Below are 101,756 nucleotides of genomic sequence, written 5' to 3' on the forward strand. Positions count from 1 at the left end.
GCCGCGCGCACGCTGCACCGTCGCGGCCGCCACCAGCATGGACGTGGACACAGAACTCATCGGTCGCCGTCCGCGAACAAGGCTTCGTAGTGGCGGTACCAGTCGCTGTCCCAACGCCGGTCCGGGTCGAGTTCGCGCTTGCGGCGCAGGAACTCGGGGAACTGCGGATAGGCCGCCTCGACCTGCGCGCGCGTGGCATGGCGGTGATAGGTGAGGTAATAGCAACCGCCGTAGCGCAGCGCGTCGTCGATCAGGGCGCGGAACGCCGTGGCCGCCGCCTGCCGCCCGTCCGCGTCGTGACGCACGTGCAGGTTGAACACGATGCAGGCCCAGTCCTCGCGCGCCCAGGCCAGCACGCTGGTCGGATCGCGCGTCACCAGCCGCACGGTGCCGTAGATCGGCTGCGCGCGATGGCGGCGCAGACTGTCGGCGGCGGCGCCCATGAACTCCGCCAGCCGCGATCGCGGTACGTACAGTTCGGTGATCATTTCCGAACCGCAATGACCCAGCGCCGCGTCGATCGGGCGGTGATAGCCGTCCAGGTACACGCCCGACTGTTGGGCATCGGACAGATAGTGCTGGCCGTGGCTGGCCAAGTAGAAGTCCGCGTACTCGCGGAAGGCGCGGCTGGGATCGGTATGCGCCAGGTGCAGCAGATGGGCGAAATCCTGGGCGCGCAGATGGCGGTGCGCCGACTCGCTGGCCGCCTCGTCTTCGGGAACGGGGCGGTAGCAGGACACGATGCCCAGATCGAGGAAGTCGTCGCTGCGCGGGTCGATCGCGAACTGGAAGTCGCCGTAACTGCAACCCTGCGCGATCGCGGTCTCCAGCCGCGCCGTCAGCGCGCCCACGCGCAGCAGCTCGACTTCGCGGCGCAATCGCGTACGCGGCACCAGCCGCAGGGTGAGTTGCGCGACCAGACCGAACAGACCGTAGCCGCCGGCGGCCAGCGCGAACCAGTTCGCATTGCGAAGGCGGTCGGCGACCATCGGCTCGCCGCGATGGTCGATCAGCACGATCGACTCCACGTCTTCGACGAAGGGGGCGAACGCGAGGCCGCGGCCGTGGATGTTGGATGCGAACGCGCCGCCGATGCTGAAGTCGTCGGCGCCGGTCTGCTTCTGGCGGATGGTCCACGCCTTCGGATTGGCCGGATGGCGCGCCAGCCAGTCCAGTACCGCCGGCCAGCGCACGCCGGCCTGCACCGTCAGCAGACCGCGCTCGGGATCGAAATCGACGATCCGATCCAAGCCGCCCGTGTCCAACAGCCAGCCGTCGGACAGGAACTGCTGGCCGCCCATCGCATGGCGCGCGCCGACCGCGATGGTCGAGCGGCCGTGACGCGCGCAGTCGCGCACCGCCTGGCAGGCCTCATCCAGCGTTCGTGGGCGGAGCAGGCCGGCGACGGAGGTGGCGTTGAGGCCGGAATGGACGTCGTTGAGCTGGATCGGCGCGGCGACGGCGGGCGCACTCGTGGTTCGCATGGATCGGACCGATGGGAAGGCAGATCGGACCTTGCCGGTGGGTATCGACAGGCGCAACCGCAACGATTCCAGTATCGGATTATGATCCTGACCGTCCCGACCGCCGCCACCTCCCGCCCATGGCCGAACGAGAACGTGTCCTCGCTGCGCTGAAATCCGTGCTCAAGGAGCGCGGCTGGCGTTATGCCGACCTCGCCCGCGAATTGGGCGTGTCCGAACCCACGGTCAAGCGCCTGCTGTCCAGCGGCCGCATCGACCTGGAGCGGCTGGAGCGGATTTGCGCCCTGCTCGATCTGGACTTCTTCGAGCTGGCGCGCCTGGCGCGCGGCGCGCGCGATGCGCCTCGCCATCTCAGCGAGCGCCAGGAAGCCGAACTGGCGCAATCGCCGCGCCTGATGACGGTGTTCCACCTGCTGTGCCAAGGCTGGCGCGCCGATGCGATACGCGAGGGCTACGACCTGGGCGTGCCGGAACTGACGCGCCTGCTGGCGCGCCTGGACCGGCTCGGGCTGGTCGAACTGCTGCCCGGCGACAAGGTGCGGCTGCGCGTGCCGCGCGATTTCTCCTGGCGCGACGACGGCCCGGTGCGCGCCCGCTACCTGGGCGCGGCCAGCCGCGAGTTCCTGCTCGACGAGTTCCGCGCGCCGGACACCCTACTGGCGCTGGAAATCCGCGAGCTGGGCGCGGCGTCCCTGGCGGTGCTGCGCCGCAAGCTCGAACGCCTGCAGATCGAGTTCAAGGAGGCGGCCGAGCTGGACATCAGCCTGCCGCCGTCGAAACGCCGCAGCGTGGGCATCCTGGTGGCGATGCGGCCCTGGGTGTATTCGCTGATCGACAGCCTGCGCAACGAGTACGCCGCCGACGTCGGCCCGGCCGCGCGCGGGCGCAAGGGCGGGCGCAAGCCCCGCGTAGGCTGACCGGCGTCGCATCGCCTCGGATTCGACGCATGGCGTTCACAAACCACGCATGTACGCCGTCCTAGGCTAGAGGCAGTTCCCACACGAGACGCCATGATGGCCACCCGTTACTACCTCAGCCTTCCCGATGCCGAACGCGCGCGCGGCAGCGATCCCTCGCTGTCGTTCTCCGCGGTCAGCGCCGAGGGCTTCGCCGAGCAGTTGCAGGACGCGCTGCGAAGCAACCACCTGTTCGAACGTTGGCGCGCCAAGCAGCCCGAGCCCGACGAGGTCGACGCCAGCCTCGGCGCCACCGACCCCGCCGCCACCGTCGACGGCCAGCAGGACGATCTGCACATCGATCTGGTGCTGACCTCGACCATTCCCGGCACCGTGCTCAAGCACCGCATGCGGCTGTTGGCCGGCACCGGCTGGGAACTGCGCGACGTCACCGCCGCGTAGCACCAGCTCCCTGTCGAGCTCCCCTGTCGATCATGAAACTGCGCGGCCTCGAAGCCGCACAGCCGCCGCTCCCACTGCTTCCTGTGGGAGCGGCGTAAGCCGCGATCGCGCCAACGGAGCGGCGACGCGCACCCGCAACCGCCTCGGATCCGAGGCGCGATCGAAGCCGATGCTGCGCGCTCAGCCGCGCAACGCCGCCGCGTGGTGCGCGATGTGCTCGCCGATGAAACTGGCGATGAAGTAATAGCTATGGTCATAGCCCGGCCGCATCCGCAGTTGCAGCGGATGACCCGCCGCGGCGCAGGCGTCGCGCAGCAGTTCCGGCTTGAGCTGGATGGCCAGAAACTCGTCGGCCTCGCCCTGATCGATCAGCAGCGGCAGCCGCTCGCGCGCCTGGGCGACCAGCGCGCTCGCGTCCCACTCGCGCCAGGCATCGCGGTCGTCCCCCAGGTAGGCGGCGAAGGCTTTCTCACCCCAGGGCACCTGCGACGGCGCCACGATAGGCGAGAACGCCGATACGCTGCGGTAGCGGCCCGGGTTCTTCAGGGCGATGGTGAGCGCGCCGTGCCCGCCCATCGAATGCCCGCTGATGGCGCGCGCGCCGCTGCTCGGGAAGTGCGCATCGACCAGCGCCGGCAGCTCATCGACCACGTAGTCGTACATGCGGTAGTGCGCCGCCCAAGGCTCGCGGGTCGCATTGAGGTAGAAGCCGGCGCCCTGGCCGAGGTCGTAGCCCTCGGCGTCGGCCACGCTGGCGCCGCGCGGGCTGGTGTCGGGCGCGACCAGGATCAGGCCGTGCTCGGCGGCGTAACGCTGCGCGCCGGCCTTGGTGATGAAGTTCTGCTCGCTGCAGCTCAGGCCGGACAGCCAGTACAGCACCGGGCAGGCTTCGCCGCTGGCCTGCGGCGGCAGGTAGACGGCGTAGCGCATCGAGCAATCGAGCACGCTGGACTCGTGTTGCCAGACTTCCTGGCGGCCGCCGAAACAGGCGTGGGATTCGATGCGCTGCATGTCAGTAGTGGATCACGGTGCGGATCGACTTGCCCTCATGCATCAGGTCGAAGGCCTCGTTGATGCGTTCCAGCGGCAGGGTGTGGGTGATGAAGGAATCGAGGTCGATCTCGCCCTTCATCGCCTGCTCGACCATGCCCGGCAACTGGGTACGGCCCTTGACGCCGCCGAAGGCCGAACCGCGCCAGACCCGGCCGGTGACCAGCTGGAACGGACGCGTGCTGATCTCCTGGCCGGCACCGGCGACGCCGATGATCACCGACTCGCCCCAGCCCTTGTGGCAGCACTCCAGCGCCGAGCGCATGACGTGGACGTTGCCGATGCATTCGAAGCTGAAATCGACGCCGCCGTCGGTCATCTCGACCAGCACGTCCTGGATCGGACGCTCGTGGTCCTTCGGATTCACGCAGTCGGTCGCGCCCATCTGCCGGGCGAGTTCGAACTTGCCCGGATTGGTGTCGATGCCGATGATGCGGCCGGCCTTGGCCTGCACCGCGCCCTGGATCACCGCCAGGCCGATGCCGCCCAGGCCGAACACCGCGACCGTGTCGCCGGTCTGGACCTTGGCGGTGTTGTGGACCGCGCCGATGCCGGTGGTCACGCCGCAACCGAGCAGGCAGACCTTCTCCAGCGCGGCCTCCGGATTGACCACCGCCAGCGAAATTTCCGGCACCACCGTGTACTCGCTGAAGGTGCTGCAGCCCATGTAGTGATGGATGGGCTGACCGTTGTAGCTGAAGCGCGAGCTGCCGTCCGGCATCACGCCGCGGCCCTGGGTCGCGCGCACGGCCTGGCAGAGATTGGTCTTGCCCGACAGGCAGAATTTGCATTGCCGGCATTCGGCCGTGTACAGCGGGATCACGTGATCGCCGGGCTTGAGGCTGGTGACGCCCTCGCCGACTTCGACCACGACGCCGCCGCCTTCATGGCCGAGCACGGCCGGGAACAGACCTTCGGGATCGTCGCCGCTGAGCGTGAAAGCATCGGTATGGCAGACGCCGGTGGCGACGATGCGCACCAGCACCTCGCCCTTGCGCGGCGGCTCGACGTCGATCTCGACGACCTGCAAGGGCTGTCCGGCGGCGAAGGCGACGGCGGCGCGGCTTTTGATGACCCGGCTCATGGGGATGGTTCTCCTGCGTTGGCGTTCCGCGAGGCGGAAGGAAAGACGGGCTGCGACCGGAGGTTCGGGCGCAGCGGGTAACGGTGTCGCGAATTCATTTCAGATACGAGCGCACCAGCGCGGCGACCTCGTCGATGCTGGCGCTGCGGGTCTCCTGCGAGGACACGGCCTGGCCGAGTTCCTCGCGGATGTGGCTCTCCAGCACTTCCGACATCAGGCCGTTGATGGCGCCGCGGATCGCCGCGATCTGCTGCAGCACGGCCGCGCATTCGCTGCCCTGCTCCAGCGCGCGCTCCAGCGCCTCGGTCTGGCCCTTGATGCGGCGGACACGGGTCAGGACTCGCTTTTTCTCTGCGGGGGAATGCGGCATGGGGTGGCCTCGGACTACGGGCGCTTGATACTGGGGGATAGTATCAGATCGGGCGCGCGGCGAAGCCTGCCCGGCTGGCTTCCATCGTCGATTCGTAGGGTCGCGGCTACGCGCGGATGCGCGTGGCGACAGGATGCGCGAGGAACCCGACGGCGAATCAGCCGGTGTTCTGCACGCCCGCGGCGATGCCGTTGACCGTCGCCACCAGCGCCTGCTGCAAGGCATCGTCGGGCCGTCCGGCCGCGCGCCAGCGTGCGAGCAGGTCGACCTGGAGCAGGCTGATCGGGTCGACATAAGGATTGCGCAGGCGGATCGATTGGCGCAGGCGGTGGTCGCCGGTCAGCAGTTCGCGACTGCCCTTGATCGCCAGCACCGCCGTGCGGGTGCGCTCGAATTCGGCGGCGATGCCGGGATGGAAGCGCGCGTGCAGGTCGCCTTCGGGCAGGGCCGCGGCGAGCAGCGAATAGCGTTCGAAGATCGCCGGATCGGATTTGGCCAGGACCATTTCCAGATCGTCGATCAGGGTGGTGAAGAACGGCCAGTCGTGCGCCATCTCGGCCAGGGTCTCGCGGCCGTGGCGCGCGAGCGCTCGCTCCAGCGCGGTGCCGACGCCGTACCAGGCGGTCAGGCCGGCACGGTTCTGCGACCAGGCGAACACCCAGGGAATCGCGCGCAGCGAACCGATATCGCCGGCGCCGGCGCGCTTGGCCGGACGGGAGCCTATCCGCAGGCGTTCGATTACATCGATCGGGGTCGCGGCGCGGAAGTAGGCGGGGAACAGCGCGTCCTCGTGCACCAGCGCGCGATAGTGCGCGCGTGCGGCGTCGGCCAGTTCGGACGCGATCGCGCGCCAGCCCGCTTCGCGCGGCTCGGGCGGGCGCGGGCGCAGGGTCGCGCGCAGCACCGCACCGGTGGTCTGCTCCAGGTTGCGTAGGGCGATCGCGCGGATGCCGTACTTGCGATGGATCACCTCGCCCTGTTCGGTCAGGCGCAGGAAACCGTCGACCGAACCGCGCGGCGCGGCGATCACCGCGCGTTCGGTCTTGCCGCCGCCGCGGCTGATCGAACCGCCGCGGCCATGGAAGAACGCGATGCGCACGCCGCTGTCCTGGGCCAGCGCGGTCAGTGCGACCTGGGTCTGCTGCAGTGCCCAGCGCGAGGCCAGCATGCCGCCGTCCTTGGCGCTGTCGGAATAGCCCAGCATCACCACTTGGCGGCCGCCGCGCGCGTCGAGGTGGGCGCGGTAGACCGGGTCGGCGAACAGCGCGCGCAAGCTGTCGGCGGCGGCGTCGAGGTCGTCGACGGTTTCGAACAGCGGCGCGACGTCCAGCGGCACCCGGCCGGTTGCGTCTACGCAGCCGGCGGTGCGCGCCAGAGCGAGCACGGCCAGGGCATCGGCGGCGCTGCGGCTCATGCTGACGATGTAGGGGCCGAAGGCATGTTCGCCGTAGCGCGGGCGCAGCCTTGCGACCGCGCGGAACACGTCCAGACTAGCGCGCGCGGCGCCGTTGCCGTCGCTGCGCGGCGGCGCGCTGCCGTCGAGCAAGGCATGCAGGCGTTGCGCGCGCTCGGCCGGCGCGCGCCGTTCCCAGTCCGGGTCGCCGAGCACGGCGGACAAAGCGGCGTCGTGGGTGGCCGAGTCCTGGCGCAGGTCCAGGCTGGCGAGGTGGAAACCGAAGCACTCGGCGCGACGGCGCAGGCGACGCACCGCGAAACCGCCGGCGTGTCCGCCCTGGTTGGCGTTGAGGCTGTCCTCGATGGCGACGATGTCGGCCAGAAACGCGGCCACGTCGGGATAGCCGTGCACGCTCTCGTCGGCGGTCGCCTGCAGGCGCGCGGACATCAGGCTGAGCAGGTTGCGATACGGCATGTCGGCGTGGCGCGGCTTGAGCGCGGCGGCGGCCTTGGGCAACAGGTAGCTGTAGTCCTCGACCCGCGCCAGCACCGCTTCGTCGATGCGCACGCGCGTCACCGACTGGCTCAGCAGTTCGCCCAGCGCGTCCAGGTCGCGGCGGTAGGCGCGCAGCACCAGCGCGCGCTGACCGGCCAGGGTCGCGGCGATGGTGTCGGCGCCGACGTTGGGATTGCCGTCCATGTCGCCGCCGACCCAGGTGCCGAAACCGAGCACGTCCGGCAGCGATGGCGTGTCGCCGTAGGCCTCGCGCAGGGCTTCCTCGAACATCTCGTAGAACACCGGCAGCACGCGGTAGAGCACGTCGGACAGATAGAAGCCGACGTGCTCGAACTCGTCGGCGACGCTGGGCTTGGCGGCCGGCGCTTCGGCGGTCTGCCAACTCGCGGTCAGGGCCAGGCGGATGCGTTCGCGGTCGGCGCGGCGCTCCGGCGGGGTGCGGCTGCGGTCGATGTCGGCGACCAGGCAGCCCACGATCTGGCGTTCCTTCTCCAGCAGGGCGCGGCGCACGGCCTCGGTGGGATGAGCGGTGAACACCGGTTCGATGCGCAGCCGCGGCAGCAGCTGCGCAAGTTCGTCGGCGCCGACGCCTTCGCGGGCCAGCGCCGACAGCACGTCCCGCAGGCCGCCGGGTTGCGCGGCCGCGCCGCTGCGCTCGTAGTCGCGGCGGCGGCGGATGCGGTGCACGCGTTCGGCCAGGTTGACCGCCTGGAAATAGGTCGCGAAGGCGCGCACCAGGTCGGAGGCCTGCTCCAGGTCGATGTCGGCCAGGGCATCGGCGAGTGCGGCCAGCGGGCGGTCGGATTCGCGGCGCCGGATCGCGGCGCGGCGCAGACGCTCGACCGCATCGAGGAAACCGGCGCCGCGTTGTTCGGCCAGGATCTCGCCGACCAGCGCGCCCAGGTTTTTTACGTCCTCGCGCAGCAGGGCGTCGGTGGGCGCGAAATCGACCGCGCGCAAGGGTTCGTCGCTGGTGTCGGTCATGACATTCATATGGCTAGGCTATAACAGCAACTTGTGCGTTGCAGCAATCTGCCGTTCATGAATTTGGTTACATCGGTAACGACCTGGACTCTGCGTTTCGCCCCTCCCACCACGGTCTAGCCAGAAGGAGGCGGAACCCCGACACTGTGCGCCGGTCGGGACAGGGGAGACCGTATGCCGTTTCTGGGTTTGGGCGCCCATGTGCTGGTGGCGCTGTTCTTCGCCGTACACGCCGTGCGCAGCGGGCAGGAGCGCTACTGGCTCGGCATCCTTTTCATGTTCCCGCTGCTCGGCAGCGTGATCTACGGCCTGACGATCTGGCTGCCCGAGATGCGCCACAGCCGCCATGGCCGCGCCCTGGTCGGCGGGGTCAAGCGCGCGCTCGACCCCAGCCGCGAACTGCGCGAAGCCCAGCAGGCCTTCGAGGACGCGGCCACCACCGATCGCCGTCTGCGCCTGGCCGATGCGCTGCTCGCCAGCGACCGCGCTTCGGAAGCGGCCACCCACTACGAATCGGCGCTACAGGGCATCCACGCCGACGATCCCGATATCCAGGTGCGGCTGGCGCAGGCGCTGCTGGAATGCGGTCACGCCCGGCGCGCGCGCGAACTGCTCGACGAGCTGATCCGGCGTCGGCCCGACTACCGCTCCAACGAGGGCCACCTCACCTACGCCCGCGCAGTCGCGGCCGAGGGCGACCGCGCCAAGGCGCGCGAGGAGTTCGACACCCTGGTCGGCTACAGCAGCGGCTTCGACGCGCATGCGCACTACGCGCAGACCCTGGTGGGCTGGGGCGATACCGAGCGAGCGCGCCAGCTGTGCGAGGGCGCGCTGGCGAAAGCCAAGCGCCTGCCGCCCTACGCACGGCGCATGAACAAGCCGGCACTGGACCAGCTCAGGCTGTTGTCCAAGCAGTTGGCGAATGCGAACGCGGTGACGGGCTGAAGCACCGCGGCGCTGCCGGAATCCGACGCGATCGAGGTGTGCGCTGCGCGTCAGGCGGCGATGGTGCGGTTATCACCGCACCCTACATAGGATGCGGTAAGCCGCAAGCGCACCGCATCGAGCGCTGCGCGTCAGGCGGCGATGCTGCGGTTATCACCGCACCCTATGTAGGATGCGGTAAGCCGCAGGCGCACCGCATCGAGCGCTGCGCGTCAGGCGGCGATGCTGCGGTTATCACCGCACCCTACGCAGGATGCGGTAAGCCGCAGGCGCACCGCATCGAGCACCGCGGCCTGAGCCGCCTCAATACGCGAAGTCGGTGAATACCGGATCCACGCTGCCACCCCAGGCGCCGTGGAACAGCTCGAGCTTGCGCTCGGCCGGGGTCTGGCCGCGTGCGACGAACTCCAGCAGCGGTTCCAGGTAGATCGATTCGTCGGCGCCGTTGCTGTTGAATTTGCCGCGCCGGGCCAGGCCGTGCGCGGAAATCTCCAGCGCGCGCCGGGCCAGGTCCAGGACCTTGCCGTCGCGGAACGGCAGCTGCAGCGCCTGCTTCGGCACACCATCGCGTAGGGCGTGGCGCTCTTCCGGGGTGAAGTCCAGGACCAGGTCCCAGGCCGCATCCAGCGCGCTGGAGTCGTACAGCAGGCCGACCCAGAACGCCGACAGCGCGCAGATGCGGTTCCACGGGCCGGAATCGGCGCCGCGCATCTCCAGGTATTTCTTCAGCCGCACTTCCGGGAACGCGGTGGTGGTGTGGTCGGCCCAATCCTTCAGGGTCGGCCGCTGGTCCGGATAGGCCGGCAGCTTGGCGTCCATGTAGTCGCGGAACGACTGGCCGGCGGCGTCGATGTAGGTGCCGTCGCGATAGACGAAGTACATCGGCACGTCGAGCAGGTAGTCGACGTAGCGCTCGTAGCCGAAGCCGTCCTCGAACACGAAGTCGAGCAGGCCGGTGCGGTCGCGGTCGGTGTCGGTCCAGATGTGCGAACGGTAGGACAGGAAGCCGTTGGGCTTGCCTTCGGTGAACGGCGAGTCGGCGAACAGCGCGGTCGCGATCGGCTGCAGGGCCAGCGAGACGCGGAACTTCTTCACCATGTCGGCTTCGTCGCGCACGTCCAGGTTGACCTGCACGGTGCTGGTGCGGGTCATCATGTCCAGGCCCAGGGTGCCGACCTTGGGCATGTACTCGCGCATGATCTTGTAACGGCCCTTGGGCATCCACGGCATTTCGTCGCGGCGCCACTTGGGCTGGAAGCCCATGCCGAGGAAGCCCAGCCCCATCGGCTCGGCGACCGCGCGCACTTCGCGCAGGTGCTGCGCGGCCTCGCAGCAGGTGTCGTGCAGGGTCGCCAGCGGCGCGCCCGACAGTTCCAGCTGGCCGGCCGGCTCCAGCGACACCGAAGCCTGGTCGCGGGTCAGGGCGATCACGCGGCCGTGTTCTTCCACCGGCTCCCAGCCGAACTGGGTCAGGCCCTTGAGCAGGGCTTCGATGCCGCGTTCGCCGTCGAAGGTCGGCGGGCGCAGGTCGTCGGTGCGGAAGCCGAACTTCTCGTGCTCGGTGCCGATCTTCCAGTCGTCGTCGGCGCGCGCGCCGGACACCAGGTATTCGATCAGCGCGGTGCGACCGCCGCTGGCCATCGGCGGAATCGGGACATCCTTGACCTGGCTGGGACCGGACACACGCACCTCGTTCGTCGACACTGCGCTGCAAGGCGGGATGCCTTGCTCGCGCGCCGCCGTCGCGACGCGCGGAGGGCCGGCGGCGTCCTGCGACGCCCGACCCCTGCTGCTTCCGGGGATATGCGGCCACTGACCTACAATCACCAGACCCCGGCAGTGTAGCCCTCGCCTTGCACCGAACAACGTCCGCCCTGCAACGCTATGGTTCGGCCCTGCTACTGGCGCTGATGCCCTGCGCCGTGCCTGCACAGACGCTGGAGCGCGGCAACGGCCCCGAGCCGAGCACGCTGGACGCGCACCGCTGCCAGGAAGTCGCCTGCGGCAATGTGCTGCGCGACCTGTACGAAGGCCTGGTCACCGAGGACGCGCACGGCCGGCTGGTGCCGGGCATGGCGCAGCGCTGGTCGGTGTCGGCCGACGGCCGCACCTGGACCTTCGTATTGCGCGAGGGCCTGCGCTGGAGCAACGGCGAGGCCTTGGACGCTGCGCAGATCGTCGCCAGTTTCCGGCGCGCGTTCGCGCCGGCGACCGCCGCGCCGTTCGGCGAACTGTTCGACGCGCTGGAGAACGCGCAGGCGGTGCAGGCCGGGCGGCAGCCGCCGTCGGCACTGGGCGTGTCGGCGCCGGATCCGCGCACGGTGGTGTTCCGCCTGCAGCGCAGCGCGTCGCTGCCGGCGCTGCTAACGCTGCCGATCGCGTTTCCGGTGTACCTGCCGGCGGTGCAACGCTACCAGGCCCAGCACACCCGGCCGGGGCGGCTGGTATCGAACGGCGCCTATACGCTCGCGGCGTGGACGCCGCAGGCCAATCTGCTGGTGCAGCGCAATCCGCGCTTCCACGACGCCGCGCGGGTGGCGATCGCGCAGGTGCGTTACCACGTCACCGAGGACGCGGCCGCGGAACTGCAGCGCTTCGCCGCCGGCGACCTGGACATCACCGAAGTGGTGCCGCCGCAGCCGCTGACGGCCTTGCGCGCGCGCTTCGGCGAGCGCCTGCGCCTGTGGCCCTACCTGGGTGCGTTCTGGCTGGGCATGAACCTGAGCCGCCCGCCGCTGCGCGACGAACCGCAGTTGCGTCGGGCCCTGGCGATGGCGATCGACCGCGACAAGCTCACCCGCCACGTCACCGGCCTGGGCGAAACCCCGGCCTACGGCATCGTGCCGCCCGGCATCGCCGGCTACACCCCGGTCCAGGCGGCTTGGGCCTCGCTGAGCCAGGCCCAGCGCGAGGCGCAGGCGCGCGCGCTGTACCGCGCCGCCGGCTACACGCGCGAGCGGCCGCTGGTGATCGAGCTGCGCTACAACACCTCGACCCCGCACCGCCGCCTGGCGCTCGCGGTGGCGGCGATGTGGCGGCAGACCCTGGGCGTGCAGGTGCGGCTGCGCAACGAGGAATGGAAGGTGTTCGTGCAGAACCGCCGCCAGCGCGCGATCACCCAGGTGTTCCGCGGCGGCTGGATCGGCGACGTGCCCGACGCGCGCAACTTCCTGGCCGCGTTCGGCAGCGACGGCCCTTTGAACTGGAGCGGCTACGACGACGCCGGATTCCGCCAGCGCCTGGCCAAGGCCGATGCTGCGCAGACCGAAGCCGCGCGCAACGCCTGGCTGCACGCCGCCGAAACCCGGCTGTTGAACTCGGACGCGGTGATTCCGCTGTACTACTACACCTCCAAGCACCTGGTCGGCGAACGCGTGCGCGGTTACGAATCCAACGCGCTCGACCGCCACGCCAGCCGCTGGCTGTCCTTCGCAGGACCGGCGCGATGAAGCGCGTGCTGGGACGGTTGGCGGAAGCCTTGCTGACGCTGTGGCTGCTGGCCACGCTGTGCTTTGTGCTGCTGCGCGCCGCGCCGGGCGGCCCGTTCGATACGGAAAAGGCCGCGCCGCCGGAAGTGCAGGCCGCGCTCGCCGCGCAGTACCGCCTGGATCGGCCGCTGCCCGCGCAATACCTGGCCTGGCTGGGCGACGTGGTCCGCGGCGACCTCGGGCCTTCGTTCCAGTACCCCGACTACCGCGTGACCCAGCTGATCGCCAGCGCCTTGCCGGTGTCGATGCTCAACGGCGGCCTCGCCCTGCTGCTGGCGCTGTTGCTGGGCATACCGCTGGGCGCATGGGCGGCCTTGCGCGCCGGGCGCTGGACCGACCGCGTGTTGATGTTCGCGGCGGGACTGGGCCTGGCGATACCGAAATTCGTCGCCGCGCCGCTGCTGGTGCTGCTGTTCGCGGTGACCCTGCACTGGCTGCCGGCCGGCGGCTGGGGCGGCTGGAGCCACGTGGTGCTGCCGGTGATCGCGCTGGCGCTGCCCAACATCGCCTACTGCGCGCGCCTGACCCGTGCCTCGCTGCTGGAAACCCTGTCGGCCGACTACCTCAAGGCGGCGCGCGCACGCGGCCTGTCGGAAGCGCGGCTGTTGCTGGCGCACGCGATGAAGCCGGCGCTGCTGCCGGTCGCGGCCTGGCTGTCGCCGGCCTTGATCAACGTGGTCACCGGCTCGGCCGTGGTCGAGCAGGTGTTCGGCATCCCCGGCATGGGCCGCTACTTCGTCCAGGGCGCGCTCAATCGCGACTACACCCTGGTGCTGGGCGTGGTGCTGGTGGTCGGCGCACTGATCGTCGCGATCAACACCCTGGTGGATGCCTTGCGCGCGGCCATGGATCCGCGCCTGCGCGATGCGGAGCCGTAAGCGACGACCTAGCTTGCACCGGCGTAGGCCAAGCGCGAGCACGATGGGCGTACCCGCGTCACCGCGATGACCGGAATGGATCGCGTGCGGCAATGCGGCATGCGCCGCGGCCACGCGCTCACTACACTGCGGATTCTCTGTCGACCGGCCCCGTGCATGCGCACCCGCAGATCCAAGGCCACATCGCTGGACATAGCGCACCGCGCCGGCGTGTCGCAGGCCACGGTCTCGCGCGTGCTCAGCGGCAGCCCGCTGGTCAACGCCGAAACCCGCAAGCGGGTCGAAGCCTTGGTCCGCGAGATGAACTACAAGGTCGACCGCCACGCCTCCAGCCTGCGCACGCAACGCTCGGGCACGCTGGCGCTGCTGCTGTTCGAGGACCCGACTCCGGACGAGTCGCACATCAACCCCTTCTTCCTGTCCATGCTGGGCTCGATCACGCGCGCCTGCGCACGCGAGGGCCAGGACCTGCTGATCTCGTTCCAGCAACTCTCCGACGACTGGCACGCCGACTACGAGGACAGCATGAAGGCCGACGGCCTGATCCTGCTCGGCTACGGCGACTACCTGGCCTACGAGGGCAAGCTGGAGAAGCTGGTCGCGCAAGGCACGCGCTTCGTGCGCTGGGGCGCGGTGCTGCCGGATCAGCCGGGTGTGTCGATCGGCTGCGACAACTTCAGCGGCGGACGCCTGGCCGGCGAGCACCTGGTCGGCCTGGGCCATCGCCGCATCGCCTTCCTCGGCGGCGCCTCCAGCCATTGCCCGGAGTTCTTCGACCGCTTCCGCGGCTGCGACGCCGCGCTGCGCGAAGTCGGTGGCGCCATGGAGGCGATCCTGCAGGTCGACGCGGAAAGCTTCGAGGAAGACGGCTACGCCGCCGCGCGCGAACTGATGGCGCGCGGCGGCCGCTTCGACGCGGTGTTCGCGGCCAGCGATCTGATCGCGATCGGCGCGCTGCGCGCCTTCGCCGAGGCCGGCCTGCGCGTGCCCGAGGATCTGGCCGTGGTCGGCTTCGACGACATCCCGATGGCGCGCTTCGCCAGCCCGCCGTTGACCACGGTGTTCCAGGACACCAAGCGCGCCGGCGAGCTGCTGGTGGAAACCCTGCTGCGCCAGATCCTCGGCGAGACCACCGAGAGCATCACCCTGCCCGCCTCGCTGGTGGTGCGGCGTTCCAGCGGAAGCTGAGCGCGAACTGCGGATCGCAGCTCAACGCACGAGCTTGCGCCGCATCAAGGCGTCCAGTGCGCGGCGCAGGTCCTTGCGCGTGGGCGGCGCGTCGAGCACGAACACCTTGACGTCGTGGGCCGGCACCGTGGCCGATAGGGTGCCGTCGCGGGCGACAGCGACGCTGCCGCCGCCCAAGGCATCGCGCCATGCACCGGCTTCCAGGTAGCGTCGGACCTCGAAGTCCGCCGGCGCCGCGCCCTTGTTGAGCAGCACCAACGCGATCTGCGCGGCTCCATCGTGCTGGTAGACCCGATAGAACGCGGCGCGATCGCCCCGGAACTCCATATCCAGCTGCAGACCGCGCTGCAACGCCGGCGTGGCCGCGCGCAGCCGCGCGATGCGCTGGAGCCGTTCGTAGATCGGCTGACCCGGCGCTGCGTCGATGCGCGCCTGGCCGTAGTAGTTGCGGTTACCGGCGTGCTCGGCGCGGCCGCGCATGAAGCCGGTTTCCGACCCGTAGTAGATCACCGGGATGCCGCGCGCGGTGAACAGCCAGTTGTGCGCGTCGATGAAACCCTCGTCGCTCGCATCCAGGCGCGGCATGTCGTGGTTGTCGTAGAAGGTCATCAGTTCGTACGGGTTCGCGTACGGGCCGCGGCGCAGGTACAGCCGCTCCTCGAGCTGCTCGTAACCCGCGCTCTGGCGGCCGAAGACCTCGGCCATCCGCTGCTTGAGCGGAAAGTCGAGCACGCTCACAGCGCCGTTCTCGGGCCAGGTGAATGGCGCGATGTTGCGCGCCCGATAATCGAAGGCCTCGCCGAACATGAAGAAGCCCGGCCGCTTGGCGCGGATGCGATCGGCGAAGGCTTTCCAGAACGCATGCGGCATGTGGCGGATGGTGTCGATGCGGAACGCGTCGGCGCCCTGGTCGATCCATTGCGTATAGGCGCCGACGAAGTAGTCGAGCACCTCGGGGTTGGTGTCGTCGATGTTCGACAGCTGCACCAGGTCGGCCTGGGTATGAAAGTAACGGTGCAGGGGTTGATGCGCGGGATCGAGCTGGGCCGGCGCCAGGTTTTGGTGGTCGGCGACCAGCACACCGTCGCGATAGAGTTCGCCGAACTTGGGCTGGTCGATCGGCATCGTGAACGAGGGCGAGCCGTGGTTGGCGACGATGTCGAGCACCGTCTTGAGGCCATGGCGCCGCAGGCCCTGGGTGAGGCCGGCGAAATCCAGGTCGCGGCTGGGCAGGTGCTCGTCGAGGCGATAGAAGTCCACGCCCCAGTAGCCGTGGTAGCCGGTCTTGCCGCGGTCCTGGAAGGCGCCGCCCCAGGTCACCGCCTCGCCGCCGGTGAAGGCTTGGTCCGGGTTGTCGACGATGGGCGTGAGCCAGACCGCGCCGAAGCCGAGTTCGCGGATGTAGCCGGCGTTGGCGAGCAGGCCTTTGAAATCGCCGCCGAGGTAGCCGATGTTGTCGCTCTCGCCGGCCGGCGCGCCGGGCACGGGCCGGTCGAAACTGCGCGTGGCCGGATCCGGGCCGCCCTGTTCGCGCTGGTCGTTGGACGGATCGCCGTTGACGTAGCGGTCGGTGAGCACGAAATAGACGGCGTCGCTGGCGAAGGGTTCCAGCGTTCCGTAGTAGTCGCCTTGCGTATCGGCGGCGGCGGCGGTGCTCGCGAGTAGCGTCAGCAGCGCGGCGCCCAAGGCGCGCGACGGGAGTCGGGTTTTCATGAACCAGGCTTTCATGGCGCGCGCACCGCCGGCTCGCGCACCCGCAACACGCACAGGCCCGACACGATCAGGCTCACGCCGCCGATCGCCAAGGCCTGCATGGGCTGGCCGCCGAACCAGGTCTTGAGCAGGAATCCCAGCAGGCTGGCCGCGACCAGCTGCGGAATCACGATGAAGAAATTGAAGATGCCCATGAACACGCCCATCTTCTCCGCCGGCACGCTGTCTGACAGCAAGGCATAGGGCAGCGACAGGATCGAGGCCCAGGCGAAGCCGACGCCGACCATCGACAGCAGCAGCCACTGCGGATCGCGAATCAGCAGGAACGACAGCAGGCCCAGGCCGCCGAGACCGACATTGACCAGATGGCTCAGGCGCAGGCCCAGGCGGCGCACCATCCACGGGATCGCGATCGCCGCGAGCGCGGCGAAGCCGTTGTAGGCCGCGAACAGCACGCCGACCCAGTTGGCGCCTTCGTTGTAGGCCGCCGAGGACGGATCGCTGCTGCCGTAATGGACCTGGGTGACCGCGGCCGTGGTGTAGATCCACATCGCGAACAAGGCGAACCAGGAGAAGAACTGCACCACCGCGAGCTTGCGCATTTCCGCCGGCATGCCGTGCAGGTCGCCGATGATGTGGGCGAAGGCGCGGTCGCGCCGCACCAGGCCGACCGCCACCAGCGCCAGGCCGTAGCCGGCGAGCAGGCCGGCGAGTATGTAGAGCTGCGGATCGAAGCCGAACCGCCGCACCGCGCCGGCGCCCGCGATGCCCACGACCAGCCAGGCCAGGCCGTGGCGGCGCGCGCGCGCGACGTCGAGCGCGCGCTGCGGCGGGCGCGGCGCGGTGTCGTGCGCGCGCAGCGTCTCCGGCGGGTACTCGCGCGTGCGCAGCACGGTCCAGCCCACCGACAACAGCAGCACCGCGCCGCCGAAGTAGAACGCATAGCGCACGGTGTCGGGCACGGCGCCGGGCGCGGCGGTGTTGCCGACGCCGAAATGGGCGAGCGCGTAAGGCAGCGCGCTGGCGATCACCGAACCCACGCCGATGAAGAAGCTCTGCATCGCATAGCCGCCGGCGCGCTGCGAGGTCGGCAACTGGTCGCCGACGAAGGCGCGGAACGGCTCCATCGAGATGTTGATGGATGCGTCCAGCACCCACAGCAGGCCGGCCGCGATCCACAGCGTCGGCGAGTTGGGCATCGCGAACAGCGCCAGCGTGGCCAGCACCGCGCCGATCAGGAAGTAGGGACGGCGCCGGCCGAGCCGGGTCCAGGTGCGGTCGGACAGGTAGCCGACGATGGGTTGCACGATCAGGCCGGTCAGCGGCGCGGCGATCCACAGCACCGGGATCGCCTCCATGCTGGCGCCCAGGGTCTGGAAGATGCGGCTGACGTTGGCGTTCTGCAGGGCGAAGCCGAACTGGATGCCGAGAAAGCCGAAGCACATGTTCCAGATCTGCCAGAACGACAGCGTCGGTTTGGTCGTCATCGGATCGGGGCCGTCATGGATCGGGGCCGTCATGGCTCGTGCGCCGCCACCGTAACCGCCCTGCCCGTGCGACGGGAAGGGCGGCCGGGCTTGCGGCGGCGTCGGTCAGAACTTCGAGGCGAAGCGCAGCCCGAACATCCGTGGCGTGTTGAGGTAGCGGATGTTGACCGAGTTGTTGATGAAGCCCTTGCCCGAATACGCCTCGTCGGTGAGGTTGGAGACGAAGGCGTCGACGCGGAAGCGCTCGTCCTGGCCGAAGTTGAGGCCGGCCGACAGGTTGAGCGTGGTATAGCCGTCGACCTTGTCGTTCATGGCCAGGCCGTTGGCGGCGGGCCCGGCGCCGGCCGGGTTGGAGCCGTTGTTGAAGGACATCTGCGACAGCGGGATCTCGATCACGTTGCCGTTGGCGTCGAGCCCGAAGCCGCGGCTGTTGTATGCGGTCAGGTAGTAGTCGGACCGGTAGGCCAGGCTGATCGTCCAGTCGAAGGAGCTGACCGCGCCCCAATCCACGCCCATGTTCTGCGACAGATTGAGGTTGAGGTTGTACTTCGAGGTGTTGGGCAGGCGGTTGCCGTCCAGCGGCACGATCAGGTTGGAACGCGTGTCGAGCACGTCCGAGTCTTTGAACTCGGTGTCCAGGTAGGTGAAGTTGTAGCCCAGGCTGAGGCCGTGCTCGAAGCCGAAGCGGCCCTCGAACTCCAGGCCCAGCACGCTGGCGTTGGCGGCGTTGTCGTTGAGCACCTGGCGCGTGACCGCGTTCGGATTGTCCGGCGTCGGTGCCGGCACGTCGATCATGTTCTGCAGCACCTTGTCCTGGTAGTCGTAATAGAACAGGGCGGCATTGAAGCGCACCGGCATCTCGCCCCAGTGGACGTCGCTCTTGTAGCCGACTTCGTAGGAGGTGAGCTGCTCGGGCTTGAACTGGATCGACAGCACGCGGCCGTCGGCCAGGGTCATGGGCCGGTTGAGGCCGCCCGAGCGCGTACCGGTGGACACGGTGGCGTAGAGCATCTGGTTGTCGGCGAGGTCGTACTCGGCGCCGACGCGCCAGTCGAGGTAATCGTCTTCGTAGACGCTGACGTTGGTCGCGCTGGGGCCGTAGTCCGAGCGCATGATCACATCGATCTGGTCGCGGTAGCGGTTCAGGAACTCGTCCCAGTTGTCCTGGTAGCCCAGGCTCTGGAAGCCGTCGAGGAAGTAGTCCAGACCGTTGTTGCAGCCGGCGGTGGCGGCCGGGGTCCAGTCGTTGTTGGTGCACACCGTCGGCGCCGGCATGCGCGCGCCCGGATCGCGCAGGCGGAAGCCCGGCGAGAGCAGGGTCAGGCCGGTGGTCCACGGATTGGTGCCGGTATTGGGCGCGGTGCCGAAGAACTGCTGGAACAGCGCGTCGGGCACCACGAACTGGTACTTCACGTGGCGCTCGCGCGCGGTCTTCTTGTCCTTGGTGTAGCGCAGGCCGGCGAGCAGGCGCAGGTCGTCGTTGACCGAGAAGGTGAAGTCGCCGTACACGGCATTGGAACGCACCTTGGAGCCGTCGCCGCGGTTCTCGCCGCCCAGGCCGTCCTGCCAGCCGCAGGTGGTGCCCGGCGCGAACCATTCGCAGTCGCCCCAGTAGCCGTTGCCGACGTCCCAGGACACGTAGTCGTACTTCTCCTGGTAGTTGAACACGCCCGCCGACCAGATCAGGCGGCCGGTGTCGCCGAAGAAGCGCAGCTCGTTGATGGCCGTGCTGGATTTGTCGGCCTGCATGAAGGTGTCGTTCCACCGCAGGCGTTCGGGGTTGTGGTAGGCCTCGACCTCGCTGCCCGGGTACACCGGGCCCAGCTGCCACTCGCGCGAAGCGTTGCGGTTGTAGAAGTCGTATTTGCGGTAGGCCGTGCTGAACTCGACCGCGAAGGCATCGTCGAAGCGGTAGGTGAAAGTACCGGAGATGCCTTCGATATCGTTCGTGGTCTCGCCCTGGGTGCGGAAGTACTGGCGGAACGGATCGTCGAGGTCGTCGATGTCGATCCCGCGCGCCTGCGCGCGCTCGGTGAACATGCCCGGATCGCCTGTGCCCTCCTCCTTGACCTTGTCCATCATGACGAAGGCTGTGAAGTTCTCGTTGGGCTCCCACAGCAGGCTCAGGCGCGCGGCCGAGTTGTCGATGGCGCCGGGGCCTTCCAGATCGAAGGGATAGCCGTTGCTGATGTAGGAGTCGCGCGACTCGTTGAACAGGGCCAGACGAGCGGCGAAGGTCTCGCCGAACGGGACGTTGAGCACGCCTTCGTAGGTGCGGAAGTCGTAATTGCCGGCGCCGATCTTGAGGTTGCCGTTGAAGGCGTCGAACTCGGGACGCTTGGAGATCACGTTGATCGAACCGGCGGCGGCGTTGCGGCCGCGCACCGTGCCCTGTGGGCCCTTGTGCACTTCCACGCGCTCGACGTCGAAGAACATCGGCCCGATCGAGCGCGGGCGCGGCAGGTAGATGCCGTTGTAATAGGTCGCCACCGCGGGATCGGAGGAGAAGTCCGAATCCGATGCGCCGATGCCGCGCAGGTACATCTCGTACTTGCCTTCCTGCTTGGTGATCTGCAGCGCCGGCACCACGTTCTGCAGGTTGCGAATGTCGGCGTTGATGGCGAGCTTGTCGAGCTCGTCGCCGGTGAAGGCCTGGATCGAACCGGAGTATTTCTGGATCGACTGTTCGCGGCGGTTGCCGGTGACGGTGACCGCTTCGATTTCGTGCGCCTGGTTGGCCGGCGCCGGGTCGGCGGTGGGCGCCGTGGCGTCCTGTCCAGCCGCCCATGCGGTCCAGGGACTGCACAAACCCAGCGAGGCCAGCGCGACGGTCAACAGATTGGGCTTCAACGAAGCCGACTTCAATTTCAACATGCCCCCTCCCAGAAGCTTGTTTCGTGTGCGGCTGCGCCGATGGCGCCGCGCCGCTTCGTTCGCCGGTCGCGTCGCTCCGGCGGTGCGGCCAATCTTAGGCAGGCCGATCGCCTTGCAGCGCACCTTGCATACGTATTCATGGCCTTGCATGCGCATCGATGTCGCATTCATGCGCGGCGCTGCAATGCAGCATCGCAGTGAATACGTATGCAGGCGCGCGCAGGCGCGGCGCCTGCCGGTAAGCTCGCCAGCACTCCGCGGCGACGCAGGCGCGCCGCCCGCATCCATTCGAGGTGGCTTTGAACGAATCGGTCCACACCGGCGTCGCGCTCGGCGATACGCAAGGCAGCGCGACGATGCGCGCGGCCCAGTGGTGGCGCGGCGCGGTGATCTACCAGATCTACCCGCGCAGCTTCCGCGACGACAACGGCGACGGCGTCGGCGACCTGCGCGGCATCATCGACAAGCTCGACTACGTCGCCGGACTGGGCGTGGACGCGATCTGGATCTCGCCGTTCTTCAAGTCGCCGATGGCCGACTTCGGCTACGACATCGCCGACTACCGCGAGGTCGATCCGCTGTTCGGCAGCCTGGACGACTTCGACGCGCTGCTGGCCAAGGCGCACGGCCTGGGCCTGAAGGTGATGATCGACCAGGTGCTCAGCCATACCTCGGCCGAGCACGCCTGGTTCAAGGAAAGCCGCGCCAGCCGCGACAATCCCAAGGCCGACTGGTACGTGTGGGCCGACGCGCGCGAGGACGGCACGCCGCCGAACAACTGGCTGTCGCTGTTCGGCGGGGTGGCCTGGAAGTGGGAACCGCGGCGCGGCCAGTACTACCTGCACAACTTCCTCGCCGCGCAGCCCGACCTCAATTTCCACAACCCGCAGGTGCGCGCGGCGGTGCTGGACAGCGTGCGCTTCTGGCTGGACCGCGGCGTCGACGGCCTGCGCCTGGACGCGATCAACTTCTGCTTCCACGACGCGCTGCTGCGCGACAACCCGCCCAAGCCCAAGGAACGGCGCGTCGGCCGCGGCTTCAGCCCCGACAATCCCTACGCCTTCCAGTACCACCATCACAACAACACCCAGCCGGAGAACCTGGCCTTTCTGGCCGAGCTGCGCGCGCTGCTGGACCGCTATCCGGGCGCGGCGGCGCTGGGCGAGATCTCGTCCGAAGATTCGCTGGCGACCATGGGCGAGTACACCCGCGACGGACGCCTGCACATGGGCTACAGCTTCGAGCTGCTGACCCAGGACCATAGCGCGGCCTACATCCGCGCCACGGTGCGGACGCTGGAAGCGCAGATGCGCGAAGGCTGGCCGTGCTGGGCGATCTCCAATCACGACGTGCAGCGCGTGGTCAGCCGCTGGGGCGAAGGCGGCGAGCCGGCGCACTACGCCACCCAGCTCAGCGCGCTGGCCTGTTCGCTGCGCGGCTCGGTCTGCGTGTACCAGGGCGAGGAGCTGGGTCTGCCGGAAGCCGAAGTGCCGTTCGAAGCGCTGCGCGACCCCTACGGCATCGCGTTCTGGCCCAGTTTCAAGGGCCGCGACGGCTGCCGCACGCCCATGCCCTGGGACGACAGCGCCGGCGCCGGTTTCAGCGACGGCACGCCGTGGCTGCCGATTCCCGACAGCCACCGCGCTCGCTCGGTGAGCCTGCAGGAGGCCGACCCGCAGTCGCCGCTGCACGGTTTCCGCCGCTTCCTGGCCTGGCGCCGGCGCCAGCCGACGCTGCGCTTGGGCGAGATCGCGTTCCGCGAGGTCGCCGAACCCTTGCTGGCATTCACGCGCCGGCTCGGCGACGAGGAATTGCTGCTGGTGTTCAACCTGTCGGCGCAGCCGCAGGAGATGGCGCTGGACGCGCACGAAGGCTGGCAGCCGCTGCAGGGCCACGGTCTGGTCGAGGGCGAATGGGATGGCCAGCGCCTGCGCCTTCCGGCGCACGGCGCCTACGTCGCGCGGCGCGCTGGCTAGGCAGGCCCCACCCGGCGCGATCGCGCCGGGCGACTACAGCTCCAGCCAACCGCCGACCACCGCGCGCGCTTCGTCGACGCCCTGCTTGGACTCGCCGGAGAAGGTCTGCACGCTGACCGAATTGCCGTAGGCGGCGAACAGGTCCTTGCGCACCGCCAGCAAGGCCTGCGACTGCTGGCCGCGGCCGAACTTGTCGGCCTTGGTCAGCAAGGCGTGCGCCGGCAGGCCGCGCGAAACCGCGTAGCCGAGCATCTGGCGGTCGTAGTCCTTGAGCGGATGGCGGATGTCCATGACCACGACCAGGCCGCGCAGCGCCTGCCGAGTCTGGAAATACTGGTCGATGAAGGCCTGCCAGTGCGCCTGCAGGTCCTGCGGGACCTTGGCGTAGCCGTAGCCGGGCAGGTCGACCAGGTAGCGGTCGGTGCTGGGCGGAATGTCGAAGAAGACCAGCTGCTGGGTGCGGCCGGGCGTCTTGGACACCCGCGCCAGCGCGTTCTGCTGGCACATGGCGTTGAGGGCGCTGGACTTGCCGGCATTGGAGCGGCCGGCGAAGGCGACTTCGAAGCCGCCGTCGGGCGGGAGTTGCTTGGGCGTGTGCGCCGCCAACAGGTAGCGGGCACGGGCGAGAGGATTGGCCATGGGCGCTAGGATCGCACGGCGACGGTGCGAAACGCCCGCCGCGGAGCGCGTCGCAGGCCCGAAAACGCAGGCCGCGCGGCCCGCGGACAGCGATTCGCGTTGACCGGCCCTGCCCCCGCGACGATAATTCCGAGGTTCCGGCGACCGCATCGCGGCCCGCCATCCCAGTGTTTCGGAGCCCAGCTACATGAGCCAAGCCCGCGTCCTAGGCATCGTCGGTCTGACCGTTATGGCGGCCGTCGCCGTCGCCTACGCCCAGCCCACGATCACGCCGATCCCCGACAAGGAGCCGGTCCAGGCCGCGCCGCTGGTCGAGAAGCCGGCCAGCTGGGGCGACGTCAAGGCGGGCGCCACCAAGGCCGGCACCTGCGCGGCCTGCCATGGCCTGGACGGCAATCCGACCGATCCGCAGTACCCGCGCCTGGCCGGCCAGAGCGAACGCTACATCGCCCACCAGATCGCCCTGTTCAAGAGCGGCGAGCGCAACACCGGCATGGCCGCGGCGATGAAGCCCTACGCCGATGCGCTGACCGCGCAGGACGCCCGCGACCTGGGCGCTTACTTCGCGACCCAGAAGTCCGGCGCCGGCGTGGCCGACGACACCGTGATCGCGTCGGGTCCGAACAAGGACAAGAAGTTCTTCGAGGTCGGCCAGCAGTTGTTCATGGCCGGCGACAAGGCGCGCGGCATTCCGGCGTGCATGGCCTGCCACGGTCCCGGCGGCGCCGGCAACCCCGGCCCGGCCTACCCGCACGTGGCCGGCCAGCAGGCCGCCTATGCCCAGCGCCGCCTCGAGGAATACCGCGCCGGCACCACCACCCAGCGCGATCCGCACCTGTTCAACGTGATGGCGGCCGTGGCCAAGAACCTCACCGACGAGGAAATCGGCTCGCTGTCCAGCTACCTGCAGGGCCTGCACGAGCGCGCCGACGACTTCGCCGCCGCCGATGCGCCGGCTCCGGCCGTCGCTGCGCCCGCCGCGGCTCCGGCACCGGCTCCGGCCGCGCCCGCTCCGGCGGCGCCTGCCAAGGACGCCGCTCCGGCCAAGCCGGCCACCGGCGCCTGAGACCCGCGGCGCGCGGCCCGTTCCGCGCAATCGCCACGAAACGCCGGCCCCGTGGCCGGCGTTTTCGTTTGCGCGGGCGCGGCGATCCTGCGCCCGCGATTTCCTTTCGCGATTTCTTTTATCGTGGGCGCCGAAACGGCCCGCCCCGGGCCGGCCACGACCCGAGCCGACCATGCCGCCCATCCGTCTCGCTCCGCTGCTGATCGCATTGCTGGCGCTGAGCGCCTGTAAGCCGTCCGCGCCCGCCGACAGCGCCACGCCCGCCGATCCCGCCGCCAGCGCCCTCGTCGCCGCCGAACCCGCCGTCGAAGGCGAGCCCGCGGTCGCCGCAGGCGCCGAACCCGCCGCGGCGACGCCTGCTGCGGCGACACCGGCCGCGGCTCCAGCAGCGGCAGCGCCACCGGCCGCCGCCTCCCAGGGCCTGGTCGCCGGCAAGGACTACGCGGCCATCGACGGCGGCCAGCCGTTCGCGCCGGTGCCCGGCAAGATCGAGGTCGTCGAGGTGTTCGGCTACGTCTGCCCGGCCTGCGCCCAGTTCCAGCCCCTGGTCAACGCCTGGAAGGCCAAGCAGGCCGCGGACGTGCATTTCACCTACGTGCCGGCGCCGTTCGGCCCGGAGTGGGAGCCCTACGCCCGCGCCTATTACGTGTCCGACTCGATGGGCCTGGTCGCGCGCAGCCACGACGCCCTGATCCGCGCCATTCACCTCGAACAGAGCATGCCCGGCGAAGGCGACAAGCCCGACGATGCGGCGATCGGCCGCTTCTACGGCCGCTACGGTGCCGACCCGCAGCAGTTCGTGGCCGCCATGAACAGCTTCGCCACCGTGACCCGGGTCAATCGCGGCAAGCAGTTCATGATGCGCAGCGGCGTCGAGCAGACCCCAACCCTGGTCGTTAACGGAAAATACCGGGTGATCGGCAGCAGTTTCGAGGACATGCTGCGCATTGCCGACGTTTTGATCGCACAGGAACGAGCCGCGCGCATGCCGGCCGCCGCCGCTGCGCGCTAAGCCCGGCCACGGAACTTCCGCGCGCGACGCCGGTCACATCCGATACTCCTGGTTCGAGACGCCGGCCGTTATGCTTAACGCCGGCGTCTTTTTTTGTCCGGACGCCCCCCAATGCGGTCCTCACCGCCCCCGATCCGATCGCCGCGAGACCCTGCGATGACCCCACGCCCGTTCCGCCTGCTCCCGACCCTCGCCGCCCTGGCCCTGAGCGCGCTGCTGCCGCTGGCCGCGTCGGCCGCCGGCAAGACCGCCGCCCCGGCACTGGAAGCGGACCGCGACTACTTCGTGATCGACGACGGCCGCCCCTACGCGCCGGTGCGCGGCAGGATCGAGGTGGTCGAAGTGTTCGGCTACACCTGCCCGCACTGTGCCCACGCCCAGCCGTTGATCGCCGCCTGGAAGGCCAAGCAGCCCAAGGACGTGAACTTCGTCGCGGTGGCGGCGCCGTTCGGCGGCTATTGGCAGCCCTACGCCAAGGCCTACTACACCGCCCAGGCCATGGGCCTGACCGGCAAGACCCACGAGGCGGTGTTCAATGCCCTGCACGAAGAGCGCAGCCTGCCGATCAACAACGCCTCGCCGCAGGAAATCGCCAACTTCTACGCACGCTACGGCGCCGATGCCGAGAAGTTCGCCGCGACCATGGAGAGCAAGGGCATCGAGGACCAGCTCGAGCGCGCACGCGACTTCATCACCCGCAGCGGGGTCGACGCCACGCCGATGTTCGTGGTCAACGGCAAGTACCGGGTCGCCGGCCGCAGCTTCGAAGAGAGCCTGCGCATCGTCGACCAGTTGGTCGCGCGCGAGCGCGCGGCCGGCAAGGCGCGTTGAGCCGGCGCGGCCGCCCCGGTCGCGCCTACACTCCGTGTTCAGCGCGTCGGCCGTTATCCTGACGGCCGACGCATTCCCCGGCGTCGCGACGGCACTGCCGTCTGCGCGCCGCCAATCCGATCCGACCGTTTTGTGGAGATTCGATCCATGACCCTGCGCCTGGCCCAGCCGCACCGTTACCCCGTCCTGTTCGCCGCCCTGTTCGCGCTGGCCGCCTGCACCCAGCAGCAGGAAGCCGCCGCTCCCTCCGCCGAAACCGCCGCCGCGCCGAGCAGCGAAGCCGCGCCCGCCAACGCGGCGCCGACGCCGACCCAGGAAGCCGCGCCCGAGACCGTGATCACGCCCGCCGCCGTCGCCACCGCGCCGACCGGCCCGGCCCCGGTCGCCGGCACCGACTACGTCGAGATCCCGGGCGGCACGCCGTACGCGCCGGGCACCGGCAAGATCGAAGTGGTCGAAGTGTTCGGCTACACCTGCCCGCACTGCGCCGAGTTCGAGCCGCTGGTCAACTCCTGGCGCGCCAAGCAGACCGCCGACGTCAACTTCGTCCCGGTCGCCGCGCCGTTCGGCGGCTACTGGGTGCCCTACGCCAAGGCGTTCTACACCGCCGAGTCGATGGGCCTGGTCGGCCGCACCCACGACGCGATGTTCCGCGCCGTGCACCTGGAGCGCAGCCTGCCGGTCAACGGCGTCAAGCCGGTCGACTTCGCCGAGTTCTACGCCAAGTTCGGCGCCAACAAGCAGCAGTTCGAAAGCACCTACGCCAGCTTCGCGATCGACGCCAAGCTCAAGCGCGCCGAGGCCTTCCTGACCCGCAGCGGCGTCGAGTCCACGCCCAACATCGTGGTCGACGGCAAGTACCGCGTGATCGGCAAGAACTTCGAGGACATGCTGCGCATCACCGACCACCTGGTCGCGCAGGAACGCGCCGCGCGCACCGGCGGCGCCGCTCCGGCCGCCGAGGGCAGCGCTCCGGCCACCGGCCCGGCCGCAGCCGCCGCGCAGTAATCGTCGTATGGACCCGGCCGGCATGGATACGCGCAGACGACTGCGTCTGCTCAGCGCCAACATCCAGGCCGGGTCCAGCACGCGCCGCTACAGCGACTACGCGACCCGCAGCTGGTCGCACGTGCTGCCCGCCGGCAACAAGCGCGGCAGCCTCGACACCATCGCCCAGCTGGCCGGCGAGCACGACATCGTCGGCCTCAACGAAAGCGACCCGGGCAGCCTGCGTTCGGGCTTCACCAACCAGACCCACTACCTGGCCCAGCGCGCCGGCTTCGACTACTGGAGCCACCAGCCCAACCGCCGCGTCGGCAGCGTCGCCTCCAGCGCCAACGGCCTGCTGAGCAAGCTCGAACCGCGCGAAGTCATCGACCATCCGCTGCCCGGCCGGGTCAAGGGCCGCGGCGTGCTGATGGCGCACTTCGGCGACGACGACGACGCCCTGACCGTCGCCGTCGCGCATCTGTCGCTGGGCGCGGCCTCGCGCGCCTCGCAGCTGGCCTTCATCGCCGAACTGCTGCACGACCACCCGCACGCGGTGCTGATGGGCGACTTCAACTGCTCGGTCGATCAGCCGGAAATGCGCACCCTGTTCCAGCGCACCCGCCTGCAGCCGCCGCAGTCCGCGCTGCCGACCTTCCCGAGCTGGCGCCCGCAAAGGGCGATCGACCACATCCTGATCGGCGACGGCCTGAGCTGTACGTCCGCACGCGCCGTGCCGGCCGCGCTGTCCGATCACCTGGCGCTGTCGCTGGAACTCGAAGTTCCGGATCACGCGCTGCTCTAAGCGGGCGGGACCTCTTCAATTCGAGCCTCTGCACAGCATCCGCCTGCGCAGACATGCGGCTGTTCCGCCGCACACGATTCCGTACGCATTCGCATTTCGCCTGCGTTCGTCGAATCGTGTCGGCGCTTGCTTACTGGGCGATTATTTCGACTTTCTAGCCCACGCCTACCAAGGCGCGTGCAATTGATCCACATCATTTAGTCATTTACCGCATAAACACTGAGCACATATAGCGCAACCAGATGCGTTGCCAAAAAAATGTCGTTGACTTACTTGAAATCGCAGCGTTACGTTGAGTCCATCGACCCAGTGCGTATGACGCCGCTGTAGCCCGAACAGATTGCACTAGGGATGCATCATTTTCTTGATGTCGATGGCAACGGCCAGCCAGACCGATCGATACTTTCGCAGCCGCACGCACGCGAACTTGCCGACAAGCACCGGCCCATGTTCGACAAGTACAGGGGCGACGTCGAGAATATTCGCGGCGGGATTTCTGTCGGCGCTTCAAGCCTGCGCGGTGCTAAGGGCGTGGCTGACGAGATCGGCAGGCTGCTTCCCGATAGACCCGCCGAGAGCCCGTTCAAGAACGCGCACGGCGCATTGCCTGCGTCGGAGCAACGCGCCATCGATCCGCGTCATCCCAACCATCCGAACCACTCGATGCATAGCAGCCTCCACGCCGGTATCGAACGTGTGTTCGCTCAACAGGGACTTCCGCTCAACGAGACCGCCGAGCGCACCACAGCGGCGCTACTCTTGAACTCGCGGCAAGCAGGGCTGGAGCAGGTCAACCATGTCGTCGCCGGCCGCAGCACGCCGGCCGGCACGGATCTTTTCGCCGTGCAAGGCGAACTGGCAGACCCTGCACACAAGCGCGCGCAGGTTAATACCGAGGTCGCAGCTCAGATCCCGGTCGAAAAGTCATTCCAGCAGCTAGCTGCGGTCAATCAGCAGCTGACGCTGACGCAGGATCAGCAAAGCAAAGAACAGACCCGAGCCCAATCGGTTCGTACCGTCTAAGCCGCATTTCCTTCAGCCCGGCCTCAGCCGCACCGCCCCGCAAGGGGTGGTCAGGAGCGCTTTGTGTCCCAACTTCATCACGCGCTGCTCTGAGCGAGCGTCGCCTCAACGCCTGACGTGATAGCCGTCCTGGGCGACGAAGGCGGCGACTTCCTCGGCGTCCGACCAGCCGAAGTCGCCGGGCACGGCGTGCTTGAGACAGGCCGCGCCCCAACCGAACTGCAGGCTGTGCGCGTCGTCCATGCCCGAGATCAGCCCGTGCAGCACGCCGGCCGCGAACGCGTCGCCGCTGCCGATGCGGTCGACGATCGCGCTCAGTTCGCATACCGGCGTCTGCGCGGCGGCGCCGTCGCGATGCAGCGACAGCGCCGACAACGACTGACGGTCGACGCTGTGCTGCACGCGCACCGTGCTGGCCACGCGCTGCAGCTGCGGGAACGCGGCGAACGCGGCCCGCGCGGCGTCGGCGAAGCGCTGCTCGGCGCTCGCCGCATCGGTTTCGAAGCCGAGCACGACCGCGAAGTCGCGATGATCGGCGAAGATCAGTTCGGCCTGCGCCATCAGCTCGCGCAGGATCGCCGCGGCGTCGCCGCTCCAGGCCTGCCAGAGCTTGCTGCGGAAATTGCCGTCGAAGCTCACCCGCACGCCGGCGCGGCGCGCGGCCTGGGCGGCGGCGATCGCGGCCTGGGCCGTGACCGGACCCAGCGCCGGGGTCACGCCCGACAGATGCAGCCAGGCCGCGCCCTCCAGCAGGGCCGGCCAGTCGTAGGCATCGGCGCCGGCGCGCGCGAAGGCCGAGTCGGCGCGGTCGTAGAGCACGCTGCTGGGCCGATGGCCGGCGCCCGTCTCCAGGAAGTACAGGCCCATGCGACCCGGCGCGGGCCGCACGGCGCGGGTATCGACCCCATGCCGGCGCAGTTCGGCCACCGCCGCAGCGCCCAGGGCGTTATCGGCGACCCGGCCGATCACGGCCGCCTCGTGACCGTAGCGGGCCAGGGCCACGGCGACGTTGGCTTCGGCGCCGCCGACGTGGACCTGCAACGCCGGCGATTGCAGCAGGCGCTCATGGCCGGGGGCGCCCAAGCGCAGCAGCAGCTCCCCGAAACACACTATGCGTTGACTCATTCCACCCTCTCCGCGCCGGCCCCGCCGGTCCCCTGAATACCCGATTGCGCACCGCAGCATGATGTTGGCCCGAGCTTTTGCTAGGGTTTTGACCAGCGGTGTCATTCGACCGCCCGAGACACCATAGCAAGCGCTGCAGGCTAGTCAACAAGCGCTATACAGCCGTCGGACCACTTTGGGAGGGGATCCAGATGCAATCGCAACGCGCGGCAAAAAAGACACCGGTTACCGTTCTTGCAGGCGCCATCGCCCTGGCCCTGCAAATGGCGCCGGCGGTGGGGTTCGCGCAGCAGACCGCGGCGCCGGCCACAGCGGCGGCCGCCGAGCAGAACAGCGCGGACGCGGCGCCGGCCGCGTCCGAACCGGCCAAGGACCTGGAAACCGTCACCGTGACCGGCTTCCGCGGCAGCCTGGAACGCGCGCTGGACATCAAGCGCGGCGAGACCGGGGTGGTCGACGCCATCGTCGCCGAGGACATCGCCGACTTCCCCGACCTCAACCTGGCCGAATCGCTGCAGCGCATTCCCGGCGTGTCGATCGCCCGCGACGCCGGCGAAGGCCGGCAGATCTCGGTGCGCGGCCTGGGCCCGGACTTCACCCGCGTGCGCATCAACGGCATGGAGGCGCTGACCACCACCGGCGGCACCGACAGTTCCGGCGGCGCCAACCGCGGCCGCGGTTTCGACTTCAACGTGTTCGCCTCGGAACTGTTCAACAGCCTGAAGGTGCGCAAGACCGCGTCGGCCGAAGTCGAGGAAGGTTCGCTCGGCGCCACCGTCGACCTGCAGACCGCGCGCCCGTTCGACTACGACGGTTTCACCTTCGTCGCCGGCGGCCAGCTCGGCTACAACGATCTGTCCGGCGACACCGACCCGCGCGCTTCGGCCTTGATCAGCAACACCTGGGGCGACGGCCGCTTCGGCGCTCTGCTCTCGGTCGCCTACACCGACCGGCGCCTGGTCGAGGAAGGCCACAGCACGGTGCGCTGGGACAACGGCCCGAGCAGCGGCGGCTTCAGCGCGGCTTCGCCGTTCAGCGCCGCGCGCGGCGCCGGCGTGTTCCACCCGCGCATTCCGCGCTACGGCGTGCTCGAACACGACCAGCAGCGCCTGGGCGTGACCGGCGCGCTGCAATGGAAGGTCAGCGACCGCACCGACATCGGCCTGGATCTGCTGTACGCCAAGTTCGACGCCACCCGCACCGAGAACTTCATCGAGGCGGTGTCATTCAGCCGCACCGGCACCGGCAAGCCGCAGACGGTGGTGCTGGACGGCCAGGTCGACGGCAACGGCAACCTGGTCTACGGCCGCTTCAACAACGTCGATGTGCGCTCGGAAGCGCGCTACGACGAACTCAGCACCAAGTTCACCCAGTTCAGTTTCTACGGCGACCACGAGCTCACCGACGACTTCAAGCTGCACGCCCAGGTCGGCCGCGCCAAGTCCGAGTTCGAGAACCCGATCCAGACCACGATCACGCTCGACCGCCAGAACGTGCAAGGCTACAGCTACGACTATCGCGGCAACGATCGCCTGCCGGTGATCGACAATGGCTTCGACGTCACCGATCCCAGCCAGTGGACCTTCGTCAACGGCATCTCCGAGATCCGCCTGCGCCCGCAGTTCGCCACCAACACCTACGACACCGCCCAACTCGATTTCGCCTGGGACCTGGCGCCGGCCTTCAAGCTCAAGGGCGGCGCGCAGTTCAAGGAATACACCTTCGAGAGCCGCGAGTTCCGGCGCGCGTCCGAGCTGGCGGTGCCCGGGCTGCCGGCCGGCACCAGCCTTGCCGACCTGACCTCGCTGATCGGCCTGGAGAACACCCGCACCGGCGCCGGCAACGATTCGGTCTGGCTGATTCCCGACATCGACGCCTTCAACCGCGTGTTCAATATCTACGGCAACACCGGCACCTTCACCGTCAGCGACAAGATCGCCGGCGTGCTTGGCAACAACCGCAGCGTCACCGAACGCGACCAGGGCTTCTACCTGCAGGGCGACTTCAACACCCAGCTCGGTTCGATCCCGATCAGCGGCAACATCGGCGTGCGCCAGGTCGACACCAAGCAAACCTCGACCGGCTACGCCATCGTCGGCGGCGTGCCGGTGCGAACCACGGTGCAGCGCACTTACGACGACACCCTGCCCTCGTTGAACCTGGTCGCAGACCTGACGCCGGATTTCCTGGTCCGCTTCGGCGCCGCCAAGGTGATGTCGCGTCCCGGCCTGGGCAACCTCACGCCCGGCGTCACCGTCAACGTCAGCGGCGGCGCGCGCACGGTCAACGGCGGCAATCCGCTGCTGGAACCGTTCCGCGCCAAGACCTACGACCTGAGCCTGGAGTGGTACTTCGCCGACGAGGCCCTGCTCGGCCTGGGCCTGTTCTACAAGGACATCAGCACCTTCGTGCAGACCTCGCGCGAAACCCGCCCGTACAACACCTCCGGCCTGCCCGACAGCCTGCTCGCCGGTACCGGCGCTTCGCCCACCGACGACTTCCAGTTCAACATTCCGGTCAACACGCCCGGCGGCAGCCTGCAGGGTTTCGAACTGAGCTACCAGCAGCCCTTCACCTTCCTGCCGGAAGGCTTCTGGCAGGACTTCGGCGTGCAGCTCAACTACACCTACGTCGAATCGAAGATCCAGTACGTGACTTCGACCGGCGCGTCCTCGCTGCGGACCGACCTGACCGGCCTGTCCAAGAACGCCTACAACGCCACGCTCTACTACGAAGGCGAGCGCTTCGGCGCGCGCGTCTCGGCGGCCTACCGCGACGACTACCTGACCACGGTGCCGGGCCGCAACAACAACGACGTCGAAGGCACCAAGGCCACCACCACCATCGACATGTCGGCTTCGTGGAAGCTCAACGACCGCATCGAGCTGACCCTGGAAGGGCTGAACCTCACCGACGAGTACAACGACCAGTGGGTGGATTCGCTGGGCGACCGTGCCTCGGTCTACCACCACACCGGCCGCCAGTACTTCCTCGGCATCCGCTACAAGCTGTGATCGCGCATTGACGATCGTGCCGGCCGCGCGCGGATGCGACGCGGCCGGCTTCGGCGGTTTCGCATCCGCGCCGGCCGAACCTCCGGCGCTGCAGGCAGTACGGGTCACTGCAACAGTCCCGACGAATCCAGACAGCGCAGGCATCGCCCGGCGATCCGATCGCAACGCCGCCGCCCACGCGCGCCTTCCGTGTTCGTCGTCCATCGACTGCACCACGACAAGGAGCTCCCCGCAATGAACGCCGCGAAAATCGTCCTGTGCGCCGGCATCGCGCTGGCAATGCTGTCCACGGCCGCGCAGGCCGGCCATGCCCGCGACATCGACCGCGAGACCTTGCCCGCCAACGACGGCTGGGCCTCGCTGGCCACCGCCGCGCTGCCGCAGGGCACCACCGGCGGTTCGGCCGCCGCCGAGGACCGCGTGCACGAGGTGCACGACCGCAACGAACTGGTCGCCGCGCTCGCGTTTCCGGACCCGACGCCGAAGATCGTCCGCATCGTCGGCACCATCGACGCCAATGTCGACGCCGGCGGGCAGCCGCTAAGCTGCGCCGACTACGCGCGCCCCGATCCGCAGACCGCGACCCCGTACACGCTCGAGGCCTTCCTGGCCGCCTACGATCCGGCGACCTGGGGACGCGTCAATCCCAGCGGCCCGCTCGAGCGCGCGCGCCTGGCCTCGGTCGCCGCGCAGCAGGCGCGCGTGCGGATCCGGATTCCGGCCAACACCACGCTGGTCGGCGTCGGCCGCGACGCGCGCGTGCGCGGCGCCTGGTTCGACATACGTCCCGGCAGCACCAGCGGCAACCAGCCGATGAACGTGATCGTGCGCAATCTGCGTTTCGAAGACACCTACGACTGCTTCCCGCAGTGGTCGCCGACCGACGGCGCCACCGGCAACTGGAACTCGCAGTACGACGCGATCTCGGTGCGCAACGCCACCCATGTCTGGATCGACCACAACGAGTTCAAGGACGCGGCGACCGACGACGCGACCCTGCCGAACTACTTCGGCCGGATCTACCAGATCCACGACGGCCTGGTCGACGTGACCAACGAATCGGATCTGGTGACGGTTTCCTGGAACCGCTTCAGCGAGCACGACAAGGCGATGCTGGTGGGCTCTTCGGACAGCGCGGTCGCCGATCGCGGCAAGCTGCGGCTGACCCTGCACCACAATCATTTCCACAACCTCGGCCAGCGCGTGCCGCGCGTGCGTTACGGACAGGTGCACGTCTACAACAATCTCTACAGCGCCGATCGCGCCGGAGCCGACCGCTACGCCTACAGTTGGGGCGCCGGCATCGAGTCGCAGATATTCGCGCAGAACAACCATTTCCTGACCGATCGCGCCTTGACGCCGGAACTGTTCATCCAGCGCCTCAACGGCACGCGCCTGCAGGCCGCCGGCACCTTGCACAACGGCCGCGCGGTCGACCCGGTCGCCGCGTTCAATGCCGCCAACGGCGACAGCCTGAGCGGCACGGTGGAATGGACGCCGACGCTGTACCGCCGGATCGATCCGACCTGGCTGGTGCCGACCCCGGTGCTGATCGGCGCGGGTCCGTCGCGGTGATCGACGGCGCCACGCGCAGCCGGCGCCGCTTCCTGCAGGCGGCGCTGGCGTCCGCCGCCCTCGCCGCCAGCGCGCGCGCCGCGGACTCCCAGGCCGGCGCCGGCTTCGACGCGGTGGTCGCAAGCGGCGCCGGCCGTGGCGACGCGCCGGCGTTCGGATCGGTGCAGGCCGCGATCGATGCGGCGCCGCGCGATGGCCGGCGCCCGTACCGGATCCTGATCGGGCGCGGCGTATGGCGCGAGAAGCTGCTGATCGACAAGCCCAACATCCATCTGATCGGCGAGGACCGCGCCGGCAGCGTGCTCAGCTACGACGCCGCGGCCGGCATGGCGCGGCCCGACGGCGAAGCCTGGGGCACCTGGGGCTGCGCCAGCGTGATCGTGCGCGCGCCGGACTTCCGCGCCGAACGCCTGCGCATCGAGAACGCATTCGACTACGTCGGCAACCTCAGCGCGCCGCGCTTCGAGCCGATCGGCCCCAACGGCGCGCAGGCGGTGGCGCTGATGCTGGACCGCGGCGCCGAGCGCAGCGTGCTGCACGAAGTCGATCTGCACGGGCACCAGGACACCTTGTTCGCCGACGCCGGCCGCAGCCTGTTCCGGCGTTGCCGCATCGCCGGCAGCGTCGATTTCGTGTTCGGCGGCGGCGATGCGCTGTTCGAGGATTGCGAACTGCATTCGCGCTACCGGCCGGGCAAGGAGCGCCAGGGCTACGTGGCGGTGCCGTGCACGCCCAGCGCGCAAACCTACGGGCTCAGCTTCCTGCGCTGCCGCCTCACTCGCGACGCCGAGGTGCCCGATGCCAGCGTCGCGCTCGGACGCGCCTGGCGGCCCGGGCGCACGTTCGCCGACGGCAAGTACGGCGATCCCGACGCGGTCGGCGCGGCGGTGTATCTGTCGTGCTGGATGGACGCGCACATCGATCCGCGCGGCTGGGACGCGATGGGCTACACGGCGCGCGATGGCAGCCGCGCCATGCTGGCGCCGGAAGCGGCGCGCCTGTACGAACACGACAGCCGCGGCCCCGGCGCGGCGCGCACGCCCGGCCGGCGCCGGCTCGACCGCGCCGCGGTCGCGCGCCATCGCCGCGATCTGGTGCTGGGCGGCTGGCAACCCGAACTTTGACCGCGAGGATACGTATGCGCCGCTGGCCTTACCTGCTGTTGCTGTGCCTGAGCCTGGCCACGGCGGCGAGCTTCGCCGGCGCGCGCGCGCCAGCCGCCGCGATCCACCTCGCCGGCGATTCGACCATGGCCGAGAAACTTGCCGAGAAGCGCCCGGAAACCGGTTGGGGCGAGCACCTGACCGCGCGCTTCCGGCCCGGCACGGTGCGCGTGGTCAATCATGCGAAGAACGGCCGCAGTACCCGCAGCTTCATCGAAGAAGGCCGCTGGCAGGCGCTGCTGGATGGCCTGCACGCCGGCGACTGGGTGCTGATCCAGTTCGGCCACAACGACCAATCGGTCGAGAAGCCCGACCGTTACACGCCGCTGGCCGACTACGAACGCAACCTCGCAGGTTTCGTCGCCGATGTGCGCGCACGCGGCGCCACGCCGATCCTGCTGACGCCGGTATCGCGGCGCCGCTACGACGAGCAGGGCCGGGTCCAGGACAGCCACGGCGAGTATCCGGGCCGGGTGCGAGCGCTGGCGGCGCGCGAGCGCGTGGCCCTGATCGATCTGGAGCGCCGCAGCCAGGCGCTGCTGCAGGAAGCCGGCGTCGATGGCTCGCGGCGGCTGTTCCTGCAACTGGCGCCGGGCGAGCATCCGAACTATCCGAACGGGGTGACCGACAACACCCATTTCTCGCCGGCCGGCGCGCGCCGGATCGCGATCGAATTCGCGTCCGCCCTGCGCGGCTCGGACCTGGCGCTGGCGAAACTGCTGCGCGACGACGACGCGGCGCGCTGAGCGTCGCGCCGGCATCGCACGCAACTCACTTCAGCGGCGCACGCCGCGGCAGCGGCTTCAGCGGTTCCATGGTCGCCAGGTCCCAATCCTCCGGCACGAACGCCTGCTGGGTCGGCGCCTGCTTGGGATAGCCGCCGACTTCGCTTTCGCTGTCGATGATCTTGCCGCGGCCCTCGATGGTGTCGGCGAGGATGCGGCGGTCGATATCGTCGCGGTCCCAGGGCCGCGCGCCGGCTTGCGCGACCACCGCGTCCTGGACCTGCGCGGACGGCAGCAGCGTCACCCCGAACGGCAACGGCGGCGCCTGGGCGCTTTCGATCACCCGAACCGGCGCGGTGGTGTAGCGGCCCTGCTGCGGCAGCGGCCGGCCGAGGCGGTCGACGACGAGGTTGTCTTCGGCGTAGAGCTCGACGTCCCCCGAACCGCCGACCATGAAGAACGCCAGTTCCTGCGTCGACGGCCCGGCGCGCATCACGTTGCCGCGCGCGACCATCTGGCCGGTCGAGTACGGATGGCCCAGCCATTCCTCCGCGATCAGGTTGTAGTGCACGGCGCGCTGGCCGGGGTCGTAGATCAGGTTGTTGATGACCTGGCCGCGCGCGCCGCCCTTGAACAGCGGGTTGCGTTCGTAATTGTGCGCGTAGAGGTTGCCGACGATCAGCACCTCGTTGACGTGGTCGTGGATCAGCGAGCCCTTGGAGTGCTCGCCCTTGGCGTGGGTGGCGTTGGCCAGGCCCTCGGCGATCAGGTTGTGGCTGAAGGTGATCCGGCGCGAGGCGTTCTCCATCCAGTCCTTTTCGCTCTCGCCGAAGAAGCGCGTGCTCGAGGCCGACAGGTTCTCGTCGGTGGCCCAGGTCAGCGAGCAGTGATCGACGATCACATCGCGGGCGCCGCGCACGGTGGTGATGGCGTCGAAATCCAGGCCGGCCCTCTTGCCCGCGCCGGCTTCGCCGGGACGCACGCGGATATGCCGCACGACCACGTCGTGGGTCGCGACGATCAGGCCGCCGCGGATGAAGGTGACGCCCGGCTGCGGCGCGGTCTGGCCGGCGACGGTGAGGTAGGGCTCGGTGATGCGGACCTCCTGGCGATCCAGGTCGATCACGCCGCCGACTTCGAATACGACGATGCGCGGGCCCTTGGCCGCGACCGCCTCGGCGAACGAGCCCGGCCCCGACGCGGCCAGCGTGGTCACGCGCAGGATGCGGCCGCCGCGCCCGCCGGGCGTGTGCGCGGCCCAGCCCTGGGCGCCCGGGAACGCCGGCACCGGCGCCTCGGCGGCGATTGCCGGTGCCAGCGCGGCCAGGCCCAGCAGCGCGCCGGCCAGCCAGCGCAGCCTGCGTCCGCGACCACCGGCGCCCGCCCCACCACGTTTTTGCCCCTGCAACTGGATCATCGATCTGTCCCCTCCGGCGCCCGAGTGTAGGCCCGGATTGTCAATGACACCGGTTTCCTATACAACACTTCCGACGAGGAAACGCTGCAGGGGATCCGATCCGGCATGGATACATCGACCATCGAAGATGGCGGCGAAGACAGCGCGATCGCGCGGCGCCTGGTCGCGGCGCGCCGCGCCGCGCAGGCGCTGCCGGACTATCCGGGCACGCTGCCGCGCACCCTGGACGAGGGCTATGCCGTGCAGGACCGGGCGATCGCGCTGTGGGGACAACCGATCGCGGGCTGGAAGGTCGGCCGCATCCCGGACGCCTGGGAGCGCCGGCTGGGCGAGGAGCGTCTGGTCGGGCCGATCTTCGCCGACGCGGTGCAACTGGCAACCGGTGGACATCCTGGCCGGTTCGCGGCCATCGGCGGCGGTTTCGCCGCGGTCGAGGCCGAGTTCGTGTTTCGGCTCGGCGCCGACGCCCCGCCCGAGCGCACCGAGTACAGCCACGAAGACGCCGCCGCCCTGGTCGACGTCCTGGCGATCGGGATCGAGCTGGCCGGCAGCCCCTTGCCGGACATCAACCTGCTCGGCCCGCCGATCGTGGTCTCGGACTTCGGCAACAACGCCGGCCTGATCGTCGGCCCCGAGATTCCGGGCTGGCGCGACCTCGCCGACGCCGAGCTGCGCTGCGAAACCTTCATCGACGGGCGCTCGGTCGGCCACGGCGGCGCCGGATCGATCGCCGGCGGCCTGCTCGCGGCGCTGGCCTTCGCCCTGTCGCGCTGCGCGCAGCGCGGCTATCCGCTCAAGGCCGGCATGTGGGTGACCACCGGCGCGGCCACCGGCATCCACGACATCCTGGCCGGACAAAGCGCGATGATCTCGTTCGGCCGCTGGGGCCGCCTGCACTGCGAAACGGTGCGCGCCGCCAGCGTGGATCCGCAACCGGAGAACGCCGCATGACCAGTCGCCGCGATGCGATCCGGGGCCTGGGCGCCGCCTGCGCGCTCGCCGCGGCGCCGGCCGCTCTGCGCGCCGACGACGGCAGCCGCCTGCTCACCGCCACCGACGTGCACGTCAAGGACTACCCGACCGTGGCCGCGGTGCAGTGGATCGGCCGCGAGATCGAACGCGCCAGCGGCGGCCGCCTGCGCCTGCGCCTGTACCACTCCGGCCAGCTCGGCCGCGAGTCCGAAGCCATCGACATGGCGCGCTTCGGCGCCATCGACATCACCCGCGTCTACAGCGGCGCGCTCAACAACGCGTTCCCGCTGACCCAGGCGCTGTCGCTGCCGTATGTGTTCGACTCGGTCGCGCATCTGCGCCGCGCCCTGGACGGCGAAGTCGGCGCGGCGGTGCTGCGCGATTTCGACCGCCGCGAACTGGTCGGCCTGGCGATCTACGACTGCGGCGCGCGCTGCTTCTACAACGTACGCCGGCCGATCCACGGCCCGGCCGACATGCACGGCCTCAAGTTCAGGGTGCCGGCCTCGGACATCTTCATGCGCATGATCCGGCTGCTGGGCGGCAACCCGACCCCGCTGGCCTACGGCGAAGTGTTTTCGGCGCTGCAGACGCACCTGATCGACGGCGCCGAGAACAACCTGCGCAGCTACCACTCCAGCCGCCAGTTCGAAGCCGCGCGGTTCTGGTCGCAGACCGAACATTCCTACGCGCCGGACGTGCTGCTGATGTCGCGGCGCAGCTTCGAGGCGCTGCGTCCGGACGACCGCGAACTGCTGCGCGATACCGCGCGGCGCTCGGTCGCGGTGATGCGCAGGCTGTGGGACGAGTCCGAAGCGCTGGCGCGCGCGGCCGTGATCGAAGGCGGCGTGCGCATCAACGACTGCGACCTGCCGGCGTTCCGCGCCGCGGTGCAGCCGCTGCTGGACGAGTACCACCGCGACCCGGCGATCGAAACCCTGTACCGCCGCATCCGTTCCCTGGCCTGAGGCAGATCCCTTGGCAGACGCTCCCATCGCCCTCGCTCCGGACAGCGCCCTCGAACACGACGAGGCCGCGCCGAACGGCCCGTTCGACCGCCTCGCCGGCTTCGCGGTCGCGGTCGCCGGCACCGCCCTGGTCGGCATGGTCGCCGTGCAGGCGCTGCAGGTGTTCGCCCGCTACGTGCTCAACGATTCGCCCGGCTGGACCGAGCCGGTGGCCTTGCTGCTGCTCAACACCGCGATGAGCTTCGGCGCCGCCGCGGGCGTGCACCGCGGCTCGCATTTCGGCTTCTTCATCCTGGTCCACCGCTCGCCGCCGCGCCTGCGGCGCTGGCTGCTGGCGTTCTCCCACCTGGTGATCGCCAGCATCGGTGCGGTGTTGGCGGTGTGGGGCGGCGAGCTGCTGCTGGACGGGCTGGACGTGCCGATGGCCGGCGCACCGCTGCCGCAGAGCGCGGTCTATGCGCCGATGGCGCTGGGCGGCGCGCTGATGGCGGTATTCGCGCTGCAACGCCTGGTCGCGGCCCTGACCGCGCCGCTCACCGATCGTCCCCGGAGCGAATGATGGAAGTCGCGATCCTGTTCGGCGTGTTCGCCGTGATGCTCATCGTCGGCGTGCCGGTCGCCTACGCGCTGTCTTCGGCGGCGCTGGCGACCCTGATCTACATCGGCCTGCCGCCGATCGTGGTGGTGCAGCAGACCGCGGCCGGTGCCGGCTCGGCCTCGCTGATCGCGATTCCGTTGTTCATCTTCGCCGGCGAGATCATGCTGCGCGGCGGCATCTCCGAACGCCTGATCGGCCTGGCCTCGGCCCTGGTCGGGCACCTGCGCGGCGGCCTCGGCCAGGTCAGCGTGCTGTCCTCGCTGTTCTTCGGCGGCGTGTCGGGCTCGGCCATCGCCGACGTCTCGGCGATCGGCGGCGCGATGATCCCGCAGATGGTCAAGCGCGGTTTCGATCGCGACTTCGCGGTCAATGTGACCATGACCGCGTCGATGGTCGCGCTGCTGGTGCCGCCCTCGCATAACCTGATCCTGTATTCGGCCTCGGCCGGCGGCAGCATCTCGATCGCCGATCTGTTCGCCGCCGGCATCATCCCAGCGCTGTTGATGACGGTGACCCTGATGGCGACCTGCTGGGTGATCGCGCGCCGCCGCGGTTACGCGGTCGAGGCCTTCCCCGGCTTGGGCATCGTGGTTCGCCGTTTCGTCGCCGCGCTGCCGGGCCTGATGCTGGTCGCGCTGATCTTCGTCGGCATCCGCGCCGGCATCTTCACCGCGGTCGAAAGCGCGGCCATCGCCGTGGTCTACGCGCTGCTGGTGACCGCGCTGGTCTACCGCAACCTGCGCTGGCGCGATTTCCTCGAAACCGTCGCCGGCGCCGCGCGCACCACCGGCATGATCCTGTTCGTGATCGCCTCGGCGGCCTCGTTCGGCTGGCTACTGGCCTACCTGCAGGTGCCGACGGCCGCGGTCGACGCGCTGACCTCGCTGACCACCGACAAGAACCTGCTGCTGTTGCTGATGATCCTGATCCTGCTGGTGCTGGGCACCTTCATGGACCTGGCGCCGATGATCATCATCTGCACGCCGATCTTCCTGCCGCTGGCCAAGGCGATCGGGGTCGACCCGATCCACTTCGGCGTGATCCTGGTCCTCAAGGGCGGCATCAGCCTGATCTCGCCGCCGCTGGGTTCGGTGCTGTTCGTGGGCACCGCGATCGGCAAGATCAGCATGGGCGAGACCCTGCGCACGATCTGGCCGTTCTGGCTGGCCGCGCTGGCGGTGCTGCTGGTGGTCACTTTCGTCCCGCAACTGTCGCTGTGGCTGCCGGCGCTGCTGAAGTAAGCTGACGATGTCCACCGGGGACATGCCCGGCTAGAATCGAACCAGCACCGGTCCCTGACCGGACCGTTCCCCGCCTTCGAGCCGCCATGAATCCAGCCCCTCCGCGCGGCTCGCGCCGCGGTCCGCGCAGCGCCCGTCCCGCCGATGCGGCCGGGGGCGACGGCGCGCCCGCCAAGATGCCCGCGCTGGGCAAGGCCACCATCAACGACATCGCGCGCCTGGCCGAGGTGTCGAAGAAGACGGTGTCGCGGGTCATCAACAATTCGCCGCTGGTGCGGCCGGACACGCGCGAGAAGATCCAGTCGCTGATGAAGCAGCTGGGCTACGCGCCGGATCCGCAGGCGCGTGGGCTGGCGTTCCGGCGCTCGTTCCTGATCGGCCTGGTCTACGACAACCCGACCGCGCAGTACATCGTCAACATGCAGTACGGCGCGCTGGACGCCTTGCGCGACTCGGGCTACGAACTGGTCGTGCATCCCTGCGACAGCCATCGCGAGGACTACATCGACGGCATCCGCCGCTTCGCCCTGCAGCAGAAGCTGCACGGGGTGATCCTGATCCCGCGCGTGTCCGAGGACGACCAGCTGGCCGCCGCGCTGCGCGAGATCGACGTGCGCTACGTGCGCATCGCCTCGATCCCGCTGGACGAGCCGGCCAACATGCTGCACACCCAGGACCGCCTGGCCGGCGTGGAAGCGGCCAACTACCTGCAGTCGCTGGGTCACCGCAGCCTGGGCCTGATCACCGGCCCGCGCCGCTACCGCTCCTCGATCGAACGCGGCGGCGGTTTCCGCCACGGCCTGGCCCAGCGCGGCATCGAACTGGGCGAAGACTACGTGTTCGAGGGCGGCTATACCTTCGAGTCCGGCGTCGCCGGCGCCGAATACCTGCTGGCCAAATCGCCGCGTCCGACCGCGATCTTCGCCTGCAACGACGAGATGGCCGCCGGCGTATACAAGGCCGCGATGCGCCGCGGCCTGTCGATCCCGGCCGACCTGTCGGTGGTCGGCTACGACGACAGCCCGCTGGCGACCCAGCTGTGGCCGGCGCTGAGCACGATCCACTCGCCGATCCGCGACCTCGGCCGCCAGGCCGCGCAGATGCTGCTGGTACCGGAACCCGAAGACGGCGACGCGCCCAGCGAGCCGGTGTCGGTGACCCCACATCTGGTGGTGCGCGATTCGAGCCAGCCGCCGCCGGGTTGAGGGCGGGACCGCCCGGGTGGCCGGGCGCAAGCGGTTCGATCTCCCGATCTCCCGATTGGCCGATCCAGGCGCGACAGGGGCCGCGCGCTACGGCGAATTCCCTGCGACGAGACCGGCCGGCGCATCGCGGCATGGCGGGCTTTCTGTTGGCAGCTTTCTGTAGGAGCGGCGTAAGCCGCGACGGGCCGTCGGCCATGACGTGCTGGCGGCGCGAGTGCGCAGCTTCGATCGCGGCTTACGCCGCTCCTACAGTGATGACGCGCCGATGCTCCGCAATCCCGCAGACTTTGGGTAGGCGGGCGCGAAGCGGTTCGCGCCCTCTCTGGGCGATCCGATCGCGACTTGGCTCGCTCCCACAGTGATCTGGCTCGCTCCCACATACGGTAGGGCCACACCCGCCCCGAACGGCCTCGGTCCGGTTCTGCCGAACTTTTGACACCGGTTACCAAAACCCCGTTATGATCCCCGGATCAGCCGCCGCGGGCGGCATCGCAGGCATGCGCATTCCGGAGGCCCGATGTTCCGCAAGACCTACCACGCCACCCACCCCGACATGATGGTCGGCGCCAGCAACGAGCAATTGCGCGACCGCTACCTGATCGCCGACCTGTTCGCGGCCGGCGAAATCCGCCTCGACTACTCGCACAACGAGCGCTTCGTGATCGGCGGCGCCGCCCCGGTCGCTGCACCGGTGTCGCTGCCGGCGCAGACCGAGCCCGCCTCCGCCGCCGGCCAGCCGTTCCTGGCCCGGCGCGAACTGGGCGTGGTCAACGTCGGCGCGGGCGCCGGCACGGTCACCGTCGACGGCCAGGCCTACGCGCTCAAGCCCAAGGACGGCCTGTACGTGCCGATGGGCAGCGCCCAGGTCGAGTTCGCGTCCGACGACGCCGCGACCCCGGCGAAGTTCTACCTGGCCTCGACCCCGGCGCACGCGCGCTACGAGACCGTGCACATCTCGATCGACAAGGCGGTGCCGCTGGAACGCGGCGCGCTGGAGACCTCGAACGAACGCACCATCTATCAGTACATCGTCCCGGCGACCTGCAAGTCCTGCCAGCTGCTGCTGGGCCTGACCGTGCTCAAGACCGGCAGCGTCTGGAACACCATGCCGCCGCACCTGCACGACCGCCGCTCCGAGGTCTACTTCTATTTCGACCTCGGCGACCAGAGCGTGATGCACTTCATGGGCGAACCGGCGGACATGCGTCACCTGGTGATCCGCAACGACGAAGCCGTGGTGTCGCCGCCGTGGTCGATCCACATGGGTTCGGGCACGCGCAACTACTGCTTCATCTGGGCCATGGGCGGCGAGAACCTGGACTACACCGACATGCACCAGCTCGACCTGTGCCAGCTCAAGTGAGGCCGCAGACATGAGCCGTTCGCCTTTCAGTCTCGAAGGCCGGGTCGCCCTGGTCACCGGCGGCAATCGCGGCCTCGGCCAGGGCCTGGCGCTGGCGCTGGCCGAAGCCGGCGCCGACATCGCCACGGTCAGCACGCGCGCGGCCGACGACACCGGCGAGCGCGTGCGCGCGCTGGGCCGGCGCTTCCACGCGATCGAAGCCGACCTCTCGACGCTGCAGCCGATCGCGCGCATCGTCGAGGAGACCGTGGCCGAACTGGGCGCGGTCGACATCCTGATCAACAACGCCGGCCTGATCCGCCGCGCCGACGCTGTCGACTTCAGCGAAGACGACTGGGACGCGGTGATCGACGTCAACCTCAAGAGCGCGTTCTTCCTGTCGCAGGCGGTAGGCCGGCGCATGATCGCGGCCGGCCGCGGCAAGATCGTCAACATCGCCTCGATGCTGTCGTTCCAGGGCGGCATCCGCGTGCCGTCCTATACCGCCAGCAAATCCGGCCTGGCCGGCATCACCCGCCTGCTCGCCAACGAATGGGCCGGCAAGGGCGTCAACGTCAACGCGATCGCGCCGGGCTACATGGCCACCGACAACACCGCCCAGCTGCGCGCCGACGAGAACCGCAACCGCGACATCCTGGCGCGCATTCCGGCCGGGCGCTGGGGCGAGCCCTCGGACCTGGGCGGCGCGGCGGTGTTCCTGGCCAGCGCAGCCTCCGATTACGTGCACGGCGCGATCCTGCCCGTCGACGGCGGCTGGCTCGCGCGCTGAGCGTTGCATGCGCGAGGATCGAACCATGCCTAACCACCACGTTCGCCGCACCGCGATCCTCATCGCGCCGGCCCTGCGCAGCGACGCCGCGCAGGACGGCGAACTCGCACGCTGAGCGTTGCCCACGCCGGGAGCGAACCATGTCCGATCGTCTGCGCCGCATAGCGATCCTCACTACGCTGGTCCTGTGCAGCAGCGCCGCGCGAGCCGGCGAACCGGTCTGCTCCAAACGCAGCGACTCCTATGTAGAGCAGGCGCGCGGGCTGGCCGTCGCCCAGCCAGGCCCGCACGAAGGCGCCGGCACCACCACCGCCTACCCGTTCTTCGAACAGGCCGCCGGTTTCGACCTCGTCTTCCGGCAGCGCGCGCTGCACCGCGGCGCCAGCATCGGCGAACACCGCAACGACAAGGACGAGATCTACTACGTGCTCAGCGGCCGCGGCGAGCTGATGCTCGACGACGCGCGCCGCGAAGTCGGCCCCGGCGACGCCGTCCTGACCCGCAAGGGCAGCACCCACGGCCTGAAGCAGCTCGGCGACGAGGACCTGGTGATCGTCGTGGTCTACCGCCGCGCCCAGCCCGTCGATTGCTGATCGGATCGACGCGATCCGCGATGCGGCGAAGCGCTGCCCGCCTGTCCTGGCCCAGCAAGCCTTCTGTGGGAGCGGCGTAAGCCGCGATGAAGCCACGCACCTGTGGAAGCGGCGTGAGCCGCGATGAAGCCACGCACCTGTGGGAGCGGCGTGAGCCGCGATGAAGCTACGCGCTCGCAGCGCAACCATCGTCATAGCCGGGCGCCGATCGCGGCTCACGCCGCTCCCACAGCGATCGCACGCAGCCCCTCCTCAACATCGCTCGCTTTGGGAATCGCACACAGCCCCTCCTCAACATTCGCCCGCTTTGGGGTAGGAGCGGCGTAAGCCGCGACCCGGAGTGCGGCGCGCGACATGGTTCGTCGCAGCGGCAGGTTCGCGGTCCGGCTTACGCCGCTCCTACCCCAAGGCGAACGCGGCGGGCCTGCATACGCACTCACGGCGCAACCATCGTCACGATCGGGCGCCAAATCGCGGCTTACGCCGCTCCCACAGCGATCGTGCGCAGCTCTCCTCGAAATCGCAGGCTTTGGGGATCGCACACAACCCCTCCTCAACATCGCCCGCTTTGGGGTAGGAGCGGCGTAAGCCGCGACCCGGAGNGCGCAGCTCTCCTCGAAATCGCAGGCTTTGGGGATCGCACACAACCCCTCCTCAACATCGCCCGCTTTGGGGTAGGAGCGGCGTAAGCCGCGACCCGGAGTGCGGCGCGCAACATGGTTTCGTCGCAGTGGCAGGTTCGCGGTCGCGGCTTACGCCGCTCCTACCCCAAGGCGAACGCGGCTGGCCTGCATACGCACTCGCGGCGCAACCATCGTCACGATCGGGCGCCAAATCGCGGCTTACGCCGCTCCCGCAGCGATCGTGCGCAGCTCTCCTCGAAATCGCAGGCTTTGGGAATCGCACACAGCCCCTCCTCAACATCGCCCGCTTTGGGTAGGAGCGGCGTAAGCCGCGACCCGGAGTGCGGCGCGCGACATGCTTTCGTCGCAGCGGCAGGTTCGCGGTCGCGGCTTACGCCGCTCCTACCCCWAGGCGAACGCGGCTGGCCTGCATACGCACTCGCGGCGCAACCATCGTCACGATCGGGCGCCAAATCGCGGCTTACGCCGATCCCACAGCGATCGGGCGCAGCTCTCCTCGAAATCGCAGGCTTTGGGGATCGCACACAACCCCTCCTCAACATCGCCCGCTTTGGGGTAGGAGCGGCGTAAGCCGCGACCCGGGCGGTCGCGGCTTACGCCGCTCCTACCCCAAGGCGAACGTGGCTGGCCTGCAAACGAAACGGCCGGCGATTCGCATCGCCGGCCGTCGCGTTCAGATCATGCTGCGGTGAATCAGAAGCGGTAATCGGCGCTGACGTACCAGAACGTACCCGGCAGGTCGTAGGTGCCCGCGTCGTAACCATTGAGCGAGCAGGTCACGCACACCGGCGGGTCCTTGCCGAACACGTTGTTGGCGCCGGCCGACAGCTTCAGGCCTTCCACCGTGAACGCGTTCTTCCAGCCGAACTGGACGTCGTGGTAGGTGACCGAACCCAGCGTGTTGACGTTCTGCGGGTTCAAGCAGCCCGGCTTGGGACCGGCGAACACCGAGTTGCCGCAGTCTTCGTCGACCGAGGCGATGTAGCGCACGTTCCAGCTCGCGTCGAAATCGTTGCGGCTCCAACCCAGCTGCAGGTTGGTCTGCCACTCCGGAATCGCGCTGTCGGCGACTTCGACGCCGACCTTGCGCTGGGAGACGTTGCCGTCGATGTCCACCGCCTTGTAGTCGTTGACGAAGGTCGACTGCAGACCCGCGGTCAGGCGGCCCCAGCTCCAATCCGGGCTGGCCCAGTTGACCTTGATGTCGACGCCGTCGGTCTTGACGCTGCCCAGGTTGCTGAGGAAGTTGTTGGGCGGGTTGAGGTTGCCGCTGGCCGCACGCGTGAACGGCGAGCACACCGACGGCGTGGTGCCGCCGCTGGCCAGACAGGCGTTGAGCAGGGCCTGCAGGTCGCGGGCCTGGATCGCGCCGTCGATCTTGTGGTGGTAGTAGTTCAGCTCGAAATCGAGCTTGCTCGACCACGACAGGCCTTCGGCCCAGCCCGGGCTGTAGACCAGGCCGACGGTGTAGCTGTCGGACTCTTCCGGATCCAGATTCGGATTACCGCCGGTGAAGGTGGTGATCTGGGTGTTGGCCTGCTCGAAGCCGGGCGGCACGCCCTGCGCGTTACAGCCGGCCACGTACTGCGGAGCCGGGCCGCCGCCGCCGGTCGGACCGCAGGGGTCGACCAGGCTGGCGCCGAACTGGGTCAGGCCGTACAGCTCGCCCAGGTTGGGGGCGCGGAAGCCCTGCGAGTAGGTGCCGCGGATCACCAGGTCTTCGATCGGCTGCCAGCGGAAGCCGGCCTTGCCGGTGGTGGCGCCGCCGAAGGTCGAGTAATCCGAGTAGCGGACCGCCGCGGTGATGTCGAGGGTCGACAGCACCGGGAAGTTGAACTCGGTGTAGACCTCGCTGACGTCGTAGTTGGCGTTGACCGGCGCGGCGAACGAGTCCTGCGATTCGCCGGTCTGACGCAGCGGATCGGGGTTGAACTCGCCGCGGTAACGACGGTGCTCGACGCCGGCGGCGAAGCCGGCCGAACGATCGCCGATCTTGAACAGGTCGCCGGTGATGTTGGCCGAGAACAGGTCCAGCACCTGCTTGCTCGAGTCGATCTGCTTGGTGCGGATCCAGTCGATCATGGCCTGGGTCATCGGACGCGCCTGGCCGCCGAACAGATCCAGCGGCACGCAGCCCGGGACCGCCGCGCACACCGCCGGATCGCCCAGGGCGAGCTTGATCTTGGCGACGTTGTAGCCGTTGCGGAAGGTCTGCTCGGCCTTGTTCTCCGAGTGCACGTAGTTGGCGTCCCAGCCGAAGCCGCGGTCGCCCAGATCGAACACGCCGTCCAGGCCGATGTTGAAGTAGATGGTGTCGACGTCCTGCTCGAAGATGCGCGGGCCGACTTCGATCGGACGCTTGGTCACCCAACCGAAGTTGGTCGCCGGGTCCAGGGTGATGCCGAACGGGTTGTACGGATTGTTGGCGTGCACGATGACCGTGTCGGCGATGCCGCCGGTGCCGGCGAAAGGACCGACGAAGATCGGTTCCGGCGCGGCCTGATTGGTCGAAGTGCGGTTGTTGTACAGCGCCTTGACGTGCAACCGGGTGTTCTCGGTCAGGTCGTAGTTGATGCTGGTGAACAGCGCCTTGCGCTTGCTCGGGGTCAGCAGCAGGTTGAACGGCGCGAAGTTGAAGCGGTCGGCGCCGCTGAAGCCGTGGTAGGTGCCGCCGTTGGGGTTGTTCGGATCGAACACCGGCACGGTGGTGCCGTTATTGAGCGTGATGTCGTACCAGTTGTCGCCCGCCGCGTCGCAACCGCCGACGCCGGTGACCGGACGGCTCGGGTCGCAGAAGGTGAAGCGGCCCTGCGGGATGCCCGAGCTGCCCGAAGCCAGGCCGCCGCCGGGTACGGGTTCGGACGACTGCTTCCAGCTGCCGGAGCTGATGTCCTTCTGCTCGAAGTAGCTGGCGCCGAACACGGCCGACCAGCGCTCGCCGGCGCCGCCCAGGGTCATGCTGGCTTCGGTGGTGTCGCCGCCGTCGCCCCACTGGCCGAAATAGGCGTGGACTTCGGCGCCGTCGAGCTTGCGACGGGTGATGATGTTGACCACGCCGGCGATGGCGTCGGAGCCGTAGATCGCCGAGGCGCCGTCTTCCAGCACTTCGATGCGCTCGACGATCGCCAGCGGGATGGTGTTGACGTCGGCGCTGCCGCTGACGCCCGAGGCGGAGGATTCGTTGACCCAACGGATGCCGTCGACCAGCACCAGCACGCGCTGCGAACCGAGGTTGCGCAGGTCGACCTGGGCCGAACCGGCGCCGATGCCGCCGCCGTCCGGCGGATAGCCGAAGTTGCCCGAGGAATTGAACTTGGCGTTGAGCGCCTTGCCGCCGGCGGTGAGCTGCTGCAGCACTTCGCCGACGGTCTGCACGCCGGTCTTTTCGAGTTTCTGGCGGTCGAGCACGAACACCGGCTGAGCGGTGACCGCGTTGGTCTGTTTGATGCGGGTACCCGTGACCGTCACCGTGTCCAGCGTGGTGGCCGAGGCCGGGGCGGCGGGTGGGGCGTCCTGCGCGGCGGCGAGGCCGGGCAGGCTGATCAGCAACGACAACTGGATGGCTTTCGCCAAGGACTGGCGGCGCAGCGGCTTCATCTCTCTCTCCCTAAGACGTGGCTGAAGTTTTTTGTTTTGGGCGCCGTACCCCTGTCCTACGGCGTCACGAGGTTGTAAACAATTCGTGAAGCCGCCACAAGCGGCAAAATGCCCGGCCCGCGACGGAATGCCCAATTCGGGACACGCAGAGACGCCGCGCCGCCTGTTCAGGCGGCACGTTTTTTGTTAAATCAACGGTTTACACGTTCAGCCGCCGATCAGGAGGCTGACTGCGACCGTGACCAGGAAGGCCGCGAACACCCGCTTCAAGGTCAGCCCGTTCAGGCGATGGGCCAAACGGGTGCCGTAGGGCGCGGCCAGTACCGAGGCGATCGCCACCCCGATCGCGGCCGGCAGGTAGACGTAGCCGATCGCGTGGTGCGGCAGCGCCCCGGGCGGGGCATGCATCGCGTAGCCGACCGCCGCGGCCAGGCCGATCGCGACGCCGCAGGCCGAGGAGGTGCCGACCGCGCGCACCGGCGCGATCCCGCGCCAGACCAGCAGCGGCACGGTCATGCTGCCGCCGCCGATGCCGACCACCGCCGAGATCGCACCGATCCCGACCCCGGCCGCGCTCATCGGCACCCCGCGCGGCGCCGGCTCATGATCGGCCACGGTCGGACGGTTCTTGCCGAACAGCAGCTGCGCCGCGGCGATCAGGCAGTAGCCGGCGACGATGTAGCGCAGCAGATCGTCGTCGATGCGGACCGCGATCATGCTGCCGAACCAGCCGCCGATCAGCAGCCCCGGCACCATCCAGGCCACGGTCGGCCACAACACGCTGCCGCGTTTGGCATGCGCGCGCGCCGACGCCGCCGCCGTCAGTACGATGCTGGCCAGCGAACTCGCCAGCGCGGTGTGCATCGCCGCTTCCTGCGGCACGCCGACCCACGGCGCCAGCCACGACAGCGCCGCCACCAGCACCAGGCCGCCGCCGACGCCGAGCAGACCGGCGAGCACGCCGGCGATCGCCCCCAGTACCAGAAATGCCAGCCAAGCGATGGTCACCGCGTCTCCTTCGTGTATGTGTTCGCAACATCCTGCGCACATGCGCTGCGCCGCATGCGGCGCGAGTGCGTGACGATGCCACGTTCACGCCGGAGATTCATCGTCGCTGGGCTATAGTCCGGCCATGCTCCCGCGCCCACTCCCCCTGCTGTTCGCCGCGCTCGCGGCCACCCTCGCCACCGCCGCCTGCGCGCAGACCACGGCCGCACCGCCGGTCGTCGCCAGCGTGCCCGCGCCGATCAACGACCCGCAGCTGCCGCGTCTGCGCACCGCGCTCGACAGCGCCGAACGCGGCGACTTCGACGCCGCGCAATACGCCGACCTCGCCCGCCATCCGCTGTACGGCTGGGTCGAGTACGCCGGCCTGCGCCGCAACATCGACACGCTGTCCAACGCCCAGGCGCAGAATTTCCTGTCGCGCTACGGCGATCAGGCCGCCGGCACCGCGTTCCGCGAAATCTGGCTGGCCGCGACCGCGCGCCGCGAAGACTGGCCGGCCTTCATCGCCGCCTGGAAACCCGAACTGGCCAAGAACACCTCGCTGCGCTGCGCCGAACTCAGCGCGCGCCAGGCCCTGCGCCGTGCCGACGCGCAGTGGACGCTCGACGCCCAGGCGGTATGGACCGCCAACGGCAAGGCCCTGCCCAACGAATGCGATGCGCCGATGGCGCTGCTCGCAGCGCAGGGCGGCCTCAGCGACGAACAGCGCTGGCAGCGCATCGACGCCGCCGCGGCCGAGGGCCTGCCGGCGGTGATGCGCAGCGCCGCGCGCGGCCTGCCCGCCGATCAGCAGGCGCAGGCCAACGATTACGCCGCGTTCCTGGACGGCGTCAACGAACGCGCCCTGAACTGGCCCAAGACCGAACGCAGCCGGCGCATGGCCTCCTACGGCCTGGCCCGGCTGGGCAAATCGGCGCCGGACGCGGCCGAGGCGCAACTGCCCAAGTACGCCAGCGCGCTGGGTTTCAGCGACGAAGACCGCGGCCGCGTGCTGTACCAGACCGCGCTGTGGACGGTGGCCTCGTACGGTCCCGAATCCGCGCAGCGCCTCAACGCCGTGCCGGCCGTGTCCTACGACGAGCGCCTGCACGAATGGCGCGCGCGCGAAGCCATGGCGCGCTCCGACTGGGCCGGCGCCCTGGCCGCGATCCGCAAGATGGGTCCCAAGCAGCGCGCCGATTCGCGTTGGCAGTATTTCGAAGCGCGCCTGAGCGAACGCGCCGGCGACAAGGCCGGTGCCGACCGCCTGTACCGCGAAGCCGCGCGCAAGCCCGAGTTCCACGGTTTCCTCGCCGCCGACCGGGTCGGCCTGCCGTACGCGCTGTGCCCGCTGATCCCCAACGACAGCGCCGCGGCCAAGGCCGCGATCGCGCGCGATCCGGCGCTGCTGCGGGCGATGGGCCTGTACAAGATCGAGCGCAAGTCCTGGGCGATCCGCGAATGGGACGACGCGCTGTCGCGCTACGACGACAATCAGCGCCGGATCGCGGTCGAGGTCGCGCAGAGCCACGGCTGGTTCGACCGCGCGGTGTTCTCGCTGGGCAAGGGCAAGCCCGACGAGCTGCGCCTGTACAACCTGCGCTTCCCGCTGCACCACGACGCCACCATCCGGCGCGAGTCGGCCAAGAACGATCTCGACCCGGCCTGGGTCGCGGCCGAGATCCGCGCCGAGAGCGTGTTCGATCCGAACGCGCGTTCCGGCGCCAACGCCATGGGCCTGATGCAGGTCGTGCCGGCCACCGGCGCCAACGTGTCCAAGCGCCTGGGCCTGCCCTGGGGCGGCGCGGCGAGTCTGTACGACTCCGACACCAACATCATCCTGGGCACCGCCTACCTGCGCGAACTGCTCGACAAGTACGGCGGCCAGCCCTACTTCGCCATGGCCGGCTACAACGCCGGCCCGGCGCCGCTGGCGCGCTGGCAGTCGCAGCGCCCGGGCATGGACGCGGACTTCTGGATCGAGACCATCAGCTACAAGGAAACGCGCGAGTACGTTGCGCGCGTGCTCGCCTTCAGCGTGCTCTACGACTGGCGCCTCAACGGCGACGCGATGAACATGACCGACCGCATGCGTGGGCGCATCGACGCGCCGCGCAAGCGCTTCGCCTGCCCGCTGGCCAGCGCGGCGGCGGCCCAATCGCCGTGAGCGTCGCCGTGAACACCGCGGCGCGGCGCCACGTCGTCGTCCTGGGCGGCACCGGCTTCGTCGGCCGGCGTCTGGTCGCCCAGCTGCTGCGCGACGGCCATCGCCTGACCGTGCTCAGCCGCGGCGGCGACCCGGCCAAGCGCGCGCTGCTGCCACGCGATTCCAGCCTGATCGAAGGCGACGTGCACGATCCGGACTTCCTGCGCGCGGTGCTCGACGACGCCGACGCGGTGGTCAACCTGATCGGCATCCTCAACGAACGCGGCGACGCCGGCGACGGCTTCGAGCGCGTCTACGTGACCCAGCTCGAGTCGCTGATCGCGGCGATGAAGGACATGGGCGTGCGCCGCCTGCTGCAGATGAGCGCGCTCGGCGCCGGCAGCGGCGACAGCCACTACCTGCAATCGCGTGGCCGCGCCGAACAGCGCGTGCGCGAATCCGGCCTGGACTGGACCCTGTTCCGGCCCTCGGTCATCGCCGGACCCGGCGACGGCCTGTTCTGCCGCTTCGACCAACTGCTGCGTTTCGCCCCGGTCCTGCCGATCGGCCGTGCCGACGCCCGCTTCCAGCCGGTCTGGGTCGGCGACGTGGTCCAGGCCTACGCGCGTGCCCTCGCCGACGGCGGCAGCATCGGCCAGCGCTACGACCTGGTCGGCCCCGATGTGCTCAGCCTGGCCGACATCGTGCGCCTCACCGCGCGCGCGCGCGGCCGCCTGCGCGCGGTGATCCCGCTGCCCGAGGCGCTGGGCCGGCTGCAGGCCGGGATCGGCGAGCACCTGCCGGGCAAACCGATCAGCCGCGACAACTGGCGCTCGCTGCAAACCGATTCGGTCAGCGACGACAACGGCCTGCCCAAGCTGGGCATCGCCGCGACTCCGGTGCCGCCTCGGCTGCGGGAGATTCTCGGCCTGGAGCCGTCGCGCGATTGAGGCGAGCTCGCGATGGGCGCTGCCCGTCGCTGCTTCGCGAAATCAGCTTGGTGGAATGCGGCGACAACCGCATCGCCGCCATCTCGCAACATCGCGATCGATGCGGTGCGCCTACGGCTTACCGCATCCTACGGCCTCGTTCCGATTCGTCCTTACGCCGTTTTTGCCCTTGGATTCTCGCAAGGGCCACGCAGGCTTTTGCAGGCGACCTCGCCGCCCTCGTTCGCAAAGGCAAAAACACGTACCCAGCCGCCGCCCTCGCCCTGCCGCCCCACAACCCTTAGCATCGGTGTCCGACCCCACACAGGAGCGCCGCCATGGGATTGCTCGACACCCTGCTCGGCCACGCCGGCGACAAGCCGGTCGACAAGATCGCCGACGACTTCATGCCCCTGCTCGCGCCCGGAGAAACCGTGCAGCGCGCCTTCGGCGAGATCCGCGACCTGATCGTGTTCACCGACCGCCGCCTGATCCTGGTCGACAAGCAGGGCGTGACCGGCCGCAAGACCGAATTCCTCAGCCTGCCCTATCGCAGCATCGTGATGTTCTCGCTGGAAACCGCGGGCCATTTCGATCTGGAATCCGAGCTGCGCGTGTGGGTTTCCGGCCAGGCCGCGCCGATCGTGCGCCACCTCGGCCGCAGCAGCGGCGCCGAGGACATCATCGCGCTGCTGGCGCAGAACTCGCCGCGCTGAACGCGCATGCAGACCAAGGCCATGCGATGAAGACCTACCTGGTCGGCGGCGCGGTCCGCGACCGGCTGCTGGGGCGGACGCCGGGCGACCGCGACTACGTCGTGGTCGGCGCCACTCAGCAGGCCATGCTCGACGCCGGTTACAAACCGGTCGGGCGCGACTTTCCGGTGTTCCTGCATCCGCACACCGGCGAGGAATACGCGCTGGCGCGCACCGAGCGTAAATCCGGACGAGGCTACCGCGGCTTCGTGGTCGACGCCGATCCGTCGGTGACGCTGGAAGACGACCTCGGCCGTCGCGATTTCACCATCAACGCGATCGCCGAGGACGAAGACGGTTCGCTGGTCGACCCCTACGGCGGTGCGCGCGATCTGCAGGAGCGGGTGCTGCGCCACGTCGGTCCGGCCTTCGTCGAGGACCCGCTGCGGGTGCTGCGCGCCGCGCGCTTCATGGCCCGCTTCGCCGAGCTGGGTTTCAGCGTCGCGCCCGAGACCACCGCGCTGATGCGCTCGATGGCCGAGTCCGGCGAACTCGCTGACCTGGTGCCCGAGCGGGTCTGGCAGGAACTGCGGCGCGCGCTCGCCAGTGCTCGGCCGTCGGCGTTCCTGCGCACGCTGCGCGACGCCGGCGCCCTGGCCGCGATACTGCCGGAAGTCGACGCGCTCTACGGCGTGCCGCAACGCGCCGAGTACCACCCGGAAGTCGACACCGGCATCCACATCGAGCTGGTCTGCGACATGGCGGCACGCCTGGCGCCCGGCGACGACGCCATCGGCTTCGCCGCGCTCACCCACGACCTGGGCAAGGCGCTCACGCCCGCCGACGTGCTGCCGCGCCACCTGGGCCACGAGCACGCCGGCCTGAAACCGCTGCGCGTGCTGTGCGAACGCCTGCGCGTGCCGACCGAACACCGCCAGCTCGCCGAAGCCGCGTGTCGCGAGCATCTCAACGTGCACCGCTACGACGAACTGCGCGCAAGCACGGTCTACGATCTGATCGCGCGCTGCGACGGTTTCCGCCAGCCCGAGCGCGTGCGCCGCATGAGCGTGGTGTGCGAGGCCGACAAGCGCGGCCGCGCCGGCCTGTCGGAAGTCGAGTACCCGCAAGGCCAGCGCCTGCGCGATGCGCTCGACGCCGCGCTGGCGGTGCGCGCGTCCGATATCGCCCAGGGCCGCAGCGGCCCGGAAGTCGGCGAAGCGCTGCGCCGCGCGCGCATCGCCGCCATCGCCACGGCCACCGGCAAGAAGGCCTGACGCGCACTGCCTCCGCCGCCGCTCCCACAGACAGCCCAAGGGTAGGCGCGCCATCGCGGCATACGCCTTGGGGTAGGAGCGGCGTAAGCCGCGACCGCGAATCCGCGGCTACGACGAAACCTGCATCGCACACCCACCCGGGTCGCGGCTTACGCCGCTCCTACCCCAAAGCCGATGCCGCAATGCGGTGCCGGTAAACCGCGCCAGGCGTAAGCCGCGATCGCGAATCCGCGGCTACGACGAAACCTGCATCGCACACCCACCCGGGTCGCGGCTTACGCCGCTCCTACCCCAAAGCCGATACCGCAATGCGGTGCCGGTAAACCGCGCCCGGCGTAAGCCGCGACCGCGAATCCGCGGCTACGACGAAACCTGCATCGGACACCTACCCGGGTCGCGGCTTACGCCGCTCCTACCCCAAAGCCGGTGCCGCGATGCGGTGCCGGTAATCCGTAGCACACGCCAAACGAAACGCCGGGCGGCCTCGCGGCCGCCCGGCGTTCCTGCCACTCCATCCTGCGCCGCGGCTTAGAAGCGATAGTCCAGCCGCACGTAGTAGCTGCCGCCGTTCATGCCGAAGGGCATGGTTTCCCAGCCGTACTTGAAGCCCAGCGACGGGAACGGGTTCACGCCGGGGTTGTCGGCGCCGACCGACCACTTGTCCGGGTACTGGTCGAAGATGTTGTTGCCGCCGACGGTGAGGTGGGTGTTCTCGTTGAACGAGTAACGCACCGCCAGGTCGAACAGGGTCTTGCCGCCCCAGGTCTGCTCCGGCGCGAAGAATTCGCCGGTGACCGAGCCGTAGTAGTTGGCGCGGCCGGTGATCTGCCAGGGGCCGGTTTCGTACACGCTCTGCAGCACGTGGTGCGCGCGCGGCTGGCCGCGCTCGACCAGGGTGACCTGGGCGGCGTCGAACAGTTGGCCCGGCGCCAGGATCGGCGAGTTCGAATGGATCTCGCGCACTTCGGTCTTGTTGAAGTGGACCAACGCGGTCAGGGTCAGGTTGCTGCCGCTGGCGAACTCGGTGTTGTGGTTGGCGACGATGTCCAGGCCGGTGGTGCGGGTGTCGATGGCGTTGGTGAAGAACTGCGCCTGGCCGACCCGGAACGGCGCCAGCGCGCCCGCGATCGGGCAGTTGCTGTTGCTGGCGTTGCAGGCCAGGCCGTCGGTGCCGACCGATTCAGGCGCGATCACGCCGGAGAAGATGATGCGGTCGTCGATGTCGATGCGGAACAGGTCGGCGGTCAGCGAGAAGCGCTCGTTCGGCTTGAACACCATGCCGACCGAACCGCTGCGCGAGGTCTCTTCCTTCAGCGGCGCCACGCCCAGCGCGCGGGTCACCGCGCTGTCCTGACGCGCGGTCAGGGTGTCGGTGAGGGTGCCGTCGGGATTGAGGTTGGTCGAGACCTGGTTGTAGAACTGCTGCTGCACGCCAGGCGCGCGGAAGCCGGTCGACAGGGTGCCGCGCACGGCGAAGCGTTCGGTCGCGTTGAAGCGCGCCGAGAGCTTGCCGGTGGTGGTGTTGCCGAAGTCCGAGTAGTCCTCGAAACGGACCGCGCCGCCGAGCAGGACGCGCTCGCTCAGGTTGGTTTCGGCATCGAAGTACACCGCCATGCTGTGGCGGCCCTCGTCGACCTCGGTGCCCGGCGTGAAGCCCGGGAAGCCCTGGATGCCGCCCGGCGCGATGTCGCCGGTCTGGCCGCGAATGATGATGGCCGGGTTGTTGGTGCGGCCGTACGTGTACGACACCGGGTCGCCGGCTTCGATCGCGTAGTTGTCCTGGCGCCATTCGAAACCGGTCGCCAGGTACAGCGGATTGTTGTTGAAGCCGTTGACGCTGCCGCGGAAATCGAGGTTGAACGTGGTCTGGTCGTACTTGAGCGTGCCGGTGTCGGCGGTGGTCGGCGACGCGGCGTGGATGCCGGCGGCCGGGTTGGCCGGATCGATCGGCTCGTACCACCAGCTCACGTTGACCGAGTTGGCCTCTTCGAAACCGAACTTGCTGCGGCCGTGGTTGATCGAGATGTCCCAATCCCAGTTCTCGCCGATCGGCGCCTTGTAGCCGACCGCCAGCGAGGCGTCGTCGACCGTGGTCAGGATGTTGGGCAGGAAGCCGTTGGGGTACAGCGCCGGCACCGTGCGGTTGTCGCCGGCGCTGCGGAAGAAGCCGGAGGAATCGCCTTCGCGGCGCGACAGGCCGCCGAACCAGTACAGCTCGCCCTTGCCCGCCGGCACCGCGGCGTTGAGCCACAGGTAGTAGTCCTTGGCGTCGGCGTCGCCGAGGCGCTGGGTCACGCGCGGCGGGTTGGTGCGCAGGCTGTCGGGGCCGGCGCGGTTGGTCTCGTTGCGGTTGCGCGCTTCCGCGGTGAGGTTGATGTAGCCCTCGGCGCCGAGCTTGAAGCCGGTGTTGACCGAACCGTGCAGCATTTCGCCGTCGCCGGCGTAGTACTGCGAGCCTTCGATCGACAGTTCGGTGTACTCGGTCTGGCGCTTGAGGATGATGTTGATCACGCCGGCGATCGCGTCGGAGCCGTACTGCGCGGCGGCGCCGTCGCGCAGCACTTCGATGCGCTCGATCGCCGAGACCGGGATCGCGTTGATGTCGGTACCGGCCGAGCCGCGGCCGATGGTCTGCTGCACGTTCACCAGCGCCTGCTGGTGGCGGCGCTTGCCGTTGACCAGCACCAGCACCTGATCCGGGCCCAGCGCGCGCAGCGTGGCCGGGCGCAGGATGTCGGTACCGTCGCTGACGAAGGTGCGCGAGAAATTGAACGAGGGCTCCAGCATCTGCAGGATCTGGCCGACCTCGAGCGCGCCGGTGGCGTTGATCTCCTCGCGGCCGATCACGTCGACCGGGGCGGCGGTGTCCTCGGCGGTGCGGCCGCGCACGCGCGAGCCGGTGACCTGGACGGTGTCGAGAGTGGTGGCCGTATCCTCGGTGGACGCGGGCGCTGCGGTTTGGGCGTAGACGGGCGAGGCGATCGCGCTGGCGGCCATGGCGGCGGCCACGGCCAGCGCCAGTCGGTTGCGGTGCACTGCGGACATGGTCGGTTCCTTGCGAAGAGGCGGGGCGGCGGACTTCCCCCTGGAAGTCCGGCCCGAGGTTCACAAGTTCTTAACCTTTGCGCAATACGTCGTGTGACTTTGCCGACTTTGGCTTCACCAACCCCGTCACACTCTGATTAACGCGTCTTGGCCAGACGGTTGTCGATGCGCTGCAACATGAGCGCCAGCGGGGTCGAGGCCGTGGCCAGCCCGAGCAGCACGCCCAGGGCATTGGCGAGGGCGTCGCGGCTGTCGCCCATGCGGCTGTCGGTGAGCGAGGCCTGAGCGTACTCCAGCGCCACGCCCAGCACGATCAGGCCGGCCGCGCACAGCGCCTGCGGCCGCATCCGCGCGAACAGCATGCAGGCATAGGCCGACAGCGCGGCGTAAGTGAGGACATGGCCGACCTTGTCGGAACCGGCGAACGGCGACGGCGGCAGATCGCCCGCCGGCAGCAGCGACAGCGCGATCACTGCCAGCACGCCGGCCGCGCCCAGGGCCAGCCAGCGGCCCGGCGTGCGGAAGCTGCGCAGCCAGGGTCCCTTGGGCGCGTCGGTCTTGCGCGCGGCCCTCACAGGCGATGGCTCAGGTCGCCGGCAAGGAAGGCGATGCCGAACTCGACGCCCTTCTCGAAGCCCATCACCTGGAAGCGCTCGCCCATCTCGCTGGGCAGGGTCAGGCGCTTGACCTCGTTGTGGCGGCGCTGGCGCTCGCCCTCGTCGGCGATCGCGTCGATGCGTTCGAGCACGCCGGCCAGGCCGTTGCCGAGCAGGAAATTCGCCTGCGAGCAGTAACCGGCGAAATCGAAGCCGGCGGCGACGCCGGCCTCGGCCAGGGCGGTGAAGTCCACCGACGCGGTCAGGTCCTGCAGGCCCGGCCACAGCAGCGGATCGTGGTGCATGCGGTGGCGGTAGAACGCACGCAACGTGCCGTCGCTGCGTTCGGGCGCGTAGTACTCGGCGCGTGCGTAGCCGTAGTCGACGAACAGCATCGCACCGGCGCGCAAGCCGCCGGAAACGGCCTGGATCCAATACGGCAGCTGCGGCAGCAGTTCCGAGCGGTAGCCCTCTTCCAGCGGCCGGCCGAGCCGGCGCTCGGCCTGGCGCACCGCGTTGCCGAGGAAGGCATCGGCCTCGCGCAGCTCGCGCGCGAAACCGTCGCCGTCGACGACGACGTGCTCCTCGTAGATCTCGCCGTTGCGGATCGCGAAGCGCGGCGTCGGCAGCGCGTCGATCACTTCGTTGGCGAACAGCACGCCGCCCCAGTCCTCCTGGAACGGGCCATCCAGCCATTCGACCAGCTCGAACAGCGGCTGCGCCAGGCGTTGCTGCAGGCGTTCGCGCTGACGCTGGCGCAGCTCGGCGCTGGGTTCGAGGATGGCGTAGCGGTCGGGCAAGGCGTCGAGTTCGAGCAGGCGCTTCAGCGCGACCTCGGCGAAGGCGCCGGTGCCGCCGCCGAGTTCGAGGAAGCGCGCCGACGGCCCGATCTGGCGCAGCACCGGCGCCACCGCTTCGGCCACGCAGGCGGCGAACACCGGGCCCAGCTCGGGCGCGGTGACGAAATCGCCGTCGTCGCCGAACTTGCGCGCGCCGGCGCTGTAATAGCCCAGACCCGGCGCGTACAGCGCCAGCTCCATGTAGCGCGAGAACGGAATCGCGCCCTCGCCGACCCCGATCTGCTCGCGGATCAGCGCCTCCAGCCGCGCACTGTGCTCCAGCGCGTCCAGACCCGGCGCGGGCAGGGTCGCGGCGTCGCGGTGGAGGTCGTTCGGGGTCGGGTCGGACATACGGTCACCGGGCGCGCAGCGGGCGGCTTGCAGTATAAGGAACGAGTAGAGAGTAATTAGTAAGTACATATCTCGCGACTACCAATTGCCAGTTGCTCGTTACTAGTTGCTGGTTACTGGTTGCTAGTCGCTGATTCCTAGTTGCTAGCCGCTAACTCCTTCACTCGTTACCGACACGGAATCGAATACGCAAGCCATGGCCACCACGCCCGCTCCCGTCGCCCTGATCACCGGCAGCGCCAAGCGCATCGGCGCCGCGATCGCGCGCGCGCTGCACGCCGACGGCTACGACCTGGCCCTGCACTACCGCGACTCCGGCCAGGCCATGGCCGCGCTCGCCGCGGAGCTCGAAGGCCTGCGCCCGGGCAGCACCCTGACCCTGCAGGCCGACCTGGCCGAATTCGACCGCCTGCCCGAGCTGGTCGCGCACACCGTCGGCCGCTACGGCCGCCTCGACGCCCTGGTCAACAACGCCTCGGGCTTCGCGCCGACGCCGATCGGCAGCGCCACGCCGGCGCAGTGGGACGCGCTGTTCGCCAGCAACGCGCGCGCCCCGTTCTTCCTGGCGCAGGCCGCGGCGCCGCATCTGAAGCTCGCGCGCGGCGCGATCGTGAATATGGTCGACATCTACGCCGAGCGCCCGCTGCGCGACCACAGCCTCTATTGCATGGCCAAGGCCGCGCTGGCGATGGCCACGCGCGCGCTGGCGCTGGAACTGGCGCCGGACGTGCGGGTGAACGCGGTCGCGCCGGGCGCGATCCTGTGGCCGGAGCCCGGCGCCGACGGCGCGGACAAGGACGAAGCGGCCAAGGCCGCGATGCTGGCTCGCACCCCGCTGGGGCGTACCGGCAGCGCCGAGGAAATCGCCGAGGCGGTGCGCTGGCTATTGCGTGAGGCGCGCTATACCACCGGGCAGGTGCTGCGGGTGGACGGCGGACGGCTGTTGGCGGATTGAGCGCCGGCTCTTCCGCTCTCTCTCGCCTGCGCGAGAGGGGCTAACGCCGATATCGCAGCCGATTCTCCCTTCCCCCGCCTGCGGGAGAAGGTGCCCGAAGGGCGGATGAGGGGCGTGCCGAGCTTGAAAGCCTCGCGCTTGCCGCGAACCCTCACCCCAACCCCTCTCCCGCAAGCGGGAGAGGGGCTAACGGCGATGTCGCTGCTGATTCTCCCTTCTCCCGCCAGCGGGAGAGGGACTAAGGAAACGACTTACTTGGCCTTGAACGCCGTCTGCAGCTCCAGCGCGCGGAACGCGGCCGGGGCTTCGCCTTCGGTGGCGTAGCGATACAGCGCGGCCGAGTAGATGCCGCTCAGCGCCGCCTGGTACACGCCCAGCAGCAACACCGCGACCAGGAACACCGCGCCGACCGCGATCGCCAGACCGACCGAGGCCTGCGCCGCGAGGAACGACAAGCCCACGCCGGCCGCGATCACCAGGAACATGATCAGGCCGAACGCCGCGCCGATGCCGACGTTGCCGATCGCGTTCTCGCCCCAGGTCTGCTTGAGCAGGCCGATGCTGCGCTTGAGCGCGTCGATCGGGCCGACGTTCTGGCTCACCAGCACCGGCACCACCATGAAGGTCGCCAGGGTCCAGGCCGCGCCCAGGCCAGAACCGATCATGCGCACGATGAAGTTGTTGTCGCGGTCCTTCAGCGATTGCAGGATCAGGCCCACGGTCGCGGCGATCGCGGCGTAGCCCAGGATCGCCGGCAGGCGCGACTTGGCCGCGTCGAAGCCGTCGCGCAGGGTCGGGTCGCCTCCGTCGAGGCGGATCATGGCCGCACCGACCAGGGCGCAGTTGAAGAAGATGATCACGCTGTACTGGCAGAAGTAGAACAGGAAGCCGAACACGATCCCGCCCACGCCGACGCCGTTCTCGAACAGGCGCAGCGCGAACATCGGCACCAGGAAGGTCGCCAGCACCACCAGCGTCGCCAGGCTGGACAGGACCGGGAACAGCATCAGTCCCTTGTCGGAGCGCAGCACTCCGGCGCTGGCCTTGACCAGTGCCCAGCTACGCGAAAATTTTTCGAACATCGTGTGCTCCCCCGTGGATGAATGGACGCATGCTCGGGCCAAACTCGGCACATCGCAAGCGTCAGCCGTCACCGGCCCGACCGGCGGCGTCTGCGAGAGCCAGGACGATGCTCGGCGGCGGATGTGACCGGCCAGGCGCCGCACGCGACAGCGACCCTGCGGCCGCTTGCTTGCTTGGCAGGTAGATCCGAGCCGCAGCGCGACTCAGCCGCCGATGTCGGCGACCACCGCCGCCTGATCGTGGTCCGGATGCGCGCGCCACAGCTCCGCCAGGGTTCGGCCGTCGCCCGGCACCACCAGGTCCGGGGCGATGTCGGCCAGCGGCCGCAGCACGAAGGCGTGCTTCAGCTCCGGACGCGGAATGCGCAGATTGCCCGGGCCTTCGAGCAGACGGTCGTCGTACAGCACGATGTCGATGTCCAGGGTGCGGTCGCCGTAGCGCGGGCCGGTGCGGACGCGGCCGTGGCGGTCTTCCAGCGCGTGCAGCCAGTCGTTGAGCGCCTGCGGTTCGAGCTCGCTGTCGACGATGGCCGCGCTGTTGTAGAAATCGGCGCCGACGAACCCGACCGCACGGGTGCGGTAGACCGGCGACAGCACCACCTCGCCGAAGCGTTCGCGCAGTGCCGCGATTGCGCCGCGCAGGTGCTCGGCGGCATCCAGATTGCTGCCGAGACTGAGATAAGCCTTGCCCATCGCTGTATCCGGTGCGCCCGGCCGGCGGCGGGGCGGAAAGTGGGAAGCCGCGGCGCGGCTCAGGCGGCGTCGCGTTCGCGCACGATCGTGACCCCGACCGCGCGCGCACCGCGCACCGCGCCGGGCTTGCTCAGCTTCAGCCGCACCCGGCGCACGCCGAACTCCTCGATCACGACCGCCGCGATGCGCTCGGCCAGGGTTTCGACCAGGCCGAAATCCGACTGCGACACGTACTCGACGATGCGCTTGCTGACCGCCTTGTAATTCAAGGTGTCCTCGATCGCATCGGTCGCGGCCGGGATGCGGTTGTCGAACGACATTTCCAGATCGAACACCAGCGGCTGGCGGATGCGCCGCTCCCAGTCGTAGATGCCGATCAGCGCCTCGATCTCGAGGCCTTCTATGAAGACGTGGTCCATTGGGGATTCGACAGTCGGGCTCGGCGGCCATTGTCGCGCAGAATCGCGATCGCGCCGCGCTCGTGGCCGGCGGCGCTCAAGCGTGGCGATCGATGCGGCCGCTCACACCGCCGGCAGTTCCGCCATGTCCCAGCGCGGCGTCACCATCACCGCCGCGTCCTCGTGCTGGCCGGCCTGCAGCCGCAGCGCGCCGGCGTAGGCGATCATCGCGCCGTTGTCGGTGCAGAACGCCGGCCGCGGGAACGCGACCCGGCCGCCGCGGCGCTGCGCCATCTGCGCCAGGCGTTCGCGCAGGCGCTTGTTGGCGCCGACGCCGCCGGCGACCACCAGGGTCTCGCAGCCGGCCGCGTCCAGCGCGCGCCCGCACTTGATCGCCAGGGTCTCGACCACCGCGTCCTCGAAGCCGCGCGCGATGTCGGCCATGGTCTGCTCGCTTTGGTCGCTGTCGCGCCAGGCCAGCAGGACCTGGGTCTTGAGGCCGCTGAAGCTGAAGTCCAGCCCGGGGCGGTCGGTCATCGGCCGGGAGAACTTATAGATGCCGGGCCGGCCGCGCTCGGCCAGGGCGGCCAGCTGCGGTCCGCCCGGATAGGGCAGGCCCATCAGCTTGGCGGTCTTGTCGAAGGCCTCGCCGGCGGCGTCGTCCAGGGTTTCTCCCAGCAGCCGGTAGCGGCCGATGGCCTCGACCGCGACCAGTTGGGTATGCCCGCCGGACACCAGCAGGGCCACGAACGGCGGCTGCGGGCGGCCCAGCGGGTCCTCCTCCATCAGCGGCGCCAGCAGATGGCCTTCCATGTGATGGACCGCGACCGCGGGCAGGTCCAGGGCCCAGGCCAGCGAGCGCGCGACCCCGGCCCCGACCAGCAGCGCCCCGACCAGGCCCGGGCCGGCGGTGTAGGCCACCCCGTCCAGATCCGAGACCTGCAGGCCGGATTCGTCCAGGGTCTGGCGGATCAGCGGCAGCAGCTTGCGCACGTGGTCGCGGCTGGCCAGTTCAGGGACCACCCCGCCGTACTCGGCATGCAGGGCGATCTGGCTGTAAAGTGCGTGCGCGCGCAGCCCGGTGGCGGTGTCGTAGACCGCCACTCCGGTCTCGTCGCAGCTGGTTTCGATGCCGAGGACTTTCATGAAAGGCCCGGCTTTGCTGGGGTTTTCGCCTTCATGGGGCGCTATGTTGCACCTTCCGCGGCCCCACCGCTATAATGCACGGCTCGCCCGGTCTGTACGGGCCGGTCCCCGAATCCGAGATCACGTATGCCCAGCGTCAAAGTCCGCGAAAACGAGCCTTTTGAGTTTGCCCTGCGCCGCTTCAAGCGCACCTGCGAGAAGGCCGGTGTTCTGGCCGAAACCCGCAAGCGCGAGTTCTACGAGAAGCCCACCCAGGAGCGTAAGCGCAAGGCCGCTGCTGCGGTGAAGCGTCAGGCGCGCCGCGCCTCGCGCGACGTCACCAAGCGCCAGCGCTTGTACTGATCGCGCATCCCGCGCAGCCCCACCGTTCGCGGGCGGGGCCGGCGAGGGATGACCAACGAGCCGGCTGCGCCCTGCGCCGCCGGCTTTTTGCGTTTCGGCCGCCCCCCGGCCGTCGCCCCCCCCCTTTCCCACCTTCCGGCACCACTTCAGGAGCGCGCCATGAGCCTCAAGCTACGACTCACCGACGACATGAAGGCCGCGATGAAGAGCGGCGACAAGCACAGCCTGGGCGTGATCCGCCTGATCAACGCCGCGATCAAGCAAAAGGAAGTCGACGAGCGCATCGAACTCGACGACGCCGCCGTGATCGCGGTGCTCGACAAGATGGTCAAGCAGCGCCGCGACTCGGTCAGCCAGTACGAGGCCGCCGCGCGCGAGGACCTGGCCGCGATCGAGCGCGAGGAAATCCTGGTGATCGAGCGTTACGTCCCGGCCAAGCTCGGCGAAGCCGAGATCCTGGCCGCGATCGACGCCGCCATCGCCGAAACCGGCGCCGCTTGCCCGGCCGACATGGGCAAGCTGATGGGCCCGCTCAAGGCCAAGCTCGCCGGCAAGGCCGACATGGGCCAGGTGTCGGTGCTGGTGAAGCAGCGCCTGGCCGGCTGAGCCGCCCTCGCAAGACCTGACGAAGCCGGGCATGCCCCGGCTTCGTCGTTTCCGCCGCGGGGCTTTCCGCCCGACCGCCGGGACTTGCCGCGCATGGCATCCTAGGACTTGGCCCTCACGAGCACGACGCCCCCCTTCGGGCACCCGACGCATGGCCCGCATCCCCGACGCCTTCATCGACGACCTCCTCGCCCGCTCCGACATCGTCGAGCTGATCGGCGCGCGCGTGCCGTTGAAGCGTCAGGGCAAGGAATACTCGGCGCGTTGTCCGTTCCACGACGAGCGCTCGCCCTCGTTCACGGTCTCGCCGACCAAGCAGTTCTATCACTGCTTCGGCTGCGGCGCGCACGGCACCGCGATCAGCTTCCTGATGAACTACGACCGCCTCGAGTTTCTCGATGCGGTCGAAGAACTGGCCAAGCGCATCGGCGTCGAAGTCCCGCGCGACACCCGCCAGCGCAACGAGGACTCCGACAGCAGCGATCTGTACGCCGCGGTCGAGGCCGCGTCCAAGTTCTTCCAGAAACAGTACGGCCTCAGCGGCAAGGCCCAGGGTTACCTCGACAGCCGCGGCGTCAGCGCCGACATCCGCGAACGCTTCGCGATCGGCTACGCGCCCGACGGCTTCAACGCCCTGCGCGACGCGCTGGGCACCGACGAGCGCCGGATGAAGCTGCTGGAGCGCGCCGGCCTGTTCTCCAAGAACGACAGCGGCCGCGTCTACGACAAGTTCCGCGACCGGGTGATGTTCCCGATCCTCGACCGTCGCGGCCGCGCCATCGCCTTCGGCGGCCGCGTGCTCGACAAGGAGGACGGGCCCAAGTACCTCAACTCGCCCGAGACCCAGCTGTTCCACAAGGGCCGCGAACTCTACGGCCTGTGGCAGGTGCGCCAGGCCCACAACAAGATCCCGCGCCTGATCGTGGTCGAGGGCTACATGGACGTGGTCGCGCTGTTCCAGCACGGCGTCGACACCGCGGTCGCCACGCTCGGCACCGCGACCACGCCCGACCACGCCGAACTGCTGTTCCGCAACGCCGCCGACGTTTACTTCTGTTTCGACGGCGACCGCGCCGGCCGCGGCGCGGCCTGGAAAGCGGTCGAATCGGTGCTGCCGCGCATGAAGGACGGCCGCCAGGCCTTCTTCCTGTTCCTGCCCGAAGGCGAGGATCCGGATTCGATCGTGCGCAAGGAAGGCGCGGAGGGTTTCGACGCGCGCCTGCGCGAGGCCGTGCCGCTGTCGCAGTTCCTGTTCGACTCGCTCGCCGCCGACGTCAACCTCGGCACCCTGGAAGGCAAGGGTCGCCTGGCCGAACGCGCCAAGCCGCTGCTGGCGCAGATTCCCGATGGCGCCTTCGGCGACCTGATGCGGCAGCGCCTGACCGAACTCACCGGCGTCGGCGCGCGCGCCAGCACGCCCGACACCCACGTGCCCGCGCAGCGCGCACGCGCGGGCGCCAGCGCGCCGACGCAGAAGCGCTCGCTGGTGCGCGCGGCGATCGAACTGCTGCTGCAGCAACCGGCGCTGGCCTTGGAACTTCGCCCGCCCTACCGCTTCGCCGCGCTGCGCCAGAACGGCATCGAGCTGCTGACCGAGATCGTGGAACTGGTGGTGTCGCGTCCCGACATCAACACCGGCGCCCTGATCGAGCACTTCGCCGAGCGCGAGGAAGCCAAGGCGCTGCAGAAGCTCGCCGCGGGCAGCTTCGTCGGCGACGAACAGATCATCACCCGCTACTTCCTCGGCACCATGAGCCAGCTCGAACTGCAGGCGGTGGAACAACGCCAGGCCGAGATCGCCGACAAGCTGCGCGAACTCGGCCCTTCGTCGCTGGGCGCCGAAGAGCGCGCCGAGATCGCGCGCCTGCTGCAGGACGCGCGCGCGCTGCGTTCGCAGATCGCCGGCTACTCCGGTCCGGCGCTCTAACGGCATCCGAGTTCGCGCCGAGTGCGGTTTGCCTTCGGCTTACCGCAGCCTATCGGCGCGCACTCAACCCCAGACTTCGCTCATCACCCGCTTGAAGTTTCCGCCCAGGATCTTGCCGATGCGCGCATCGGAATGCCCGCGCGCCGACAGCATCGCCGCCAGGGTCTCGAAACGGCGCGGATGGTTGAGGTCGGGCAGGAGCAGGTAGACGTCGTCGGCCTCGCCCGGCGCCGAAATGCCCAGCGCCCGGCGCTCGGCGATGAACTTGCGGTGATCGCGCTTGTACTCCGGCGTCAGCCTGGTCGCCGCCACCGTACCGTCGCTGCCCAGGCCCACGTGGTCCTCGCCGCAGATCTTGACCGCGTGCTCGAGGTGCGCGATCAGATCGGCCGCCATCGGCTGGCCTTTCATGCGCAGGAACGGCATCAGGTAGATCCCGACCACGCCGCCGCGTTCGGCGACCGCACGCAATTCGGCATCGGTCTTGTTGCGCGGCAGGTCGGCGAGCGCGGCGCAGCCGGTGTGGCTGATCACCGCCGGCGACTTCGACGCCGCGATGCCTTCCAGCGCGGTGCGGCGGCCGCTGTGGGCCAGATCGACGACGATCTTCTTCTCGTTCAGGGCCTCGACCAGCTTGTGGCCGAACTTGCTCAGCCCCGCGTCGCCTGGCTCCAGGCAACCGTCGCCGACCAGGTTGCGCAGGTTGTAGGTGAGCTGCACCACGCGCACGCCGCTGCGATGGAACACGGTGATGCGGTCCAGGTCCTCGCCGATCGGCGTGGTGTCCTGGAAGCCGTAGATCAAGGCGGTCTTGCGTTCGCTCTGCGCGTGCTGCAGATCGGCGCCGGTGCGCGCCAGCAGCAGTTGCTCGGGATGGCGGGCGATCTCGTCGTCCCAGGAAGCGATCTGCGCGATCGTCTCCTCGAACGCGTCCTTGTAATGCCCGACCGGCGCGACCGTGACCTGCAATGCGCTCAGCCCGGACTCGCGCAGGTCGCCCAGTTCCGGCGCGCTCAGCGGCGCGTCGCCTTGGTGGTCCTGACGGCCGATGGTGCCGCAGGCATCCAGCACGAAGGCATCGGCGTAGGGCGCCCAGCGCGGCGGCGGCGCGAACGCCTGCGCGTTGCGGGCCAAGCCGGCGAGCGCGAGGCTGCCCGCGCCGATCAGAAAACCGCGACGGTCGATCATCCCCACACCTCGGTCATGACACGGGCGAAGTTGCCTCCCAGGATCTTAGCGATACGCGCATCCGGATGGCCGCGTGCCGAAAGTAATCCGGCCAGGGTTTCGAAGCGGTCGGCGGTGTTGAGGTCGGGCGCGAACAGCAGCAGGGTGGGGTCGCGGCCCTTTTCGAAGATGCCGTCCCCGATCATGCCTTTGACCATCTCGGTGTTTTCCTTGACGTACTCGGGCGTGACGTCTACCGCCGACACGTTGATATCGGTGCCGATGCCGACATGGTCCTCGCCGCAGACCTTGATCGCGTACTCGATATGCCGGATCACGTCGGCCGAGGTCTGCTGACCCTGCTCGCGCAGGTAGGGCCAGAAGATGATGCCGGCGACGCCGCCCCGGTCCGCCAGCAGCTTGAGCTCGGCGTCGTGGACCATGCGCGGCACGTCGGACAGCGCGCGGCAGCCGGTGTGTCCGATCAGCACCGGCGCCTTCGAAGCCAGGATGCCCTCGCGGATGGTGCGCTGCGCACCGTGAGCGAGGTCGACCACCATCTTCTCGGCGTTGAGCCGCTCGACCACCTGATGGCCGAAGTTGCTCAAGCCGGCGTTGCCCGGCTCCATGCAGCCATCGCCGACCAGATTCCGGCGGTTGTGGGTGAGCTGTAGCACGCGCAGACCCTGCTCGCGGAACTGCGCGATGCGCTCGACGTCTTCGCCCAAGGGCTCGGCGCCCTGGAAGGTGAAGATGATGCCGACCCTGTTCTCGCGCTCGGCCTGCTTGAGGTCGGCGCCGTTGCGTACCAGCAACAGCACGTCGGCGTGGCGCGCGATCGTCGCCTTGCAGTCTTCGACGCGCTGCTTGGCCTCGGCATAGGCCTGGTCGGTGTACCAGAACCGTCCCTGCGGCGCGAGACTGGCCATGATCCCGCTGAGCCCGCACTCGCGCAGCTGCTGCAGCGCCTTGGGAACGTCGGAGTCGCCTTCCTTGAGATAGAACAGCTCCGAGCCGCTGAGGGCGTCGATCGCGAGCGTGTCGCGGTATCGCGGCCAGCGCGCCGGCGCGGCGGCGGCGGCGAACGTGGGCCCGGTGGCTGCGGCCAGCGCGGTCAGCCCGGCCGCACCGAGGAATTCGCGTCGATCGATCATGCCTGCCCTCTCCCTGTGGACGTCGCGCCGACTCTAGCGCAGCCGTTGCGGCCCGGCCGACCGTTTCGGCGCATGGCGGTATCGGCGCCTCGCGGGACGGCTCGCGGCGCCTGGCCTCACGCGGCCGCGATCGCCTCGATCTCCAGCAGCCAGGCGCTGTCGTAGATGCCGACCACGACCACCGTCAGCGCGGGCGGATGCGGCAAGCGACCCAGCAGCTCCTGGCGCACTTCGCGCGCGGCGTCGCGATCCTCACGGCGGGCCAGATAGACCGTGACCTTGACCAGATGTTCGTAGCCCAAGCCCGCGGCCTTCAGCTGCGCGCCGACGTTACGCCACGCCAAGCGGCACTGGTCGCGGAAACCCTCGGGCACCGCGCCTTCGGCATCGGCAGGCACCTGCCCGCTCACGAACAGCAGGCGCTGCGGCGCGCGCACTTCGGCGGCTTGCGCATAGGTGCCGTCGGCCGGCGCGTAGCTGCGGCGTCGGACCGTCGCAGGGGCCGGGGCTCCCGCCTTGGCGGCTACGAACGGCGCCCACAGGCCCAGGCCGGTGATGCAGAAATCTCGTCTGTCCATCGTCCAGGCTCCGTTCGGGTCACGGCGCACTATAACCGTTAAAACTTGTTTTACCGGAATGACGGCGCTAGGCTGACGACGGCCCCATTCCAGGACCGCTCGGATGCGCGCACGCTGGCTGATCCCCGTCCTTTCATTGCTGCCGTTGTCGGCTCTGTCCTGTCATGCGCAGGCGGCATCGCCGCAGCGCTGGACACCGACCGCGATCGCCAGCGATCAGTACGAGTCCTCGCCGACATTCACACCGGACGGTCGCGAGCTCTACTTCATGCGCAGCGACCGCAGCTTCGGCCGCTACCGCCTGTTGATGTCGCGCTGCGAGAACGGTGCCTGGAGCGCACCGGTGCCGCCGCCGTTCGCGGGACCCGCCGCGGCGCAGGAAGCCGACCCTTACGTCAGCGCCGATGGCCGGCGTTTGTACTACGTGTCTTCGCGTGGCGGCACGGACCCCGACGATCTCGACATCTGGCGGGTCGAACGCAGCGCCGATGGCCTCTGGTCGAAGCCCGAGCGCCTGCCCGCGCCCGTCAACTCGACGGCTTCCGAACTGCTGCCGCGCGAAGACGCGGACGGGACCTTGTACTTCGGCTCTTCGCGCCCCGGCGGTCCGGGCCTGACCGACATCTACGTCGGCAGGCCGCGCAACGGCGGCGGCTGGGACGTGAGCCTGCTCGGGCCCCCGATCAGCACCGCCGAACAGGAATACGAAGTGGAGATTTCGCGCGATGGCCGCCAGCTGATCCTGGTCGGACAGCGCGGCGACGGCCGCTCGCACCTGTATCGCTACCAGCGCGAAGGCGGACGCTGGGTCGCGAACGGACGCGTACCCGCGCGCGAAGACGTGTTCCAGGTCGGACCCTTGCTGTCGCCGCGCGGCGATCGGGTGTTGTTCGGCCAGGTCGCCAGCGAACGCGACTCCGGCGAGCTGTTTCTCGCCGACCTGCAGCCGCAGGTCGATGCGGACTGGCCGCCGCGCTGCGGAGAGTGAGCGCGGCGTCTTTCGCGCCTCAGAGCACCGGCTGCAGCTCGAACAGCGGCGCCGGCTGCATGAACGGCAGCAGCCAATGGTCGACCAGCAAGAACGCGAACAGCGCCATCAGGTAGACGATGGAGTAGCTGAACACCTTCATCGCGTACAGCTCGTCCGGCGGGTTCATCAGCTTCCAGGCATAGCCCAGGAACACCGCGCCGAGCACCAGCGCGCCGCCGAGATAGAACAGGCCGCTCATGCCGGTCGCCCAGGGCAGCACGGTCACCGCCACCAACAGCACGGTGTAGAACAGGATCTGCCAGCGCGTGTACTGCACGCCGTGGGTGACCGGCAGCATCGGCACCATCGCGCGCGCGTAGTCCTCGCGGCGGAAGATCGCCAGGGCCCAGAAGTGCGGCGGGGTCCAGACGAAGATGATCAGCACCAGCAGCAGCGCGTGCGGATCGAGGGTGCCGGTGATCGAAGCCCAGCCCAGCGCCGGCGGCGCCGCGCCGGCGATGCCGCCGATCACGATGTTCTGCGGCGTCGCCCGCTTGAGGAAGACGGTGTAGACCACCGCGTAACCGATCAGCGAGGCGAAGGTGAGGATCGCGGTCAGCGGGTTCACCCACAGCAGCAGGACCGCCATCGACAGCGCGGCCAGGATCAGCGCGAACACCAGCGCCTGGGCCGGCGTGATCTGCCCGGCGACGATCGGCCGCCACGAGGTGCGCGCCATCTTGGCGTCGATGCGCGAGTCCAGCAGCTGGTTGATCGCCGCGGCGCTGGACGCGGCCAGCCAGATGCCGAGGAAACCGAGCAAACCGCGCAGGGTCTCCTCGCCGGTGGGCACGCCGTCGACGGCGAGCAGCATGCCGACCAGGGCGGTGAACACGATCAGGGCGACCACGCGCGGCTTGGTCAGGTCCCAGTATTGGCGCAGGCTGGCGCGGGCGGCGGCCATGCTCAGTGCTCCGGGGCGCGCATGCGCGCGAGCAGCGACACCAGCACGAACAGCAGCAGCGCCGCACCGGCGTTGTGCAGCACCGCGATGGTCAGCGGCAGGCTGAGTTTGACGTTGGCGATGCCCAGGCCGACCTGGGCCAGGGTCAGCAGCGCCAGCAGCACGCCCCAACCGAGCATGCCCGGCGTGCGCAGCAACTTGATCGCCAGGCCGAGCAGGTAGACGAACACCACCATCGCCATCGCCCGGTGCGCGAGCTGGATCGCGATGCGCGCCTCGCCGTCGAGGATGCCGCCTTCGTAGTCCACGCCGATGCCGCGCCACAGCACGAAGGCTTCGCGGAAGTCGTGCTTGGGCATCCACTGGCCGACGCAGGTCGGGAAATCGTTGCCGCAGGCGAGCGCGGCGTAGTTGGCGCTGGTCCAGCCGCCGAGCGCGATCTGCACGCCGAGCAGGACGATGCCCAGGATCAGCAGCCTGCGCACGGTCACCGCGTCGGCCAGGCGGATCGGCAGATCGGTCGCGCGCCAGGCCATCCACAGCAGCAGCGAGAAGGTGAGCAGGCCGCCGATCAGATGGCCCATGACCACGATCGGCTTCAACAGCCAGGTCACCGTCCACATGCCGAGCAGGGCCTGGAATACGATCACCGCCAGGGTCAGCGCGGCCACGCGCGACAGATCGCTGTTGTTCCAGCGCAAGGCCGCAAGCAGCAGCACGGCTTCGCCGGCCGCGGCCAGCACCGATGCGGCGACGTGCTGGCCCTTCATGTACAGCGGAATCGACACCGCCACCAACGCAGCCGCCACGATCACCTGGGCGACGCCGTAGCGGCGCTTGCGCGCGGCCAGCAGCGCCAGGGTCAGGGTCAGCACGCCGAGCAGGCCGGCGATCATGCGATGGAACTGTTCGCGCCACGCCTTGTGCACTTCGACCGGACGGATCGCGGTGGCGGCGTGGTCGCTGATCTCGTGCGCAACGGTCGGCCACGCGGCGCGGCCGTAGCAGGTCGGCCAATCGGGGCAGCTGAGGCCGGCGTTGGACAGGCGCACGAACGCGCCGAACACGATCACGCACAGCGCGAGCGCCACCGCCAGCCAGGCGATGCGGTGGAAGTTGCGGTACCAGGTCGGTTTGAACGTCACGTTCATGCAGAACTCTTGCGGTTGACTCGGTTGCGGTTGGACGCGGGCGCTGTAGCGACCCGCGGCCGGGTCACATCAGTTTCAGCAGCCTGGACAGGTCTTCGCGCAAGTCGGCCGGGTCGAAGCCGGGAGCGTAGCGCAGAATCACGAAGCCGTTCGGATCGATCACGTAGACGGGGACCCCCTTGGGATCGTCCACGCGCGGCAGGCCGGCGCGCAGTTGCGGCGTGGACTGCACGATGCGCAGCGCGGCCGGATGCGGCGCGCCCGCGGGCGGCTGGCCGATCCACAGCACGTGGACCTGATCCGCGTCCTTGCCGAACAACTGCCAGACCGTGTCGAGGTCGCGCGCGAGCTTCGCGCATTCGGTGGTGCAGTCGGCCGGCGGCGCCAGCGCGATGCGCCACATGCGCTCGGCCGGGCGCCACTCGTAGGCCTTGCCGTCGGCCAGGCGCGGCACGACCCGGCGCAGGTCCGACGGCGGCTGCAGCAGCTCGCCGTGGTTCTTCATGCCGTGCGGGCGCCAGCCCGAGAAGCGCAGCACGCCGGCGACCAGCATGCTGCCGAAGAACAGCGCGAAGATCACGATCAGCATGCCGCGATTGCGTTTGCGCGAAACGTTCGCGTCGGTGTCGGGGACGTTCATCGGCGGGATTTCCGGAAAGTGAGTATCAAGGCGGTGGCCAGCACCGCCGCCGCCAGCGCGAACCACTGCAGCGAATAGCCGCGGTGCTGTTCGGGCGGCAGGGTATTGGCGAGCAATTCCAGGTCGCGTTCGTAGCCCAGCTTCAGGGCCGGATCCAGGCGCAGCACGCGCGGCGCCAGCGGCGCCGACAGGCCAACGCCGGAGGCGATCGCATCGGTGTCGACGCGGGTCAGCAGCCAGCCCTCGCCTTCGCGGCCCAGGGCCGGGCCCAGGGCGATGCCGGTCGACGGCGGCGGCGCGAGCAGACCGCGCAGTTCCAGCGTTCCGGGCGGACGCTCGATCGCCGGGAAGCGGCGCCGGCCGTCCAGCGGCAGCCAGCCCAGGTCGACCAGCAGCGGCGCACCGTGTTCAGGCACGAAGATGCGGTAGGCGCGCACGCCGGCGCGGCCGTTGCGTTGCTGGTTGTCGAGCAGCAGGGCGCCGCGCGCATCGAACTGACCGCGGCCGCTGGCCCAGTCGTAATCCCGGCGCCTGGCCGGATCGGCGGCCAGTGCCAGCGCGCCGGGCCTGCGCTCGCCGAGCACGCGCGCGGCGGCGTCGAGCATGGCCTGCTTCTCGACCGCGCGCCGCGACTGCCACAGGCCGAGGTTGGCGAAGGCGGCGATCGTCAGCAGCGCCAGCGTCCAGCCGACGACGAGGTTGCGCCGGCGGCTCACGACTTCCTCCGGCCGGACTGCGATAATCCTGCTTTCGCGGTAACGCGCGCGGAGGCCGCCATGAACGACTCGCTCAAGACCCTGCTGATCATTGCGTTCCTGATCCTCATCCTCTGGAACCTGGGCGCCGGCCTCTACTACATGCTCGTGGACAAGGGGCAGAGCAAGCGCACGGTGAACGCGCTGACCCGCCGCATCGCGCTGTCCGTCGCGCTGATCCTGATCATCATCCTGTCGATCAAGATGGGCTGGATCCAGCCGCACGGCATCGGATCCAACCCGAAGTGAGTCCCGGCCGCGCGCGGCCGGGAGAAAATCGCGGGCTCCCAAGACGCAAACGGGCCGGCAGTGCCGGCCCGATGCGAAACCCTGGCGTCCGCGCTTACAGCACGTAGACGAACAGGAACAGGCCCAGCCAGACCACGTCGACGAAGTGCCAGTACCAGGCCACGGCTTCGAACGCGAAGTGGTTGTCCTTGTCGAAATGGCCCTTCAGGCAGCGGAACCAGATGATCGCCAGCATGATGGTGCCCAGCGTCACGTGCGCGCCGTGGAAGCCGGTGAGCATGAAGAAGGTCGAACCGTAGATGCCCGAACCCAGGGTCAGGTTCAGTTCCTTGTAGGCGTGGATGTATTCCTCGGCCTGGAAGAACAGGAACAGGCAGCCCAGGGCCACGGTCAGTCCCAGGAACACCAGCAGCTGCTTGCGGTGGCCGGCCTTCAGCGCGTGGTGCGCGATGGTCACGGTGACGCCCGAGGTCAGCAGGATCATGGTGTTGAGCAGCGGCAGGCCCCACGCCGGAATGGTCTCGAACATGCCGCCGATCGCGCCCGGGCCGTTGGTCGGCCAGCCGGCGGTGTAACCGCTCCACAGCAGGCTGTTGGTCATCACGCCGTCGCCTTCGCCGCTGAGCCACGGCAGCGCCAGCTGGCGGGCGTAGAACAGCGCGCCGAAGAAGGCCGCGAAGAACATCACCTCGGAGAAGATGAACCACATCATCCCCATGCGGAACGAGACGTCGACCTGGCGGTTGTAGTGGCCGCGCACCGACTCGCGGATCACGTCGCCGAACCAGCCGAACAGCACGCCGCACATCAGGGCCAGACCGACGAAGAACGTGGGCTGGCCCCAGCTGACTTCATTGAGCCAGCTGGCGATGCCGATCATGGTCGTGAACAGCGCGATCGAACCGAGGAACGGCCAGCGGCTGCTGTGCGGCACGAAGTAGGTGTTGGCGTCTGGCGTGTGGGCTTGGGCCATGGCGGCGTTCCGTTGTTTGCGGTACTGAGTGAGTTGCGGGCTTACGGCGCCGACAGCGGCGACGCCGGCGTCTTCGCCGTCGTGCCTTGCTGTTGCGCGGTGAGTACGTCGTTCTTGAAGAAGGTATACGACAGCGTGATCGTGTTGACGTCGGCCGGCAGGTTCGGGTCGACGATGAAGCGTACCGGCATGTCGCGCTTCTCGCCCGCCGCCAGGGTCTGGGCGGTGAAGCAGAAGCACTCGGTCTTGCTGAAGTAGCCCGACGCGCGCGCCGGCGCCACCGAGGGCACGGCGCTGCCGACGATGGTGCGGTCGCTGTCGTTGTGGGCGTAGTAGGTGGTCTCGTACTGCTCGCCTGGACGCACCTGCATGGTCACCTGGTTTGGGTGGAACGACCACGGCAGCTTGGAGTTCACGCCGCCGTCGAACTGCACGGTGACCATGCGCGCGCCCTTGGCCGCGGCGTCCTTCGCGCCTTCGGCGGCCGTGCGCTCCAGGCGGATGCCGAACACCTTCTCGCAGGCGATCCGGTACAGCGGCACCAGGGTGAAGGTGAACGCGAACGCGGCCAGCGCCACCAGCACCATCTTCATCAGGCCGGCGGTGTTCTTCTTGCTGCGGTCGTCGCTGCCGGCGTTCATTTCGACATCACGCCGCTGAGGATGAACACCGCGTAGATCGCCACCGCGATCGCCGCCGCCCACAACGCGGTACGCCGCGCGCGCTTGCGGCGCGCTGCGATATCCGAGTTGTCAGGCGTCTTGTTCATACGTTTCCTATTACTTACTCCGGAAGCTTACTTACTCCGGAAAGCCTCGCCCTTGGAGCCCCTGAGTTAGGGGGCGGCCTTGCTTCGTGCAGCGGAGCAAGGCGGGGTATGGCATGCAATCCGAATCCATCCGAAGCCATGCACTCCGAGCTTCCTGCCGGGCGTCAGCCTCAATGAGTGATGTCGCCGTGCGCCAGGTCGCCATCGCGGATCACCGGCGGCGTGCCGAAGCTGTGGTGCGGCGGCGGGCTCGACAGGGTCCACTCCAGGCCCTTGGCGCTTTCCCACGAACGCGCTTCGGCCTTGGCGCCATACTTCTTCGAGTGCCACAGGATGCCCAGCATCATGAACGGGGTCAGGAACATGCCGAAGGCGCCGATCGAGCTGACCAGGTTCCAGTCCGCGAACACGACGTTGTAGTCCGGGATACGGCGCGGCATGCCGGCCAGGCCCAGGAAGTGCTGCGGGAAGAACAGCAGGTTGACGAACACGATCGTCCACCAGAAATGGAACTTGGCGAAGGTCTCGTTGTACATGCGGCCGGTCCACTTCGGCCACCAGTAGTAGACCGCGGCGATGATCGAGAACAGCGCGCCGGTCACCAGCACGTAATGGAAGTGCGCGACCACGAAGTAGGTGTCGTGGTACTGGAAGTCGGCCGGCACGATCGCCAGCATCAGGCCCGAGAAGCCGCCGATGGTGAACAGGATCACGAACGCGATCGCCCACAGCATCGGCGCTTCGAAGCTGATCGAACCGCGCCACATGGTGGTGACCCAGTTGAACACCTTCACGCCGGTCGGGACCGCGATCAGCATGGTCGCGAACATGAAGTAGATCTCGCCACCCAGCGGCATGCCGACGGTGAACATGTGGTGGGCCCACACGATGAACGAGAGGAAGGCGATCGAGGCGGTCGCGTACACCATCGCCTGGTAGCCGAACAGCGGCTTGCGGCTGAAGGTCGGGATGATCTCCGAGACCACGCCGAACGCCGGCAGGATCATGATGTAGACCTCGGGGTGACCGAAGAACCAGAAGATGTGCTGGAACATCACCGGGTCGCCGCCGCCGGCCGCGTTGAAGAACGAGGTGGCGAAGAACTTGTCGGTCAGCAGCATGGTCACGGCGCCGGCGAGCACCGGCATGACCGCGATCAGCAGGAACGCGGTGATCAGCCAGGTCCAGCAGAAGATCGGCATCTTCAGCAGGTCGATGCCCGGCGCGCGCATGTTGAGCACGGTCGCGATCACGTTGATCGCGCCCATGATCGAGCTGATGCCCATCATGTGGATGGCGAAGATCGTGAAGGCGACGTTGTTGCCACCCTGCAGCGACAGCGGCGGGTACAGCGTCCAGCCGCCGGCCGGCGCGCCGCCCGGCAGGATCAGCGTCAACAGCAGCAGGCTGAAGGCGAACGGCAGGATCCAGAACGACCAGTTGTTCATGCGCGGCAGCGCCATGTCCGGCGCGCCGATCTGCAGCGGGATCATCCAGTTGGCCAGGCCGACGAAGGCCGGCATCACGCCGCCGAAGATCATCACCAGCGCGTGCATGGTGGTCATCTGGTTGAAGAACTCGGGCTTCACCAATTGCAGGCCCGGGGTCGCCAGCTCGGCGCGGATGATCACCGACATGCCCGCGCCGATGATGAACATCACGAAGCTGAAGATCAGGTACAGCGTGCCGATGTCTTTGTGGTTGGTCGAGAAGAACCAACGCTCGATGAAGCCCTGCTGGTGGGCGTGATGATCATCGTGATGATCGGCGACGGGGTGCGTGGCTGCCATGGCCTACCTCTGAGAATGCTTTGACGATCAGCCGGCGACCGCGGGAGCGGTCGTGGCGTCGGTGTTCGGGGTGCCGGCCGTCGCAGGCGCCGGAGCGGCTTCGGCCGGCGCAGCCGGAGCGGCGGGCGCCGCGGCCGGAGCGTTCTTGGCCTTCTGCTCGGCGAGCCACTGCTGGTACTCGGCCTTGGGCACGGCGCGCACGACGATCGGCATGAAGCCGTGGTCCTTGCCGCACAGTTCGGCGCACTGGCCGCGGTACACGCCCGGCTCTTTGATCTCGGTCCAGGCTTCGTTGACGATGCCCGGGATCGCGTCCTGCTTCCAGCCCAGCGCCGGCACCCACCACGCGTGGATGACGTCGTCGGCGGTGATCACGAAGCGGATCTTGGTGTCGGTCGGCAGCACCAGGACGTTGTCGACGTCGAGCAGGTAATGCTCGTGGTCGGCCTTGGTGACGGTCCGCTTGGCCTGGCGCAGCTGGTCGCTCTTGCGGTCCAGACGGCTGGTGAAGGAGACGTTCTGGCCCAGGTAGTCGTACTTCCACATCCACTGGTAGCCGGTGACCTTGACGGTCATCTGCGACTGGCGGGTGTCGTACATCTTGATCAGCTTGCTGGTCGCCGGGAACGCCATCGCCACCAGCAGCACGACCGGGACCACGGTCCAGATGATTTCCAGCTTGGTGCTGTGGGTGAAGTCCTTGTCCGCCACCGCGCCCTTGGAGTGGCGGAACTTGAACATCGCCACGGCCATCGCGCCGAACACCAGGATGCCGATCGCCACGCAGATCCACAGCGCCATCATGTGCGCTTCGTACGCGTTGACCGACTGGGCGGTGACGCCACGGCCCATGTTCAGCTGCCACGGCTTGGGATCGGCCGCCTGAGCAAATGCAAGGACCGGCAGCGCCATCGCGGCGACACCCACTGCCCACTGCTTGAAACGACCGGCTTTCATCAGTTCGAGCCCCGAAAATCGTAGAAGGTTGCGTTGTCTGCTCCGCGGGCTGCCTCTCCCGGCACCGGCCCGGCCAGGTGCTGGCGCGGGGGACCGTCCGGAAGGAGGTGGCTGGCGAGCCCCGTCCAGGGCCCATCACGCCGGTGACGGCGCTAGGCGCTACGGATAATCCGCGAAATGGTAGCCTCCGACCCGCTCTGCGGCAACCCGCGAGGCGTTCACGCAACCGCTGCGGGCCTTGCGCAAACGGCCCGCAGCGGCCGTCGCAGCAGCCTGCGGGCGGCTTCCGCGGCCCGCGCCGCAGCCCGCTCGACGACGCCGACCGTAGCGTAGCGACCGACCCGTTCGCACCCGCATGGCGGTCCGATGCGCGAGCGGCGCCGCCGGCAGCCCGGTTGCGACAGACCGGATTGGACCGAAAGCTCTAAACTAAGCGGCTCCCCTCCGCTGCGCTGCGGTCCGAATGACCATCGACTCCTCCTCCGACGCCGCCGACGGCCCGCCGCCGCGCGCGCTGATCAGTCCCGAACTGCCCCCGGCCCCGGCCGCCCTGCGCGCGGCGATCACCGCCGCCTGGGTCCGCGACGAAGCCGCACACGTACGCCATCTGCTTGAACAGGCACGCCTGCCCGAAGCCGACCGCCAGGCCGCGCAGAGCACCGCCGCCGACCTGGTCGCCCGGGTCCGCGCCCGCGCCCAGAACCAGGGCGCGATCGAAGCCTTCATGCGCCAGTACGACCTGGGCAGCGAGGAAGGCGTGCTGCTGATGTGCGTGGCCGAGGCCCTGCTGCGCATCCCCGACCAGGACACCGCCGACAAGCTGATCCGCGACAAGCTCGGCGAAGCCGACTGGAAGCGCCACCTCGGCCAGTCCGATTCGGTCCTGGTCAACGCCTCGACCTGGGGCCTGATGCTGACCGGCCACCTGGTCGACCTGGCCGACGACACCAAGCGCGACGCCCACAACGCCTTCAAGCGCCTGATCGGCCGCGTCGGCGAACCGGTGATCCGCCTGGCCGTGCGCCAGGCGATGCGCATCATGGGCCACCAGTTCGTGATGGGCCGCACCATCGGCGAGGCGCTGTCGCGCTCCAAGAAGGGCGACAACGCCAGCTACCGCTACTCCTTCGACATGCTTGGCGAAGGCGCGCTCACCACCAAGGACGCGCTGCGCTACCTGGAAGCCTACCGCCAGGCGATCCACGCCATCGGCAAGAGCGGCCCCGGCGGCCACTACCTGCAGCACGACGTGTTCGCCGCGCCCAGCATCTCGGTCAAGCTGTCGGCGCTGCACCCGCGCTACGAGCACGCCAAGCGCGAGCGCGTGTTCGCCGAACTGACCCCGCGCGTGCTGGAACTGGCGCAGCTGGCCAAGAGCTACGGCATCGGCTTCACCATCGACGCCGAGGAAGCCGACCGCCTGGAAATGTCGCTGGACGTGATCGCCGCGGCCTACGCCGACAAGTCGCTGGACGGCTGGCAGGGCTACGGCCTGGCCGTGCAGGCCTACCAGAAGCGCGCCCCGGAGGTGATCGACTTCCTCGCCGACCTCGCCCGCCGCAGCGGCCGCCGCATCCCGGTGCGCCTGGTCAAGGGCGCCTACTGGGACAGCGAGGTCAAGCGCGCCCAGGTCGACGGTCAGGCCGGCTACCCGGTGTTCACCCGCAAGCCCAACACCGACGTGTCCTACCTGGCCAACGCGCGCCGCATGCTCGACGCCAGCGACGCGATCTATCCGATGTTCGCGACCCATAACGCGCAGACCATCGCCACCGTGCACCGCATGGCCGCCGGCCGCGCCTTCGAGTTCCAGAAGCTGCACGGCATGGGCGACGACCTCTACGCCGAGGTCATCCCCGCCGATCGCCTGGACGTGCCCTGCCGCGTCTACGCGCCGGTCGGCTCGCACGAGGACCTGCTGCCCTATCTGGTGCGGCGCCTGCTCGAGAACGGCGCCAACTCCAGCTTCGTCAACCGCATCACCGACGAGGACATCGCGATCGACGAACTGATCCGCGACCCGGTCGAGACGGTGTCCGCGTTCGACAGCATTCCCCACCCGCGCATTCCGCTGCCGGTCGACCTGTACCGCAGTTTCGCGGCGTCAAACAAGAGTTCGGAAAGGGCCAATTCCATGGGCGTCAATCTCGCCAACGATCAGCAACTGCAGTCCCTGGCCGCGCAGGTCAACGCCGCCCTGGGCGACTGGCGCGCCGCGCCGCTGGTGCCGGGCGCCAACGTCGCCGGCCCGGACATCGCCGTGACCAACCCGGCCGACCGCCGTGAAACCGTCGGCCAGTGGCGCGCCGCCGACGCCGCCACCGTCGAGCTGGCGCTGAAGAACGCGGTCGCCGCGCAGGAAGCCTGGGACGCGACCCCGGCCGCCAGCCGCGCCGCGATCCTCGAACACGCCGCCGACCTGCTCGAACAGCGCATGCCGCAATACATCGCGCTGTGCACCAAGGAAGCCGGCAAGACCATCCCCGACGGCGTCGCCGAAGTGCGCGAGGCGATCGACTTCCTGCGTTACTACGGCCAGCAGGCGCGCAAGCTGTTCGCGCCGGAAGCGCTGCCGGGCCCGACCGGCGAGTCCAACACCCTGCACCTGTCCGGTCGCGGCGTGTTCGTCTGCATCAGCCCCTGGAACTTCCCGCTGGCGATCTTCGCCGGCCAGATCGCGGCCGCGCTCGCCGCCGGCAACAGCGTGATCGCCAAGCCGGCCGAGCAGACCAACCTGATCGGCTACTACGCGGTCAAGCTGCTGCACGAAGCCGGCGTGCCGGAAGCGGTGCTGCAGTTCCTGCCCGGCGACGGCGCCACCGTCGGCGCGGCGCTGACCCGCGACCCGCGCGTGGCCGGCGTGGCCTTCACCGGCTCCACCGACACCGCGCGCGCGATCAACCGTTCGCTGGCCGCGCGCGACGCTGCGATCGGCGTGCTGATCGCCGAGACCGGCGGCCAGAACGCGCTGATCGCCGACTCGTCCTCGCTGCCGGAACAGTTGGTCAAGGACGCGATCGGCTCGGCCTTCACCTCGGCCGGCCAGCGCTGCTCGGCCGCGCGCGTGCTGTTCGTGCAGGAAGACATCGCCGACAAGGTGACCTCGATGCTGGCCGGCGCGATGGCCGAGCTCAAGGTCGGCGACCCAGGCCTGCTCTCGACCGACGTCGGCCCGGTGATCGACGAAGACGCGCTGAAGATGCTGGTCGATCACGCCGCGCGCATGGACAAGGAAGCGACCAAGATCGGCGAGGTCGCGCTCGACGCCGACAGCGCCCACGGCAGCTTCTTCGCCCCGCGCGCCTACGCGCTGAAGTCGCTGGACCAGTTGCACAAGGAAGTCTTCGGCCCGGTGCTGCACGTGATCCGCTGGAAGGGCGATCAGCTCGACGCGGTGATCGATGCGATCAACGCCACCGGCTACGGCCTGACCCTGGGCATCCACTCGCGCATCGACGAGACCATCGAGCGCATCAGCGCGCGGGTCCGGGTCGGCAACTGCTACGTCAACCGCAACCAGATCGGCGCGGTCGTCGGTGTGCAGCCCTTCGGCGGCCAGAACCTGTCCGGCACCGGCCCCAAGGCCGGTGGCCCGCACTACCTGCCGCGCTTCACCACCGAGAAGACGATCACCGTCAACACCACGGCCGCGGGCGGCAACGCCTCGCTGCTGACCTTGGGCGACTGATCCGACGCCGCATCGCTCAGTAACGAGAGCCCTGCCGAGTGCGGGGCTTTTCGTTTGCGCGCTCAGGAGGGTGCCGCGGCTTACGCGCGTAAGGCATGCTCGCGCCGCCATCGGTCAGTTGCATGCGCGAGCGGGCTGAACGCGGCGGCGAGCAAGGTCGATAGCACACCGCAGCGATGCATCGGCGTATGGCCCCTGTTGCGCGGGAGCCGGTCGCAAAGAGAGCCCCGCTGCATGCGGGGCTCCCGGAAAACGCACTGCGATCTTTCCAATGCCGCAGCGCATGGCCGCGACAGGGCTTACGGAATCGGATTGCCGCCGCCACCTCCGCCGCAGCCGGTCCAGCCGGCCGTGTTGCGGACGGTTCGGGTCGCGCTCTGTCCGTCGGCGCTGCCGACGACGACGGTCGCCAGGACGCCGACGTCGATTTCGGCTGAGGCCCCGGATTGCCACAGCACGTTGCTCCAGCTGTAGGAGTACGGCGGCAAGCCGCCGGAGACCAGCGCCGTCGCCGTCACCGTTTCGCCGCAGCCCCGGATCGACGCCGGCAGGCTCGCGGCCAGGGCCGCGACCGGCTCGTAGGCGACGCGGTCGTCGAACAGCTGCGCCCAGCGGCCGTCGAAGCCGCCGTTCTGCGGCAGGTTCCAGCCGTTGCCCAGCCACACGCCGGCTTCGTAGTGCTCGCGGGTGTCGATGGCGCCGGAGTGGACCAGGAAGTCGTGCTGGCGCCAGTAGTTGCCCAGCGACGCGTAGTCGCCGCTGACATCGGCGCGGTTGCGGTTGTAGCTGTCGCGCCCGGCGCCGCTGTAGCCGTCGAGCTTGTCGGAGCCGGAGATGGTGTCGGCATTGGTTTCCGCCGAATAGCCGCCCCAGAACCAGGCCTTGGCGAGTACGCCTTCGCGGCCGTCGGTGAGGCTGGAACTCATGATGTCGCGCGATCCCAGATAGAAGCGCTGCAGGCCGGCCGGCACTTCGACCTGCCCGGCTTCGTTCGCGATCGGCTCGTCCAGCAGCACATCGACGATGACGTTGGTGGTCCAGTTCGTCGACCAGGCCGAACCCGACCACTGGGTGACGTGGATGTCGGCGAGGTCCTGCAGCTCGTAGGTGATGCGCTTGACCAGCGACCACGACACCGTGTCGTCGCGCCCGGCCGCCAGGCTGGCGGCGTTGCCGTAATTGATCGCACTCGCGCCCCAGGCCGACACCGCCGCGGACGACGTTTCCGGCACCCACACGTAGTGCACCGATTTGTCGTCGTCGTTGGTCACCTCGACTTCGGCCGAGTTGTTGGCGGCCCTGCGCGCGGCGATCGTGCTGTAGGCGTCCTGCACGAAATGCAGCTCGTGGCCGTGCGTGCCGAGCTCGGTGTTGTCCTCGTCGGCCTGCCAGATCATCACGTGCTTGCCGCCGGCGACCTGCATGAAGTTCAGGTCGGCGCTGCCGTTGCTGCGCATCACGTGGTCCTTGTGGCTGGTGATGGTGACGTGGCCCACGTACTCGCCCGCGCCGCCGGGTATGCCGGTCGCCGCGCGCACCACGATCTCGATGCGCTCCCAGTCGTGGATCTCGTTGGCCTTCTTATCGACCGGATGATAGACGTGGTACAGCAGCACCAATCCCTTGTTGTTGCCGTCCATGTACTCGATCGCCGACGCGTACAGCGTGGGCCGGATGCGCCAGTTCTGATAGGCGCCGGAGCCGGCCGCGGACGCGGCGATGTACTGCGGCAGCAGGTTCGGCCAGCTGTAGCGGTTGTTGGAGAAATTGCCGTCGCGGTCGAAGTCGTAGTTCGAGATCCAATCGCGGCCCTTCTTGCTGCTGCTCTCTTCGGCGCGCTGCATGATCACCGGCGCGTAGTACTCCAGATACGCCTTGCGTTCGGCCTGGGTCAGCAGCCATGCCTGCGCGGACGCCTCGCGACTGGGCAAGGCGGCGACGACGAAAGCCAAAACGATCAATAACCAGCGCAAGCACACACGCATAGCGTTGCCGCCACCGTCGTTCGCGACGGATGGCGCGGAGCGAGAAACAAAGTCCATGAGCGTCTCCTTAGTCCATCAAGGCGCCTGCGTTGCAGGCGTGTCCACGATGCGGCGCGCCCGCCCTCCTTCGGTCGGCGGAGGCCGGACGTCCCGCGGCCTCCCCATGAGTCGCCGCGCGCATCGCGACCATCTGTCCACCCGTGCGTGGGCGCTGTCAAGAAACGTGTGCGCTCCGGCGCATCCGTGCCGTGTTCAGGCATAAAAAAAGCCCCGCCGAAGCGGGGCTTTTCGAGTCGCGATACCGCGTCGGATCAGAAGTGGTACTGAGCCGAAACGCCGAACAGGTTCACGTTGCTGTCGTAGGAACCGAACAGACGCTGGCCGCCCTGCGCCGGCGGGGTGACGATGCCGATCTCCGGGGTGTCCGGCTCGATGCGCACGTAGGAGAAGTTCAGTTCGAGGTTCTCGCTGAAGTTCCAGGTGGCGCCGATCGAGTACCAGCGACGGTCTTCGTCCGGCAGGCGCGGGGTGCGCGCGGCGTACGTGGTCGGGGTTTCGTCGTAGGCGTAGCCGGCACGCAGGGTCCAGGTGTCGTTGAGCTTGTACTCGCCGCCCAGCGCCATGAAGCGCGTGGTATCCCAGCCGAAGTGCTCGACCGAATCCGGATCCGGGTTGGCGAAGTCGATGCGGATTTCCTGCAGCGACGACCAGTCGGTCTCGGAGTAGTCGGCCATCAGCGAGAACTGGTCGTTGAACTTGTACTCGACGCTGACGGTGGTGACCGCCGGCGTGGTCAGCTTGGCCAGAACCTTGCCGTCCTGGAACAGCGGACGGGTGGTCGGGCTGGCGGCGAACACAGCGGCGACGTTGCCCGGCACGGTCCAGTCGACCGAGCCTTCCAGCTCGTGGTCGATTTCCGAACGGTGCGACAGGCCGATGGCCAGCTTGTCGTTCGGACGGAAGTTGACGCCGATGATCCAGCCCAGGCCGGTGTCGTCGCCTTCGACCTTGGCGAAGCCGTCGGACGCCTGCGGACGCGCGAACGGCAGCGGACGGGTTGCCGGGTTACCGAACAGCAGGGTGCCGAAGTCGACCGACTTCGAGAGCTCGGCCTCGGCCTTTTCCCAGACGATGCCGGCGCCGACCGACAGGTGGTCGGGCACCAGCTCGAACGCGGCCGACAGGGTCAGGTCGACGGTCTTGAGCTCGGACTTGGCGGCGTAGTAGCGGCCGACCCAGCCGTTGTCGTATTCGGTCTTCAGGCCGAACGGCGCGCTGACCATGGCGCCCACGGACAGGCCGTTATCGAACTTGTGGATGATCGACATCGCCGGAACCGGGGTCATGTCGCCGGCTTCGCCGCCGTCGCCGCCGGTGAGCGGACGGCCGAGCACGTCGTAACCGCCGCCGCTGAACTTGGCGTTGAGGTCGATGACGGTGACGTCGGCCTGGAAGGTGGTGCCTTCGAACTGGGTCATCGCCGCCGGGTTGTTGGCAACGACGGAGCTATCGCCCGCGGCCACGCCGGAGCCGGCGAACGCGCGACCCATGGCCTTGACGCTGTTTTCCTTGAGCTGGAAGCCCGAAGCGTGGACTTGGCCAAAGGCCAAGGCGCCAGTGATGCCCAGCGCGAGGGCGGTCAGGCGCGTATAGCGGTGTGCGTGTTGCATGCGTGTAGTCTCCATTGGAGTATTTTTGGTGTTCCGCGGCTGTCCTTGCGGTCCCGGCTGTGCCGGAGCCGCGCCCGCCGGAATGCCCCTCCCGACGTACGACGCCGTATGCACTATAGCGCGGCCGTTAACTGAAAGCTAACAATAGGACGCCCGTCTCGCCGCTACCGTTTTTGCCTTTTCTGCCGTGCCGGTTTCCCCCTGTTCGTACCGGCCTGGACTGGAATACGCGACGCCCCGACCGATGTTCATCGCCATCCCCTCCCGCGAAAAGGCACCCCTGCGCTGGGCCACCCCCCTGCTGTTCGCAGCGCTGTGGCTGTGTTTCATCGGTTCGGCCTTGCTGCCGGACACGGAGGAGCGCCGGCTGATGCTGGAATGGGGGGCGCTCTCGGGCGGCCTGTCCAGCCCGTCGGCCTGGTGGGACGCGATCCGCGACGGCAGCGGCCTGCGCCTGTTCAGCGCCCTGTTCTTGCATGCCGACTGGGCGCATCTGCTCGGCAACCTGGTGTTCCTGCTGATTTTCGGCCTGCCGGCGGAGCGGACCATGGGGCCCTGGCGGTTCCTGGCCCTGTTCCTGTGCGGCGGCGCGGTCGCCAATCTGGCCGCGGTGATCGCGATCGGCACCCCGGACCGGCTGATCATCGGCGCCAGCGGCGCGGTCTCGGCCCTGATCGGCGCCTACCTGGCCCTGTTCCCGGGGGCCAAGCTCGGGGTGGTGGTGCCGCTGGGGTTGTTCCTGCAGTTCGTGAAGGTGCCGGCGCCGCTGCTGATCGGGGTGTGGGCGCTGCTGCAAGTGGTGTTCACCTTCATCGGCCCGGCCTTCGGCGCGGTGGCATGGTCGGCGCATCTGGCCGGCTTCGCCTTCGGCGGCGCGTTCGCGCTGATCGCGCGCGCGGGCATCGCCCGGCGGATGCGGCGGCGGCGCGGCTTCTGAGCGCGGCGCGGTCTTGCAAGTCACGGCCGCGACCCTACTTTCGTTATACCCAGCGAGATCGCCGCGAACGCGGCCCGCCCGCCCCTCTCCACCGACACCCGCCATGGCCAAGACGCTCTACAAAGTCACCTTCCTCAACGCCGGCAAGGTTTACGAGCTGTATGCGCGGCACGTGGCCTCGGGCGCGCTTTGGGGGTTCACCGAAGTCGGCGAGCTGGTGTTCGACGTGCACGAAGGCCTGGTCGTCGATCCGACCGAAGAGCGCCTGCGCGACGAGTTCGGCAACACCCGCATGCTGCATCTGCCGATGCACAGCATCGTGCGCATCGAGGAAGTCGAGCGCAAAGGCCAGTCGGCGATCCGCGATGCGGCGACCGGCGAGAAGGTGGTCACGCCGTTCCCGCTGCCGGCGAAACCGCGCTGACGCCGGCGCGCCGTACAGCGCCCATGCGATGAACGAGGCGCTACCGCTGCAACGCCTGGACTTCGCCGTGACGGGCGCCGCGATCGCCGCCGGTTGACCGACCGCTCGCACTCGAGAACGACGACGCATCCGAATACGAAAACGCCCGGCTTGAGCCGGGCGTTTTCGCATTTGTCGAAGCGGGTGCGTACGATCTGGCGGCGTCGCGATCTGGCCGCGTCTGGATGCTTAGCGCTTGGTCGCGCCGTCTTCCGCCTTCGCCACCGCCGGCTTCTTCAGTTCCGCCAATGCGGCGGTGATCGGCGCGTCGCCCTCCAGCACTTCGCCGGCATTGGTGCCCGGCGCGTCGTCGACGTCGCCGCGCAGGTGACCGGGCAGGTTGGCTTCGCTGTAGCTGACGCGGCCGCCGTTGGGGGCTTCCTTGGCCGGATGCAGGGCGACGTCGGGGACGATGCCCAGGGCCTGGATCGATTTGCCGCTGGGCGTGAAGTAACGCGCCGTGGTCAGCTTGACCGAATCGCCGTTGTCCAGCGGCAGCACGGTCTGCACCGAGCCCTTGCCGAAGGTGCGGCTGCCGACCACGCGCGCGCGGCCGTTGTCGCGCAGCGCGCCGGCCAGCACTTCCGACGCGCTGGCCGAACCGGCGTCGACCAGCACCACCACCGGCGCGCCGTCGAGGCGATCGCCCGGGGTCGCGCCGAATTCGGCGTCGCTGATCCCGATGCGGCCGCGCGTGCTGACGATCTTGCCCTTCTCCAGCAAGTCGTCGGCGATCTGCACCGCCGAGGTCAGCAGGCCGCCGGGGTTGCTGCGCAGGTCGATCACCAGTCCGCGCAGCTTGCCGCCGGCCTGGGTCTTGAGCTTCTCGATCTGGGTTTCGAAATCGGCGGCGGTGTCGGCCTGGAACGCGCTGATGCGCAGGTAGCCGTAACCGGGTTCGAGCATGCGGCTGCGCACGCTGGCGATGCGGATGGTCTCGCGCGCCACGGTCACGTCGAAGGGCTTGTCTTTGCCCTCGCGCACGATGCTCAGCACGACCTTGCTGCCGGGCGCGCCGCGCAGCGGACCGGAGCTGTCGCCTTCATCGGGCTTGAACGGTTTGCCGTCGATGGCGACGATCAGGTCGCCGGCCTTGATCCCGGCGCGTGCGGCCGGGGTGTCGTCGATCGGCGCAATCACCCGCAGCGTGCCGTCGGCCTGGCGCTGCAGTTCGACGCCGATGCCGTCGTAGGCGCCGCGCGCCTGTTCGTCGAAATCGTCGGCGGCGACCTTGTCGAGGTAGACGCTGTGCGGGTCGAGGTCGAACAGCAGGCCGCGGATCGCCGAGTGCATCAGTTTGCGATCGTCGACCGGCTCGACATAGGCCTGCTTGACCGCGTTGTAGACCGCGACGTAGCGGCGGATCTCATCGATCGGCACCTTGGACTCGTCCTTGGCGTCTTTCGCGTCCTTGGCGTCGGGCTTGGCGTCGGGCTTGGCGTCGGGCTTAGTGGGCTTGGCCGGCTTGGCGGGCTCGGGAGCGGTGGCCGGCGGCTGCTTGTCCTGGGCCGCAGCGGGCAGGACCATGCCGGCCAGCGCCAGCGGCGCCAGGCCCAGCAGCAGGGCTCGCGCCAAGGTCGGACGGAAAGAGGGCGGATGACGCAGGCGCATGCATGGAACTCCGAAACGGATATCGGTTGGACCGCGCGGCGCGATCGGGGTTCGCTCGGTACGCGTGGTCGAATAGGAACACGTTAGGCAGGCCGCGGGAAGCTTTCGTTAACCGCTGCGCGAAGCATTCAGGCTAGGTCCGAGGAGGGGTTGGAAGCCGATCCCCGCCCCTCAGCGCCGCAGCCAGGTCCCCGGATTCACCGGCTGTCCGTTGCGTCGCAGCTCGAAGTACAGCGCCGGGCGGCCGTTGCCGCCCGAGCTGCCGACGGTGGCGACCGGGTCGCCGCGTTTGACGCGGTCGCCGACGTTGCGCAGCAGGGCGTCGTTGTGCGCGTACAGGCTCATGTAGCCGTTGCCGTGGTCGACGATCAGCAGCAGGCCGTAGCCGGTCATCCATTCGGCGTAGACCACCTGGCCGTCGCCGACCGCCTTGACCGTGGCGCCGGCGCTGGCGCCGATCAGCAGGCCTTCGCTGCCGCGGCCGTCGGGCATGGTGCCGCCGTAGCCGGCCAGCAGCGCGCCCGACACCGGCCAGCCCAGGCCGCCGACCTGCAACGGCGGCGCGCTGGCGACCACGACCGGCTTGCGTGTCGGTGCCGCGCTGCCCTGCTTGGAACCGGTCTGCGCGGCGGCGCGCGCTTCGCGCGCCTCGCGTGCGGCAGCGGCCTTGCGCCGCGCTTCGGCGCGCGCGGCGGCCTGGCGCAGCTTCTTGAGCAGGCTTTCCAGCCCCTGGGCGTCGCGGCCCAGGGCGCGTTCGCGGCTGCTGCGGTCCTGGTACTTCTGGTTGATCTGGCTGACCAGGGCGGCGCGCGATTCGCGATCGCTCTGCAACTGCCCCAGCAGCGCACGCTGTTGCTTGCGCGAGCTGTCCAGCTCGATGCGGCGGTTGACGATGTCGCGTTCGACCGCGTCGAGTTCGCTCAGCTCGGTGCGCAGCTGCGCGATCCGATGGGCGCGGTCGCGCTGCAGATAGCCGTGGTAGGCGAGCAGGCGGTTGGCGTCGGCGACCTTGTCCTGCGCCAGCATCACCTTCAGCGGCGCATCGGCGCCTTGGGTATAGGCCGCACGCAGCAAGCGATTGAGTTCTTCGCGCCTCGCGCCCAGCGTGCCCTGCAGGGTTTCGCGGCGCTGTTGCAGCTGCGCCAGCGAGGATTGCTCGCGCGCCAGACGCTGCTCGGTGTCGCGCAGGCTGCGGTTGGACTGGCCGACCTTCTCATCGGCCTCGCGCAGCTGGCGGGAGGCCGCGCCGCGCTGGCCTTCGAGCTTGCGGCGCTCGTCCGCGACCGACTTGAGTTCGCTCTTGATGCGCTCGAGCTTGCGTTCGGCATCGCGGCTGGTGTTCTGCGCCGCCGCCGGCGCAAGCGCCAGCAGCGACAGCAGCAGCGCCACGGCGAACGCGCGCAGGGTCGGCATCAGGCGACCAGCCCGCCTTCGGTCGCGGCATCCGGCACCAGCAGCGTGCGGCCGGTCATCTCCGCCGGCTGCGGCAAGCCGAGCAGGTCGAGGATGGTCGGCGCGACATCGCGCAAGGCTCCGCCATCGCGCAAAGCGGCGCGGCGCGGGCCGAGGTAGACCAACGGCACCGGGCCGACCGTATGCGCCGTATGCGGCTGGCCGGTGTCCGGGTCGCGCATCATTTCCAGGTTGCCGTGGTCGGCGGTGATCAGCAGCGCACCGCCGCTGTCGCGCACGGCCCGGGCGACCGCGCCGATCGCCACGTCCACCGCCTGCGCGGCCTGGATCGCCGCGCCGAGATCGCCGGTGTGGCCGACCATGTCGGGGTTGGCGATGTTGCAGATGGCGACGTCGATCGCGCCGGAGCGGATCGCCTCGACCAGTTTCGCGGTGACTTCCGGGCAGCTCATCTCCGGCTGCAGGTCGTAGGTCGCGACCTTGGGGCTGGGCACCAGGATGCGGGTCTCGCCTTCGTAGGGATCTTCGCGGCCGCCGCTGAAGAAGAAGGTCACGTGCGCGTACTTCTCGGTCTCGGCGATGCGCAGCTGCTTGAGGCCGTGCTCGGCCAGCAGTTCGCCCAGGGTGTGGCGCAGGTCATCGGGCGCGTACGCGACCGGCGCCGGCAGCTTGGCGTCGTACTCGGTCAGGCAGACGAAGCGCGACAGCTTGGGTCGGCGCAGTTCGTAGCCGGAGAAGTCGGGGTCGACGAAGGCCGCGGTCAGCTGACGGGCGCGGTCGGCGCGGAAGTTCATGTACACGACCGCGTCGCCGTCGCTCATCGGCCGCGCGCCGTCGATCACGGTCGGGGCCACGAACTCATCGTTCTCGCCGCGCTCGTAGGCCTGCGCCAGCGCGGTCTGGGCGTCGGCGGCGCGATGCTCGCTGGCCGCTTCGACGATCGCATCCCAGGCGCGGCGCTGGCGGTCCCAGCGCTGGTCGCGATCCATGGCGTAGTAGCGGCCGCTGACCGAGGCGATGTGGGCGTTGCCGAGACGGTCGCAGACCGCCTGCAGGCGCGCCAGGCTGGGCGCGGCCGATCGGGGCGGCATGTCGCGGCCGTCGAGGAAGGCATGCACGGCGACCCGCGGCACGCCTTCGCGGTGCGCGAGTTCCAGCATCGCGAAGATGTGCTGCTCGTGGCTGTGCACGCCGCCGGGCGAAAGCAGGCCCATCACGTGCAGGCTGCCGCCGGAGGCCTTGGCCGCGGCGCAGGCGGCGCGCAGCTCGTCGTTGGCGTAGAAGCTGCCGTCCTGGATCGCGGCATCGATCCGGGTCAGGTCCTGGTAGACGATGCGGCCGGCGCCGAGGTTCATGTGGCCGACCTCGGAATTGCCCATCTGCCCGTCCGGCAGGCCGACGTGGCGGCCTTCGGTGTGGATCAGAGTATGCGCCTCAGTGGCCAGCAGCGCCCGCCAGTTCGGCAGCTCGGCCTGGGCCAGGGCGTTGTCGGCCGGGTCGTCGCGATGGCCCCAGCCGTCCAGGATCAGCAGGACCACGGGGTGGGGGCGCGCGGAGGGGGATGGCACGTCGCGTTTCCTAATGAAGGGGCCGAAGCCGGCGTTGCGGTTGCCCGATTGTAGCGGAGCGGCCCGCAACGGCATTACGAAGGACACGCGCCGAGCGCATCGACGATGGCTTAAACCTGTACCGTGCCCATCGCATCTATTGTTACGAGCCCGCCCAACGGGAACTTCCAAGGACCCCGCCCATGATCCGCAACCGCTTCGCCCTCGCCCTCGCCCTAACGCTGGCCCTGTCCGTCGCCGCCGCCCCGGCTTTCGCCTCCGACCAGGATGTCGAAAAGGTCAACGGCAGCATCAACGCCGAAGCCGGCCAGAAGTACGGCGACCTGACCACCGTCAACGGCAGCATCCGCGTCGGTGCCGGCGCCCGCCTTGGCGATGCCGAAACCGTCAACGGCAGCGTTACCGTCGCCGAGAACGTCCAGGCCGGTGGCCTGCAGACGGTCAACGGCGGCATCCGCGTCGCCCGCAATGTGTTGATGAACGACGGCGTCAGCACCGTCAACGGCAGCATCTTCGTCGATCGCGGCGGTACGATCCGCGGCGGCGTCGAGACCGTGAACGGCTCGATCGGCCTGGTCGACACCGACGTGTCGCAGGGCATCAAGACCGTCAACGGCGATCTCACCGTCGGCGCCGGCTCGCACGTCAAGGGCGGCATCACCTACGACAAGCCCAATTTCCAGCTGTTCTCCAGCAACCGCCGCAATCCGCGCGTGATCATCGGGCCGAACGCGCAGGTCGACGGCGCCCTGGTGTTCAAGCGCGAGGTGGACCTGTACGTGCATTCGACGGCGAAGATCGGCGCGGTCACCGGCGCCACCGCGGTGCGCTATTCCGGCGACACGCCGCCGAGCCGGTGATCGCCGCGTAGCAATCGCCGCGCTAGCTGAACGGCCTGGACCCGACCGCTTATTCACGATAGCGGTCAGGTCCCGGGCCCGCGTCGGGACATAGAATGGGGATTCCGCCGATGCCGGCCGTCCCGGAGTTCCCATGTCCCGCACGCCGTACCACGCCACTCCCTGGCTGACCGCCACCTCGGTGCTCGCCGCCGCGCTCGCCGCGACCGCCTGCAGCAAACCCCCGGCCGAAGCGCCGACCGCCGCCGCACCGCAGGCCGCCGCACCGGCCGCGTCCGGCCATGCCTTCGATGCGGCGATCAACGCTGCCGACTTCGCCGAACACGTCAAAGTGCTGGCCTCCGACGAGTTCGAGGGCCGCGCGCCGGGCAGCGCCGGCGAAGAGAAGACCGTCCAGTACCTGGAAGCGCAGTTCAAGCGCCTGGGCCTGAAGCCGGGCAACGGCGACAGCTACTTCCAGACCGTGCCGATGGTCGAAACCACGGCCGACGAATCCGCCACGCTCAAGCTCGACGTCAAGGGACAGGCGCGCGAGCTCAAGTTCGGCAGCGACATGGTCGTGGGCACGCGCACCGGCAAGCCGGAAGTGAAGATCGACGCCAGCGACCTGGTGTTCGTCGGCTATGGCGTCAACGCGCCGGAACAGAAGTGGAACGACTACGCCGGCATCGACGTCAAGGGCAAGACCGTCGTCATGTTCGTCAACGACCCGGGTTTCCACAGCCAGGACGCCAAGCTGTTCGAAGGCAAGCGGATGACCTACTACGGCCGCTGGACCTACAAGTTCGAAGAGGCCGCACGCCAGGGAGCCGCCGCGGCGCTGATCATCCACGACAGCGAGGGCGCATCCTACGGTTGGGACGTGGTCCAGAACTCGTGGTCGGGCGCGCAGTTCGATCTGCCGGCCAAGGACGATCCGGAACCGCGCCTGCCGGTGCAGGGCTGGATCACCGGCGATGCCGCGCGCAAGCTGCTCGCCGACCTGGGCCAGGATCTGGACGCGCTCTACCAGGCCGCGGGCAAGCCCGGCTTCAAGGCGATTCCGCTGCAGGCCAAGGCCTCGATCGATCTCAAGAGCACGATCAGCGAGAAGTCCTCGCGCAACGTGATCGCGCGCCTGGACGGCGCCAAGCGTCCGGACGAAGCGATCGTCTACATGGCGCATTGGGATCATCTGGGCAACCACGCCGACAAGGGCGGCCACGAAGGCCACGGCGCCGACGCGATGGCCCAGGCCGCCGCGCAGGACACGATCTACAACGGCGCGATCGACAACGCCACCGGCGTGGCCGGCATCCTCGAAATCGCCGAAGCCTTCACCAAGCAGACCCCGCCGCCGGACCGCTCGCTGCTGTTCGTCGCGGTGACGCTGGAGGAATCCGGCCTGCTCGGTTCGAAGTATTACGTCGCCCATCCGACCGTGCCGCTCAACAAGACCGTCGCGGTGATCAACCTCGATGCGATGCCGGTGATCGGCAAGGCGCGCGATATGACGGTGATCGGCTACGGCAGTTCCGAGCTCGAGGACATCCTCAAGGCCACCGTCGGCACGCAGGGCCGCACCCTGCACGCCGAGGCCACGCCCGAAGACGGCTTCTATTTCCGCTCCGACCATTTCAACTTCGCCAAAGCCGGCGTGCCGGCGCTGTACGCCAAGGGCGGCGACGACCTGATCGACGGCGGTACCGTGGCCGGACAGAAGGCCAACACCGACTACCGCGACCAGCGTTACCACAAGCCCGCCGACCAGTTCGATCCAGGCTGGAAGATGGACGGCGTGATCCAGGACCTGGACGCGCTGTACGGCGTCGGCAAGACCCTGGCCGGCAACGAGCAATGGCCGAACTGGTACGAAGGCAACGCCTTCCGCGCCGCGCACGAGAAGCTGATGCAGCCTACGGGCAAATAGGCCACAACCTTGGATCCGCCCCCTCTCCCGCTAACGGGAGAGGGTTGGGGTGAGGGCCGGCATCAACGGCGACCGTGCTCCACGAACGCCACCGAACCGGCCCGTTCGCCGCCTCCAACAGCCGCAGCGCCCCGCATCCCCTCGCCCGCGCGGCTTTTCCGCTAGGCTTCGCTACATCTTCCTGGACGGACCCTGCCCATGACCCTGGCCCTGGCCTACTGGTGCGTGCTGATCGCCGCCTTGTTGCCGTACCTGTGGGTGTCGATCGCCAAAGGCAGCGGGCAGCGCTACAACAATCGCGATCCGCGCGGCTGGCAGGCGCGTCAGGACAACCCGCGTTGTATCCGCGCCAACGCCGCCCAGCTCAACGCCTACGAGGCCTTCGCACCGTTCGCCGCCGGCGTGGTCTTGGCCCAGCTCGCAGGCGTCGCCCACGCGCACATCGCCGCGCTGGCGCTGACGTTCGTGGTCATGCGCGTGCTGCACGGCGTGCTGTATCTGGCCGACAAGCACGGTCTGCGCAGCCTGGTGTGGGTCGTCGGCTATGGTTGCGTGATCGCCTTGCTGGTACTGGCCGCGCTGAAGGCCGCGGCCATCGCGCAGGTGTGATCTCCCGTTGCGGCGGACAGGATCCGTCGCAGCTTCCGCTGCGGCCCAGCCGAGCGCCCAGCTAGCTACGTCAAGGCTTCCGCAATGACTTCCGGCGTCACCGATACCATCCGCGATCTCGAATCCGGACTGCAACACGACGGCTTCCGCTTCGTCGAAGCGCAGACCATGCGCGGCCTGCTGGAAAGCGGTGGCGCCTGGAAGGACTGGACCGCGTTCGCCGACAGCTGGAACGACCTCGGCCCCGACGTCTACCTGGCACGCCACGGCCGCGACCGTCGCCGCCGCTATGCCGTGTACTCCGCCGATACCGAGGGCGCACTGCGCCGCGAAGCGCACCAGCCGCACTACCAGAGCCTGGACTACAACACGCTGCAGGGCGACATCGAACGCTGGTTCGAGCCGATCCTGCCCGCGATCGGCGACGGCGACAGCCTGCGCCGGATCATCGGGTTCTGCCGCGACTTCTTCGGCGCCTTGGCGCCGGCGGTCAGCGGCTGGCATATCGAGGTGCATCAATTCCGGATCGAGGCGCGCAGCGACCATGCCGGCCAGCCGACCCCGGAAGGCGTGCATCGCGATGGCGTGGACTACGTGCTGGTGCTGCTGATCGATCGTCAGAACATCCTCAGCGGCACGACCTCGATCCATGCCGAGGACGGCACCGAGCTGGGCAGCTTCACTCTGACCGCGCCCTTGGACGCAGCCCTGGTCGACGACAGCCGCGTGTTCCACGGCGTGACCGCGGTAACCCCGCTGGACCCGGAGCTGCCCGCGCACCGGGATGTGCTGGTGGTGACCTTGCGAGCCAAGGACTCCTCGGCTCCGCGGTAGCTGCGATGCCTGGTCCCGAAACGAGAAATGCCGGCGCAAGCCGGCATTTTTGTTAAGTGCCCCACTGTGCGCCTTCCGCTTTGGGGTAGGAGCGGCGTAAGCCGCGACCGCGATCTCCACGCGGCGCCTTCCGCTTTGGGATAGGAACGACCTGGGCCACGGCCGTGCTCCCCGCCGCGCCGCTTCCTGTGGGAGCGGCGTAAGCCGCGATCGCCATAACCGAACGACGTCGTCGCTTCATTGCCATCGCGGCTCACGCCGCTCCCACAGCAGGCGGTTCGGCCCGCCATCCGGCAGGGACGAAGGACGCCGGTATGNACCGAACGACGTCGTCGCTTCATTGCCATCGCGGCTCACGCCGCTCCCACAGCAGGCGGTTCGGCCCGCCATCCGGCAGGGACGAAGGACGCCGGTATGTTTTCCGGCCCCGCAAACACAAACGCCGGCATTAGCCGGCGCGGATGGGTGATTAACGATCACCGCAGCGATTATCTCGCCCCCGGCTCGCGCGGATGCGTGCGGATTCACGCGGATTATCTCCGCCCGCCGGCAGGGCATATCGGCCAACGCCGATTCTCGTTCGCCCAAAAGGTGAAGGCCGGCCCCCTTGTGGGAACCGGCCTTCGGATAAAGCCCCTGGCGATGACCTACTCTTGCATGGCTTAGGCCACACTACCATCGGCGCATGTGCGTTTCACTTCCGAGTTCGGAATGGGATCGGGTGGTTCCACACAGCTATTATCACCAGGGAGAGGGTGGAGGGTCGCGGGTCTCGRTGRACTGAGTCGCGCACACGCTCTCGTTGGGTTGCTTCAGACGGARTRTTGCCCGTCATCGGCGAATAAGTTGGGACGTAGCGAAGTTTACTTCAAAGAAGCGTACGAATGTCGTCAAACATATCGTGGAGACCAAAGCAACTTGAGGTTATATGGTCAAGCCACACGGATCATTAGTACAGGTTAGCTCAATGCATTGCTGCACTTACACACCCTGCCTATCAACCACCTAGTCTTGATGGTTCCTTTAGGGGACTTAAAGTCCCGGGAGATCTCATCTTGAGGCGCGCTTCCCGCTTAGATGCTTTCAGCGGTTATCGCTTCCGAACATAGCTACCCGGCAATGCCACTGGCGTGACAACCGGAACACCAGAGGTTCGTCCACTCCGGTCCTCTCGTACTAGGAGCAGCCCCTCTCAAATCTCCAACGCCCACGACAGATAGGGACCGAACTGTCTCACGACGTTCTGAACCCAGCTCGCGTACCACTTTAAATGGCGAACAGCCATACCCTTGGGACCGACTACAGCCCCAGGATGTGATGAGCCGACATCGAGGTGCCAAACACCGCCGTCGATATGAACTCTTGGGCGGTATCAGCCTGTTATCCCCGGAGTACCTTTTATCCGTTGAGCGATGGCCCTTCCATACAGAACCACCGGGTCACTAAGACCTACTTTCGTACCTGCTTGATCCGTCGATCTTGCAGTCAAGCACGCTTATGCCTTTGCACACAGTGCGCGATGTCCGACCGCGCTGAGCGTACCTTCGTGCTCCTCCGTTACACTTTGGGAGGAGACCGCCCCAGTCAAACTACCCACCATACATGGTCCCCGACCCGGATTACGGGCCTAGGTTAGAACGTCAAGCACGACAGGGTGGTATTTCAAGGATGGCTCCACCACAGCTAGCGCCATGGTTTCATAGCCTCCCACCTATCCTACACAGACGAACTCAACGTTCAATGTAAAGCTATAGTAAAGGTTCACGGGGTCTTTCCGTCTTGCCGCGGGAACGCTGCATCTTCACAGCGATTTCAATTTCACTGAGTCTCGGGTGGAGACAGCGCCGCTGTCGTTACGCCATTCGTGCAGGTCGGAACTTACCCGACAAGGAATTTCGCTACCTTAGGACCGTTATAGTTACGGCCGCCGTTTACTGGGGCTTCGATCAAGAGCTTCGCCTTGCGGCTGACCCCATCAATTAACCTTCCAGCACCGGGCAGGCGTCACACCCTATACGTCCACTTTCGTGTTTGCAGAGTGCTGTGTTTTTGATAAACAGTCGCAGCGGCCTGGTCACTGCGACCCCTCTCAGCTGTAGCTCGCATGAGCCACCAAGAGGGGTGCACCTTCTCCCGAAGTTACGGTGCCATGTTGCCTAGTTCCTTCACCCGAGTTCTCTCAAGCGCCTTAGAATTCTCATCCTGCCCACCTGTGTCGGTTTACGGTACGGTCTGCGTAAGCTGAAGCTTAGGAGCTTTTCCTGGAAGCGTGGTATCAGTCACTTCGCTCTAATGAGCTCGTCTCGCTGCTCGGTGTTAAAGGGTCCCGGATTTGCCTAAGACCCACACCTACCTGCTTTCTCCCGGACAACCAACGCCGGGTAGACCTAACCTTCTCCGTCCCTCCATCGCACTTACGCGAGGTGCTGGAATATTAACCAGCTTCCCATCGACTACGCATTTCTGCCTCGCCTTAGGGGCCGACTCACCCTGCGTCGATTAACGTTGCGCAAGGAAACCTTGGGCTTTCGGCGTGCGGGCTTTTCACCCGCATTATCGTTACTCATGTCAGCATTCGCACTTCCGATACCTCCAGCAGACTTCTCAATCCACCTTCATCGGCTTACGGAACGCTCCTCTACCGCGCACAAACAAGTTGTGCACCCCAAGCTTCGGTTCATCGCTTAGCCCCGTTAAATCTTCCGCGCAGACCGACTCGACCAGTGAGCTATTACGCTTTCTTTAAAGGGTGGCTGCTTCTAAGCCAACCTCCTGGCTGTCTGTGCCTTTCCACATCGTTCACCACTTAGCGATGAATTTGGGACCTTAGCTGTGGGTCTGGGTTGTTTCCCTTTTCACGACGGACGTTAGCACCCGCCGTGTGTCTCCCGGATAGTACGTACTGGTATTCGGAGTTTGCCATGGTTTGGTAAGTCGCAATGACCCCCTAGCCATAACAGTGCTCTACCCCCAGTAGTATTCGTCCGAGGCGCTACCTAAATAGCTTTCGAGGAGAACCAGCTATCTCCGGGTTCGATTAGCTTTTCACTCCTAATCACACCTCATCCCCTACCTTTGCAACGGGAGTGGGTTCGGGCCTCCAGTTGATGTTACTCAACCTTCACCCTGGGCATGACTAGATCACCCGGTTTCGGGTCTACTGCCCGCGACTATGCGCCCTTATCAGACTCGGTTTCCCTTCGCCTCCCCTATACGGTTAAGCTCGCCACGAACAGTAAGTCGCTGACCCATTATACAAAAGGTACGCAGTCACCCTTGCGGGCTCCTACTGCTTGTACGCACACGGTTTCAGGGTCTATTTCACTCCCTTCACCAGGGTTCTTTTCGCCTTTCCCTCACGGTACTGGTTCACTATCGGTCGGTCAGGAGTATTTAGCCTTGGAGGATGGTCCCCCCATATTCAGACAGGGTTTCTCGTGCCCCGCCTTACTCGATTTCATTGAATGAGGTCTTTCGCATACCGGGCTGTCACCGTCTATGGCCGAGCTTTCCAGCTCGTTTTGCTAAACCTTACTCAACTTAAGGGCTGCTCCCCGTTCGCTCGTCACTACTTAGGGAATCTCGGTTGATTTCTTTTCCTCCGGTTACTTAGATATTTCAGTTCACCGGGTTCGCTTCGTACAGCTATGTATTCACTGCACGATACTCCTTGCGGAGTGGGTTTCCCCATTCGGACATCGCGGGATCAATGCTTATTGCCAGCTCCCCCACGCTTTTCGCAGGCTGTCACGTCCTTCATCGCCTCTGACCGCCAAGGCATCCACCGTGTGCGCTTATTCGCTTGACCATATAACCCCAAGTTGCCTTGGAACTATACGGGTCCAGGGGTACAAAGCCCGGACTCGAATATAACGACTCAATTAATAAAGTGCCTCTCGGCACTCGCCTTAGCCTCTACGACACGTCATGGACATTCGTCTCAAAACGCTCGCTACGT

At 68.5% G+C, this 101,756-nt stretch carries 81 protein-coding genes and 2 rRNA genes (1 of these 83 running past the window's edge); 42 read left to right on the top strand and 41 right to left on the bottom strand.

The features are described 5' to 3' along the window. Both ASE10_RS06955 and ASE10_RS06960 read right to left on the bottom strand, forming a co-directional pair. A protein-coding gene (locus ASE10_RS06955; RefSeq protein WP_082586063.1) for a class I SAM-dependent methyltransferase crosses the window boundary here: on the bottom strand, positions 1 to 60 show its beginning. 813 nt of this gene lie to the left of the window's left edge; only the first 60 of its 873 coding nucleotides appear in the window; it begins with the start codon at positions 58 to 60; its stop codon lies off the left edge, out of view. Then, positions 57 to 1,484, bottom strand: a complete 1,428-nt coding sequence (locus ASE10_RS06960) for an FAD-binding oxidoreductase (protein ID WP_055901806.1) — start codon at positions 1,482 to 1,484, stop codon at positions 57 to 59. The genes ASE10_RS06955 and ASE10_RS06960 overlap by 4 nt, the downstream gene beginning before the upstream one ends. Before the next feature lie 119 nt (positions 1,485 to 1,603). Here ASE10_RS06960 and ASE10_RS06965 point away from each other — a divergent pair, with 119 nt between their 5' ends. Next, on the top strand, positions 1,604 to 2,401 hold the full coding sequence (locus ASE10_RS06965; protein WP_055901809.1) for a helix-turn-helix transcriptional regulator: 798 nt from the start codon (positions 1,604 to 1,606) through the stop codon (positions 2,399 to 2,401). Positions 2,402 to 2,497: 96 nt separating this feature from the next. Continuing rightward, positions 2,498 to 2,842, top strand: a complete 345-nt coding sequence (locus ASE10_RS06970) for a hypothetical protein (RefSeq protein ID WP_055902011.1) — start codon at positions 2,498 to 2,500, stop codon at positions 2,840 to 2,842. 180 nt (positions 2,843 to 3,022) lie between these two features. Here ASE10_RS06970 and fghA read toward each other — a convergent pair whose 3' ends face one another. From fghA to ppc, 4 genes are all read right to left on the bottom strand, one after another. Then, positions 3,023 to 3,853 carry an S-formylglutathione hydrolase gene (gene fghA, locus ASE10_RS06975; RefSeq protein WP_055901813.1) on the bottom strand — a complete coding sequence of 277 codons (831 nt, stop codon included), beginning with the start codon at positions 3,851 to 3,853 and terminating at the stop codon, positions 3,023 to 3,025. Position 3,854: 1 nt separating this feature from the next. Continuing rightward, positions 3,855 to 4,964 carry an S-(hydroxymethyl)glutathione dehydrogenase/class III alcohol dehydrogenase gene (locus ASE10_RS06980; RefSeq protein WP_055902013.1) on the bottom strand — a complete coding sequence of 370 codons (1,110 nt, stop codon included), beginning with the start codon at positions 4,962 to 4,964 and terminating at the stop codon, positions 3,855 to 3,857. A gap of 106 nt (positions 4,965 to 5,070) precedes the next feature. Continuing rightward, positions 5,071 to 5,346: a formaldehyde-responsive transcriptional repressor FrmR gene (frmR, locus tag ASE10_RS06985; RefSeq protein WP_055901816.1), complete on the bottom strand. Its 276-nt coding sequence runs from the start codon at positions 5,344 to 5,346 to the stop codon at positions 5,071 to 5,073. Between the two features lie 157 nt (positions 5,347 to 5,503). Next, positions 5,504 to 8,242, bottom strand: coding sequence for a phosphoenolpyruvate carboxylase (ppc, locus tag ASE10_RS06990; RefSeq protein WP_055902015.1), 2,739 nt, complete (start codon positions 8,240 to 8,242; stop codon positions 5,504 to 5,506). Positions 8,243 to 8,416: 174 nt separating this feature from the next. Between ppc and ASE10_RS06995 the strand changes: the two genes are divergently transcribed. Then, entirely contained in the window at positions 8,417 to 9,187 is a 771-nt protein-coding gene (locus tag ASE10_RS06995) for a tetratricopeptide repeat protein (RefSeq protein ID WP_082559605.1), read from the top strand. Positions 9,188 to 9,490: 303 nt separating this feature from the next. On the opposite strand, the gene ASE10_RS07000 is transcribed toward ASE10_RS06995, so the two are convergent. Further along, positions 9,491 to 10,828, bottom strand: a complete 1,338-nt coding sequence (locus ASE10_RS07000; protein WP_156087697.1) for a glutamate--cysteine ligase — start codon at positions 10,826 to 10,828, stop codon at positions 9,491 to 9,493. Between the two features lie 281 nt (positions 10,829 to 11,109). Here ASE10_RS07000 and ASE10_RS07005 point away from each other — a divergent pair, with 281 nt between their 5' ends. The 3 genes from ASE10_RS07005 to ASE10_RS07015 all read left to right on the top strand — a co-directional run bounded on the left by ASE10_RS07005 (position 11,110) and on the right by ASE10_RS07015 (position 14,741). Then, positions 11,110 to 12,636, top strand: coding sequence for a peptide ABC transporter substrate-binding protein (locus ASE10_RS07005; RefSeq protein ID WP_162255254.1), 1,527 nt, complete (start codon positions 11,110 to 11,112; stop codon positions 12,634 to 12,636). Then, on the top strand, positions 12,633 to 13,553 hold the full coding sequence (locus tag ASE10_RS07010) for an ABC transporter permease subunit (RefSeq protein ID WP_056100773.1): 921 nt from the start codon (positions 12,633 to 12,635) through the stop codon (positions 13,551 to 13,553). The genes ASE10_RS07005 and ASE10_RS07010 overlap by 4 nt, the downstream gene beginning before the upstream one ends. A 156-nt stretch (positions 13,554 to 13,709) precedes the next feature. Beyond that, on the top strand, positions 13,710 to 14,741 hold the full coding sequence (locus ASE10_RS07015) for a LacI family DNA-binding transcriptional regulator (RefSeq protein WP_055901828.1): 1,032 nt from the start codon (positions 13,710 to 13,712) through the stop codon (positions 14,739 to 14,741). A 21-nt stretch (positions 14,742 to 14,762) separates the two neighbouring features. On the opposite strand, the gene ASE10_RS07020 is transcribed toward ASE10_RS07015, so the two are convergent. The 3 genes from ASE10_RS07020 to ASE10_RS07030 form a co-directional block, all read right to left on the bottom strand. Beyond that, positions 14,763 to 16,454, bottom strand: a complete 1,692-nt coding sequence (locus ASE10_RS07020) for an alpha-amylase family glycosyl hydrolase (RefSeq protein ID WP_056306116.1) — start codon at positions 16,452 to 16,454, stop codon at positions 14,763 to 14,765. A gap of 11 nt (positions 16,455 to 16,465) precedes the next feature. Further along, positions 16,466 to 17,941: an MFS transporter gene (locus ASE10_RS07025; RefSeq protein WP_056306067.1), complete on the bottom strand. Its 1,476-nt coding sequence runs from the start codon at positions 17,939 to 17,941 to the stop codon at positions 16,466 to 16,468. 105 nt (positions 17,942 to 18,046) lie between these two features. Continuing rightward, a complete protein-coding gene (locus ASE10_RS07030) occupies positions 18,047 to 20,815 on the bottom strand; it encodes a TonB-dependent receptor (RefSeq protein WP_162255256.1) in 2,769 nt (922 codons plus the stop codon). A gap of 356 nt (positions 20,816 to 21,171) precedes the next feature. On the opposite strand from ASE10_RS07030, the gene ASE10_RS07035 reads away from it, so the two are divergent. Further along, on the top strand, positions 21,172 to 22,791 hold the full coding sequence (locus tag ASE10_RS07035; protein WP_056306118.1) for an alpha-glucosidase family protein: 1,620 nt from the start codon (positions 21,172 to 21,174) through the stop codon (positions 22,789 to 22,791). A 33-nt stretch (positions 22,792 to 22,824) separates the two neighbouring features. Here ASE10_RS07035 and yihA read toward each other — a convergent pair whose 3' ends face one another. Beyond that, entirely contained in the window at positions 22,825 to 23,430 is a 606-nt protein-coding gene (gene yihA / locus ASE10_RS07040) for a ribosome biogenesis GTP-binding protein YihA/YsxC (protein ID WP_056100786.1), read from the bottom strand. 187 nt (positions 23,431 to 23,617) lie between these two features. On the opposite strand from yihA, the gene ASE10_RS07045 reads away from it, so the two are divergent. The 6 genes from ASE10_RS07045 to ASE10_RS07070 all read left to right on the top strand — a co-directional run bounded on the left by ASE10_RS07045 (position 23,618) and on the right by ASE10_RS07070 (position 29,154). After that, positions 23,618 to 24,496 carry a c-type cytochrome gene (locus ASE10_RS07045; protein WP_055901842.1) on the top strand — a complete coding sequence of 293 codons (879 nt, stop codon included), beginning with the start codon at positions 23,618 to 23,620 and terminating at the stop codon, positions 24,494 to 24,496. 172 nt (positions 24,497 to 24,668) lie between these two features. Then, positions 24,669 to 25,508, top strand: a complete 840-nt coding sequence (locus tag ASE10_RS07050) for a thiol:disulfide interchange protein DsbA/DsbL (RefSeq protein ID WP_055901845.1) — start codon at positions 24,669 to 24,671, stop codon at positions 25,506 to 25,508. A gap of 156 nt (positions 25,509 to 25,664) precedes the next feature. Then, the gene (locus ASE10_RS07055; protein WP_055901848.1) at positions 25,665 to 26,339 is read left to right on the top strand and encodes a thiol:disulfide interchange protein DsbA/DsbL; all 675 of its coding nucleotides are present in this window, start codon (positions 25,665 to 25,667) and stop codon (positions 26,337 to 26,339) included. 147 nt (positions 26,340 to 26,486) lie between these two features. Beyond that, a complete protein-coding gene (locus ASE10_RS07060) occupies positions 26,487 to 27,347 on the top strand; it encodes a thiol:disulfide interchange protein DsbA/DsbL (protein ID WP_055901851.1) in 861 nt (286 codons plus the stop codon). A 22-nt stretch (positions 27,348 to 27,369) separates the two neighbouring features. Next, on the top strand, positions 27,370 to 28,131 hold the full coding sequence (locus tag ASE10_RS07065) for an endonuclease/exonuclease/phosphatase family protein (protein WP_055902024.1): 762 nt from the start codon (positions 27,370 to 27,372) through the stop codon (positions 28,129 to 28,131). A 351-nt stretch (positions 28,132 to 28,482) separates the two neighbouring features. Then, positions 28,483 to 29,154 carry an XVIPCD domain-containing protein gene (locus tag ASE10_RS07070; RefSeq protein ID WP_056306750.1) on the top strand — a complete coding sequence of 224 codons (672 nt, stop codon included), beginning with the start codon at positions 28,483 to 28,485 and terminating at the stop codon, positions 29,152 to 29,154. Between the two features lie 105 nt (positions 29,155 to 29,259). Here ASE10_RS07070 and ASE10_RS07075 read toward each other — a convergent pair whose 3' ends face one another. Next, positions 29,260 to 30,279 carry a sugar kinase gene (locus ASE10_RS07075; protein WP_056306074.1) on the bottom strand — a complete coding sequence of 340 codons (1,020 nt, stop codon included), beginning with the start codon at positions 30,277 to 30,279 and terminating at the stop codon, positions 29,260 to 29,262. A gap of 191 nt (positions 30,280 to 30,470) precedes the next feature. Here ASE10_RS07075 and ASE10_RS07080 point away from each other — a divergent pair, with 191 nt between their 5' ends. The 4 genes from ASE10_RS07080 to ASE10_RS07095 all read left to right on the top strand — a co-directional run bounded on the left by ASE10_RS07080 (position 30,471) and on the right by ASE10_RS07095 (position 36,777). Beyond that, positions 30,471 to 33,293, top strand: coding sequence for a TonB-dependent receptor (locus tag ASE10_RS07080; protein ID WP_056306076.1), 2,823 nt, complete (start codon positions 30,471 to 30,473; stop codon positions 33,291 to 33,293). A 234-nt stretch (positions 33,294 to 33,527) separates the two neighbouring features. Then, positions 33,528 to 34,868, top strand: a complete 1,341-nt coding sequence (locus ASE10_RS07085; RefSeq protein ID WP_056306078.1) for a hypothetical protein — start codon at positions 33,528 to 33,530, stop codon at positions 34,866 to 34,868. Next, positions 34,865 to 35,992, top strand: a complete 1,128-nt coding sequence (locus ASE10_RS07090; RefSeq protein ID WP_162255258.1) for a pectinesterase family protein — start codon at positions 34,865 to 34,867, stop codon at positions 35,990 to 35,992. Before ASE10_RS07085 ends, ASE10_RS07090 begins: the two co-directional genes overlap by 4 nt. Before the next feature lie 14 nt (positions 35,993 to 36,006). Continuing rightward, positions 36,007 to 36,777: a rhamnogalacturonan acetylesterase gene (locus ASE10_RS07095; RefSeq protein WP_056306080.1), complete on the top strand. Its 771-nt coding sequence runs from the start codon at positions 36,007 to 36,009 to the stop codon at positions 36,775 to 36,777. A 25-nt stretch (positions 36,778 to 36,802) separates the two neighbouring features. Here the strand turns inward: ASE10_RS07095 and ASE10_RS07100 are convergent, their stop codons facing one another. Then, positions 36,803 to 38,173: a pectate lyase gene (locus tag ASE10_RS07100; protein WP_056306081.1), complete on the bottom strand. Its 1,371-nt coding sequence runs from the start codon at positions 38,171 to 38,173 to the stop codon at positions 36,803 to 36,805. Positions 38,174 to 38,278: 105 nt separating this feature from the next. On the opposite strand from ASE10_RS07100, the gene ASE10_RS07105 reads away from it, so the two are divergent. The 8 genes from ASE10_RS07105 (at position 38,279) to ASE10_RS07140 (ending at position 45,882) form a co-directional block, all read left to right on the top strand. Continuing rightward, the gene (locus ASE10_RS07105) at positions 38,279 to 39,124 is read left to right on the top strand and encodes a hypothetical protein (RefSeq protein WP_055901881.1); all 846 of its coding nucleotides are present in this window, start codon (positions 38,279 to 38,281) and stop codon (positions 39,122 to 39,124) included. Continuing rightward, positions 39,121 to 40,113, top strand: coding sequence for a TRAP transporter substrate-binding protein (locus tag ASE10_RS07110; RefSeq protein ID WP_055901884.1), 993 nt, complete (start codon positions 39,121 to 39,123; stop codon positions 40,111 to 40,113). The genes ASE10_RS07105 and ASE10_RS07110 overlap by 4 nt, the downstream gene beginning before the upstream one ends. 25 nt (positions 40,114 to 40,138) lie before the next feature. Then, on the top strand, positions 40,139 to 40,672 hold the full coding sequence (locus tag ASE10_RS07115; RefSeq protein ID WP_055902033.1) for a TRAP transporter small permease: 534 nt from the start codon (positions 40,139 to 40,141) through the stop codon (positions 40,670 to 40,672). Next, positions 40,672 to 41,952: a TRAP transporter large permease gene (locus tag ASE10_RS07120; protein WP_055901887.1), complete on the top strand. Its 1,281-nt coding sequence runs from the start codon at positions 40,672 to 40,674 to the stop codon at positions 41,950 to 41,952. Before ASE10_RS07115 ends, ASE10_RS07120 begins: the two co-directional genes overlap by 1 nt. 176 nt (positions 41,953 to 42,128) lie before the next feature. Continuing rightward, positions 42,129 to 43,157, top strand: a complete 1,029-nt coding sequence (locus tag ASE10_RS07125) for a LacI family DNA-binding transcriptional regulator (RefSeq protein WP_055902034.1) — start codon at positions 42,129 to 42,131, stop codon at positions 43,155 to 43,157. A gap of 517 nt (positions 43,158 to 43,674) precedes the next feature. Further along, entirely contained in the window at positions 43,675 to 44,520 is an 846-nt protein-coding gene (kduI, locus tag ASE10_RS07130) for a 5-dehydro-4-deoxy-D-glucuronate isomerase (protein WP_055901889.1), read from the top strand. A 10-nt stretch (positions 44,521 to 44,530) separates the two neighbouring features. Next, a complete protein-coding gene (gene kduD / locus ASE10_RS07135) occupies positions 44,531 to 45,289 on the top strand; it encodes a 2-dehydro-3-deoxy-D-gluconate 5-dehydrogenase KduD (RefSeq protein ID WP_055901891.1) in 759 nt (252 codons plus the stop codon). A gap of 140 nt (positions 45,290 to 45,429) precedes the next feature. After that, positions 45,430 to 45,882 carry a cupin domain-containing protein gene (locus ASE10_RS07140; protein WP_055901894.1) on the top strand — a complete coding sequence of 151 codons (453 nt, stop codon included), beginning with the start codon at positions 45,430 to 45,432 and terminating at the stop codon, positions 45,880 to 45,882. Between the two features lie 1,337 nt (positions 45,883 to 47,219). On the opposite strand, the gene ASE10_RS07145 is transcribed toward ASE10_RS07140, so the two are convergent. Further along, complete coding sequence (locus tag ASE10_RS07145) at positions 47,220 to 50,123, bottom strand: TonB-dependent receptor (RefSeq protein WP_055901896.1); 2,904 nt, start codon at positions 50,121 to 50,123, stop codon at positions 47,220 to 47,222. 207 nt (positions 50,124 to 50,330) lie between these two features. Beyond that, on the bottom strand, positions 50,331 to 51,131 hold the full coding sequence (locus ASE10_RS07150; RefSeq protein WP_235565797.1) for a sulfite exporter TauE/SafE family protein: 801 nt from the start codon (positions 51,129 to 51,131) through the stop codon (positions 50,331 to 50,333). Between the two features lie 124 nt (positions 51,132 to 51,255). On the opposite strand from ASE10_RS07150, the gene ASE10_RS07155 reads away from it, so the two are divergent. The 4 genes from ASE10_RS07155 to ASE10_RS07170 all read left to right on the top strand — a co-directional run bounded on the left by ASE10_RS07155 (position 51,256) and on the right by ASE10_RS07170 (position 56,154). Next, positions 51,256 to 53,277 (top strand): lytic transglycosylase domain-containing protein, encoded by a 2,022-nt coding sequence (locus ASE10_RS07155; protein ID WP_082559612.1) that lies wholly within the window; start codon positions 51,256 to 51,258, stop codon positions 53,275 to 53,277. Beyond that, positions 53,274 to 54,206, top strand: a complete 933-nt coding sequence (locus ASE10_RS07160) for a complex I NDUFA9 subunit family protein (RefSeq protein WP_162250428.1) — start codon at positions 53,274 to 53,276, stop codon at positions 54,204 to 54,206. The genes ASE10_RS07155 and ASE10_RS07160 overlap by 4 nt, the downstream gene beginning before the upstream one ends. Positions 54,207 to 54,523: 317 nt before the next feature. Beyond that, entirely contained in the window at positions 54,524 to 54,901 is a 378-nt protein-coding gene (locus ASE10_RS07165) for a PH domain-containing protein (RefSeq protein ID WP_055901902.1), read from the top strand. Positions 54,902 to 54,927: 26 nt separating this feature from the next. After that, positions 54,928 to 56,154, top strand: coding sequence for a multifunctional CCA addition/repair protein (locus ASE10_RS07170; protein ID WP_055901905.1), 1,227 nt, complete (start codon positions 54,928 to 54,930; stop codon positions 56,152 to 56,154). A 528-nt stretch (positions 56,155 to 56,682) separates the two neighbouring features. On the opposite strand, the gene ASE10_RS07175 is transcribed toward ASE10_RS07170, so the two are convergent. The 3 genes from ASE10_RS07175 to ASE10_RS07185 form a co-directional block, all read right to left on the bottom strand. Next, the gene (locus ASE10_RS07175; RefSeq protein ID WP_082559613.1) at positions 56,683 to 59,199 is read right to left on the bottom strand and encodes a TonB-dependent receptor; all 2,517 of its coding nucleotides are present in this window, start codon (positions 59,197 to 59,199) and stop codon (positions 56,683 to 56,685) included. A gap of 137 nt (positions 59,200 to 59,336) precedes the next feature. Next, positions 59,337 to 59,774 (bottom strand): hypothetical protein, encoded by a 438-nt coding sequence (locus ASE10_RS07180; protein ID WP_055901909.1) that lies wholly within the window; start codon positions 59,772 to 59,774, stop codon positions 59,337 to 59,339. Further along, positions 59,771 to 60,985 carry an SAM-dependent methyltransferase gene (locus tag ASE10_RS07185; protein ID WP_055901912.1) on the bottom strand — a complete coding sequence of 405 codons (1,215 nt, stop codon included), beginning with the start codon at positions 60,983 to 60,985 and terminating at the stop codon, positions 59,771 to 59,773. Before ASE10_RS07185 ends, ASE10_RS07180 begins: the two co-directional genes overlap by 4 nt. A gap of 196 nt (positions 60,986 to 61,181) precedes the next feature. Here ASE10_RS07185 and ASE10_RS07190 point away from each other — a divergent pair, with 196 nt between their 5' ends. Next, on the top strand, positions 61,182 to 61,940 hold the full coding sequence (locus ASE10_RS07190) for a pteridine reductase (protein WP_056306084.1): 759 nt from the start codon (positions 61,182 to 61,184) through the stop codon (positions 61,938 to 61,940). A gap of 251 nt (positions 61,941 to 62,191) precedes the next feature. On the opposite strand, the gene ASE10_RS07195 is transcribed toward ASE10_RS07190, so the two are convergent. The 4 genes from ASE10_RS07195 to tsaD all read right to left on the bottom strand — a co-directional run bounded on the left by ASE10_RS07195 (position 62,192) and on the right by tsaD (position 65,259). After that, entirely contained in the window at positions 62,192 to 63,022 is an 831-nt protein-coding gene (locus ASE10_RS07195; RefSeq protein WP_056306086.1) for a DUF6159 family protein, read from the bottom strand. A gap of 204 nt (positions 63,023 to 63,226) precedes the next feature. After that, positions 63,227 to 63,715 carry a 2-amino-4-hydroxy-6-hydroxymethyldihydropteridine diphosphokinase gene (gene folK, locus ASE10_RS07200; protein WP_056306088.1) on the bottom strand — a complete coding sequence of 163 codons (489 nt, stop codon included), beginning with the start codon at positions 63,713 to 63,715 and terminating at the stop codon, positions 63,227 to 63,229. Between the two features lie 59 nt (positions 63,716 to 63,774). Continuing rightward, positions 63,775 to 64,134 carry a dihydroneopterin aldolase gene (folB, locus tag ASE10_RS07205; RefSeq protein WP_055901924.1) on the bottom strand — a complete coding sequence of 120 codons (360 nt, stop codon included), beginning with the start codon at positions 64,132 to 64,134 and terminating at the stop codon, positions 63,775 to 63,777. A 102-nt stretch (positions 64,135 to 64,236) separates the two neighbouring features. Further along, the gene (gene tsaD / locus ASE10_RS07210; protein ID WP_055901927.1) at positions 64,237 to 65,259 is read right to left on the bottom strand and encodes a tRNA (adenosine(37)-N6)-threonylcarbamoyltransferase complex transferase subunit TsaD; all 1,023 of its coding nucleotides are present in this window, start codon (positions 65,257 to 65,259) and stop codon (positions 64,237 to 64,239) included. 126 nt (positions 65,260 to 65,385) lie between these two features. Here tsaD and rpsU point away from each other — a divergent pair, with 126 nt between their 5' ends. From rpsU to dnaG, 3 genes are all read left to right on the top strand, one after another. Beyond that, entirely contained in the window at positions 65,386 to 65,601 is a 216-nt protein-coding gene (gene rpsU, locus ASE10_RS07215; RefSeq protein ID WP_031371286.1) for a 30S ribosomal protein S21, read from the top strand. Between the two features lie 159 nt (positions 65,602 to 65,760). Continuing rightward, complete coding sequence (locus tag ASE10_RS07220; RefSeq protein WP_056306090.1) at positions 65,761 to 66,207, top strand: GatB/YqeY domain-containing protein; 447 nt, start codon at positions 65,761 to 65,763, stop codon at positions 66,205 to 66,207. 31 nt (positions 66,208 to 66,238) lie between these two features. Further along, complete coding sequence (dnaG, locus tag ASE10_RS07225; RefSeq protein WP_343123449.1) at positions 66,239 to 68,134, top strand: DNA primase; 1,896 nt, start codon at positions 66,239 to 66,241, stop codon at positions 68,132 to 68,134. 63 nt (positions 68,135 to 68,197) lie between these two features. On the opposite strand, the gene ASE10_RS07230 is transcribed toward dnaG, so the two are convergent. The 3 genes from ASE10_RS07230 to ASE10_RS07240 all read right to left on the bottom strand — a co-directional run bounded on the left by ASE10_RS07230 (position 68,198) and on the right by ASE10_RS07240 (position 71,033). Further along, on the bottom strand, positions 68,198 to 69,322 hold the full coding sequence (locus ASE10_RS07230) for a membrane dipeptidase (RefSeq protein ID WP_056306093.1): 1,125 nt from the start codon (positions 69,320 to 69,322) through the stop codon (positions 68,198 to 68,200). Further along, complete coding sequence (locus ASE10_RS07235) at positions 69,319 to 70,455, bottom strand: membrane dipeptidase (RefSeq protein ID WP_056306095.1); 1,137 nt, start codon at positions 70,453 to 70,455, stop codon at positions 69,319 to 69,321. The genes ASE10_RS07230 and ASE10_RS07235 overlap by 4 nt, the downstream gene beginning before the upstream one ends. A gap of 116 nt (positions 70,456 to 70,571) precedes the next feature. Continuing rightward, on the bottom strand, positions 70,572 to 71,033 hold the full coding sequence (locus tag ASE10_RS07240; protein WP_082586066.1) for a RidA family protein: 462 nt from the start codon (positions 71,031 to 71,033) through the stop codon (positions 70,572 to 70,574). Positions 71,034 to 71,136: 103 nt separating this feature from the next. On the opposite strand from ASE10_RS07240, the gene ASE10_RS07245 reads away from it, so the two are divergent. Continuing rightward, positions 71,137 to 72,021 carry a PD40 domain-containing protein gene (locus ASE10_RS07245; protein WP_056306097.1) on the top strand — a complete coding sequence of 295 codons (885 nt, stop codon included), beginning with the start codon at positions 71,137 to 71,139 and terminating at the stop codon, positions 72,019 to 72,021. Between the two features lie 19 nt (positions 72,022 to 72,040). On the opposite strand, the gene cyoE is transcribed toward ASE10_RS07245, so the two are convergent. The 4 genes from cyoE to ASE10_RS07265 all read right to left on the bottom strand — a co-directional run bounded on the left by cyoE (position 72,041) and on the right by ASE10_RS07265 (position 75,474). After that, the gene (cyoE, locus tag ASE10_RS07250; RefSeq protein ID WP_056306099.1) at positions 72,041 to 72,967 is read right to left on the bottom strand and encodes a heme o synthase; all 927 of its coding nucleotides are present in this window, start codon (positions 72,965 to 72,967) and stop codon (positions 72,041 to 72,043) included. 2 nt (positions 72,968 to 72,969) lie between these two features. Then, positions 72,970 to 74,118 carry a COX15/CtaA family protein gene (locus ASE10_RS07255; RefSeq protein ID WP_056306101.1) on the bottom strand — a complete coding sequence of 383 codons (1,149 nt, stop codon included), beginning with the start codon at positions 74,116 to 74,118 and terminating at the stop codon, positions 72,970 to 72,972. 64 nt (positions 74,119 to 74,182) lie between these two features. After that, complete coding sequence (locus ASE10_RS07260) at positions 74,183 to 74,758, bottom strand: hypothetical protein (protein WP_056100859.1); 576 nt, start codon at positions 74,756 to 74,758, stop codon at positions 74,183 to 74,185. Beyond that, positions 74,755 to 75,474 (bottom strand): SURF1 family protein, encoded by a 720-nt coding sequence (locus tag ASE10_RS07265; protein WP_056306103.1) that lies wholly within the window; start codon positions 75,472 to 75,474, stop codon positions 74,755 to 74,757. Before ASE10_RS07265 ends, ASE10_RS07260 begins: the two co-directional genes overlap by 4 nt. Before the next feature lie 60 nt (positions 75,475 to 75,534). Between ASE10_RS07265 and ASE10_RS07270 the strand changes: the two genes are divergently transcribed. Continuing rightward, entirely contained in the window at positions 75,535 to 75,762 is a 228-nt protein-coding gene (locus ASE10_RS07270; protein WP_056100864.1) for a twin transmembrane helix small protein, read from the top strand. Positions 75,763 to 75,856: 94 nt separating this feature from the next. Here the strand turns inward: ASE10_RS07270 and ASE10_RS07275 are convergent, their stop codons facing one another. The 5 genes from ASE10_RS07275 to coxB form a co-directional block, all read right to left on the bottom strand. Beyond that, a complete protein-coding gene (locus ASE10_RS07275; RefSeq protein ID WP_055901964.1) occupies positions 75,857 to 76,735 on the bottom strand; it encodes a cytochrome c oxidase subunit 3 in 879 nt (292 codons plus the stop codon). Positions 76,736 to 76,776: 41 nt separating this feature from the next. Further along, positions 76,777 to 77,376 carry a cytochrome c oxidase assembly protein gene (locus ASE10_RS07280; RefSeq protein WP_055901967.1) on the bottom strand — a complete coding sequence of 200 codons (600 nt, stop codon included), beginning with the start codon at positions 77,374 to 77,376 and terminating at the stop codon, positions 76,777 to 76,779. Further along, complete coding sequence (locus ASE10_RS21280) at positions 77,373 to 77,504, bottom strand: hypothetical protein (RefSeq protein WP_255355386.1); 132 nt, start codon at positions 77,502 to 77,504, stop codon at positions 77,373 to 77,375. The genes ASE10_RS07280 and ASE10_RS21280 overlap by 4 nt, the downstream gene beginning before the upstream one ends. 170 nt (positions 77,505 to 77,674) lie before the next feature. Beyond that, entirely contained in the window at positions 77,675 to 79,294 is a 1,620-nt protein-coding gene (gene ctaD / locus ASE10_RS07285; protein ID WP_055901970.1) for a cytochrome c oxidase subunit I, read from the bottom strand. Positions 79,295 to 79,321: 27 nt separating this feature from the next. Further along, positions 79,322 to 80,251, bottom strand: coding sequence for a cytochrome c oxidase subunit II (gene coxB, locus ASE10_RS07290; RefSeq protein ID WP_055901975.1), 930 nt, complete (start codon positions 80,249 to 80,251; stop codon positions 79,322 to 79,324). Between the two features lie 463 nt (positions 80,252 to 80,714). Here coxB and putA point away from each other — a divergent pair, with 463 nt between their 5' ends. Further along, complete coding sequence (putA, locus tag ASE10_RS07295; protein WP_056306105.1) at positions 80,715 to 83,939, top strand: bifunctional proline dehydrogenase/L-glutamate gamma-semialdehyde dehydrogenase PutA; 3,225 nt, start codon at positions 80,715 to 80,717, stop codon at positions 83,937 to 83,939. A 299-nt stretch (positions 83,940 to 84,238) separates the two neighbouring features. Here the strand turns inward: putA and ASE10_RS07300 are convergent, their stop codons facing one another. Both ASE10_RS07300 and ASE10_RS07305 read right to left on the bottom strand, forming a co-directional pair. Next, on the bottom strand, positions 84,239 to 85,912 hold the full coding sequence (locus ASE10_RS07300; protein WP_200949801.1) for a SprB repeat-containing protein: 1,674 nt from the start codon (positions 85,910 to 85,912) through the stop codon (positions 84,239 to 84,241). A 323-nt stretch (positions 85,913 to 86,235) separates the two neighbouring features. Continuing rightward, a complete protein-coding gene (locus ASE10_RS07305) occupies positions 86,236 to 87,594 on the bottom strand; it encodes a porin (protein ID WP_055901981.1) in 1,359 nt (452 codons plus the stop codon). A 244-nt stretch (positions 87,595 to 87,838) separates the two neighbouring features. Between ASE10_RS07305 and ASE10_RS07310 the strand changes: the two genes are divergently transcribed. Then, positions 87,839 to 88,531 (top strand): rhomboid family intramembrane serine protease, encoded by a 693-nt coding sequence (locus ASE10_RS07310; RefSeq protein ID WP_055901984.1) that lies wholly within the window; start codon positions 87,839 to 87,841, stop codon positions 88,529 to 88,531. A 103-nt stretch (positions 88,532 to 88,634) separates the two neighbouring features. After that, positions 88,635 to 88,955 (top strand): DUF1820 family protein, encoded by a 321-nt coding sequence (locus ASE10_RS07315; protein WP_055901988.1) that lies wholly within the window; start codon positions 88,635 to 88,637, stop codon positions 88,953 to 88,955. Positions 88,956 to 89,183: 228 nt separating this feature from the next. On the opposite strand, the gene ASE10_RS07320 is transcribed toward ASE10_RS07315, so the two are convergent. The 3 genes from ASE10_RS07320 to gpmI all read right to left on the bottom strand — a co-directional run bounded on the left by ASE10_RS07320 (position 89,184) and on the right by gpmI (position 93,586). Next, positions 89,184 to 90,605, bottom strand: a complete 1,422-nt coding sequence (locus tag ASE10_RS07320) for a S41 family peptidase (RefSeq protein ID WP_235567545.1) — start codon at positions 90,603 to 90,605, stop codon at positions 89,184 to 89,186. A 171-nt stretch (positions 90,606 to 90,776) separates the two neighbouring features. Next, on the bottom strand, positions 90,777 to 92,018 hold the full coding sequence (locus ASE10_RS07325; RefSeq protein ID WP_082586067.1) for a peptidoglycan DD-metalloendopeptidase family protein: 1,242 nt from the start codon (positions 92,016 to 92,018) through the stop codon (positions 90,777 to 90,779). Then, positions 92,018 to 93,586, bottom strand: a complete 1,569-nt coding sequence (gene gpmI / locus ASE10_RS07330; RefSeq protein ID WP_056306123.1) for a 2,3-bisphosphoglycerate-independent phosphoglycerate mutase — start codon at positions 93,584 to 93,586, stop codon at positions 92,018 to 92,020. Before gpmI ends, ASE10_RS07325 begins: the two co-directional genes overlap by 1 nt. 182 nt (positions 93,587 to 93,768) lie before the next feature. Here gpmI and ASE10_RS07335 point away from each other — a divergent pair, with 182 nt between their 5' ends. The 4 genes from ASE10_RS07335 to ASE10_RS07350 all read left to right on the top strand — a co-directional run bounded on the left by ASE10_RS07335 (position 93,769) and on the right by ASE10_RS07350 (position 97,798). Further along, positions 93,769 to 94,446, top strand: coding sequence for a hypothetical protein (locus ASE10_RS07335; protein ID WP_056306109.1), 678 nt, complete (start codon positions 93,769 to 93,771; stop codon positions 94,444 to 94,446). 133 nt (positions 94,447 to 94,579) lie between these two features. Continuing rightward, on the top strand, positions 94,580 to 96,355 hold the full coding sequence (locus ASE10_RS07340) for a M28 family metallopeptidase (protein ID WP_056306111.1): 1,776 nt from the start codon (positions 94,580 to 94,582) through the stop codon (positions 96,353 to 96,355). Positions 96,356 to 96,553: 198 nt separating this feature from the next. After that, positions 96,554 to 96,964: an MAPEG family protein gene (locus ASE10_RS07345; protein WP_056100886.1), complete on the top strand. Its 411-nt coding sequence runs from the start codon at positions 96,554 to 96,556 to the stop codon at positions 96,962 to 96,964. Between the two features lie 84 nt (positions 96,965 to 97,048). Further along, complete coding sequence (locus ASE10_RS07350; RefSeq protein WP_055902002.1) at positions 97,049 to 97,798, top strand: 2OG-Fe dioxygenase family protein; 750 nt, start codon at positions 97,049 to 97,051, stop codon at positions 97,796 to 97,798. Positions 97,799 to 98,432: 634 nt separating this feature from the next. Here ASE10_RS07350 and rrf read toward each other — a convergent pair. Together rrf and ASE10_RS07360 are read right to left on the bottom strand one after the other, a co-directional pair. Beyond that, positions 98,433 to 98,547, bottom strand: a 5S ribosomal RNA gene (gene rrf / locus ASE10_RS07355). Positions 98,548 to 98,726: 179 nt separating this feature from the next. Next, positions 98,727 to 101,606, bottom strand: a 23S ribosomal RNA gene (locus ASE10_RS07360). Positions 101,607 to 101,756: the final 150 nt, after the last annotated feature.

This window comes from Lysobacter sp. Root76 (assembly GCF_001428685.1).
Lineage (GTDB): Bacteria > Pseudomonadota > Gammaproteobacteria > Xanthomonadales > Xanthomonadaceae > Lysobacter.

Coding starts and splice junctions, on each gene's coding strand:
- putA (WP_056306105.1), top strand. CDS start 80,715: ATGACCATCGACTCCTCCTCCGACGCCGCCGACGGCCCGCCGCCGCGC.
- ctaD (WP_055901970.1), bottom strand. CDS start 79,294: ATGGCAGCCACGCACCCCGTCGCCGATCATCACGATGATCATCACGCC.
- ASE10_RS07035 (WP_056306118.1), top strand. CDS start 21,172: ATGCGCGCGGCCCAGTGGTGGCGCGGCGCGGTGATCTACCAGATCTAC.
- ASE10_RS07220 (WP_056306090.1), top strand. CDS start 65,761: ATGAGCCTCAAGCTACGACTCACCGACGACATGAAGGCCGCGATGAAG.
- ASE10_RS07280 (WP_055901967.1), bottom strand. CDS start 77,376: ATGAACGCCGGCAGCGACGACCGCAGCAAGAAGAACACCGCCGGCCTG.
- kduD (WP_055901891.1), top strand. CDS start 44,531: ATGAGCCGTTCGCCTTTCAGTCTCGAAGGCCGGGTCGCCCTGGTCACC.
- ASE10_RS07055 (WP_055901848.1), top strand. CDS start 25,665: ATGACCCCACGCCCGTTCCGCCTGCTCCCGACCCTCGCCGCCCTGGCC.
- ASE10_RS07305 (WP_055901981.1), bottom strand. CDS start 87,594: ATGCAACACGCACACCGCTATACGCGCCTGACCGCCCTCGCGCTGGGC.
- ASE10_RS07240 (WP_082586066.1), bottom strand. CDS start 71,033: ATGGACAGACGAGATTTCTGCATCACCGGCCTGGGCCTGTGGGCGCCG.
- ASE10_RS07310 (WP_055901984.1), top strand. CDS start 87,839: ATGTTCATCGCCATCCCCTCCCGCGAAAAGGCACCCCTGCGCTGGGCC.
- ASE10_RS07270 (WP_056100864.1), top strand. CDS start 75,535: ATGAACGACTCGCTCAAGACCCTGCTGATCATTGCGTTCCTGATCCTC.
- ASE10_RS07095 (WP_056306080.1), top strand. CDS start 36,007: ATGCGCCGCTGGCCTTACCTGCTGTTGCTGTGCCTGAGCCTGGCCACG.
- ASE10_RS07045 (WP_055901842.1), top strand. CDS start 23,618: ATGAGCCAAGCCCGCGTCCTAGGCATCGTCGGTCTGACCGTTATGGCG.
- ASE10_RS07075 (WP_056306074.1), bottom strand. CDS start 30,279: ATGAGTCAACGCATAGTGTGTTTCGGGGAGCTGCTGCTGCGCTTGGGC.
- cyoE (WP_056306099.1), bottom strand. CDS start 72,967: ATGGCCGCCGCCCGCGCCAGCCTGCGCCAATACTGGGACCTGACCAAG.
- ASE10_RS07140 (WP_055901894.1), top strand. CDS start 45,430: ATGTCCGATCGTCTGCGCCGCATAGCGATCCTCACTACGCTGGTCCTG.
- ASE10_RS07255 (WP_056306101.1), bottom strand. CDS start 74,118: ATGAACGTGACGTTCAAACCGACCTGGTACCGCAACTTCCACCGCATC.
- ASE10_RS07080 (WP_056306076.1), top strand. CDS start 30,471: ATGCAATCGCAACGCGCGGCAAAAAAGACACCGGTTACCGTTCTTGCA.
- ASE10_RS07020 (WP_056306116.1), bottom strand. CDS start 16,454: ATGAAAACCCGACTCCCGTCGCGCGCCTTGGGCGCCGCGCTGCTGACG.
- ASE10_RS07155 (WP_082559612.1), top strand. CDS start 51,256: ATGCTCCCGCGCCCACTCCCCCTGCTGTTCGCCGCGCTCGCGGCCACC.
- ASE10_RS06965 (WP_055901809.1), top strand. CDS start 1,604: ATGGCCGAACGAGAACGTGTCCTCGCTGCGCTGAAATCCGTGCTCAAG.
- kduI (WP_055901889.1), top strand. CDS start 43,675: ATGTTCCGCAAGACCTACCACGCCACCCACCCCGACATGATGGTCGGC.
- ppc (WP_055902015.1), bottom strand. CDS start 8,242: ATGACCGACACCAGCGACGAACCCTTGCGCGCGGTCGATTTCGCGCCC.
- folB (WP_055901924.1), bottom strand. CDS start 64,134: ATGGACCACGTCTTCATAGAAGGCCTCGAGATCGAGGCGCTGATCGGC.
- ASE10_RS07325 (WP_082586067.1), bottom strand. CDS start 92,018: ATGCCGACCCTGCGCGCGTTCGCCGTGGCGCTGCTGCTGTCGCTGCTG.
- ASE10_RS07025 (WP_056306067.1), bottom strand. CDS start 17,941: ATGACGACCAAACCGACGCTGTCGTTCTGGCAGATCTGGAACATGTGC.
- ASE10_RS07195 (WP_056306086.1), bottom strand. CDS start 63,022: ATGTTCGAAAAATTTTCGCGTAGCTGGGCACTGGTCAAGGCCAGCGCC.
- ASE10_RS07350 (WP_055902002.1), top strand. CDS start 97,049: ATGACTTCCGGCGTCACCGATACCATCCGCGATCTCGAATCCGGACTG.
- ASE10_RS07000 (WP_156087697.1), bottom strand. CDS start 10,828: ATGGCCAGCGGCGGTCGCACCGCGCTGATCGAATACCTGGTGTCCGGC.
- ASE10_RS07120 (WP_055901887.1), top strand. CDS start 40,672: ATGGAAGTCGCGATCCTGTTCGGCGTGTTCGCCGTGATGCTCATCGTC.
- ASE10_RS07245 (WP_056306097.1), top strand. CDS start 71,137: ATGCGCGCACGCTGGCTGATCCCCGTCCTTTCATTGCTGCCGTTGTCG.
- ASE10_RS07315 (WP_055901988.1), top strand. CDS start 88,635: ATGGCCAAGACGCTCTACAAAGTCACCTTCCTCAACGCCGGCAAGGTT.
- ASE10_RS07165 (WP_055901902.1), top strand. CDS start 54,524: ATGGGATTGCTCGACACCCTGCTCGGCCACGCCGGCGACAAGCCGGTC.
- ASE10_RS07235 (WP_056306095.1), bottom strand. CDS start 70,455: ATGATCGATCGACGCGAATTCCTCGGTGCGGCCGGGCTGACCGCGCTG.
- ASE10_RS07030 (WP_162255256.1), bottom strand. CDS start 20,815: ATGTTGAAATTGAAGTCGGCTTCGTTGAAGCCCAATCTGTTGACCGTC.
- ASE10_RS06995 (WP_082559605.1), top strand. CDS start 8,417: ATGCCGTTTCTGGGTTTGGGCGCCCATGTGCTGGTGGCGCTGTTCTTC.
- ASE10_RS06970 (WP_055902011.1), top strand. CDS start 2,498: ATGGCCACCCGTTACTACCTCAGCCTTCCCGATGCCGAACGCGCGCGC.
- rpsU (WP_031371286.1), top strand. CDS start 65,386: ATGCCCAGCGTCAAAGTCCGCGAAAACGAGCCTTTTGAGTTTGCCCTG.
- tsaD (WP_055901927.1), bottom strand. CDS start 65,259: ATGAAAGTCCTCGGCATCGAAACCAGCTGCGACGAGACCGGAGTGGCG.
- ASE10_RS07070 (WP_056306750.1), top strand. CDS start 28,483: ATGCATCATTTTCTTGATGTCGATGGCAACGGCCAGCCAGACCGATCG.
- ASE10_RS07110 (WP_055901884.1), top strand. CDS start 39,121: ATGACCAGTCGCCGCGATGCGATCCGGGGCCTGGGCGCCGCCTGCGCG.
- ASE10_RS07190 (WP_056306084.1), top strand. CDS start 61,182: ATGGCCACCACGCCCGCTCCCGTCGCCCTGATCACCGGCAGCGCCAAG.
- dnaG (WP_343123449.1), top strand. CDS start 66,239: ATGCCCCGGCTTCGTCGTTTCCGCCGCGGGGCTTTCCGCCCGACCGCC.
- ASE10_RS07125 (WP_055902034.1), top strand. CDS start 42,129: ATGCCCGCGCTGGGCAAGGCCACCATCAACGACATCGCGCGCCTGGCC.
- ASE10_RS07335 (WP_056306109.1), top strand. CDS start 93,769: ATGATCCGCAACCGCTTCGCCCTCGCCCTCGCCCTAACGCTGGCCCTG.
- coxB (WP_055901975.1), bottom strand. CDS start 80,251: ATGAAAGCCGGTCGTTTCAAGCAGTGGGCAGTGGGTGTCGCCGCGATG.
- ASE10_RS07145 (WP_055901896.1), bottom strand. CDS start 50,123: ATGAAGCCGCTGCGCCGCCAGTCCTTGGCGAAAGCCATCCAGTTGTCG.
- fghA (WP_055901813.1), bottom strand. CDS start 3,853: ATGCAGCGCATCGAATCCCACGCCTGTTTCGGCGGCCGCCAGGAAGTC.
- yihA (WP_056100786.1), bottom strand. CDS start 23,430: ATGGCCAATCCTCTCGCCCGTGCCCGCTACCTGTTGGCGGCGCACACG.
- ASE10_RS07060 (WP_055901851.1), top strand. CDS start 26,487: ATGACCCTGCGCCTGGCCCAGCCGCACCGTTACCCCGTCCTGTTCGCC.
- ASE10_RS07010 (WP_056100773.1), top strand. CDS start 12,633: ATGAAGCGCGTGCTGGGACGGTTGGCGGAAGCCTTGCTGACGCTGTGG.
- frmR (WP_055901816.1), bottom strand. CDS start 5,346: ATGCCGCATTCCCCCGCAGAGAAAAAGCGAGTCCTGACCCGTGTCCGC.
- ASE10_RS21280 (WP_255355386.1), bottom strand. CDS start 77,504: ATGAACAAGACGCCTGACAACTCGGATATCGCAGCGCGCCGCAAGCGC.
- ASE10_RS07340 (WP_056306111.1), top strand. CDS start 94,580: ATGTCCCGCACGCCGTACCACGCCACTCCCTGGCTGACCGCCACCTCG.
- ASE10_RS07050 (WP_055901845.1), top strand. CDS start 24,669: ATGCCGCCCATCCGTCTCGCTCCGCTGCTGATCGCATTGCTGGCGCTG.
- ASE10_RS07065 (WP_055902024.1), top strand. CDS start 27,370: ATGGATACGCGCAGACGACTGCGTCTGCTCAGCGCCAACATCCAGGCC.
- ASE10_RS07275 (WP_055901964.1), bottom strand. CDS start 76,735: ATGGCCCAAGCCCACACGCCAGACGCCAACACCTACTTCGTGCCGCAC.
- ASE10_RS07175 (WP_082559613.1), bottom strand. CDS start 59,199: ATGTCCGCAGTGCACCGCAACCGACTGGCGCTGGCCGTGGCCGCCGCC.
- ASE10_RS07185 (WP_055901912.1), bottom strand. CDS start 60,985: ATGTCCGACCCGACCCCGAACGACCTCCACCGCGACGCCGCGACCCTG.
- ASE10_RS06960 (WP_055901806.1), bottom strand. CDS start 1,484: ATGCGAACCACGAGTGCGCCCGCCGTCGCCGCGCCGATCCAGCTCAAC.
- ASE10_RS07100 (WP_056306081.1), bottom strand. CDS start 38,173: ATGATCCAGTTGCAGGGGCAAAAACGTGGTGGGGCGGGCGCCGGTGGT.
- ASE10_RS07105 (WP_055901881.1), top strand. CDS start 38,279: ATGGATACATCGACCATCGAAGATGGCGGCGAAGACAGCGCGATCGCG.
- ASE10_RS07085 (WP_056306078.1), top strand. CDS start 33,528: ATGAACGCCGCGAAAATCGTCCTGTGCGCCGGCATCGCGCTGGCAATG.
- ASE10_RS07345 (WP_056100886.1), top strand. CDS start 96,554: ATGACCCTGGCCCTGGCCTACTGGTGCGTGCTGATCGCCGCCTTGTTG.
- ASE10_RS07320 (WP_235567545.1), bottom strand. CDS start 90,605: ATGCGCCTGCGTCATCCGCCCTCTTTCCGTCCGACCTTGGCGCGAGCC.
- ASE10_RS07170 (WP_055901905.1), top strand. CDS start 54,928: ATGAAGACCTACCTGGTCGGCGGCGCGGTCCGCGACCGGCTGCTGGGG.
- ASE10_RS07260 (WP_056100859.1), bottom strand. CDS start 74,758: ATGAACGTCCCCGACACCGACGCGAACGTTTCGCGCAAACGCAATCGC.
- ASE10_RS07015 (WP_055901828.1), top strand. CDS start 13,710: ATGCGCACCCGCAGATCCAAGGCCACATCGCTGGACATAGCGCACCGC.
- ASE10_RS07230 (WP_056306093.1), bottom strand. CDS start 69,322: ATGATCGACCGTCGCGGTTTTCTGATCGGCGCGGGCAGCCTCGCGCTC.
- folK (WP_056306088.1), bottom strand. CDS start 63,715: ATGGGCAAGGCTTATCTCAGTCTCGGCAGCAATCTGGATGCCGCCGAG.